The sequence below is a fragment of the Enterobacter sp. 148H3 genome (assembly GCF_034107425.1).
GTDB classification, from domain to species: domain Bacteria; phylum Pseudomonadota; class Gammaproteobacteria; order Enterobacterales; family Enterobacteriaceae; genus Enterobacter; species Enterobacter vonholyi.
The window spans coordinates 1-114,087 of record NZ_JAWNEI010000011.1; the positions used below are offsets into that span (position 1 = coordinate 1).

A 114,087-nucleotide genomic window follows, 5' to 3' on the forward strand; every position below is an offset into this window, starting at 1 on the left:
AGTCGGGGTGTCGTACTCAACGTGAGAGGTGTTGATGGTGATACCACGAGCTTTTTCTTCTGGTGCGTTATCGATCTGGTCGAATGCACGAGCAGAACCACCGTAGGTTTTAGCCAGAACGGTAGTGATTGCAGCAGTCAGGGTAGTTTTACCATGGTCAACGTGGCCGATAGTACCAACGTTGACGTGCGGTTTTGTACGTTCAAATTTTTCTTTAGACACGGCTATATTCCTTACTATAGTGCTCTCCCCTCTGGAGAGAGCACGGGACTTAGGTTTTAATCCTGTGGATTACTTACCACGGGCTTCAATAACGGCCTGAGCAACGTTGTTAGGCGCATCATCATACTTCAGGAATTCCATGGTGTATGATGCACGACCTTTGGTCAGAGAACGCAGCTGAGTCGCATATCCGAACATTTCAGACAGCGGAACTTCAGCGTGGATCTTAACGCCAGTTACTTCGGATTCCTGACCACGCAGCATACCGCGACGACGGCTCAAGTCACCGATAACGTCACCGGTGTTCTCTTCAGGAGTTTCTACTTCAACCTTCATGATTGGCTCAAGCAGAACTGGTTTTGCTTTCTTAAAGCCTTCTTTAAAGGCAATAGACGCAGCCAGTTTAAACGCCAGTTCAGAGGAGTCAACGTCGTGGTAAGAACCGAAGTGCAGACGAACACCCATGTCAACAACCGGATAGCCAGCCAGAGGGCCCGCTTTCAGCTGTTCCTGGATGCCTTTATCAACGGCAGGGATGTATTCGCCAGGAATTACACCACCTTTGATGTCGTTGATGAACTCGTAACCTTTCGGGTTAGAGCCCGGCTCCAGTGGGTACATGTCGATCACAACGTGACCGTACTGACCGCGACCACCAGACTGCTTAGCGTGTTTACCTTCAATGTCGGTAACTTTCGCGCGAATCGCTTCGCGGTAAGCAACCTGAGGTTTACCCACGTTCGCTTCAACGTTGAATTCACGCTTCATACGGTCAACGATGATGTCCAGGTGCAGTTCACCCATACCAGCGATGATGGTCTGGTTAGATTCTTCATCAGTCCATACGCGGAATGATGGGTCTTCTTTCGCCAGACGGCCCAGAGCCAGACCCATTTTTTCCTGGTCAGCTTTGGTTTTTGGTTCAACTGCGATGGAGATTACCGGCTCAGGGAATTCCATACGCTCCAGAATGATCGGGTGATCCGGGTCACACAGGGTGTCACCAGTGGTCACGTCTTTCAGACCGATAGCTGCAGCGATGTCGCCCGCACGAACTTCTTTGATCTCTTCACGTTTGTTAGCGTGCATCTGTACGATACGGCCAAAACGCTCACGCGCCGCTTTCACGGAGTTCAGGATGGTGTCACCGGAGTTAACCACACCAGAATAAACGCGGAAGAAGGTCAGGTTACCCACGAATGGGTCGGTAGCAATTTTGAACGCCAGTGCAGAGAATGGCTCTTCGTCGCTTGCGTGACGCTCAGCCGGAGTATCTTTACCGTCGTCCAGGATGCCGTTGATCGCAGGAACGTCAACCGGGGATGGCAGGTAGTCAACTACCGCATCCAGCATCGCCTGAACACCTTTGTTCTTGAACGCAGAACCACAGGTTACCAGGATGATTTCGTTGTTCAGAACGCGCTGACGCAGAGCTTTTTTGATCTCTTCTTCAGTCAGTTCTTCACCACCCAGGTATTTCTCCATCAGCTCTTCAGAAGCTTCAGCAGCGGATTCGATCAGGTTCTGGTGCCATTCGTCAGCCAGGTCCTGCATTGCAGCTGGGATATCTTCGTATTCGAAGGTAACGCCCTGGTCTGCATCGTTCCAGTTGATGGCTTTCATTTTCACCAGGTCGATAACGCCGGTGAAGCCTTCTTCAGCACCAATTGCCAGCTGCAGCGGAACAGGGTTCGCGCCCAGACGGGTTTTGATCTGACCAACAACTTTCAGGAAGTTAGCACCCATACGGTCCATTTTGTTAACGAACGCGATGCGTGGAACTTTATATTTGTTCGCCTGACGCCATACGGTTTCAGACTGTGGCTGAACACCACCAACTGCGCAATAAACCATTACCGCGCCGTCAAGAACACGCATGGAACGTTCTACTTCGATGGTGAAGTCAACGTGCCCTGGGGTGTCGATGATGTTTACGCGATGCGGTTCGTACTGCTTAGCCATACCTGACCAGAATGCAGTAGTCGCTGCGGAGGTGATAGTGATACCACGCTCCTGCTCCTGTTCCATCCAGTCCATGGTGGCTGCGCCGTCATGAACTTCACCGATTTTGTGGTTTACACCGGTGTAGAACAGAATACGTTCGGTAGTAGTGGTTTTACCGGCGTCGATGTGCGCACTGATACCGATGTTACGGTAGCGTGCGATGGGTGTTGTACGAGCCATTTGATTCCTCGTTTATATCTTTAGGCGTTCAGTTAAGTTACCCAGAGCGGGCGGCTTCTCTGAAGCGCCCGCCTGGTGACTAAGACTCCGAAGGGATTACCAACGGTAGTGTGCGAACGCCTTGTTGGCTTCTGCCATACGGTGAACGTCTTCACGTTTCTTAACTGCAGTACCTTTGTTGTCTGCAGCATCAGAAAGTTCGTTCGCCAGACGCAGAGCCATGGATTTATCACCGCGTTTACGAGCAGCTTCAACGATCCAACGCATTGCCAGGGCATTACGACGAACCGGACGAACTTCAACTGGAACCTGATAAGTAGAACCACCAACGCGGCGGGACTTAACTTCTACAGTTGGGCGAACGTTGTCGAGAGCGACTTCGAAAGCTTCCAGTTCATTTTTACCAGAACGCTGAGCCAGGGTCTCAAGCGCGCTGTATACGATTGCTTCTGCAGTAGATTTTTTACCATCTACCATCAGGATATTTACAAATTTTGCCAGCAGTTCTGATCCGAATTTCGGATCTGGAAGAATTTTACGCTGACCAATGACGCGACGACGTGGCATGGGAATACTCCGTTGTTAATTCAGGATTGTCCAAAACTCAAAGAGTTTAGTGTGACATTAAGATAAATCAGTTTGGCCTTACTTAACGGAGAACCATTAAGCCTTAGGACGCTTCACGCCGTACTTGGAGCGAGCCTGCTTACGGTCTTTAACACCTGAGCAGTCCAGCGCACCACGAACGGTGTGGTAACGAACACCCGGAAGGTCTTTAACACGACCGCCACGGATCAGGATCACGGAGTGCTCCTGCAGGTTGTGACCTTCACCACCAATGTAGGAAGTCACTTCGAAACCGTTAGTCAAACGCACACGGCATACTTTACGCAGTGCGGAGTTTGGTTTTTTAGGAGTGGTGGTATATACACGAGTACATACGCCACGTTTCTGCGGGCAGGCTTCCAGCGCAGGCACGTTGCTTTTCGCAACTTTGCGTGCACGTGGTTTGCGTACCAGCTGGTTAACTGTTGCCATTAAATAGCTCCTGGTTTTAGCTTTTGCTTCGTAAACACGTAATAAAACGACCTCATACAATATGAGGACGCGAAATTTTAGGGCTACGTCGAAAAGGTGTCAAGAAATATACAGCGATCTCAAATCACCAGTTCATTTGACTGGCGTGCGTCACAGTAAGATTGACGAAATCAGTATAGCCAACCACGTCAATTTTGGCTGAAATTTGACCAGAAAGACCCCGCGCATCCAGATCGTCCTTCAGCGCAGAGACTGTTATGGGGGCATTCGTGAGAATTTCAACGAAACGACTGCCTTCCAGTGCAGCAAGTACGCCATCCTGAATCAGCAGCAGGTCATCACCGTCGCGCAGCATACTCAGTAACGCGTCGATATCACATTGCCACGGTGAATGGCTCAGAGTATGGAGCATGTTAGCCTCAGAAAGTCAGAACGGTGTCGTAGTGGGAAAGGTGTTCGCGCAATGCAGCAGAAGACAGGACTGTCACATCCAGCACGAAAGGCGTCTTATCATCCAAACCGCGAGCGGCCAGCGAATCGGCGCAGACATAAAGGGTTTCGATGTCGTACAGCGGCAGCACTTTAAAGGTAGCGATGTAATCCCGCGCCAGAATGGCCTGAGGCTGTTGCCCAGCCAGAAGCTGAAACACCCCGTCCCCCAAAAAGAAGACGCCGATATCTTCGGTCAGCGCGGACGTTGCAAGTAACGCATCCAGCCCTTCTCGGCCAGAAGCGCTGCCGTGCGGCGCAGACTTAAAAACAAATGCCACGCGCTTCATCAGAATTGCACCACTCTGTCGCAAGTTAACGCCGCCTGTGCCAGCGCGCCCAGACCACTTAACGAAAAACCGGGCTGCAGGTTAGAACCCGATAAACCAAGACGCGCAGCTTCGGTTGTATCGGTTACGCCGCGGCGCAGTGCCGCCGCCACGCAGATGTGCAGTTCTACGCCCTGCTTTTCGTTTAATGCCTGCCAGCCGCGCACCAGATCGAACTCATCGCTCGCCGGCGACGTAAACTGGTTCGCATTGTACACCCCTTCCCGATAGAAGAAGACGCTCGCCAGCTCATGTCCGGCCGCCAGCAGCGCATGCGCAAACTGCAGCGCGCTGCTGGCCTGCTGAGTCCCGTACGCAGGTCCTGTCACCATTAACGCAAAACGCATTACTTGTCTTGTCCCAGGAAATCACCGCTTTTGAACTGGCGAATATAGAGGTAGACCGTGTGCTTGGAGATGTTCAGACGATCGGCCACCTGGTTGATGGCGTCTTTAATATCAAAAATCCCTTTCTCATAGAGATTGAGCACGATCTGGCGATTCTTGGCGTTGTTCGAGACGTTGCGATCGGCATTCACTTCTTCAATGGTGAACTCAAGCGTCTGTGTGACGAGATCTTCGACGGAAGAGGCAAAGTTAACAGAAGAGCCAACATCCGGCGTTTCTGGTGGAATAAAGGTGCTCATGATCTGCGAGAAAGGCACATCAAGGTTCATGTTGATGCACAGCAGCCCAATCACACGATGCTCGCGGTTTCGAATCGCGATAGTTTCTGATTTCATCAGCACGCCGCTTTTGGCACGGGTGAAATAGCATTTGGAGACGCTGCTGTCCGCGCCGGTCATGTCATGCAACATACGCAATGCAAGGTCGGTGATTGGCGAACCAATTTTACGGCCAGTATGCTCACCATTTGCAATGCGGATGGCGGAACACTTCAGATCTTGCAGGGAGTGCAATACGATTTCGCAGTGGGAGCCAATGAGCATCGCTAACCCGTCCACTACCGCTTCATAGGATTTCAGAATATCGAAGTCGGTCTGATCGAAAGGACGTTGATCCAGTAAATCAAGTTCACTGGTTTCGTTGGTTAAAAGCGACCTGGACATGAAAAAAACACTCCTTTTCAGGAGCCTGTCGTTAGGTTTTCAGGGCAGGCTCATTATCTACACGGACAACTAAATTAATACAGCGTGTATAGCGCTTTCCAGTGTTAATTATATCTGCCCCACAATAAAAAAACCGCCGCCTGAAAGGCGGCGGTTTTTATCACATTACTTCTTAGCGTCTGTCGCTGCTTTTTCTTCAGCAGGTGCGTCCGCTTTAGCATCCGCTTTCGGTGCCGGTTTGATGTCCAGCAGCTCTACGTCAAAGACCAGCGTCGAGTTAGCTGGGATTCCCGGAACGCCGGTTTTGCCATAGGCCAGATCCGGTGGGATGACCATCTTGATCTTGCCGCCTTTCTTGATGTTTTTCAGGCCTTCAGTCCAGCCAGGGATCACACCATCCAGACGGAAGGAGAGCGGCTCACCACGGGTGTAAGAGTTATCGAACTCTTTACCGTCGATCAGCGTACCTTTGTAGTTCACAACAACGGTGTCGCTGTCTTTAGGCGCATCGCCGGTGCCTTCTTTCTCAACTTTGTACACCAGGCCAGTAGAAGAGGTTTTCACACCCTTCTCTTTAGCGAAGGTATCGCGGTAGGCTTTGCCTTTCGCTTCGTTGTCTTTAGCGTCCGCGTCCATCTTAGTCTGCGCGGCGCCCTTCACACGCGCTTCGAACGCCTGCAGAGTCTGCTCAATTTCCTGATCAGACAGCTTGCTCTTATCTGCAAATGCGTCCTGAACGCCCGCTATCAGCTGAGCTTTATCCAGTTTGATGCCCAGCTTCTCTTGTTCTTTCAGAGAGTTTTCCATGTAACGACCCAGAGATGCGCCAAGTGCGTAGGCGGATTTCTGGTCGTCATTTTTGAACGCCGCTTTGCTGTCTGCAGTGGCAGCAGGCTTCGCAGCAGTATCAGCAGCGAATGACAGCGGCGCGTTCAGCGCAACAGCCATCGTCGTCGCCAGCAGCGTTACTTTAAACAGTGATTTCATCCATATCTCCAGGGCCTGGGGACTCTCACCCCAGCGTTAAACGTAAATGAGTTACGTACTATAAAACGTTGCGGAAGAAATCTACAGACAGACACTTCCAATTCTCGCCACTTTTCAGACTATTTTTGTTTAAATAAGTTTCCTGCCAAGGGGATGCAGACTGTACTTAAGGATAAACTCAGTTAAACTGCGCCGCCGCAGTGCCATTATGGTGAATCTGAAACAAACGAGGTGAATGATGAAGGATACAACGATAGAAGCGAGAATGGCTGAGCTGGAAAGCCGCCTGGCTTTTCAGGACATCACCATCGAAGAGCTAAACCAGACCGTGACCGCACATGAACTCGAAATGGCAAAACTGCGGGATCATATGCGCCTGCTGACGGAAAAGCTGAAGGCTACGCAGCCGTCGAACATTGCCTCTCAGTCAGAAGAGACGCCACCTCCTCATTATTGAGGCGTAAAAAAAGCGGGATTATCCCGCTTTTTTATTTTCCGCATGGCGGAATTAGTGACAGCCGCAGCCGCCGTTACCGCAACCACCTTTACCGTGGCCGTGATCATGACCATGGTCGTGGCCGTGACCACCGCAGCAGCCGTCGTGGCCGTGATCGTGGTCATGGTCGTGACCGTGCGCACCGTGAACGTGGCCATGAGCCAGCTCTTCTTCGGTTGCTTCACGGATCGCAACAACTTCGACGTTAAACTTCAGGTTCTGGCCAGCCAGCATGTGGTTACCGTCAACCACGACGTGGTCATCTTCCACTTCGGTGATTTCAACAGGAACTGGACCCTGGTCAGTTTCAGCCAGGAAGCGCATGCCAACCTGCAGTTCGTCAACGCCCATGAACACGTCTTTAGGAACGCGCTGAACCAGGTTGTCGTCATACTGACCGTAAGCGTCGTTCGCGCCTACAGCAACGTCAAATTTGTCGCCAACTTCATGACCTTCCAGCGCGTTTTCCAGGCCGGAAATCAGGGAACCGTGACCATGCAGGTAGTCAAGCGGCGCACTCACCGGAGACTCATCAACCAACACACCGTCTTCTGTACGTACCTGATAGGCCAGGCTGACCACCAGGTCTTTTGCTACTTTCATGATATCTCCTGAGCGTGGGAAAATTGCTGGCGCAGATTGTAGCGGAAATCTGCACCCGTGTACCCTTAAGCTTAAAAAAACTCAGAGCATATCGCTAGTCTGGATGAAAAATGCCGATAACTTGCTCTTCTTTGCGAACGTGATCGCGGGCCTCTTTGTCGGCCTCACGCATCTGGTGACCGCACTTAACACACTCAACAACATCAATATTATTTTCCCGCCACATCGCCAGGGTATCTTGCGCCTGGCAGGTCGGGCATTTTGCACCCGCGATAAAGCGTTTACGTACAGCCATCTTTCGTTACCCTTTATTCAAATTCATCCCAGCCATCGAGCTGGCGTCTTTCCTGCTGCATCTCGCGCTGGAAGATCTCCTCCAGCTCGCGACGCGCTTCCCGCACGCGGGAGATCTGCGCCGTATCGGTATGTACCGGCATCAGCTCGCGCAGCATCCGCATATCCAGCCGGCGGAAGTGCATCTGGGCTCGCTGCGCCTGATGCGGATGCATGCCAAGCGAGATCAGCGCCTTGCGCCCCAGCTCCAGCGCACTGGAGAACGTCTCACGGGAGAAGTGTTTCACACCCGCCTGCAATAATTCGTGAGCTTCAACACGTCCCCGCGCACGCGCCAGAATATGCAGATGCGGGAAATGCTGCTGACACAGATCCACCAGCTTCATCGTGTCTTCCGGGTCGTTACAGGTAATCACGATGGACTCTGCCGCTTCTGCCCCCGCCGAGCGCAGCAGCTCGAGCTGGGTCGCATCGCCGTAGTAAACCTTATAGCCATATTTGCGCATCAGGTTGACCGCGCTGATATCACGCTCCAGCACCGTAATGCGCATTTTGTTCGCCATCAGCAAACGTCCGATCACCTGTCCGAAGCGGCCAAAGCCCACCACGATAACCTGAGGCTTATCATCTTCCACCCACGGCGCTTCGTCTTCATCGTCTGACGGGTTCAGGCGGCGCGACAGGAGTTTATCCACCAGCTTCATCAGCAGCGGCGTGGTCATCATTGACAGCGTGACCGTCACCAGCAAAAGCGCCATCTGATCGTCTTTAAACAGCTTCTGGGAGGAGGCGGTAGAGAACAGCACAAACGCAAACTCACCTCCCTGGCTTAACACGCTGGCAAACTGCATGCGTTCCGAACTGCGCAAGCCGTAAATGCGCGCCAAGGCGTACAGCACCAGCGTTTTCACCGCTACCAGGATGGCTACGCTCACCACAACCCACAGCAGATGGGTATAGAGCACGCCAAGGTTGAGCGCCATCCCCACCGAAATAAAGAACAGGCCTAACAGCAGCCCTTTGAAGGGATCGATGGCAATTTCCAGCTCGTGCCGATACTCGCTCTCCGCCAGCAGCACCCCGGCGATAAAGGTCCCGAGCGCCATCGACAGCCCCAGCGCATCCATAAACAACGCCGACCCCAGCACCAGCAGCAGCGTCGCGGCCGTAAAGACCTCGCGCACGCCCGACGCGGCAATAAAGCGGAACACGGGACGTAAAAGAAAACGTCCGCCAATCAGCATCCCCGCGAAGGCCAGCACCTTCATGGCAATTTTCGCCCAGTCAAAGTGGTCGTCGCCGGAGCCCGCCAGCAGCGGCACCAACGCCAGCGCCGGGATCACCGCTAAATCCTGAAACAGCAGTACCGAAAAACCCAGCTGACCGGCTTCGTTGCGGTTCATCCCCTTGTCGCGCATCAGCTGCAGGGCCATTGCCGTCGACGACATCGCAAGGCCTATTCCGCCGATCACCGCCGCCTGCCAGGAGAAATTCGTCAGCATTAACAGGCCACCCAGAATCGCGGCGCTGAATAACACCTGCGCGGCACCCACGCCAAAGATAGAGCGTCTGAGCTGCCACAATTTAGAAGGGTTGAGCTCAAGGCCGATGATGAACATCAGGAACACCACGCCCAGTTCGGAGAAGTGAAGAATTTCATCTACATCGCTGATGAATCCCAGTCCCCAGGGGCCAATCGCGATCCCCGCCAGCAGATACCCCAGTACCGCACCGATACCAATACGTGCAGCAAGCGGCACCGCGACGACGGCCGCAAACAAAAACAGCACCCCGGCGAGGAGCAAATTCGATCCTTCCATTAACGACCTCCTGCCGGAATCGGTGACGCCAGCCATTCACCGTAGGCTCTGGCGTGGCTGGCCAGTTCTTTCGGATCCTGACGACGGGCCCAGTAGACAATAATCGGGCTCATCCAGTGCATACGGCACATGGCCGCCGTCAGCTCAAAAGGCCGCAGAATGTCGCTCATCGGATAGCGGTTCAGCCCGTCGTGGCGGTAAGCGCTTTCTGGTTCACCGGTCGTAATCACACTACGCCAGTACTTTCCCGCCAGCTGGTTGCCCCCTACCCCGCTGGAGAAACCCCGGCTCAGCACGCGGTCCAGCCACTCTTTAAGCAGCGCCGGGCAGCTGTAGGTATAAAGCGGATGCTGGAACACAATCACGTCATGCTGACGCAGCAGTTCCTGCTCGTAAGGGATATCAATAAAGAAATCAGGATAGTGCGCGTAGAGATCGTGCACCGTCACGTTACTGAGCTGTGTGGCCGGCTTAAGCAGCACCCGGTTTGCCACCGAGTCCTGAGATTCCGGATGGGCATACAGCAGCAGCACTTTTGCTGTCTGAGACATCATTCCCCTCCCGGTCTTGTTTCTGTTTTTGTGTATCGTTGTTGTTTTGGGCTACCATGACGGCCCGGTGCGGAAAATGGCCCACACCTTACATTATCATAATGACAAATTAACATAGTCGGAACATACGGCGCTTCTATGATTGTTTTCTCCTCGTTACAAATTCGTCGCGGCGTGCGCGTCCTGCTGGATAACGCCACTGCTACTATCAACCCAGGCCAAAAAGTGGGTCTGGTCGGCAAAAACGGCTGTGGTAAATCCACCCTGCTGGCGTTGCTGAAAAACGAGATTAGCGCGGATGGCGGTAACTTTACCTTCCCGGGAAACTGGCAACTCGCCTGGGTGAACCAGGAGACGCCAGCCCTGAGCGAACCGGCACTCGACTATGTTATCGACGGCGACCGTGAATACCGCAAGCTCGAAGCGGAACTTCATTCTGCTAACGAGCGCAACGACGGTCACGCCATTGCCACCGTTCACGGCAAGCTGGACGCCATTGACGCGTGGACCATTCGCTCCCGCGCCTCCAGCCTGCTGCACGGCCTGGGCTTCAGCAATGAACAGCTGGAACGCCCGGTCAGCGACTTCTCCGGCGGCTGGCGAATGCGCCTCAACCTGGCGCAGGCGCTGATCTGCCGCTCTGACCTGCTGCTGCTCGATGAACCGACTAACCACCTCGATCTCGATGCGGTTATTTGGCTGGAGAAGTGGCTCAAGAGCTATCAGGGCACTCTGATTCTGATCTCCCACGACCGAGACTTCCTCGACCCGGTGGTGGATAAAATCATTCATATCGAACAGCAAACGATGTTCGAGTACACCGGCAACTACAGCTCCTTCGAGCGCCAGCGCGCGACGCGCCTTGCCCAGCAGCAGTCCATGTACGAAAGCCAGCAGCAGCGCGTGGCGCACCTGCAGAGCTTCGTGGATCGCTTCAAGGCCAAAGCCTCAAAAGCGAAGCAGGCCCAGAGCCGCATCAAGATGCTGGAACGCATGGAGATGATCGCCCCGGCGCACGTCGACAACCCGTTCCATTTCAGCTTCCGCGCCCCGGAAAGCCTGCCGAACCCGCTGCTGAAGATGGAAAAAGTCAGCGCGGGCTATGCCGACCGCATTATTCTCGACTCCATCAAGCTCAACCTGGTGCCGGGTTCACGTATTGGTCTGCTGGGACGCAACGGTGCCGGTAAATCGACGCTGATCAAGCTGCTGGCGGGCGAGCTTAGCCCGGCCAGCGGTGAAATCGGCCTGGCGAAGGGCATCAAGCTGGGTTACTTCGCCCAGCATCAGCTGGAATTTTTACGCGCGGATGAATCGCCGATTCAGCACCTCGCGCGTCTGGCGCCGCAGGAGATGGAGCAGAAGCTGCGCGACTACCTCGGCGGCTTCGGCTTCCAGGGCGATAAGGTCACTGAAAACACCGAGCGCTTCTCCGGGGGCGAAAAAGCCCGTCTGGTGCTGGCGCTGATCGTCTGGCAGCGTCCGAACCTGCTGCTGCTCGATGAACCGACCAACCACCTGGATCTCGATATGCGTCAGGCGCTGACCGAAGCGCTGATTGAGTTCGAAGGTGCGCTGGTTGTGGTTTCGCACGACCGTCACCTGATTCGCTCCACCACGGACGATCTCTACTTAGTGCACGATGGCAAAGTGGAACCGTTCGATGGCGATCTGGAAGACTATCAGCAGTGGCTGACGGACGTGCAGAAGCAGGAGAACCAGCCGGAAGAGTCAGCGAAAGACAACGCCAACAGCGCGCAGGCACGTAAAGACCAGAAACGCCGTGAAGCGGAGCTGCGCACCCAGACGCAGCCGCTGCGTAAAGAGATTGCCCGTCTCGAAAAAGAGATGGAAAAGCTCAACGCCACGCTTGCCGATGTTGAAGAGAAGCTCGGCGACAGCGGCCTGTATGACCAGAGCCGTAAAGCTGAACTGACGGACTGCCTGCAAACCCAGGCGAAGACCAAATCCAGCCTTGAAGAGTGTGAGATGGCGTGGCTCGACGCGCAGGAACAGCTGGAAGCGATGCTGCAGGCTGACTGACCTGTTTACCCCGTTTTAAGAACAGAATCCGTACCGGGTTCGGAAATCCAGCTTAAACGGGGTACAATTCGGAAAGTATCGTAAATTTCCGACAAGAATCAGCATCGCGCTTATGACCCAAATCATTCCATCAGACTTCGACATTGCGGCCGAAGACAGCACTGAGTTCGTGCCTATGCGCGGCGTGGCAAATCCCCATTTGCAGACCATGCTGCCGCGATTGATCCGCCGCAAGGTTCAGTTCACCCCGCACTGGCAACGGCTTGACCTGCCAGACGGTGATTTTCTGGATCTCGCCTGGAGCGAAGCGCCGGAACAGGCTCGCCATAAGCCGCGTCTGGTGGTCTTTCACGGCCTGGAAGGCAGCCTGCACAGCCCGTATGCCCATGGGCTAATTGAAGCGGCAAAAGCGCGCGGCTGGCTCGGCGTGGTGATGCATTTTCGCGGCTGTAGCGGCGAACCGAATCGTCAGAAACGCATTTATCACTCGGGTGAAACAGAAGACGGGACGTGGTTTTTACACTGGCTGCGGGAAAATTATGGCACCGTGCCAACGGCCGCCGTGGGCTACTCGCTGGGCGGCAATATGCTGGCCTGTCTGCTGGCCAAAGAGGGCGAAAGCGTGCCGCTGGAGGCCGCCGTCATTGTCTCCGCGCCGTTTATGCTCGAGCAGTGCAGCTACCATATGGATAAAGGCTTCTCCCGCGTCTACCAGCGCTACCTGCTCAACCTCCTGAAGGCCAACGCGGCACGTAAACTGAAGGCCTACCCGGATACGCTGCCGGTCAGCCTGCGGCAGCTGAAAAAGGTGCGCCGCATTCGCGAGTTCGACGACCTGATCACCGCGAAAATTCACGGCTTCGCCGATGCGATTGACTATTATCGTCAGTGCAGCGCCATGCCGCTGCTCAGCAAGATCACGCAGCCAACGCTGATTATTCATGCCAAAGATGACCCGTTTATGGATCATCACTCGATCCCCGCGCAGGAATTCCTGCCCGACAACGTTCACTATCAGTTGACCGAGCACGGCGGCCACGTCGGGTTTATCGGCGGCACGCTGCGCCGCCCGAAAATGTGGCTTGAGGCGCGTATTCCTGACTGGCTAACCCCTTATCTGGACGGTGCAAAATGATTATTCCCTGGCAGGATCTGGCTCCCGAAACGCTCGATAATCTGATTGAAAGCTTTGTATTACGCGAAGGCACCGATTATGGTGAACAGGAACGCTCACTTGAGCAAAAGGTCAACGATGTAAAGCGCCAGCTGAAAAGCGGCGACGTGGTGCTGGTGTGGTCAGAACTGCATGAGACGGTCAATATCATGCCCCGCAACGCGTTTCACGGCTGATCTTCCACCCTTTTCAGTCAGGGAGTTGCTATGTCTGCCAGACATCCGGTTATAGCCGTTACGGGGTCGAGTGGTGCGGGAACCACCACCACCAGCCTCGCATTTCGCAAGATTTTCGCCCAGCTAAATCTCCGTGCGGCGGAGGTCGAGGGCGACAGCTTTCACCGCTACACGCGTCCGGAGATGGACATGGCCATCCGTAAGGCGCGCGATCTGGGTAAACACATTAGCTACTTCGGCCCGGAGGCTAACGACTTCGGCCTGCTGGAACAAACCTTTATCGAGTATGGTCAGAGCGGCAAAGGGCAGTCCCGCAAGTATCTGCATACCTATGATGAAGCCGTTCCCTGGAATCAGGTGCCGGGAACTTTTACCCCATGGCAACCGCTGCCGGAACCCACTGACGTCCTGTTTTACGAAGGATTGCACGGCGGCGTGGTCACCCCGCAACACGACGTAGCGCGCCACGTGGACCTGCTGGTCGGTGTGGTCCCTATCGTTAACCTGGAATGGATCCAGAAGCTGACGCGCGACATGAGCGAGCGTGGCCATTCGCGAGAGGCGGTAATGGACTCGGTGGTACGCTCCATGGAAGATTACATCAACTTCCTGACGCCGCAGTTCTCCCGCACCCATATCAACTTCCAGCGCGTGCCGACTGTGGATACCTCCAACCCGTTTGCCGCCAAAAGTATCCCATCCCTGGATGAGAGCTTTGTGGTTATTCATTTCCGCAATCTTGAAGGTATTGATTACCCCTGGCTGCTGGCGATGCTGCAGGGCTCGTTTATTTCTCACATGAATACATTGGTCGTACCGGGCGGAAAAATGGGGCTGGCGATGGAGCTCATCATGACGCCGCTGGTGGAGCGGTTGATGGAAGGGAAACAGATTGCATGAGCATGTTCCCTCTCCCTGTGGGAGAGGGTTAGGGTGAGGGCATCAACACGCACGATGCCCCATGAATCACGCCTCGATCACTTCATACGAATGCGTGATTTTTACCGCTTTCTCCAGCATTAACGCCACAGAGCAGTACTTCTCCGCAGACAGGTCCACCGCACGCGAGACCGCCGCGTCTTTCAGTTCTTTACCCGTGACCACAAAGTGCAGGTTAATATGGGTGAACAGACGTGGCGCCTCTTCACGACGTTCTGAGGTGAGTTTAACCTCACAATCCGTCACGTCATGACGACCTTTTTGCAGAATCGACACCACGTCAATGGCGCTGCATCCGCCTGCCGCCATCAGCACCATTTCCATTGGACTTGGCGCTTTATCGCCGGAGTTACCGTCCATTAAAATCTGGTGCCCTGACGCGGACTCGCCCAGGAACGTTAAACCTTCAACCCATTTCACGCGCGCTTGCATATTCTTAAACTCCAACGTTGCATTTTTGGTGACAGATTACGCGTGCGTTACATTTCTCGCAATGGAAGGCGACCTGCATCATGCTGAAGCGAGACACCAGGAGACACGCGGCGAAAGCTATGCTAAAACACTCTGGATGCTACAGTAATACATTGACGTTACACATGTATGCAGAGGACATCAAACTTTACTGGCTGCAAAACGTTACGGTAGCCGACTTCCCAGGGTATGGGTGAGAATTCGATTGCAACCCCAGAGTCCGGATGCATCTGATGACTCTGGTGACAGCTTATAACAGAGGATAACAGCGCATGGTGCTTGGCAAACCGCAAACAGACCCGACTCTCGAATGGTTCTTGTCTCATTGCCACATTCATAAGTACCCATCTAAGAGCACGCTGATTCACCAGGGTGAAAAAGCGGAAACGTTGTATTACATCGTTAAAGGCTCGGTGGCAGTGCTGATCAAAGATGAAGAAGGGAAAGAGATGATCCTTTCTTATCTGAACCAGGGCGATTTCATCGGTGAACTGGGCCTGTTTGAAGAGGGCCAGGAACGTAGCGCCTGGGTTCGAGCAAAGACAGCATGTGAAGTGGCTGAAATTTCTTACAAGAAGTTCCGTCAGCTGATTCAGGTTAACCCTGACATCCTGATGCGTCTTTCTTCCCAGATGGCGCGCCGTCTGCAGGTCACCTCAGAGAAAGTGGGTAACCTCGCCTTCCTGGACGTTACCGGTCGTATCGCGCAGACCCTGCTGAACCTGGCGAAACAGCCAGACGCCATGACCCACCCGGACGGCATGCAAATTAAAATTACCCGTCAGGAAATTGGTCAGATCGTCGGTTGCTCCCGTGAAACAGTAGGCCGTATCCTGAAAATGCTGGAAGATCAAAACCTGATCTCCGCCCACGGTAAAACCATCGTGGTCTACGGAACGCGTTAATTCCGCTTAAACGGCGTGCCATCGCAAGGTGTCACGCCGTTTTTGTCTCTATTCCCCATGTGGCGCAGGCTGATCTATCACCCGGAAGTTAACTACGCACTGCGACAAACGCTGGTGTTGTGTCTTCCTGTGGCCATAGGCCTGATCCTCGGACATCTTCAACAAGGCCTGCTGTTTTCCCTCGTGCCCGCCTGCTGCAACATCGCCGGTCTGGACACGCCGCATAAGCGCTTTTTCAAACGCCTGATCGTTGGCGGCTGCCTGTTTGCGGGCTGTAGCCTCGCCGTACAGCTTTTACTGGCTCGTGATATCCCGCTGCCGCTGATCCTGACCGTGCTGGCGATGACCCTCGGCGTCACGGCGGAAATCAGTTCGCTGCACGCTCGCCTGCTTCCCGCGTCGCTGATTGCGGCCATCTTCACGCTGAGTCTCGCCGGGAATATGCCGGTGTGGGAGCCGCTGCTGATCTACGCTCTGGGGACGCTGTGGTACGGGCTGTTTAACTGGTTTTGGTTCTGGCTGTGGCGGGAACAGCCGCTGCGCGAATCCCTGAGCCTGCTCTATGTGCAGCTTGCGGATTACTGCGAGGCCAAATACACCCTGCTCACCCAGCATACCGATCCGGAAAAATCCTTACCGCCGCTGCTGACGCGCCAGCAGAAGGTGGTGGATCTCATAAGCCAGTGCTATCAGCAGCTACACATGCTCGCCGCCAACAAGAATCACGAATACAAACGGCTGCTGCGCACCTTCCAGGTCGGGCTCGATCTGCAGGAACATATCTCCGTTAGCCTTCATCATCCGCAGGAGGTGCAAAAGCTGGTCGAGCGCAGCCATGCCGAAGCGGTGATCCGCTGGAACGCGCAGTCCGTCTCCGCACGCCTACGGGTGCTGGCCGATGATATTCTCTATCACCGCTACCCCACGCGCTTTAACATGGATAAACAGCTCGGCGCGCTGGAGAAAATCGCCCGCCAGCATCCGGATAACCCGGTCGGACAGTTTGCCGCCTGGCACTTCAGCCGCATCGCCCGGGTGTTGCGCACCCAGCGTCCGCTTTATCCACGAGACCTGATGGCGGATAAGCAAAAACGGCTGCCGTTATTGCCCGCGCTCAAAAGCTATCTTTCTTTTAAATCTTCCGCCCTGCGCAACGCCGCAAGGATTAGCGTGATGCTCAGTACCGCCAGCCTGATGGGCATGGCGCTGCATCTGCCGAAGCCCTACTGGATCTTAATGACCGTGCTGTTTGTCACCCAGAACGGCTACGGTGCCACGCGGGTGCGTATTCTGCACCGGGCGGGCGGCACCATGGCCGGACTGATCATTGCGGGCGTGACGCTGCACTTCCACGTGCCGGAAGGCTATACCCTTGCAGGGATGCTGGCGATCACGCTGGTGAGCTATCTAATTATCCGCAAAAACTACGGCTGGGCGATGGTGGGCTTTACGGTGACGGCGGTATATACCCTGCAGCTGCTTACGCTCAATGGCGAACAGTTTATTGTCGCCAGGCTGATTGATACTCTGATCGGCTGCCTGATTGCCTTTGGCGGCATGGTCTGGCTCTGGCCGCAATGGCAGAGCGGGCTGCTGAGACAGAACGCCCACGACGCGCTGGAGGCCGACCAGCAGGCCATTCGCCTGATCCTGAGCGACGACCCGCAGCCGTCCCCGCTGGCGTATCAGCGCATGAAGGTCAACCAGGCGCACAACGCCCTTTTCAACTCGCTCAACCAGGCGATGCAGGAGCCAGGCTTTAACTCGCACTATCTTGCCGATATGAAGCTCTGGGTGACGCACAGCCAGTTTATCGTCGAGCACATTAACGCCATGACCACGCTGGCGCGCGAGCACACGATGCTGACGCCGGACCTGGCGCAGCGCTATCTGCAGTCATGTGAAATTGCGTTGCAGAGGTGCCAGCAGCGCCTGGAGTATGACGCGCCGGGCGAGTCGGGAGACTCAAACATTCTGGAAGCGCCGGAGACGTTGACTCACGGGCCAATGAGCACGCTGGAGCAGCACTTGCAGCGCGTTCTGGGGCATCTGAACACCATGCACACCATTTCGTCGGTGGCATGGCGTCAGCGTCCGCATCACGGCATTTGGTTAACGCGCCGGTTGAAACGAACCGAATATTAGCCTTTAACGATCTTCGCAACCGCCGCGGCAAACCGGGTTAACCCGTCTTCAATGTCCTTATCCTCCACCACCAGCGACGGCGCAAAGCGCATGACGTCCGGCCCAGCGTTGAGCACCATCACCCCTTCGCGAGCGGCGGCGTGCAGAAAGTCGCGCGCGCGGCCCTTGTACTGCGGCTTAAGCTCGGCGCCAATCAGCAGCCCCATCCCGCGGATCTCGCTGAACACGTCGTACTGCTCATCAATCTTTTTCAGGTGTTTCACAAACAGCTCGCGCTTCGCGCTAACGCCGTTCAACACCTCTGGCGTGTTGATAATGTCGAACGCGGCACCCGCCACGGCGCTCGCCAGCGGGTTACCGCCGTAGGTGGAGCCGTGAGAACCGACGTGGAACGCAGAGGCGATCTCCTGTGTCGTCAGGACCGCACTCACCGGGAAACCACCGCCAAGCGCTTTGGCGCTGGTCAGAATATCCGGCGTCACGCCGTAGTGCATATAAGCGAACAGATCGCCGGTACGCCCCATCCCGCACTGCACTTCATCAAAGACCAGCAGCGCCTGATGCTCGTCGCACAGCGCGCGCAGCCCTTTCAGGAATTCCGGGGTTGCCGCAGTCACGCCGCCTTCACCCTGGATCGGCTCGACAACAACTGCGCAGGTGTGGTCGTCCATTACCGCTTTCACCGCGTGCAGATCGTTAAACGGCACGTGGACGATGTCGGCCGGTTTTGGGCCAAACCCGTCGGAATACTTCGGCTGGCCGCCAACAGAGACGGTAAAGAAGGAGCGTCCGTGGAAGGCGTTGTGGAAGGCGATGATTTTGGTTTTGTACGGGCTGTGGCGCGTTGTCGCGTAGTAGCGCGCCAGCTTAAAGGCGGTTTCGTTGGCTTCGGTGCCGGAGTTCATAAACAGCACGCGCTCGGCAAACGTGGCATCAATGATCTTACGGCCCAGGCGCAGCGCCGGTTCGTTGGTGAAGACGTTGCTGGTGTGCCACAGGGTTTCGCCCTGGGTTTTCAGCGCCTCCACCAGCGCGGGATGGCAATGACCCAGCGCCGTGACCGCAATACCACCCGCGAAATCCACATACTCTTTACCCTGCTGATCCCAGACGCGGCTGCCTTTTCCCTTCACCGGGATAAATTCAGCCGGTGCATAAATCGGCAGGATCACTTCATCAAATGTCGCGCGGGTAATTGCTGGTTGTTCAGTTGCCATGTCATGACCATCCATTTTATGTCACAGTGATTGTGATAATATAATCACAAAATATGCATAAAAAATCACAGCAAGGCAACAGATATTCAGCGATGGAGGAAATTTGCCAGCAGCGCGTGCCCCTGCTCGCTGAGGATACTTTCCGGGTGGAACTGCACGCCTTCGAGATCCCATTCGCGGTGGCGAATCCCCATGATCTCCTGCGTATCGCTCCAGGCGGTCACCTCAAAGCAGTCGGGCAGCGTCGACGGGTCAATGACCAGGGAATGGTAGCGCGTCACGGTTAACGGATTATTGAGCCCCGTAAACACCCCGGTGCCGGCGTGGGTGACCGGAGAGGTTTTACCGTGCATCACTTTCACGGCGCGCACGATGGTGGCACCAAACGCCTGGGCAATTGCCTGATGCCCCAGGCAGACGCCCAGGATCGGCAGCTTGCCGGCATAGTGCTGGATAACCTCCAGCGAAATACCCGATTCCGACGGGGTGCAGGGGCCGGGTGAAATCACTATTTTCTGCGGCGCCAGCGTCTCGATATCGGCGAGAGCGATCTCGTCGTTACGGCGAACAACCACCTCTGCACCCAGTTCACAAAAATACTGGTAAAGGTTCCAGGTGAAGGAATCGTAGTTATCAATCAGCAGAATCATGGCGGCTCCCGAAAAAAATGCCGCCCTATTCTACTCAGATTCCCGCGCTTCGCTCACTACTTTGGCAAAGATAGCGTTTAACGCGGTTAAATCTCCCGTTGCGCCACTTCGGTTAGCCGCAACCCACTGCTCGGGGTCGATATTACGCCAGTCCAGTGAATAGCCCGCATGGAGCGACAGCTGCTCGAAGAAAACGCGTTGGGCAATACCGTTGCCGCTCATAAACGGATGCAGCATGTTGATTTCGCAGTAGTAGTGGCTAACTCTGTCAACAAACGCCGCTTTCTCAAGACCCACAAGATACTTTTCGCTTTCCAGCGCCGCCATCAGCTCGTTCCCCATCTTTTCGATGTACTCAAAATGGCAGAAGGGAATGTCACCTTTAAAAATATCCTCGGTACGGAGCTCACCTGCCCGCTTCATCTCACTGCGGTACAAATGACGATGAATAAGGCACAGATGGGGTAGCCCGGGCGCGGAAGGCCCAAGCTCCAGCGTCTCAATATGGGGTTCTGAGGGACCATTACCTTTTTCAAGGAGACAACTGGCCTGTAAATTGACGTTACGCTGCTGTTCCAAGAGACGGGATTTTTGCTTGTCGGTGAGTTTTTTCACTTAACGCCTCCCTGAATAGTCCGTTTGCCACAAGTATAAGCAGCAAAACGCGCTTTCGCAGGGAGGGCGAGATAACGCGGGCTGTAGAGGCCCGCGCTCAGAAGAGTTACGGCAGAACTTTTGCGGAGAGGATAACCACTGGTTTTGACGGGACATTCTGGTACGGACCGACGTCGTGAGTAGGCACCTGAGAAATCTTGTCAGCCACGTCCATCCCTTTCACGATTTTACCGAAGACCGCATAGCCGAAGTCGCGCTGACCGTGGTCGAGGAAGGCGTTATCCGCCACGTTGAGGAAGAACTGGCTGGTCGCGCTGTCTTTGTCCGCGGTACGCGCCATTGAGATGGTGCCGCGCTTGTTCAGCAGGCCATTGTCCGCTTCATTTTTAATAGGCGGGTTTGGCTGTTTCTGCTGCATTTGCTCGTTGAAACCGCCCCCCTGAATCATGAAGCCTGGGATCACGCGGTGGAAAGTGGTGTTGTTGTAGAAACCGCTGTTCACATAGTCGAGGAAGTTTTTCACGGAAACAGGGGCTTTCTGGCTATTCAGTTCCAGCTCAATATTCCCGGCGGAGGTGGTCAGCAGAACGTGAGGGTCCCCTTTTGCTGCCAGCGCAGCAGGGGAAACGGCAGAAAGAGCAAACACAGCTGCGACAGCCGCCAGTGTTGATTTGAGCATGAGAATTCCTTAACAAAGCGCAGTATAAAAAGCGAATGGCTTGATTCTAAAGAGCAGTATGAACGGAGACCAGCCTTTTACCTAATTTTACGAAGTTGAAACAATTATTACTACGCAAACGATTGGTTATGCCGCCAATTAATGTGATTTAGATCACACTAAAACCTGCAATGACGCATTCATTGCCCTTAAAAGATAGGAATAGATCACTTTAACGACTAAAATCTGCCCGCTCTCAGCGCCCCTGGGCGCTTTTCTTTTTCTGAACAGGCCAGACATGACTAACAGCAATCGCATCAAGCTCACATGGATCAGCTTCTTCTCCTACGCCCTGACCGGCGCGTTGGTGATCGTCACCGGGATGGTGATGGGGAATATCGCAGACTACTTCCATCTGCCCGTTTCCAGCATGAGTAACACCTTCACCTTCCTCAACGCGGGGATCCTGATCTCTATCTTCCTGAATGCCTGGCTGATGGAAATCGTCCCGCTGAAAACCCAGTTACGCTTTGGCTTTGTACTGATGGTCGCCGCCGTGGCGGGTCTGATGCTAAGCCACAGCATCGCCCTGTTCTCCGCCGCCATGTTCGTTCTCGGTCTGGTCAGCGGGATCACTATGTCGATTGGTACGTTCCTGATTACCCATATGTATGAAGGCCGCCAGCGCGGCGCGCGTCTGCTGTTTACCGACTCCTTCTTCAGCATGGCCGGGATGATTTTCCCAATGGTCGCGGCCGTTCTGCTGGCCCGCAGCATTGAGTGGTACTGGGTCTATGCCTGCATTGGTCTGGTCTACGTGGCGATCTTTATTCTGACCTTCGGCTGCGAGTTCCCGGTGCTGGGCAAAAAAGCGCAAACCACTGCAAAACCCGTCGCGAAAGAGAAATGGGGTATCGGCGTACTGTTCCTCTCCATCGCCGCCCTGTGCTACATCCTGGGCCAGCTGGGCTTTATCTCCTGGGTACCGGAATACGCCAAAGGTCTGGGTATGAGCCTGAACGATGCGGGTAAACTGGTGAGCGATTTCTGGATGTCTTACATGTTCGGCATGTGGGCGTTTAGCTTCATCCTGCGCTTCTTCGACCTGCAGCGCATTCTGACCGTGCTGGCGGGCCTGGCGACCGTGCTGATGTATCTGTTCATCAACGGCTCCCCGGAACATATGCCGTGGTTCATTCTGACCCTGGGCTTCTTCTCCAGCGCCATTTATACCTCGATCATTACCCTGGGCTCCCTGCAGACCAAAGTGGCCTCGCCGAAGCTGGTTAACTTCGTTCTGACCTGCGGCACCATCGGCACCATGCTGACCTTCGTGGTGACGGGCCCGATCGTTGCCCACAGCGGCCCGCTGGCCGCGCTGCACACCGCGAACGGTCTGTACGCCGTGGTGTTCATCATGTGCTTCGTTCTGGGCTTCGTGACCCGCCACCGCCAGCACAACGCGGTAGCGGCATCGCACTAAACCCTGCGCCCCTTTGCATTACGCAGAGGGGCTGTTTCTGGCAAAACTCACCTCTTCTCCTCCGGTATCCATCTGGATCCAGGTTTGCGCCAGCTGCGTGGTGGCGATAATCCGCCCCTGACGAATCGACCAGCGCACCGGCACCTGGCAGCGCACCGCTTCAAACCCGCTCTCCGCAGGCAGAATAATCAGGTTCGCCGGGTTTCCCGTAGCAATACCGTAATCGCTCAGGCCGAAGGTACGGGCGCTGTTGTGGGTGATCAGGTTCAGGCCATTGTCGATTTGCGGATACCCCATCATCTGACAGACGTGCAGCCCCATATGCAGCACCTGCAGCATATTGCCGGTGCCGAGCGGGTACCACGGGTCGAAGACGTCGTCATGACCAAAGCAGACGTTTATGCCCGCTTCCTGCAGTTCTTTCACGCGGGTGATGCCGCGGCGCTTCGGATAGTCATCAAAGCGCCCCTGCAGGTGGATATTGACCAGCGGGTTAGCGACGAAGTTAATCCCCGACATCTTCAGCAGACGGAAGAGCCGCGAGGTGTAAGCGCCGTTGTAGGAGTGCATGGCGGTGGTATGGCTGGCCGTCACGCGCGGGCCGATGCCGGCCTCATACGCCAGCGCTGCCACCGTCTCGACAAACCGCGACTGCTCGTCGTCGATTTCATCGCAGTGGATATCCAGCGGACGGTCATACTTCTTCGCCAGTTCAAAAGCGATATGCAGCGACTGCACGCCATACTCGCGGGTGAACTCGAAGTGTGGGATCGCCCCCACCACGTCGGCGCCCAGCTTTAACGCCTCTTCCAGCAGCGCCGCGCCGTTCGGGTAAGAGAGAATCCCTTCCTGCGGAAACGCAACGATTTGCAGCGTTACCCACGGGGCCACCTCCTGCTTCACCTCCAGCATCGCCTTCAGGGCGGTAAGCGTCGGGTCGGATACATCCACATGGGTGCGGACAAACTGGATGCCGTTAGCGATTTGCCACTTCAGCGTTTTCCAGGCGCGCGCTTTCACGTCGTCATGACTGAGCAACGCCTTGCGCTCCGCCCAGCGCTCAATGCCCTCAAACAGCGTGCCGGACTGGTTCCAGTTCGGCTCGCCCGCCGTCTGGGTCGTATCAAGATGGATATGCGGCTCAATGAACGGCGGGATAGCCAGCCCACCGCGCGCATTCAATACTTCATAACTTTCGGCGTGGGTGTCGTCCATCGGGGTGATGTCACCAAATCGCCCGTTCTCAATGGCGAGCTGCCACAGCCCTTCCCGACCCGGTAAACGAACATTCTGAACAAGCCATAACGGTGTTGTAGACATACCCTTCCCCTAAAAAACGCCGCTGATTTTCAGGCGTATCGATTTTGGCAAAACCATCTCCTGATTTGTACACAAATTCAACGAGCACGAAAAGCCTGCGATTTCCGCCACTTATAAAAATCCTGACAAATCAGTCGCATACCACCTAAGGAGTAGGCTAAGACGTATTTGATTTGCATCAATAAGCGCCACTGCTGAATCGTTAAGGTAGGCAATAATAGAAAAGAAATCGAGGCAATAATGAGCAAACTCAGACTCGCTATCATCGGTAACGGCATGGTCGGCCACCGCTTTATTGAGGATCTTCTCGATAAGGCCGATGCTGAGCAGTTCGATATTACCGTGTTCTGTGAAGAACCCCGCAAGGCGTACGACCGTGTGCACCTGTCTTCCTACTTCTCCCATCATACCGCCGAAGAGCTCTCTCTGGTGCGTGAAGGTTTCTACGAGAAGCATGGCGTAAAAGTGCTGGTGGGCGAACGCGCTATCACCATCAACCGTCAGGAAAAAGTGATCCACTCCAGCGCCGGGCGTACGGTTTTTTACGACAAGCTGATCATGGCGACGGGCTCCTATCCGTGGATCCCGCCAATTAAAGGCTCGGAAACTCAGGATTGCTTCGTCTACCGTACCATTGAAGACCTTAACGCCATCGAATCCTGCGCGCGTCGAAGCAAACGCGGCGCGGTGGTGGGCGGCGGCCTGCTGGGTCTGGAAGCGGCAGGCGCGCTGAAAAACCTCGGCGTTGAAACCCACGTCATCGAATTTGCCCCGATGCTGATGGCAGAACAGCTCGACCACATGGGCGGTGACCAGCTGCGTCGTAAAATCGAAAGCATGGGCGTGAAGGTTCACACCAGCAAGAACACCAAAGAGATCGTTCAGGAAGGGACTGAAGCGCGCAAAACCATGCGCTTTGCCGACGGCAGCGAGCTGGAAGTAGACTTCATCGTCTTCTCCACCGGTATTCGTCCGCGCGACAAGCTGGCGACCCAGTGCGGTCTTGCCGTGGCGCAGCGCGGCGGGATCATGATTAACGACACCTGCCAGACCTCCGATCCGGATATCTACGCGATTGGCGAATGCGCCAGCTGGAACAACCGCGTATACGGTCTGGTGGCGCCCGGCTACAAAATGGCGCAGGTCGCAGTGGACCATATCCTCGGCAGCGAAAACGCCTTTACCGGCGCAGACATGAGCGCCAAGCTGAAGCTGCTGGGCGTAGATGTCGGCGGTATTGGCGATGCGCACGGCCGCACCCCGAATTCCCGCAGCTATGTCTATCTCGACGAAAGCAAAGAGGTCTACAAACGACTCATCGTCAGTCAGGACAACAAAACCCTGCTCGGCGCGGTGCTGGTGGGCGACACCAGCGACTTCGGCAATCTGCTCCAGCTGGTGCTCAACGCCATCGAACTGCCGGAAAACCCGGACGCGCTGATCCTTCCGGCTCATGCCTCCAGCGGCAAGCCGTCAATCGGCGTGGATAAACTGCCGGACAGCGCGCAGATTTGCTCCTGCTTCGACGTCACCAAAGGCATGCTGATCTCCGCCATCAACAAAGGCTGCCACACCGTTGCGGCCCTGAAAGCCGAAACCAAAGCCGGTACCGGCTGCGGCGGCTGTATTCCGCTGGTCACTCAGGTGCTGAACGCCGAACTGGCAAAACAGGGCATCGAAGTGAACAACAACCTGTGCGAGCACTTCGCGTATTCTCGCCAGGAGCTGTATCACCTGATCCGCGTGGAGGGCATTAAGTCCTTCGACGAACTGCTGGAGAAGCACGGACAGGGCTACGGCTGCGAAGTCTGTAAACCGACCGTCGGCTCCCTGCTGGCCTCCTGCTGGAACGAGTACGTGCTCAAGCCCGAGCATACGCCGCTGCAGGACACCAACGACAATTTCCTGGCCAACATCCAGAAAGACGGCACCTACTCCGTGATTCCACGTTCCGCCGGCGGCGAAATCACGCCGGAAGGGCTGGTCGCGGTGGGCCGTATCGCACGGGAATTTAACCTGTACACCAAAATCACCGGCTCCCAGCGTATCGGCCTGTTTGGCGCGCAGAAGGACGACCTGCCGGAAATCTGGCGTCAGCTGATTGAAGCAGGCTTCGAAACCGGCCACGCGTACGCCAAAGCGCTGCGCATGGCGAAAACCTGCGTGGGCAGCACCTGGTGTCGCTACGGCGTCGGGGATAGCGTGGGCTTCGGCGTTGAGCTGGAAAACCGCTACAAAGGCATCCGTACCCCGCACAAAATGAAGTTTGGCGTCTCCGGCTGCACCCGCGAATGTGCGGAAGCGCAGGGTAAAGACGTGGGTATTATTGCCACCGAGAAAGGCTGGAACCTCTATGTGTGCGGCAACGGCGGGATGAAACCGCGCCATGCGGACCTGCTGGCGGCGGATCTCGATCGCGACACGCTGATTCAGTATCTCGACCGATTCATGATGTTCTATATCCGCACCGCCGATAAGCTGACCCGTACCGCTTCCTGGCTCGATAACCTGGAAGGCGGCATCGACTACCTTAAATCAGTCATTATCGACGACAAGCTGGGCCTGAACGAGCATCTGGAAGCCGAGATGGCCCGCCTGCGCGAGGCGGTGATCTGCGAATGGACGGAAACCGTCAACACCCCGGCGGCGCAGATGCGCTTCAAACACTTCATAAATAGCACCCAGCGCGACCCGAACGTGCAGGTAGTGCCGGAGCGTGAACAGCATCGTCCGGCGACACCGTATGAACGCATTCCGGTTACGCTGGTGGAGGAAAACGCATGAGCCAGTGGGTAAACATCTGCAATATTAACGACATTCTCCCCGCAACCGGCGTCTGTGCGCTGCTGGGCAACGAGCAGGTGGCGATTTTTCGCCCTCGCCACGATGAACAGGTCTTTGCTATCAGCAACATCGACCCGTTCTTCGAGGCCAGCGTGCTCTCCCGCGGACTGATTGCCGAGCATCAGGGTGAACTGTGGGTCGCCAGCCCGTTGAAAAAGCAGCGCTTCCGCTTAACCGACGGACTCTGCATGGAAGATGAAAGCTTCTCGGTCAAACACTACGACGTCCGCGTGAAGGACGGCGAGGTGCAGCTGAAAGCGTAACCCCTCGCCTTTTCAATAGGAAAGGCTTATGACCCCTTATGGGTAACGGCAGGAAAAACCGTATGTTCTGTACGATTCCTGCTGTTATCCTGACGTCAATTCTTCCCCCGCCATGAATGCTGTGAGGTAACGTCGTGGATCACCTGCCGATTTTTTGTCAATTACGCAACCGCGACTGCCTGCTCGTGGGCGGCGGCGATGTGGCTGAACGCAAAGCGCGCCTGCTGTTAGAGGCTGGCGCCCGACTGACCGTTAACGCCATTGCCTTCGCACCACAGTTTGAGGTCTGGGCTCAGGAAGGGATGCTCACGCTGGAACAGGGAGAGTTTGATGAGTCCCTGCTGGATACCTGCTGGCTGACCATTGCAGCGACGGATGACGATGAAGTGAACCAGCGCGTGAGCGATGCCTGCGAAGCGCGCAGAATTTTCTGCAACGTGGTGGATGCGCCGAAAGAGGCCAGCTTCATCATGCCGTCGATTATCGACCGCTCGCCGCTGATGATAGCCGTATCGTCCGGCGGACGCTCCCCGGTCCTCGCCCGCCTGCTGCGGGAAAAGCTGGAAGCCCTGCTGCCGCAGCATCTTGGTCAGATTGCGCATTATGCCGGGCAGCTCCGCTCCCGCGTGAAGCAAACCTTTTCGACCGTGGGCGAGCGTCGTCGCTTCTGGGAAAAATTCTTTGTGAACGACAGGCTGGCGCAGTCGCTGGCGAATCAGGACACCAAAGCTGTTGAAGAGACCACCGAACAGCTGCTGAGTGAGCCGTTGGAGCACCGCGGTGAAGTGGTGCTGGTGGGCGCAGGCCCCGGCGATGCGGGCTTGCTGACGCTAAAAGGGCTACAGCAGATCCAGCAGGCCGATACCGTGGTTTACGATCGCCTGGTCTCCGATGACATTATGAACCTGGTGCGCCGCGATGCCGACCGCGTCTTCGTGGGCAAACGGGCGGGCTACCACTGCGTGCCGCAGGAGGAGATTAACCAGATCCTTCTGCGCGAGGCGCAGAAAGGTAAACGCGTGGTGCGCCTTAAGGGTGGCGATCCGTTTATCTTTGGTCGCGGCGGCGAGGAGCTGGAAACTCTCTGTGACGCGGGTATTCCCTTCTCCGTCGTGCCGGGCATTACGGCGGCATCCGGCTGTTCAGCGTACTCTGGCATTCCGCTGACCCACCGCGACTACGCCCAAAGCGTGCGTCTGGTGACGGGGCATCTTAAAACCGGCAGCGAGCTGGACTGGCATAACCTGGCCGCTGAAAAGCAGACGCTGGTGTTCTACATGGGGCTAAACCAGGCCGCCACGATTCAGGCGAAGCTGCTGGAACACGGTATGAATGCGGATATGCCCGTCGCGCTGGTCGAAAACGGCACCGCCATTACGCAGCGCGTAGTGGATGGCGTGCTGACGCAGCTGGGCGAGCTGGCGCAGCAGGTCGAAAGCCCGGCGCTGATCGTGGTGGGCCGCGTGGTTGAGCTGCGCGATAAGCTGAACTGGTTCTCGAATCACTAACGCATATTCTTCCTTTCCGGAGTAGTCCCTATACGGACTACTCCCCTCTTACCGCTGTCGATAACATACTGCCCCGAAGTGGAACTTTCCCCTTTATTCCCTTGATTTACATCTAACTTTCGTTTTTAAGACAAGGAATGCGTATGTTCAAACTGGCAAAGGCCGCCGTTTTGGTTGGCCTGTTATCGACTCTGACTGCCTGTACCGGTCATGTACAGAACACCAAAAATAACTGCAGCTACGATTACCTGCTGCACCCGGCGATCTCCATTTCGAAGATCATCGGTGGTTGCGGTCCGGCGGCACAGCAGTAAGCGTTTTACAGGCGTAAAAAAACCGGGATGTCCCGGTTTTTTGTTTAGGGAAGTGCGGCCTGATGCCCTCACCCTGGCCCTCTCCCACAGGGAGAGGGTACAAACCCTAAAAACGTTAACGCTGTCACGGTTTCGCGACAAACCCAATCGCTTCATACACCGCTTTCAGGGTTTCGGACGCGCGCGCGCTGGCTTTTTCCGCGCCCTCTTTCATCACTTTCTGCAGGAAAGCTTCGTCGTTACGGTAGCGGTGATAACGCTCCTGCAGCTCAGTAAGCATGCCGGAAACGGCATCTGCCACTTCGCCTTTCAGGTGGCCGTACATCTTGCCTTCGAAGTGTTTTTCCAGCTCAGGGATGCTCTGACCGGTCACACCGGAGAGGATATCGAGCAGGTTGGAGACGCCCGCTTTGTTCTGCACGTCGTAGCGCACAACAGGCGGTTCGTCGGAGTCCGTGACCGCGCGCTTGAGTTTTTTCACCACCGATTTTGGATCTTCCAGCAGGCCGATAACGTTATTGCGGTTATCGTCAGACTTGGACATCTTCTTGGTCGGCTCAAGCAGCGACATGACGCGCGCGCCGGACTTCGGAATGAATGGCTCAGGTACTTTAAACACATCGCCATAGATCGCGTTAAAGCGCTGGGCGATATCGCGGCTCAGCTCCAGGTGCTGCTTCTGGTCTTCACCCACCGGCACCTGGTTGGTTTGATACAGCAGGATGTCTGCCGCCATCAGCACCGGATAGTCGAACAGTCCGGCGTTGATGTTTTCAGAGTAGCGGGCAGATTTATCCTTGAACTGGGTCATGCGGCTCAGCTCGCCGAAATAGGTGTAGCAGTTCAGCGCCCAGCCCAGCTGCGCGTGCTCCGGCACGTGAGACTGAACGAAGATGGTGCTCTTCTCTGGATCAATACCGCAGGCCAGGTACAGCGCTAGGGTGTCCAGCGTGGCTTTGCGCAGCTTCTCAGGATCCTGACGCGCGGTAATCGCATGGAGATCGACGATGCAGTAAATGCAATGGTACTCATCCTGCATGCTGACCCACTGACGTAGCGCACCCATGTAGTTACCAATGGTCAATTCACCTGAAGGCTGTGCGCCACTAAAAACGATGGGCTTAGTCATTGTTCAATTCCTGATTTTCACTGTGCGAAAGCCCGAGAGCGGGCAACAAATCTTTGAAGTGGTCGAAAACAACGTCCGGCTCACTCAGCGTGATGGCTTCACCGTAGTTGTAGCCATAGGTTAACCCCACGGAAGGACATCCAGCCGCGCGGGCAGCCAGAATATCATTGCGTGAATCGCCGACAAAGAGCAGCTCCGCAGGCGTTAAGGATAATTTTCCTGCCACCAGCAGCAGCGGTTCCGGATGGGGCTTTTTATTTTGCACGTCGTCGCCGCCCACAATCACGGAGAAATACTTCGCGATATCGAGCGCTTCCAGCAGAGGTGCGACAAAAGGTGTCGGTTTGTTGGTCACCAGTCCCAGCGGAATGCCCTTCGCGGACAGCGCGCTCAGCGTTTCCTGAACGTCCGGGAACAGGAAGCTGCCCTCTTCGACCGTCTCTTCATAGAAACGATCGAACAGTTTGCGCAGAATACGCAGCTGCTCTTCCTGCGGGATATCCGCGTGATCGACGCTCGGTTTACCCTGGGCGGAACGCTGTGACGCACGCTCCTGACGCGCCCACGTCAACGCGCGCTCCATCAGAACATCGGCCCCGTTGCCAATCCACGTGACGACACGCTCTTCACCCGCAACGGGGAGTTCAAGCGCGTACAGCGCCTGGTCTACGGCGCTCGTTAAGCCCGGCGCGCTGTCGACCAGCGTGCCGTCGAGGTCAAATGCGATACCCCGAATTGCCTGCAATTTATCCATGACTTACCTTCGCCAGCTCGCGGCGCATTTCATCAATGACTTTTTTGTAATCCGGTTGGTCGAAAATGGCTGAACCGGCAACGAACATATCCGCACCTGCCGCCGCAATTTCACCAATGTTATTCACTTTCACACCGCCGTCCACTTCCAGACGAATATCGTAACCTGACTCATCAATGCGACGGCGTACTTCACGCAGCTTATCCAGCGTGTGGGGGATAAACGACTGACCGCCAAAGCCCGGGTTAACGGACATCAGCAAAATCACGTCCAGTTTATCCATGACATAATCGAGATAGCTCAGCGGCGTGGCCGGGTTAAACACCAGGCCCGCTTTACAACCGTTCTCTTTGATCAGCTGCAGCGTGCGATCTACGTGTTCAGAGGCTTCCGGATGGAAAGTGATGATGCTGGCACCCGCTGCGGCGAAGTCAGGCACGATGCGATCAACAGGCTTCACCATAAGATGAACGTCGATCGGGGCGGTAATGCCGTAGTTACGTAATGCTTTGAGCACCATTGGGCCAATGGTCAGATTAGGGACGTAGTGGTTGTCCATAACGTCGAAATGGACAACATCTGCACCAGCCGCGAGAGCTTTGGCAGTGTCTTCACCCAGGCGGGCAAAATCGGCCGACAGAATTGAGGGAGCAATCAAAAACTGTTTCATCCGCTTCTCCTTGAAATGTGTTTACCGGCGGGCAAAACGGCTCAGGGGCGATAAAGAGCCAGAAGTTCGTCCACCTTTTTACGCGTGCCGCCGTTGCTGCTAATGCTACGCCGCACCTTAACCTGAAAATGCTTCGCGGCTTTGTACCATTCGCGCGTATCAGGCGTGTCGTGATTTGAAATTAACACCGGAATTCTTTTGCTGACCAGCTTTTCCGCCATCTCAGCCAGACGAGCCTGTTCGGCCGGGCTGAAGCTGTTGGTGTGATAAGCGGTGAAATTCGCCGTTGCAGACAATGGTGCGTAAGGCGGATCACAGTAAACCACCGAGTTTACGCCTGCCAGCTCCATACACTCTTCATAGGAGAGGCAATGAAACTCAGCGTTCTGCGCTTTTTCGGCAAAGTGATACAGCTCGTCCTGCGGGAAATACGGGCGCTTATAGCGACCAAACGGCACGTTAAATTCCCCACGAAGATTATACCGGCACAGGCCGTTGTAACCATGACGGTTGAGATAGAGGAATAGCAGCGCTCTGCGGAATGGATCCTGGCTCTGATTAAACTCCGCGCGGAACTGATAGTAGACGTCAGGGGTGTTGTTCTCTGGCGTAAACAGTTTGCGCGCCTCTGCGACATACTCTTCGGTGCGCAGCTTAACGATGTTATAGAGGCTGATAAGATCGTTGTTGATATCCGCCAGGATATAACGAGAAAAATCGGTGTTGAGGAACACCGATCCTGCACCCACGAAAGGCTCGATTAGACACTCGCCTTCAGGCAGGTGCTTTTTAATATCATCGAGCAGGGGGTATTTCCCCCCTGCCCATTTCAGAAAAGCGCGATTTTTTTTCATGCTGACTAACTGATTACACCTTCTCCGGCTGTGGAGAAAGCTCCGACAGCATCCTGCGCTTTAAACATTACTTCAGATCGGCCTGAACCTGATGAATCGGCTTCGCCCAGGGGTTTTTCGCCTGAACATCCGCTGGCAGTGCCGCAACGGCACGTTTCGCTTCATCTTTGGACGAATACACGCCGCTGACCAGCACGTACCACGGTTGACCGTTACGGGTCGTCTGATAAACAACATAGTTTTTCAGATTTGATTTCTTCGCCCAGCTGTTGAGGTTGTCATAGTTAGACGAACTGCTCAGCTGCAGCGTGTAGTTGCTGGATGGCGCAGACTTCAGCGAACCAACGTTACCTGCAGTTTTGCCTGCGGCGCTGCTGGAGGCTGTTGCCGTGGCTGCTGGAGTCGTTGCTGCAGGCGCAGCTGTGGCAGCCGGTGCTGTTGTGGTCGCCGTTGCTTTCGGCGCCGTCTGCGTGACTGGCGCTTTCGCAGGCTCGCTCACCGCCGCCGTTTCAGTATGTTTCGGCTGTGCCGGTACGGCTTTCACTTCAGGCGCTTTGACTACTGACTGAGGTTTGGTTTCACGCTTAGGCTCAATCACCGCCTGCTTACGTTCAGGACGTGTCGCAGTTTGCGTCTGGCGCGGTTTGTTTTCCGTCGCAGCCGTTTGTGGCTGGGCGTTACCACCGCGAATCGGGGCAACGGTTGCCGGCTCGGTTGGCAGCGTGGAGTTAACCACGACGTTATCAACCTGCTGCTGGTTCTGCGGCTGCGTCAGCGCATTGTTCAGGTCTCCCTGAACTTCTACGCGCTGCTGACCTTCAGGCGTAGCAGGTGCCTGGCCCTGAGCAGGGGTTGAAGAAACGGGCGGCAGAGAAACATCCTGCGGCGCTGTGGTGTTGCCTGCGGTCTGCTCTGCAGAAGTCGCACCCGGTGCAGGCTGAGCACCATTCGCCTGATTGGTCGCATCGTTACCGGACAGGTTGATGCTCTTCTCAGCGGAAGCCGTTTGCTCGGTTGAGTTCGTTGACGGCGCTTTAAGCGCGGAGCCAATGCCGACAATCAGCAGCACAAGCACCAGAACGCCAAGGCCCATCATGATGTACTGGCGGGAAGCCGGTTTCGGCGCAGCGGCTTTTTTACGTTTACGCGGGCGACGCTCTACAGGCTGTTCGTCCATTGAATCTTCTTCGGACTCATAATCCTCTTCTGCTCGCTCTTCGTGCGCGTTGCGGCTGCGCGAAGGGCGACGATCGTCTGCATCCAGATCAACATCGTCAAAGTTGATCTGCGGCTCGTTATCACGTTCTGAAGATTGACGAGAACGACCAGTACGACGATCGCTGGGATCGGGTTTCAGCTCGTCTTCTGGTTTGAATTCATCCATTTAACACCCCACTCAAAGGCTTATGCCAACGACTTTGCATTTCACCTGAAGCTAAACGACCACCTGCGACAGTGGCCTGACCTTTCTAGTTGTTACGCCTGCTGACAATCAGCGATAGCGCCAAGAACGACATCGTGCGGCACTCCGCCGCGCACTTCACTCTTCCCTATTGCAAGCGGGAGTACAAGACGCATCTCACCTGCCAATACTTTTTTATCGCGCATCATGTGGGGTAAATACGCTTGCGCCGACATCTCCTGCGGCCCGGTCACCGGCAAACCTGCACGTTCAAGCAGCGCAATGATACGTGCCGTCTCTTCCGGTTTGAACTGTCCGAGGCGTTCAGAGGTGCGGGCTGCCATGACCATTCCGGCCGCGACGGCTTCACCGTGCAGCCAGTTGCCGTAACCCATTTCGGCTTCAATCGCGTGACCAAACGTATGCCCAAGATTCAGTAAAGCACGTAAGCCCGTTTCACGCTCGTCTGCAGCGACAACTTCTGCTTTCAGCTCACAGCAACGACGAATGCAGTATGCCAGTTTAGCCTCATCCAGGCCCAGCAACGCATCCATATTCTCTTCAAGCCAGACAAAGAACTCGCCATCCAGAATAATGCCGTATTTGATCACTTCCGCCAGACCCGAAGCCAGTTCGCGCTTCGGCAGGGTTTTCAGACAGTCGAGATCCACCACCACCGATGCAGGCTGGTAGAACGCGCCAATCATGTTTTTGCCGAGCGGATGGTTGACTGCCGTTTTGCCACCCACAGAGGAGTCGACCTGGGACAGCAACGTGGTTGGGATTTGAATAAAACGGACGCCGCGCTGATAGCTTGCGGCCGCAAAGCCGGTCAGATCGCCCACAACACCGCCGCCCAGGGCAAGCAGTGTTGTATCGCGACCGTGCGGTTTTTGCAGCAATGCGGTAAAGACGGTATCCAGTACCGTCAGGCTTTTATACTGCTCGCCATCGGGGAGAATCACACTGTCGACTTTTACGCCCGCCTGCTCAAGCAGATGGCGTACGCGGTCGAGATAAAGCGGAGCCAGCGTCTCATTGGTGACCAGCATCGCCTGATCACCCGCTTTCAGTGGTAAAAAGGAAGCTGGGTCGTTAAACAAACCAGCCGCGATGGTGATAGGGTAACTACGTTCCCCGAGAGTAACTGTAATCCTCTCCATGACGCGACATCCACCTTTAATGCTTTTACCCGCAGGCGAGTGTATATAAAGCCAGAATCAGTTGCTTTCCAGCATATGAATAATCTGGTTTGCAACCACTTTAGCGCTCTGGTCGTCAGTACGAATGGTCACATCGGCAATCTCTTCATACAGCGGATTGCGTTCATCGGCCAATGCTTCCAGAACTTCGCGTGGTGGCGTTTCAACCTGCAGCAGCGGGCGCTTTTTATCGCGCTGCGTACGTGCCAGCTGTTTCTCGATAGTCGTCTCAAGATAGACCACTACGCCACGGGCGGAGAGACGGTTACGGGTTTCGCGAGATTTCACAGAACCGCCGCCTGTTGCCAGAACGATGCCCTGTTTTTCCGTGAGTTCGTTGATCACTTTTTCTTCTCGGTCACGGAAACCTTCTTCGCCTTCTACATCGAAAACCCAGCCCACATCAGCTCCGGTTCGTTTCTCAATCTCTTGATCAGAATCGTAAAATTCCATATTGAGTTGTTGAGCTAACTGACGCCCAATAGTGCTTTTGCCGGCACCCATAGGCCCAACCAGAAAGATATTGCGTTTCTCTGCCATTTTATCGGTACTACTAAGACTATTCGTTAATGGTAATCCCCGCTTCGCAGACACCCAGCGTAGCAGGACATGAACTGAAACCTCATATGCAATAGAGCGAGAGTCAGACTAAAAATTATCTCAATACTCCGGCTTGTTTGGCAACTGATTAAATCACCGCGTCGGGCGCATAAGGTAATAAGACGTAAGTCCAACTCAAATCGGTACTCCTTGTATGCTAATTCATGCCCCACGTCAAACATCTGCAACAAACTGAATGCAAAATCATTGCGGGGATCGTTACCCGTCAGCGAATACCGACCAGACGTGGCGTAATAAACACCACTAACTCGCGCCGTTCATTATCCTTACCATCGTGACGAAAAAGCTGCCCAAGCCAGGGGATTTTCCCGAGCCCGGGCACGCTGTCACTGCCGGTTTTGTTTTTCTGCGAAAAAATTCCGCCCAACGCCAGCGTTTCTCCACTTTTTACCTCCACCTGGGTTTCAATCTCCTGTTTGTCGATCGCCAGCGTTTCGCCGTCAGCCTGCTGCAGAACCTGTCCCGGCATATTTTCACTAATATGCAATTTCAGGCGCACGCGCCCCCCCGGCAATACCACCGGCGTGACCTCCATGCCTAATACCGCCTCCTTAAACTCAACTGAGGTCGCCCCGCTTTCACCGCTTGAGACCTGATACGGGATCTCACTCCCCTGCTTGATGCTGGCTGGTTGCATATGCGAGGCCAGAAGCCTCGGGCTGGCGATAATATCGACCTGCTGTTTTTGCTCCAGCGCAGAGAGTTCCAGATCAAGCAGCCGACCATTGATCCGTCCGATGTTAAAACCCACGTGGCTGGTGGCGCTGGCAACGGAAAGATCGCTGCCAAGCGTGGTGAGCTGTCCAACTTTGCCCGCATCGGTGGCGTCGGCGAGATTCCACTTCACCCCTAGCTCGCGCAGGCTTTTTTCATTAATGGTCACAATGTGCGCCGCCAGCTCGACCTGTTCGACGGGAATATCCATCTGGGCGGCCCAGCGCTGTAGAGTCTCCACCACCGTCTGGTTATCCCGAATCAGCAGCCGGTTGGTACGCGTGTCGACGGATAAACTCCCCTTTGGACTCAGGAGTTTTTCCGCGGCTTTCTGCAGCTCTCCGGCATCGGCATAGGAAAAAGCGATGCTGTGAGACACCAGCGGCGCATCAAGCTGTCTTCGGGCCCGCTCCTGTTCCGAGCGTTCCTGCTGTTCACGCTGCCAGGCCGCGGTATACACATAAAAAATGCCGCCCTCCTCTCGCAAAACGAGGCCAGCGCTGGCGACAACCGTCTGTAATGCCTGTCGCCAGGGGACGCGCTTCAGATTGAGCGAAAGCGTGCCGCCGACATCAGGCGATATCACCAGATTTCTATTCTCCTGGGCAACCAGACTCTGTAGTACCTGGGCTACAGGAACGTCATCCACCACCAGCGTGACCGGTTTTGGCGCGGCGGCCCACAGCGGATGGCTGAACGCCAGCAGCCACAGCATTATCCGTAAATTCATTCTTATCCTTTCCTTCTCGTTGCCACGTCCATTTTCCTGGTTCACATGTGTCACCCACATCAACAACCAGATCCGTTTCATTGATGGTTGTTATCGTCCAGCCTTCCGGAAAGCGCTCATGCGTTTTCAGCCGATACCAGCGCTTTTGTCCATCCTGTAAAATGCCGATAGCCTGCTGTCCTCCCACCATGCCGCGATAGTGCCACTGCGCCAGCTCGCCAATGGCGCAGGGATCGTCCGGCGGGTGAAAGGGATCGCGCATACCGGTCAGTAGCAGCGCAGAGCAAACCAGCAAACATCGCGTGCTATTTCGCATGTTCTAGCTCCAGCCGCAGGCGCAACGCTGTGCCATGTGGTGTAATCGCGAAAGCGGCGATCTGCACATCCCGCTGCGCCAGCCGGGAAAAAAGCGCCGGGATAGCCTGCCACTCTACCTCCAGCATCAGTTCTCCTCCGTTCTGTAGCGGCTTCCAGTGAACGAGCGTCGCGTCATCGCCCTGAAAATCGAGCGGGGAGAACGGCGTCTTCTCCAGTGCTTCCGTTATTTTCGGACGAAACGGCGTCTTTCTGACGGCAGACCATAACGCTGCATTCGTCCTCACGTCCTGAATCAGCTGGCGTTGTCGTTCGGCACTCTGCCCGTCTACCGGTCTGAGCATGGTGCCCCACGCTGCCAGTCCAGCCAGGAGGCTCGCCAGAAACCAGAAGAGCACCCGATTCCAGGGACGGCTTTCGCACCAGCGTTCTAACAGGGTATCCACGCGTTACCCCTCGCTTTTAAGATGGAGGGTGAACATCCAGCGCCCCTGGCTGTCCTGCCGAAGCTCACCCGTCGTCCCGGGCGTAAAATCCGCTATTAGGCCAAGCGCATCGCGCAGAGCAGACAGGGCCGGCAGGGTTATGGCATACCCGCTCAGCATCAGAGCAGGGGGCTGATAGCGCAACTCCGTCAGCCAGACCTGTGCCGGAACGGCGCGGGAAAGGGATTCCAGCACCGGTTGCCATGCCCGTTGTTGCACGGTCTGCACGGGCATCTGCGCCTGTGCGGTCAGTCTTTGCCGGGCGACAAGCGCGTGCTGCACGGACTGCATTCCCGTCAGATCCGTTTGCAGCGCGCGCAGCCTCACGAGATGGTTCATCCGCAGACAGAAAATGGTCACGAACAGCAACAGCACTGTGCCGACACACATTGCGCCCCAGAAGCGCAGGCATCGCGAGCGCCGCTGCTGTCGCCACGGCAGAAAGTTCATGATGCTCATGCGGGTACCTCACTCATGGCCAAAGCCAGCGCAACAGTATAATCAGCGCCGCAGTCCGGTAATGGAGCATGATAACGTTCCAGGATTTCCCACGGGTCACGTCGGCTATCAAACAGCGCGATGTCATCTGGACCAAGAGCCAGCAGCGCCGATAGCTCAGCCATGCTTTCTGCTTCGGTAGTTAAGCGGCGTCCCCACTGGTGGCGCATAGCCCAGAGCCACTGCCGATCGTCCCGCCAGGCGATGCATTTCGCTGGTGCCACCGCAGGAAGAAGATTCGCCAGCGCGCTGGCATCCGGAGTAATGGTTACCAGCCGCAAACGCAGCGTTTTCGCCAGCGCCAGTAGGGTGTCGACCTCGTTATTTTGCGCGGCAGTCACGTGAAAGGTATTGCTGAAGGTATCCTGCGCGTAATCGAAACAGAGCGTTTCGGCAGACATCTCCAGTTCTCGCGCGAGCGCCGCACCGAGCCATGTTAGCTGCTCGCTGTCGCGCAGCGCAGCGGCCGGAAGGGGAAGCGACCGCTGCAGGGTGCGTGCTGCCGGGAAAGAGAGGAACACGCGGTGGTAGTGGGGCAGCGTTTTTCGCCAGTCGCGTAACGCATCAACCATCTGTTCTGGCTGACAAATTTTGCCGTCACGAATGATACCTTCGGCCAGAGGTATCGCCCACCAGCGGCGTAAGCACCAGCCAGACCTCTCCCGGGCCAACGAGACGATTCGCACCCTATCCTGTTGAATATGAACGCCCGTTTGCCATACTTTGAAAGCCATGCTTCACGATCTCCTTATCGCCCGTCGTCTTGACGGCTATATCAATGAATCAGGCTTGCCTTTATACTACCGCGCGATTGTTTAGAAACTGCCCAAGTGAAACCAAATGGGAAATCTCCGGTGAAGTTCGTAAAGTATTTATTCATCCTTGCAGTCTGTTGCATTCTGCTGGGAGCAGGCTCGATTTACGGTTTGTACAAATATATTGAGCCACAGCTGCCTGATGTCGCCACGCTTCGCGATGTGCGCCTACAGATCCCGATGCAAGTCTATAGCGCCGATGGCGAGCTGATGGCGCAGTATGGCGAGAAGCGCCGTATTCCGCTGACCTTAAACCAAATTCCACCCGTGATGGTGAAAGCCTTTATCGCCACGGAGGACAGCCGTTTTTACGAGCACCACGGTGTCGATCCGGTGGGAATTTTCCGTGCCGCGAGCATTGCGTTGTTCTCTGGTCACGCCTCTCAGGGGGCGAGCACCATTACGCAGCAGCTGGCGCGTAACTTCTTCCTCAGCCCTGAAAAGACGCTGATACGTAAGATCAAAGAGGTATTCCTTGCGATCCGTATTGAGCAGCTGCTGAGCAAAGACGAAATCCTTGAGCTGTACCTCAACAAAATCTACCTGGGCTACCGCGCCTATGGCGTGGGGGCTGCCGCACAGGTGTACTTCGGCAAGCCTGTTGAGCAACTCACCTTAAGCGAAATGGCCACCATAGCCGGGCTGCCAAAAGCGCCATCCACGTTTAACCCGCTCTACTCGCTCGATCGCGCCACCGCGCGTCGCAACGTCGTCCTCTCACGTATGCTGAGTGAAGGCTACATCAGCCAGAGCGAATACGACCAGGCGCGTAACGATGTCATTGACGCTAACTACCACGCCCCTGAGATCGCCTTTGCATCTCCTTACCTGACCGAAATGGTTCGCCAGGAGATGGTGAATCGCTATGGTGACAAGGCCTATGAAGATGGCTATCGCGTGTACACCACCGTCACCCGCAAAGTCCAGCAGGCGGCTCAGGAAGCGGTACGGAACAACGTGATGGACTACGATATGCGTCACGGCTATCGCGGCCCGTCAAACGTGCTCTGGAAAGTGGGCGAAAGCGCGTGGGACAGCAAAAAAATCACCAGTACGCTGAAGGCGCTGCCAACCTATGGTCCGCTCCTGCCTGCCGTGGTAACGCAGGCCGATCCTCAGGAAGCCGTTGCGACGCTCGCGGACGGCACCTCCGTCTCTCTGCGCATGGACGGTGTCCGCTGGGCGCGTCCGTACCGCTCGGATACCCTACAGGGCGCAACGCCGCGTAAAGTGACCGATGCAGTTCAGACCGGGCAGCAAATCTGGGTGCGCAAAGTAGGCGAAGCCTGGTGGCTGGCACAGGTGCCGGACGTCAACTCGGCCCTGGTCTCTATCAATCCACAGAACGGTGCGATCCTGGCCCTGGTCGGCGGGTTTGATTTCAACCAGAGCAAATTTAACCGCGCCACGCAGGCGCTGCGTCAGGTCGGTTCCAATATCAAACCGTTCCTCTACACGGCCGCGATGGATAAGGGACTGACCCTCGCCAGCATCCTCAACGACGTGCCAATTTCCCGCTGGGATGCCGGTGCCGGTTCCGACTGGCAGCCGAAGAACTCCCCTGCGGAGTATGCCGGTCCTATTCGTCTCCGTCAGGGTCTGGGGCAGTCGAAAAACGTGGTGATGGTGCGCGCCATGCGCGCGATGGGCGTCGACTATGCCGCAGAGTATCTGCAGCGCTTCGGTTTCCCGGCACAGAACATCGTTCGCACCGAGTCGCTGGCGTTAGGCTCAGCCTCCTTTACGCCGCTTCAGGTCGCCCGCGGGTACTCGGTGATGGCTAACGGCGGCTTCCTGGTTGACCCATACTTCATCAGTAAAATCGAGAACGATCAGGGCGGCGTGCTGTTCGAAGCGAAGCCGAAAATTGCCTGCCCTGACTGCGATATCCCGGTCATTTACGGCAATACGCCGAAATCCGAGGTGCTTGAGAATAAGGACATGGAAGACCCTGCCGTGTCGCAGGAGCAGCAGAACGGCGTTGTGCCGCAGCCGCAGCTCGAGCAGGCGAACCAGGCGCTGGTGGCGCAGACCGGCGCGCAGGAGTACGCACCGCATGTGATCAACACGCCGCTGTCGTTCCTGATTAAGAGTGCGCTGAACACCAACATCTTCGGTGAACCGGGCTGGCAGGGTACCGGCTGGCGCGCAGGACGCGACTTGCAGCGCCATGATATCGGCGGTAAAACGGGGACAACCAACAGCTCGAAAGATGCGTGGTTCTCCGGCTACGGTCCGGGCGTGGTGACCTCGGTCTGGATCGGCTTCGACGATCACCGCCGTGATTTAGGTCGTACCACGGCATCCGGCGCGATTAAGGATCAGATTTCCGGCTACGAAGGCGGAGCGAAGAGCGCGCAGCCGGCCTGGGATGCCTACATGAAGTCCGTTCTTGAAGGTGTGCCGGAGCAGCCGTTAACGCCGCCGCCAGGCGTGGTGACGGTCAATATCGACCGCAGCACCGGTCAGCTTGCCAACGGCGGTAATAGTCGCGAAGAGTATTTCATTGAGGGCACCCAGCCAACCACACAGGCGGTGCACGAGGTGGGTACAGAGATTATCGATAACGGCGAAACGCACGAGCTGTTCTAACCACAAAGCAAAACGGCAACCTCTGGTTGCCGTTTTTGTGTTTGCTCCCTCTCCCGTGGGAGAGGGTTGGGGCGAGGGCATCAGGCCACTACAGTCGCCCCTGCCCCTTCAACCACTCCCGTACCAGGAACAGCGCGCTCACGTTGCGGGCCTCATTAAAGTCAGGGTCTTCCAGCAGATCCATCAGGTGCGCTAACGGCCAGCGAACCTGCGGCAACGGCTCCGGCTCATCCCCTTCCAGCGATTCAGGATAGAGATCTTCAGCCACCACGATATTCATTTTGCTGGAAAAATAGGACGGTGCCATGCTCAGCTTTTTCAGGAATGAAAGCTCATTAGCCCCGAACCCCACCTCTTCTTTCAGCTCGCGATTCGCCGCTTCAAAGACGGTTTCACCCGGGTCGATAAGCCCTTTCGAGAACCCGAGCTCGTAAGATTCCGTTCCCACAGCGTATTCGCGGATCAAAATCAGATGATCGTCGACAATGGGAACAATCATCACCGCTTCGCGCGAAGAAGGGCGCATACGTTCATAAACGCGACGCACACCGTTGCTGAACTCCAGATCCACACTTTCGACATTAAACAGGCGCGATTTGGCGACAGTTTCAACATTCAGAATGGTGGGTTTTTGTAATGGTTTGCTCATCTTGATGGGTCTTAGCAGTGAGAACTGGCGTTATTGTGCGATACGCTGCACGGTTTCGGCAATGTCAATTGTTCTTTATTTACATTTATGCAACGTATTTGGGATCAATCCTCAATTCAAAACAAATGTCAAGAGGTTGAAATGTTTCCAGGAATTTGCTGATATCGCGCCATAACAGGCTTTGCTATCATCACCGGTCACTGGGATGCGCTTCAGAATGCTCAAGTTCGACTCCATACTTGCCGATAGCCAACCACAGACTCTCATTCAATGTAAAGGTGCTACTGACTACACCTGTAAGAAGATAAGTAAGATGGGGAAAGCATGAGCACCATTTTGATTGTTCTCGCTGCTATGCTGGCCGGTGCGTTGGTTGCAGGGTGGTTGTACAGGCGCCGCGTACAGCGCCGTTATCGCCTGCCCTTTTTAAATGCATTTGCGGGTGCGAGCACGCGTAAACTTACGCAAGACGAGCGCGATGCGGTTGAAAACTATCTCGAAATCCTGAACCGTACTCAGTTAACGCCTGGGCCAACGGGAGCCACCGCTGCGCCCGTCGCGCTAAATCTTAATGCACAAAGTGATACCGTGCTCTGCGTGACGCGCTCCATCACGCGCTATGGCATCACTACTGATGACCCTAACAAATGGCGCTATTACCTTGATTCCGTCGAAGTGCATCTGCCCCCGTCCTGGGAGCAATACATTAACGACGAAAACAGCGTTGAGCTGATTCACACCGACTCGTTGCCCCTGGTTATCTCGCTTAACGGCCATACGCTGAATGAATACCTTCAGGAAGCCCCTCGTTTTGCGCTGGAACGCGCCAGTTCAACGCAGGCCTCCATTCGTGGCGAAGAGACTGAGCAGATTGAACTGCTGAATATTCGCCAGGAAACCCATGAAGAGTACGCTTTGAGCCGCCCGGACGGCATCCGCGAAGCCATTCTGATCGTTGCTGCCTTCCTGCTCTTTTTTATCTGCCTCCTCACGCCGGATGTGTTTGTCCCCTGGCTGGCTGGCGGTGCGGTTCTGCTGCTGGCGGGCGGGCTTTGGGGGCTCTTTGCCCCACCGGCCAAAACCTCGTTGCGCGAAATCCACTGCCTGCGCGGAACGCCAAAGCGCTGGGGCCTCTTCGGTGAAAACGATCAGGAACATCTCAACAATATCTCGCTCGGTATTATCGACCTGATCTACCCGCGCCACTGGCAACCGTGGATCGCGCAGGACCTGGGGCAGAAAACCGACATTGATATCTACCTTGACCGCCACGTTGTGCGTCAGGGGCGCTTCTTATCTCTGCATGATGAAGTGAAAAATTTTCCGCTTCAGCATTGGCTTCGCAGCACGGTCATTGCCGGCGGCGCCGCGCTGGTCTTAGTCATGCTGCTGCTTTTCGTGCCGCTGGATATGCCCATCAAATTCACCCTGTCGTGGATCAAAGGGGCGCAAACCATTGAAGCGACCAGCGTCAACAAACTGGATGAAGCCGGCGTGCGCGTGGGGGACACGCTGCGCCTGAAGGGAACCGGGATGTGTAATATTCACACCCCGGGGGCGTGGAACACGCGCCAGAACTCACCGTTTATGCCGTTCGATTGCTCACAAATTATCTGGAACGACGCACCGCCGCTGCCGCTACCGGAATCCGAAGTCGTGAATAAAGCCACGGCTCTTACCCAGACGGTTAACCGCCAGCTGCACCCGAAACCGGACGATGATTCACGCGTTAGTCCCGCACTGCGTTCGGCCATTCAAAAATCGGGCATGGTTCTGCTGGATGATTTTGGTGACATCGTCCTGAAAACGCAGGATCTTTGTTCCTCTCAGGATGAGTGCATACGTCTTAAAAATGCCCTGGTAAACCTCGGGAACAGTAAAGACTGGGACTCGCTGGTGAAACGCGCCGAAGCGGGACGACTGGATGGCGTCAACGTGCTGCTGCGGCCGGTTAGCGCTGAATCTCTGGATAACCTGGTCGCTACCTCGACGTCACCGTTCATGATGCGCGAGACCACCCGTGCGGCTCAGGCGCTGAACAGCCCGGCACCGGGCGGCTTTGTAATTGCAAGCGATGAGGGCAGCGACCTGGTCGATCAGCCTTATCCGCAGGTGGCGCTTTATGATTATCCGGCGCAGGAGCAGTGGAGCCAATTCCAGCGCCTGGCGCAGATGCTGATGCAAACGCCGTTCAGCGCAGAAGGGATTGTCACGAGTATTTATACCGACGCCAACGGCACTCGCCATATCGGCCTGCACCGGATGCCGGATAGCGCTGGGCTGTGGCGCTACATCGGCACCTCGCTGCTGATGACCGCGATGCTGATCGCCATTTTCTGGAACAGTTTTATGGCCCTGCGCCGCTACCAGCGCTCACGCACGCGGCTTGCCGACATCCAGCAATATTATGAAAACTGCCTCAATCCTAAGCTGATCCCCTCGTCTGAGAGCCTGATCTGATAACGTCGTTGCGCGACAAGATGTGCTACCCTGTCGCGCACGTTTCTTCTGGCTGGAGTTCCCCTAATGCATCTTGATATCGCCTGGCAGGAGGTTGATACCGTTCTGCTGGATATGGACGGCACGCTGCTCGATCTCGCCTTTGATAACTATTTCTGGCAAACGCTGGTTCCAGAAACCTATGGCGAACAGCAGGGGATCTCCCCGGCAGAAGCGCAGGCATTCATTCGTTCGCAATATAGCGCCGTGCAACATACGCTAAACTGGTACTGTCTTGACTACTGGAGCGAGCGCCTCGGTCTGGATATTTGTGCCATGACTACCGCCCAGGGCCCGCGCGCCGTTCTGCGCGAAGACACAGTGCCCTTTCTGGATGCGCTGAAAGCAAGCGGCAAGCGCCGTATCTTGCTGACCAACGCTCATCCACATAATCTGGCGGTGAAGCTGGAACATACGGGTCTGGCGTCGCACCTTGATTTATTACTTTCCACCCACACATTTGGTTATCCGAAAGAGGATCAGCGGTTGTGGCATGCGGTTAAGGAAGAGACGGGTTTGCAGCCGGAACGTACGTTGTTCATTGATGACAGCGAGCCCATTCTGGATTCTGCCGCAAGGTTTGGCATTCGCTACTGTCTGGGCGTCACCAATCCTGACTCTGGCCTGGCTGAAAAAAGCTATCTGCGCCACCCGGGACTGAACGACTATCGCCAGATGATCCCCTCACTGACCGTGAAGGAGACGCCATGAAAGAAAAACCCTCAGACGGGGTAAGACTGGATAAATGGCTGTGGGCAGCGCGTTTTTATAAAACGCGCGCCCTTGCCCGCGAGATGGTAGACGGCGGAAAAGTGCATTACAACGGCCAGCGCAGCAAACCGAGCAAGATGGTTGAGCTGAATGCCACCTTAACGCTGCGTCAGGGCAACGATGAACGTACGGTGGTGGTTAAAGCCGTTACCGAACAACGTCGTCCCGCAGCGGAAGCCGTAATGCTTTATGAAGAGACGGCGGAGAGCATTGAAAAGCGCGAGAAGACCGCGCTGGCGCGCAAAATGAACGCGCTGACGATGCCTCACCCGGACCGGCGGCCGGACAAAAAAGAGCGCCGCGATCTGATGAAATTTAAACACGGTGAGACTGATTAACCTCACCCGCACGAGAGATGAAAATGGCCCAACACGACCAATTACACCGCTATCTGTTTGAACAATTCGCCGTGCGCGGCGAGCTGGTCACCGTATCCGAAACCTGGAAACAGATTCTGGAAAACCACAATTACCCGCTGCCGGTGAAGACCCTGTTGGGCGAACTGCTGGTTGCCACCAGCCTGCTTACCGCAACGCTGAAGTTTGCCGGGGATATCACCGTGCAGCTGCAGGGCGACGGCCCGATGACGCTGGCGGTGATCAACGGCAATAACCAGCAGCAGATGCGCGGCGTGGCGCGCGTTCAGGGCGATGTGCCTGAAAATGCTGACCTCAAAACGCTGGTAGGGAACGGCTACCTGGTGATCACCATCTCCCCAGAGGAAGGTGAGCGCTATCAGGGCGTGGTCGGTCTGGAAGGCGATACCCTGGCAGCCTGCCTGGAAGATTACTTCATGCGTTCTGAGCAGCTGCCGACGCGTCTGTTCATCCGCACCGGTGAAGTGGACGGCCAGCCTGCTGCGGGCGGTATGCTGTTGCAGGTTCTGCCTGCCCAGGACGCTCAGACCAATGATTTTGAGCACCTGGCGACGCTGACCGAAACCATCAAAGCGGAAGAACTCTTCAACCTGTCGGCGACCGACGTGCTGTGGCGTCTGTACCACGAAGAAGAAGTGACCGTTTACGACCCGCAGTCCGTGGAGTTTAAGTGCACGTGCTCACGCGAGCGCTGCGCTGGCGCACTGAAAACCCTGCCGGATGAAGAGATCGACAGCATCATGGCGGAAGACGGCGAAATTGATATGCACTGTGACTACTGCGGTACGCACTATGTATTCAATTCGATGGATATCGCTGAGATCCGCAACAACGCCTCCCCGGCGGATCCGCAGGTTCACTAAACCTCTTTTCCCCTCACCTTAACCTTCTCCCCAAAGGGGAGAGGGCTGGGCTGAGGGGCAAAAAACTCCACCCAAGCTGAATCGTTTTCCCAATGTAACTCTTACGTAATTTTCTTACGTGTATGCGATTACATTCACATTCTTTCCGATAAAATCACCAGCCTTTAACCTTTTCGGAACATTTTCCCCACCCAAAAAGCGATTCCTGCGATAATCCGCCTGCGCCGTGACTGGAGTCGCAGCGTTTTCCGTTAGTAAGGGTTTTGTCCAGATGCGTGAATCTATGAGCCCCGTCGCGGTAAACAACCTCAGAAAAACCCTACAATTTCAGGCAGTACATATTGGCTAAGGAGCAGTGATATGCGTGTTACTGGTTTAACCCCGCAAGATCTCAAGGCTTATGGTATTCACGACGTCCAGGAAATCGTCTACAACCCCGACTACGATACGCTGTATCAGGAAGAGCTCAATCCAGCACTGGAAGGATACGAGCGTGGTGTGTTGACGAATCTTGGTGCTATCGCCGTCGATACCGGTATTTTTACCGGTCGTTCGCCGAAAGATAAGTATATCGTCCGAGACGAAACCACCCGCGATACGCTGTGGTGGGCTGACAAGGGCAAAGGGAAGAACGACAACAAACCGCTCTCCCCGGAAACCTGGCAGCACCTGAAAGGGCTCGTCACCCATCAACTTTCCGGCAAGCGTTTGTTTATTGTCGACGCTTTCTGCGGCGCTAACGCCGATACCCGTCTCTCCGTGCGTTTTATCACCGAAGTGGCCTGGCAGGCGCATTTCGTGAAAAACATGTTTATCCGTCCAACCGACGAAGAGCTGCAGGACTTCACCCCTGATTTCATCGTGATGAACGGCGCGAAATGCACCAACCCACAGTGGAAAGAGCAGGGTCTGAACTCCGAAAACTTTGTTGCCTTCAACCTGACCGAGCGTATCCAGCTGATCGGCGGTACCTGGTACGGCGGCGAAATGAAGAAAGGGATGTTCTCGGTCATGAACTACCTGCTGCCGCTGCGGGGCATCGCCTCCATGCACTGCTCGGCTAACGTCGGTGAAAAAGGCGACGTGGCGGTATTCTTCGGCCTGTCCGGCACCGGGAAAACCACCCTGTCCACCGATCCTAAACGTCGTCTGATTGGCGATGACGAACACGGCTGGGATGACGACGGCGTATTCAACTTTGAAGGCGGCTGCTACGCGAAGACTATTCGCCTGTCTGAAGAGGCCGAGCCGGATATCTTCCACGCTATCCGTCGCGATGCGCTGCTGGAAAACGTCACCGTGCGTGCCGACGGCTCCATCGACTTCGACGATGCGTCGAAAACGGAAAACACCCGCGTCTCTTACCCGATCTACCACATCGACAATATCGTGAAGCCGGTGTCAAAAGCGGGTCATGCCACGAAGGTCATTTTCCTGACGGCGGATGCGTTCGGCGTGCTGCCTCCGGTGTCTCGCCTGACCGCCAGCCAGACGCAGTACCACTTCCTCTCCGGTTTTACCGCCAAGCTGGCGGGTACCGAGCGCGGCGTGACGGAGCCAACCCCAACCTTCTCCGCCTGCTTCGGCGCGGCCTTCCTGTCGCTGCACCCGACGCAGTACGCTGAAGTGCTGGTGAAACGCATGCAGGCATCCGGCGCGCAGGCATACCTGGTGAACACCGGCTGGAACGGCACCGGCAAACGTATCTCTATCAAAGATACCCGCGCCATTATCGACGCCATTCTGGATGGTTCTCTGGACGACGCCGAAACCTTCACGCTGCCGATGTTTGACCTGGCGATCCCAACGTCGCTGCCGGGTGTAGATACGCATATCCTCGACCCGCGCAATACGTACGGTTCTCCGGAGCAGTGGCGTGAGAAGGCGGAATCGCTGGCGAAGCTGTTTATCGAGAACTTCGAGAAGTATACCGATACCCCGGCGGGTGCTGCGCTAGTGAGTGCGGGTCCAAAACTGTAGTCCATGTCGGGTGGCGGCTTCGCCTTACCCGACCTGTAAAAAAGGGTGGCTCGTGCCACCCTTTTTTCAACTCTCTTTCACCTGCCCCCGCGTCACCGGTACCGGCAGCCAGGCGCGAATGCTCAACCCACCCCGCTCGCTGGTGCCAATCTCCAGCAGTCCGTTGTGGTTATCAATAATACGCTGCACTATCGCCAGGCCTAAGCCCGTACCGCTGGTGCTGCGCGCGCTATCGCCGCGCACAAACGGCTGGAACAGATGCTTACGCTGCTCGGGCTTGATGCCCGGACCGTCGTCTTCCACCTGGAACCAGGCGCGGTTGAGCTCAGACCCGCTGCTGACCTTAATCCAGCCGTTGCCGTAGCGCGCCGCGTTGACCACCATGTTGGCGACCGCACGTTTAATGGAGAGCGGGTGCATACGAACCTGAATTTCACCGGCCTGAAGGTCGGTATCAATCTCGCGCTCGTAGCCGCTTTCCGCCGCCACGACTTCGCCCAGCACCGCGTTCAGATCCGCCATCTCCATCGGCATCTCCTGACCGGTGCGCAGGTAGTCGATGAACTGCTCAATGATGGCGTTACACTCTTCGATATCCTTGTTGATGGACTCGGCAAGATAACCATCCTCTTCTCCCATCATTTCCGTCGCCAGACGAATACGCGTTAGCGGCGTGCGCAGGTCGTGGCTGACGCCCGCCATCAGCAGCGTACGGTCATCCGCCAGCTGCTTCACGCCTGCCGCCATATGGTTAAAGGCACGCGTTACTGAACGGACTTCCGAGGCGCCATACTCACGCAGCGGAGGAGGAATAATCCCTTTACCGACCTGCAGCGCAGCGTGCTCCAGGTCGACCAGCGGTCGGTTCTGTATACGGATAAATAGCCACGCGCCGCCTATCGCCAGCAGCATAATCGCCAGGGTATAGCGGAACAGCGGTGAGAAATCGCCCTGATGGATTTCGGTCAGCGGAACGCGAACCCAAATATTGGGTGACAGCCAGGTTTTCAGCCAGACGACGGGCGAGCTTTTGTTGACCTCAACGCGCACTTCCGTTGGACCGCCCAGCTGCTGCGCCATCTGCTGGCTGAGGAATTCGTAGTGCTGCGCCCAGCGCAGGCCAGCGTCTTCCGCCGCTTCGTTGGAATAGAGCGAAATGCCCAGTTCACGGTAGATTTCACGGCGAAACGCCGGGGGAACGACGAGCTGCGTGCCGTCCTCCAGTTGCAGTTTATCGGTCATCAGCATACGGACTTCGTAGGCCAGGACCTTATTAAACTGCTGGAGGCTCGGCAGGATCGCAAAGTTCAACACCACCAGGTAGGTCGTCACCAGGCTGACGAACAGCAGGGTGACGATCAGTAACAGGGTGCGGGCAAACGAGCTTCGCGGCGAGAAGCGCATTCGCCTCATGCTTTAGAGCCGTCCGGGACGAACACGTAGCCCAGACCCCATACGGTCTGAATATAACGAGGATGCGCCGGATCTTCTTCCACCATGCGGCGCAGACGGGAGATCTGCACGTCGATAGAGCGTTCCATTGCGGAGTATTCGCGACCGCGCGCCAGGTTCATCAGCTTGTCACGGGAAAGCGGTTCACGCGGGTGGCTGACCAGCGCTTTCAGGACCGCAAACTCGCCGCTGGTGAGCGGCATCGGCTCGTCTTCACGGAACATTTCGCGCGTGCCGAGGTTCAGCTTGAACTTGCCGAAGGCAATAACGGCTTCTTCCTGCGACGGCGCGCCCGGCAGCTCGTTCGCCTGACGGCGCAGCACGGCGCGAATACGTGCCAGCAGTTCACGCGGGTTAAACGGTTTTGGAATGTAGTCGTCCGCGCCGATTTCGAGGCCAACGATACGGTCAACTTCCTCGCCCTTCGCCGTCACCATGATAATCGGCATCGGGTTGCTCTGGCTGCGCAGACGGCGGCAAATAGAAAGCCCGTCTTCGCCAGGCAGCATCAGGTCGAGAACCATCAGGTGGAAAGATTCACGGGTCAGCAGACGGTCCATCTGCTCAGCGTTCGCGACGCTACGAACCTGGAAGCCCTGCTCGGTCAGATAACGTTCCAGCAGCGCACGCAGGCGCATGTCGTCATCCACGACCAGAATTTTGTAGTTCTCTTGCATTGTGTGTACTCCCAAAGGTTCGGATAGTCTTTGTAACAGCGTATTCTAAAAAAGTGCACGTATTCGACCAGTTAATTCTGGTATAAATTCTAGTCGAAATTGTTACAAAGCATATTTAACAGCAGCTTATCTGCTCATTTCATCACATAAATCATTATTAATCCTGTCTGTTACACTGTGTGGTACGTATTGTGCGCAAGACAGTTAACCGGCAGGCAGCAAAGGCTTTACCATGAAAACGCCCCTGATCACCCGCGAAGGGTACGAAAAGCTCAAAAAAGAGATGGATTACCTCTGGCGCGAAGAGCGTCCTGAAGTAACCAAAAAGGTGACCTGGGCGGCAAGCCTGGGCGATCGCAGCGAAAACGCTGACTACCAGTACAACAAAAAGCGGCTGCGCGAAATTGACCGCCGGGTTCGCTATCTGACGAAGTGCCTCGAGAATCTTAAAATTGTCGATTACTCTCCGCAGCAGGAGGGCAAAGTGTTCTTCGGCGCGTGGGTGGAGATTGAAAACGACGATGGTGACACCCTGCGTTTTCGGATTGTCGGCTACGATGAAATTTTTGGTCGTAAGGATTACATCTCCATCGACTCCCCGATGGCCCGCGCGCTGCTGAAAAAGGAAGTGGGCGATCTGGCCATCGTTCAGACTCCAGCTGGTGAAGCCAGCTGGTACGTCAATGAGATCGTCTACGTAAAATAGTCCGAGAGCGCCCTCCCCGGCTGGCATTTTGCCGTGTCAGCCCGTATAACTATCCCCTGATTTTTTCGACTCAACAGATGATAAAGCCATGATGAATGATTCGCTCTGCCGCATTATTGCGGGTGATATTCAGGCCAGAGCCGAACAGGTAGAAGCTGCCGTTCGCCTGCTTGATGAAGGGAACACCGTGCCGTTTATTGCGCGCTATCGTAAGGAAGTCACCGGCGGTCTGGATGACACGCAGCTGCGTAACCTGGAGACCCGTCTCGGTTATCTGCGCGAACTGGAAGAACGTCGTCAGGCGATCCTCAAATCCATCGGCGAACAGGGCAAACTGACCAGCGATCTGGAAAGCGCCATTAACGGCACCCTGAGCAAAACCGAATTAGAAGATCTCTATCTGCCGTACAAACCGAAGCGCCGCACGCGCGGGCAGATTGCGATTGAAGCGGGCCTTGAGCCGCTGGCCGACCTGCTGTGGAACGAGCCGTCGCACGATCCGGAAACCGAAGCGGCGAAATTTATCGACGCTGACAAAGGCGCGGCGGACACCAAGGCCGCCCTCGACGGCGCACGCTACATTCTGATGGAGCGCTTCGCCGAAGACGCCGCGCTGCTCGCTAAAGTGCGTGATTACCTGTGGAAGAATGCCCACATCGTCTCTACCGTCGTCGCGGGTAAAGAGGAAGAAGGCGCGAAATTCCGCGACTATTTCGATCACCACGAACCGATTTCTACTACCCCTTCCCACCGCGCGCTGGCAATGTTCCGCGGCCGCAACGAAGGCGTGCTCCAGCTCTCCCTGAACGCCGACCCGCAGTTTGACGAGCCGCCGAAAGAGAGCCACTGCGAGCAGATCATTATCGACCATCTCGGCCTGCGTCTGAACAACGCCCCGGCGGACAGCTGGCGTAAAGGCGTAGTAAGCTGGACCTGGCGCATCAAGGTGCTGATGCACCTCGAAACCGAGCTGATGGGCACCGTGCGCGAACGCGCCGAAGATGAAGCGATTAACGTCTTCGCCCGTAACCTGCACGACCTGCTGATGGCCGCCCCTGCCGGCCTGCGCGCGACCATGGGTCTCGACCCGGGTCTGCGTACCGGCGTGAAGGTCGCTGTGGTTGACGGCACCGGCAAGCTGGTGGCGACCGATACCATTTATCCGCACACCGGCCAGGCAGCGAAAGCGGCCGTCGTGGTGGCGGCGCTGTGCGAAAAATACAACGTCGAGCTGGTTGCCATCGGCAACGGTACGGCCTCTCGTGAAACCGAGCGTTTCTACCTCGACGTGCAGAAGCAGTTCCCGAAAGTGACGGCACAGAAAGTGATCGTCAGCGAGGCCGGGGCATCCGTCTATTCCGCGTCCGAGCTGGCGGCCCAGGAATTCCCGGACCTGGACGTTTCCCTGCGCGGGGCAGTTTCTATCGCTCGCCGCCTGCAGGATCCGCTGGCGGAGCTGGTGAAGATCGATCCGAAATCCATCGGCGTGGGCCAGTATCAGCATGACGTGAGCCAGACTCAGCTGGCGCGCAAGCTGGATGCGGTGGTGGAAGACTGCGTAAACGCCGTCGGCGTTGATCTGAATACCGCCTCCGTTCCCCTGCTGACCCGCGTGGCGGGCTTAACCCGCATGATGGCGCAGAACATCGTCGCCTGGCGTGATGAGAACGGTCAGTTCCAGAACCGTCAGCAGCTGCTGAAGGTGAGCCGTCTGGGTCCAAAAGCATTTGAGCAGTGTGCGGGCTTCCTGCGCATCAACCACGGCGATAACCCGCTGGATGCCTCCACCGTTCACCCGGAAGCGTACCCTGTGGTGGAACGCATCCTGGCCGCCACCCAGCAGGCGCTGAAAGATCTCATGGGCGACAGCAGCGCCCTGCGCAACCTGAAAGCCGTTGATTTCACTGACGACAAATTTGGTGTGCCAACCGTCACCGATATTATCAAAGAGCTGGAAAAGCCGGGCCGCGATCCGCGTCCTGAGTTCAAAACGGCGACCTTTGCTGACGGTATCGAGACCATGAACGACCTGCTGCCGGGCATGGTGCTGGAAGGCGCGGTGACCAACGTGACCAACTTTGGCGCATTTGTGGATATCGGCGTGCATCAGGATGGTCTGGTGCATATCTCATCCCTTGCCGACAAGTTTGTTGAAGACCCGCACACCGTGGTTAAAGCGGGCGACATCGTGAAGGTCAAAGTGCTGGAAGTGGATCTGCAGCGCAAGCGTATCGCGCTGACCATGCGTCTGGACGAGCAGCCGGGCGACACCAACGCGCGCCGCGGCGGCAACGGCGGGGGCCGCGAACCGCAGCGTCCCGCCGCGAAAGCGGCAAAACCGCGCGGACGTGATGCTCAGCCTGCAGGCAACAGCGCGATGATGGATGCGCTGGCGGCAGCGATGGGTAAAAAACGCTAAGGTTGTAAATGCCCCTCACCCTAACCCTCTCCCCAAAGGGGAGAGGGGATCGCACGGTGCAGTCTTTTCCCCTCGTCCTCATGGGTGGGGGAATAAATTCATATCGAAATATATGAAACCGATTGCATAGCCATATTTAAACCACTAATTATCACCCCGTTAACAAATACTCCCCTTTTCGTTTTCCAGGCAATTCAGCAAATATTGAGCAAGGTCAAACAGGCCGTAAATTAATACCGCAAACAACATTCCGTCACAGTTTTAATATTGCTGATAAAAACTATTCTCATTATCATCCCATAGTAGATAATTTAACCTTTCGTGGAATCAGGCGTTATGCAATTCACTCCAGACAGTGCATGGAAGATTACCGGTTTTACCCGCGAAATCAGCCCAGCCTATCGGCAAAAGCTGCTGTCGCTGGGCATGCTGCCCGGCTCGTCATTTCAGGTCGTGCGCGTGGCGCCGCTAGGGGACCCGGTTCATATCGAAACCCGCCGCGTGAATCTGGTCCTGCGTAAGAAAGACCTCGCATTAATAGAAGTCGAAGCCTTATCCCGATAACAAGCCAGCGGTTTCAGTGAGTCTAAAAAATGAAAAAGTTAACTATTGGCTTAATTGGCAATCCTAATTCCGGCAAGACCACGCTTTTTAATCAACTGACCGGGGCACGCCAGCGCGTAGGCAACTGGGCGGGCGTGACGGTTGAGCGTAAAGAGGGCCAGTTCACGACGACAGACAACCAGGTGACGCTGGTTGACCTTCCCGGCACCTACTCCTTAACCACCATTTCGTCACAAACCTCGCTCGATGAGCAAATCGCCTGTCACTATATTCTTGGCGGCGACGCGGACCTGCTGATCAACGTGGTCGACGCCTCCAATCTCGAGCGTAACCTTTATCTGACGCTGCAGCTGCTGGAGCTGGGTATCCCCTGCATCGTGGCGCTCAACATGCTCGACATCGCAGAGAAACAAAAGCTGCGCATTGACGTCGATGCCCTCTCCGCGCGCCTGGGATGCCCGGTCGTTCCGCTGGTTTCGACGCGCGCTCGCGGTATTGATGCGCTGAAGCTGGCCATTGACTGTCATGCGGGAAATCGCGACGTTGAGCTGGTGCATTACGCGAAGCCCCTCCGGCGTGAAGCCAATGTGCTGGCGCAGGAGATGGACACCGGTATGCCAGCAAAACAGCGCCTGTGGCTTGGCCTGCAGATGCTGGAAGGGGATATCTACAGCCGCGCTTACGCCGGGCATGCGGCCGATAAGCTGGACGCGACGGTGGCTCGTCTTAGCGACGAGCTGGACGATCCGGCGCTGCACATCGCCGATGCCCGTTACCAGGCCATCGCCTCGATTTGCGACGTGGTGAGTAACGCGCTGACGGCGGAACCCAGCCGCTTTACGGCGGCGGTGGATAAGGTCGTGCTTAACCGCTTCCTGGGTTTGCCGATCTTTCTGCTGGTGATGTACGTGATGTTCCTGCTTGCCATTAACATCGGTGGCGCACTGCAGCCGATTTTTGACGCCGGTTCCGTCGCGGTCTTCGTCCACGGGATCCAGTGGGTAGGTTACAACCTGCACTTCCCGGAATGGCTAACCATCTTCCTCGCGCAGGGGATCGGCGGCGGTATTAATACCGTTCTGCCGCTGGTGCCGCAGATCGGCATGATGTACCTGTTCCTCTCGTTCCTGGAAGATTCCGGCTACATGGCGCGCGCGGCGTTCGTGATGGATCGTCTGATGCAGGCGCTGGGCCTGCCGGGTAAATCCTTCGTCCCGCTGATCGTCGGCTTCGGCTGTAACGTGCCGTCGGTGATGGGCGCACGCACCCTGGATGCGCCGCGTGAACGTCTGATGACCATTATGATGGCGCCGTTTATGTCCTGCGGTGCACGACTGGCGATCTTCGCGGTCTTTGCGGCAGCCTTCTTTGGCCAGCAGGGCGCGCTGGCGGTCTTCTCGCTCTACGTGCTGGGCATCGTGATGGCGATCCTGACCGGTCTAATGCTGAAGCACACCATAATGCGCGGTGAAGCGTCACCGTTCGTGATGGAGCTGCCGGTGTACCACGTCCCCCATCTGAAAAGCCTGGCGATCCAGACCTGGCAGCGCCTGAAAGGCTTCGTCCTGCGCGCTGGTAAGGTGATTGTCATCGTCAGTATTTTCCTGAGCGCGCTGAACAGCTTCACCCTCAGCGGACAGGCGGCAGATAACATTAACGACTCTGCCCTCGCCTCCGTCAGCCGCGTCATCACGCCGGTCTTCAAACCGATTGGCGTGCATGAGGATAACTGGCAGGCAACCGTCGGGCTGTTTACCGGCGCGATGGCAAAAGAGGTGGTTGTCGGTACCCTGAATACGCTCTACACCGCCGAGAACATTCAGGAGCAGGAATTTAATCCGGCAGAGTTTCATCTCGGTCATGAGCTGCTGGGTGCCGTAGAGGAAACCTGGCAGAGCCTGAAGGACACCTTCAGCCTAAGCGTGCTGGCGAACCCGATTGAAGCGAGCAAAGGCGACGGCGAAATGGCGACGGGTGCCATGGGGGTGATGAGCGAGAAATTTGGCAGCGCGTCCGCCGCCTACAGCTACCTCATCTTTGTTCTGCTCTACATTCCTTGCATCTCCGTGATGGGGGCGATAGCCCGCGAGTCCAGCCGCGGTTGGATGGGCTTCTCTATCCTGTGGGGGCTGAATATCGCTTACTCGCTGGCGACGCTGTTTTATCAAACCGTCAATTTCAGCCAGCACCCGCGCTACAGCCTGGTCTGCATTCTCGCGGTTGTGCTGTTTAACGTGATAGTGCTCGGTCTGCTGCGGCGGGCACGCAGCCGCGTCGACATCGACCTGCTGGCAAACCGTAAAACCGCCGCGACCTGCTGCAGCAGCCCGGCGGGCGACTGTCACTAAGGAGTACACCGCATGGCATCGTTGATTCAGGTTCGTGACCTGCTTGCTCTGCAGGGGCGAATGGAGGCGAAACAGCTGAGCCTCAGCCTGCATACGCCGCAGCCGATGATCGATGCCATGCTGGAAAGACTGGAAGCCATGGGGAAAGCCGTGCGGATTCAGGAAGACGCGGAAGGCTGTCTCTCCGGCAGTTGTAAAAGCTGTCCGGAAGGAAAGGCCTGCCTCAGGGAGTGGTGGGCACTGCGTTAATAAAGCCAGGCATTGCTGCCTGGCTTTGTCGTATTACTTGTAGACGTCCGCCGTTGCGCGTACGTTTTTGGTCTGTTTTTCTGCGCTGGTGACGACGTAGTACGTTCCGCCCAGCTCATCCGCTTTCTTCGAGAGCTCTCTGCGAGCATCCATCGGCGCGGTGGTGTCAGACGTAGAAATTTCACCAATTTTCGTCAGATTCATGCTGGCAACTTTATCTTTTTCCAGCTCTTTTGCCGCAAAGACGCCAAATGACAGTGACCCAATAACCAGAGAAGTGACAATACCTGTAACAAGTTTCATAGCCTGACTCTCCATAGGATTGTTGTTTTGATTATCGTAGGCAGAACAACCGCAACGACATCTGGAGTATGGTTGCGGTGTGTTACTTTTTCCAGGCAGGATAGAAAATAATCAGTCGAAACGTTGACTTAACGCAATCAGCGCTGAACAAAATTCCGTCGGATGAGAGATAAACGGGGCATGTGCAGCTTTGGCAACGATCTGCGATTCGCTGTCCGGCCAAAGCGAATCCAGCAGCGGAGCCACTTTGCGCGGCACAATTCCGTCGAGGTAGCCATAGATACGCAGGTGCGGCATCGTCAGGGCGGCCAGCGGCTCGCGCAGGTCAACCGTTTTCAGGAGTTCCAGTCCGCCGTTTAGCACCTCAACCTCCGGCATCGGCAGCGACAGCACGGTCTGCTTCAGCGTACGGGCATCCTGACGCGCGGTTTCAGTACCCATCGTCTGCAGCGCGAGGAACCGCTCTACTGTCCGCTGGAAATCGTCGCTCAGCTGCTGCTGGAACCCCGCCAGCACCTCTGGCTTGATACCGGGCCACGCGTCCCGCGCGCTAAAACAGGGCGACGACGCCACCGTCACCAGCGCTTTTACGCGGTCAGGTTTCGACAGCGCAATCTGGCTCGCCACCAGCCCGCCCAGGCTCCAGCCCAGCCAGATGGCATTTTGCGGAGCAGCGTTCAGAACCTGCTCCGCCATCTCATCAAGCGACATGGCCCCAAAACCGCGGCTGCGGCCATACCCCGGCAAATCCACCAGATGCAGCGTGAAATGCGAGGCGAGTTCCTCGCTTACGCAACGCCATACTTCAGCATTCAGTCCCCATCCGTGCAGCAGCACAAGATGGCAATTTCCTGTCCCGACGGTCTGCCACCACAGCGTCTTCATCAGTTACTGTTCTCTTTTTTCACATGGAGGTTGCACATGCTAACAGTACCTGGGTTGTGCTGGCTATGCCGAATGCCGCTGGCACTAGGCGGGTGGGGCATCTGCTCCGTCTGTACGCGATCGCTGCAATGGCGTATCGGGATCTGCCCACAATGTGGTTTACCGGCCACGAGTCCCGCTTTGCCCTGTGGCCGTTGCCTGAAAAAGTCGCCGCCGTGGAGCGCGATGGTGGCGGTGGATGATTATGTTCCGCCGCTGAACAGGCTGATCCACGCGCTGAAGTTTTCCGGGCAGAGCTCGCTGGCACAGCCCCTTGCTCGCCTGCTGTTGCTGGCGGTTTTGCAGGCGCGACGTCAGCGGGCACTGCCGAAAATCGACATGGTGGTGAGTGTCCCCCTATACCGACGTCGTCACTGGCGGCGCGGCTATAACCAGAGTGACCTGCTCTGCCGTCCCCTCGCACGGTGGCTCGGCTGTCGGTATGATGCCCGCGCGCTGACACGTGTTCATGCCACCGCCATCCAGCATCAGCTCAGCGCCCGGCTTCGCAAAAGAAACCTCAAAAACGCCTTTCGCCTTGAATTGCCGGTCGACGGGCTCCATATCGCGATTGTGGATGATGTTGTCACCACAGGCAGTACCGTTGCTGAACTTTCCCGACTGCTTTTGCAAAGCGGCGCCGCGTCGGTTCAGGTATGGTGTCTGTGCCGTACCTTGTAGCCCTTCTTCAATGGGCGTATGATTATACCCAGGTAATTTAGTCAACTATTAGGCCAAAGCTATGATCCGTATTTCCGATTCTGCACAAGCGCACTTTGCCAAACTGCTGGCAAATCAGGAAGAAGGGACGCAGATCCGCGTGTTTGTGATCAATCCAGGCACTCCGAATGCAGAATGTGGTGTTTCTTATTGTCCTCCGGACGCTGTGGAAGCTACTGACACTGCCCTTAAGTTTGAACAGCTCACCGCCTACGTTGATGAGCTGAGCGCACCGTATCTTGAAGATGCGGAGATCGACTTCGTCACCGATCAGCTGGGTTCTCAGCTGACACTGAAGGCGCCGAACGCGAAAATGCGTAAAGTGTCTGACGATGCCCCTCTGATGGAGCGCGTTGAGTATCTGCTGCAATCCCAGATCAACCCACAGCTGGCGGGCCACGGCGGCCGTGTTTCCCTGATGGAAATCACCGACGAAGGTTTTGCCATCCTGCAGTTTGGCGGCGGTTGTAACGGTTGTTCAATGGTCGATGTCACCCTGAAAGAAGGGATCGAGAAGCAGCTGCTGAACGAGTTCCCGGAACTTAAAGGCGTGCGTGACCTGACCGAACACCAGCGCGGCGAGCACTCTTACTACTGATTCATTGCCCATCTGTATTGCCCGGTGGCGCTGCGCTTACCGGGCCTACAAAACCCTGCTCCCCCTCTTCGCTCCCCTCTATATGTTGACCTGCGTCTCATAATTCACATTTTGCCTGCCAGGGTGATTCTCAATCACGTCATGTTACCCGTATCATTCTCATGGGCACTAAGCACACCCATAACAGCCGACTAAACTTAATCGTTTAAAAGGCATCAGTATTAGTGCCGTTACTTCTCTGTTCCCAGTTGGGACAATCGGAATTTGTCGTTGAAACAATGACGTTACCCATAACAATTCAAAGGCCAGGTAAATCATGCCATTAGTCATCGTTGCTATCGGTGTTGTGTTATTACTGCTCTTGATGATCCGTTTCAAAATGAACGGATTTATCGCTCTGGTTCTGGTGGCACTTGCAGTCGGTCTGATGCAAGGGATGCCGCTGGTGAAAGTTATCAGCTCGATTAAAGCCGGTGTCGGCGGCACGCTCGGCAGCCTGGCATTGATCATGGGCTTCGGCGCCATGCTCGGTAAAATGCTGGCGGACTGCGGGGGCGCGCAGCGTATTGCCACCACGCTTATCGACAAATTCGGTAAGAAGAACATTCAGTGGGCAGTAGTGTTAACCGGCTTTACCGTTGGTTTCGCGCTGTTCTATGAAGTGGGCTTCGTATTGATGCTGCCGCTGGTGTTCACCATTGCGGCTGCCGCGAGCATCCCGCTGCTGTATGTCGGCGTGCCAATGGCTGCGGCGCTGTCCGTGACCCACGGCTTCCTGCCGCCGCACCCGGGTCCAACCGCTATCGCGACCATCTTCCACGCGGATATGGGTAAAACCCTGCTGTTCGGTACGATTCTGGCGATCCCGACGGTGATTCTGGCCGGCCCGGTTTATGCCCGCTTCCTGAAGGGCATTGATAAGCCGATTCCGGAAGGTCTGTACAGCGCCAAAATCTTCACCGAAGAAGAGATGCCGGGCTTTGGCGTCAGCGTCTGGACCTCCCTGGTACCGGTGATCCTGATGGCGATGCGCGCCGTGGCGGAGATGATCCTGCCTAAGGGTCATGCGTTCCTGTCCGTGGCGGAATTCCTGGGTGACCCGGTGATGGCAACGCTGATTGCCGTGCTGATCGCGATGTTCACCTTCGGTTTGAACCGTGGCCGCTCCATGGATCAGATCAACGACACGCTGACCTCTTCCATCAAAATCATTGCCATGATGCTCCTGATCATCGGCGGTGGCGGTGCATTCAAGCAGGTTCTGGTCGACAGCGGCGTGGACAAATACATCGCCGCCATGATGCATGAAACCAACGTATCGCCGCTCCTGATGGCCTGGTCTATTGCCGCGGTTCTGCGTATTGCGCTGGGTTCAGCGACCGTTGCGGCGATCACCGCAGGCGGTATCGTTGCCCCGCTGATTGCGACCACGGGCGTAAGCCCTGAGCTGATGGTTATCGCCGTCGGTTCCGGTAGCGTGATTTTCTCTCACGTTAACGACCCTGGCTTCTGGCTGTTCAAGGAGTACTTCAACCTGACGATCGGTGAAACCATCAAGTCCTGGTCCGCGCTGGAAACCATTATTTCGGTGTGTGGTCTGGTCGGGGTGCTGCTGCTCAACATGGTGGTCTGATGCCCTAAGTCGGGTGGCGGCTACGCCTTACCCGACCTGCATGAGCACTGCCTGATAATAAAAAACCCGCCACTGGCGGGTTTTTTATTACTTCTTACCAGCAGCTTTTCGCCGCTTATCCAAATCCTTGATCAGCCTGTTCACCCCATCATCGGCAAACATCGCCTCAAGCGTGGTGGACAGCTTTCGACGCCAGTTCTTGTACTGATAGCTGGTGCCTGGGATGTTCACCGGCTCCGCCATATCAATCCAGTCTTCCGGCTGCAGCCCCAGCAGAGCGCTGTTGCTGTCGGCAATATAGCGCTGCAAACCGCGATTGAGGGTCGCGGTCATCGACATCAATGACGCTTTATGTCCCGCACGTTTCGGCAGACAGCCCTGCTTGTGCAGAGCATCCAGTAGCCCCTGTTTGGAAAGCTCGCGATCCTGATACAGGCCGTGTAACACCTCCTCATCAGGATACAGGCCCAGCGTTTTGCCAAGGGTCAGATCGCCGCTTTCCCAATAGCCACGAAGCGTAGGAAGGTCATGCGTCGTCGCGACTGCCATTGACTGTTCAGGGTACGCTTGCGGCGCGCGGAAGGTTTTCTCATGGTCATTTTCAAAATAGAGCACTTTATAGGAGTAGACGCCGCTGTCGCGGAGCTTGCTGACAATTTCCACCGGCACGGTACCGAGATCTTCACCGATCACCATGCACTGATGGCGCTTGCTTTCCAGGGCCAGGATCGACAGCAGATCGTCAACCGGATACTGCACATACGCCCCGTGATCGGCCGTTTCACCGTACGGGATCCACCACAGACGCAGCACGGACATTACGTGGTCAATACGCAGCGCGCCGCAGTTCTGCATGTTAGCGCGCAGCAGGTCGATAAACGGCTCGTAGGCGCGCTCCGCCATGACGTGCGGATCCATCGGCGGCAATCCCCAGTTCTGGCCCAGCGGGCCAAGGATATCCGGCGGCGCGCCGACAGAGGCTTTCAGACAGTAAAGCTCACGGTCACACCAGGTCTCCGCGCCGCCTTCCGCCACGCCCACGGCCAGATCGCGATACAGGCCAATCGGCATTTTATAGCCCTGGCTCACCTGCCAGCAGGCGGCAAACTGGCTGTAAGCCAGCCACTGCAGCCACAGGTAGAAGTCCACTTCATCGGCATTTTTTTTACAGAACGCTTTCACTTCAGGCGTGTCGACGCTCTGATACGCTTCGGGCCAGACCGGCCAGCCCCAGCGCATTTCGTCCTCTTTTACCTGATATGCGTGCAGCGCATCGAACGCCGCCTGCCAGTACAGGCTCTCGCCCTCCTGCGTCACGAACTGGCGGAACGCCGCCATCTGCTCGTCATCGCGCTGCGAAAAGCCTTTCCACGCCAGACGCAGCGCGGCCATTTTCAGCGCCGTGACGGTGGAATAGTCCACCCAGTCGGCTTCGCGCGCCTGCTTCAGCGCCTGCTGTGTGGTGCTGAGTTTCCACCACGCCTGCGCCTCTTTGCTGTTTTTGAAATCATCTAAGGCGTTAACGTCGATATAAATAACGTTCAGCCAGCGACGGGACGACGGACTATACGGGCTGGCGCTCTCCGGGTTGGCCGGATAGAGCGCGTGGATTGGGTTGAGACCGATAAACGCGCCGCCGCGCTCGCCCACGGATGCCAGCATCTTTTTCAGATCGCCAAAATCACCGATGCCCCAGTTGCTGTCGGAACGCAGAGTGTAGAGCTGCGCGCAGGCGCCCCACAGCTTTTTGCCTTCAAGCAGCGCCTGCGGCTCGTAGCAGCGTTTTGGCGCGACGATCACCCGGCAGTGGAAACGCAGATCGTCCTGGGTGAGCGTTAAGGTGTGATACCCCTCCGGCAGCTTTGCCGGAAGGTTTAACGTTTTGCCGCCGGTGGCGTGACCTTTATGCTGATGCCCCTCTTCGGTGGTAAGAAGCCAGCTAAACTCGCCGCGCCCCTCCACCGCCAGCGGCATCTTTTTGCCTGCGGTGAATACCTTCACGTTCGGCACCGGAGCAGCCGACGCTTTCGCGTCGGTTTTGTGCATGGCATCCAGCAAACGTCTTTTGGTGTCCGCACCAATAGACTGCGGTTTGCCGTGCGCATTGATGTAACTGAGGCTAATTCCCGCCGCCTGCGCGGCACTGTCCAGACGTTTACTCTCCATCGCGCTTCCTTAGCGTTTTGCCTGCCAGATACGGGCCTGATAATCACGGATTGAGCGGTCAGAGCTGAACATACCGCAGCGGGCGGTATTCAGGATGCACGCGCGGGTCCACGCTTCCTGGTCGCGATACAGCACGTCGACCTGCTTTTGCGCTTCAACGTAGGCCGTGAAGTCCGCCATTACCAGATAAGGGTCACCGCCGTGTTTGTCCATGCTGTGCAGCATCTGGTCAAACGCGTGCTTATCGCCGTCGCTGTATTTGCCGCTCTCAAGCTCCTTCAGCACCGCATCGAGGACTTTGTCTTTCTTACGCCATTTCACCGGGTCATAGCCTTTGGCCTTGATGGCTTTCACCTCTTCCACCGTATGGCCGAAGATAAAGATGTTCTCTTCGCCCACCTTCTCGGCGATTTCGACGTTCGCCCCGTCGAGCGTGCCGACGGTCAGCGCGCCGTTCAGCGCTAGCTTCATGTTGCCGGTACCGGAGGCTTCTTTTCCTGCGGTTGAAATCTGCTCGGAGATATCCGCCGCCGGGATCAGCATTTCCGCCGCCGAGACGCAGTAGTCCGGCAGGAACACTACCTTCAACTTGTCGCCCACTTTCGGATCGCTGTTGATCGCCGCCGCCACTTTATTGATGGCGAGGATAATGTTTTTCGCCAGGTAGTAGCCCGGCGCCGCTTTCGCACCGAACAGGAACACGCGCGGCACGCGGTCGGCCTGCGGGTTCTCGCGGATCTCTTTGTACAGCGCCAGAATGTGCAGCAGGTTCAGGTGCTGGCGTTTGTACTCGTGCAGACGTTTGATCTGGATATCGAATATGGCGTTCGGGTTGATCTCAATCCCGGTACGCACTTTCACAAACTCCGCCAGGCGAACCTTGTTCTCCAGCTTGATCGCCCGGTACTGCTCGCGGAATTTCGCGTCGTCAGCGTATTTTTCCAGGTTGATGAGCTGGTCCAGATCGTTGGCCCACTCTTTCTTCAGGGTCTTATCCAGCAGGCCGGCCAGCAGCGGGTTGCACTGCTTGATCCAGCGACGCGGCGTGATGCCGTTGGTCACGTTGTGGAATTTGGTTGGCCACAGCTGGTGGTATTCCGGGAAGAGATCTTTGACCACCAGATCCGAGTGCAGCGCCGCCACGCCGTTCACCGCAAAGCCGCTGACCACGCACATATTCGCCATGCGCACCTGCTTATCGTGAACCACCGCCAGCTTCGCCCAGACCGCCTTGTTGCCCGGCCAGGTTTTATCCACGAGCTTTTTAAACTGGTCGTTAATTTTGTTGATGATCTGCATGTGGCGCGGCAGCAGCGTTTTCACCAGCTTCTCATCCCAGCACTCAAGCGCTTCTGGCATCAGGGTGTGGTTGGTGTAGGCAAAGGTACGGCTGGTGATGGCCCAGGCGTCATCCCAGCTCAGCTGGTGCTCGTCGATCAGCACGCGCAGCAGCTCCGGGATGGCAATGGTCGGGTGCGTGTCGTTGAGCTGAATCACTTCAAAGTCCGGCAGCTGCGCCAGCTTGCGGCCCGCCAGGTGATGGCGACGCAGAATGTCCGCCACGGAGCAGGCGCACTGGAAGTACTGCTGCATCAGGCGAAGCTTTTTACCGGCCAGGTGGTTGTCGTTCGGATAGAGGACTTTGGTCAGCTTCTCGGCGTCGATGCCCTGCTGCTCGGCGCGCAGGAAATCGCCGTCGTTGAATTTGGTCAGGTTAAACGGATGCGCGTGCTTCGCCTGCCACAGACGCAGCGGCTGCGCCACGCCGTTACGGTAGCCAAGCACCGGCAGATCCCAGGCTTCGCCGGTGATGGTGAACGCCGGTTCCCAGAGACCCTGCTTTGTCACTTTCCCGCCAATGCCAACCTGTACGTCCAGCTGCGCGTTGTGGCGGAACCACGGATAGGTATTGCGATGCCAGTCGTCCGGCGCTTCCATCTGATGCCCGTCGGCAAACGACTGACGGAACAGGCCGTACTGATAGTTCAGACCATAGCCAATCGCCGACTGGCCGACGGTCGCCATGGAGTCCAGGAAGCAGGCCGCCAGGCGTCCCAGGCCGCCGTTGCCCAGCGCCGGGTCAATCTCTTCTTCCAGCAGGTCGGTCAGGTTAATGTCGTGTTCTTTAAGAACGTCACCGACCTCCTGATACCAGCCGAGGTTCAACAGGTTGTTGCCCGTCAGACGGCCAATCAGGAATTCCATTGAAATGTAGTTTACATGGCGCTGGCCTTTTACCGGTTTTGCCAGGGGCTGAGCATCCAGCTGCTCTGCGAGCGCACCGCTCACTGCCTGCCACCACTGGTGAGGCGTCATTTCGTTTGCAGCATGAAGGCCAAAACGCTGCCACTGACGCGTCAGGGCAGCCTGGAATTGAGCTTTGTTGAAGGTAGGCTGTGACATAGGGGATCGGCATCCTTTAGAAAGAAAACACAAGTTGGCGCTAGTGTGCCTGGCTCATTTCCCCTCTTCCTCCTCCCGAGGGGGATTAGACAGGGAGGAGTAGCGGGGATGAGCATAAAAGTGTGATCGAGGCCACTCTCAGAGCATAGTTCGAGTGTGCCCGTAAGATAAAAAAGTAACCCGGGAGAATGTCAAAGAAATGAAATGCAGTTTTGGGTGAAATTAAAACGTTCTGAAATGATTACTTACGTAGAATAATAATTTGGCCATCGGGGTGCACCTCAGGAGACTATTACTCTCACTCAACTTTACCCGCACTTTATTAAATTTGACGTCACTATACCTTTCTGAAACCAGTTTCAGCGCAGCGGCAATGTATCCAGACAAACCAGCTGTGACGCGGCGTTAAACCCCTTCTGAGAAAGTTCCAACATTTGCCTGAATGTTTTGTGACAGAGTGCAAATTCAGAGCCACAAAACCCAGACATAACTTGCAATAGTTCTCTTTCTGTTCGACCTTATATCCTATTAATTACGAAGCGCAAAAAAAATAAAATCTCTCGTTCCCCACAGTGAAGTGAAACCTATGTTGATTCCGTCTAAATTAAGTCGCCCGGTTCGCCTTGACCATACAGTGGTCCGCGAGCGTCTGTTGGCTAAACTTTCCGGCGCGCATAATTTCCGACTGGCGCTGGTTACGAGCCCTGCAGGTTATGGAAAAACAACGCTCATTTCGCAATGGGCCGCGGGTAAGAGCGATCTTGGCTGGTATTCCCTCGACGAGGGCGATAACCAGCAAGAGCGTTTTGCCAGCTATCTGATTGCCGCCATACAGCAAGCAACCCATGGACACTGCGTCGCCAGTGAGGTGATGGTGCAAAAGCGCCAGTACGCAAGCCTGTCCTCCCTTTTCTCTCAGCTGTTTATCGAACTGGCCGAATGGCATCGCCCGCTTTACGTGGTGATAGATGATTACCATCTCATCACTAACCCGGTAATTCATGAATCGATGCGTTTCTTCCTGCGCCATCAGCCGGAAAACCTGACCTTAGTCGTGTTGTCACGCAACCTGCCGCAGCTGGGTATTGCCAACCTGCGCGTGCGCGATCAGCTCCTGGAAGTGGGCAGCCAGCAGCTGGCCTTTACCCACCAGGAAGCGAAACAGTTCTTTGACTGCCGCCTGAACTCACCGATTGAGGCCGCCGAAAGCAGCCGCCTGTGTGATGACGTTGCCGGCTGGGCCACGGCGCTGCAGCTCATAGCGCTCTCTGCCCGGCAAAACAACAGTCCGGCACATCAGTCTGCGCGGCGCCTGGCGGGCATCAACGCCAGCCACCTTTCTGACTATCTCGTGGATGAGGTGCTGGACAGCGTCGATCCCTCAACGCGTAATTTCCTGCTGAAAAGCTCTCTGCTGCGCTCCATGAACGATGCGCTCATCGTGCGGGTGACGGGCTGTGAAAACGGCCAGCTGCAGCTTGAAGAGATTGAACGTCAGGGCCTTTTCCTGACGCGCATGGACGATCCGGGCGAGTGGTTTAGCTATCATCCGCTGTTTGGTAGCTTCCTGCGCCAGCGCTGTCAGTGGGAGCTGGCGGTTGAACTGCCGGAGATCCACCGCGCCGCTGCCGAAAGCTGGATGGCGCAAGGCTTCCCGAGCGAAGCCATCCACCACGCGCTGGCCGCCGGTGATGCCAGCATGCTGCGCGATATTCTCCTCAATCATGCGTGGGGCCTGTTTAACCACAGCGAGCTGACGCTGCTGGAAGAATCCCTCAAAGCCCTGCCGTGGGAAAGCCTGCTGGAGAACCCGCGTCTGGTGCTGCTGCAGGCCTGGCTGATGCAGAGCCAGCATCGCTACAGCGAAGTGAACACCCTGCTGGCGCGCGCCGAGCAGGAGATGGAAAGCGAAATGGATACCACCCTGCACGGCGAGTTCAACGCGCTGCGCGCTCAGGTGGCGATTAACGATGGCGACCCGGACGAAGCTGAACGGCTGGCGATGGTCGCGCTGGATGAACTGCCGCTGGCCAACTTCTACAGCCGCATCGTGGCGACCTCCGTGCACGGCGAAGTGCTGCACTGCAAAGGCGACCTCACGCGTTCGCTTTCACTGATGCAGCAAACCGAACAGATGGCGCGTCGTCATGATGTCTGGCATTACGCGCTGTGGAGCCTTATCCAACAGAGCGAGATTTTATTCGCGCAGGGGTTCCTGCAGGCCGCCTGGGAAAACCAGGAAAAAGCGTTCCAGCTGATTCGTGAACAGCATCTGGAACAGCTGCCGATGCACGAGTTCCTGTTGCGTATTCGCGCCCAGCTGCTGTGGGCATGGTCGCGTCTGGATGAAGCGGAAAGCTGCGCCCGTCAGGGTGTGGATGTTCTTTCCAGCTTCCAGCCTCAACAGCAGCTGCAGTGCCTGGCGCTGCTGGTGCAGTGCTCGCTGGCGCGCGGCGATCTCGACAACGCCCGCAACCATCTTAACCGCCTGGAAAACCTGCTCGGCAACGGCCAGTATCATAGCGACTGGGTGTCAAACGCCGACAAGGTCCGAGTGATTTACTGGCAGATGACCGGCGATAAAAAATCCGCCGCCAACTGGCTGCGCCAGACGCCAAAACCGGAATTTGCCAACAACCACTTCCTGCAGAGCCAGTGGCGCAATATTGCCCGCGCGCAGATCCTGCTCGGTGAATTAGAGCCCGCTGAGATTGTGCTGGAGGAGCTGAACGAGAACGCGCGCAGCCTGCGCCTGATGAGCGACCTGAACCGCAACCTGCTGCTGCAAAACCAGCTTTACTGGCAGGCGGGTCGTAAAAATGATGCCCAGCGTGTGCTTCTGGAAGCGCTGCAGCTGGCTAACCGCACCGGGTTTATCAGCCACTTTGTAATTGAAGGGGAAGTGATGGCGCAGCAGCTGCGCCAGCTGATTCAGCTCAACACGCTGCCGGAACTGGATCAGCATCGCGCCCAGCGCATTCTGCGCGAGATTAACCAGCATCATCGGCACAAGTTCGCGCATTTCGATGAGAACTTTGTTGAACGTCTGCTGAACCACCCGGAAGTGCCGGAACTTATCCGCACCAGCCCGCTCACCCAGCGCGAATGGCAGGTTCTGGGGCTGATTTATTCAGGCTACAGCAACGAGCAGATTGCCGGTGAGCTTGCGGTGGCGGCGACCACCATCAAAACGCATATCCGCAATCTGTATCAGAAGCTGGGCGTGGCGCATCGTCAGGATGCGGTGCAGCATGCGCAGCAGCTGTTGAAGATGATGGGATACGGCGTTTAGGTTTGTGCGGCCTGATGCCCTCACCCACAGGGAGAGGGCGCACGGCTTTTCAACACAACTCTAACTGCAAATTATTATCTTTAATTACCTGCATCACGCCCGCCGGCGGCATCACGTCGGTATAGACCGCATCCACCATGCTGATGCTGCCCATGTTCACCATCGCGTTACGGCCAAACTTGGAATGATCCACCACCAGCATCACGTGGCGTGAATTTTCAATAATCGCGCGCTTGGTGCGCACCTCGTGGTAATCAAACTCCAGCAGCGAGCCGTCGCTGTCGATACCGCTTATCCCCAGAATGCCGAAGTCGAGGCGGAACTGCGAGATAAAGTCGAGGGTGGCTTCGCCGATAATTCCGCCGTCGCGGCTGCGCAGCTCGCCGCCCGCGAGGATGATGCGGAAGTCGTCTTTCTGCATCAGGGTATTGGCCACGTTCAGGTTGTTGGTGACCACGCGCAGGTTCTCGTGATCCAGCAGCGCATGGGCGACCGCTTCCGGCGTGGTGCCGATATCAATAAACAGCGTCGCGCCGTTCGGGATCTGGCTGGCGACCTTGCGGGCGATGCGCTCTTTCTCTGCCGTCTGCGTGGCTTTACGGTCATGCCAGGAGGTGTTGACCGAGCTGGACGGCAGCGCCGCGCCGCCGTGGTGGCGAAGAATACGGTTCTGATCGGCCAGGTCGTTCAGGTCACGACGGATGGTTTGTGGGCTGACGGCAAACTGCTCCACCAGCTCTTCGGTGCTGACGTATCCCTGTTTTTTTACCAGTTCGATAATGGCGTCATGACGTTGTGTTTGTTTCATCAATTATCCCTGAGAATTATGTTCGTTTTCGCGCATGGAGCGTGTCGGCAAAGGCCATCGCCAGCCCCACGGCCAGCCCGGCGACGTGCGCACCGTTGGCGATAGACATACCAAACAGATCAAACCATCCGGCAATTAGCCATATTAACGCAAAGGTTATCAATCCGCGTTGCAGATAGATGCCGCTTTGCGGATCGCGCTCCCCGCGAAGCCAGACGTAGCCCATAAGGGCATATACGACACCCGACAGCCCGCCGAACCACGGCCCGCTGAACTTGTGCTGTACGTAGCCGCTCAACAGCGCGCTGATGATGGTGATAACGATCAGCTTGCCGCTGCCCAGACGCTTTTCAACGGCACCGCCGAGATACCACCACCAGAGCAGGTTAAAGAGGATATGCATCACCGAGAAATGCATCAGCGCGTGGCTAAAGTAGCGCCAGACGTCAAACTCAAGAGACGGGTCATAGGGCCACGCCAGGGCAATCATTACGCTCTGGTCGCCGACCACGTTCATGATAATGAAGACGATGATGCAGGCCGCCATCAGCAGCAGCGTAAACGGGCCCGCGCGCTCGCGAATGGTGGCGAGGAAAGGAAAGCGGCTGTAGTGCAATCCGCTGCCGGTCTGGCCGGACTGCCAGCTGGCCGCAAGATAGCGCGGGTCGCCAGGGTTCTCAAGAAAACGCGCCAGCTCCTCGTTTACCCGTCCGGCCTGGCTCTCATCGGCCAGCCAGACGTCGGTCTGCGTATGTTGTTGAATAGTCAGAATAACGCCCTGCGTCGCCATATAGTCGACAAACGCCTGGGCGACACGCGGGTTAGTAAAAGAGGTGATCATCAACATGGGCAGCGGTCGCTTATTTCCACACAAAAGAGGACAGTATAGCGGGATCAGCGCTCAAAAGCGTATTCCACTTCCGCCGGGAAATGGCGATGCCAGGCATCGAAACCACCGTCGACGCTGTAAACCGCGTCGTAACCCTGCTGAAGCAGATACTGCGCCGCGCCTTTGCTGCTGTTGCCGTGGTAGCACATGACCATCACCGGCGTGTCGAAGTCGTTATCGCGCATAAACGCGCCCAGCGTGTCGTTGGTGAGATGGAACGCGCCCGGCGTATGGCCCATCGCAAAACTCTGCGGATCGCGGATGTCCACCAGCACTGCTTTTCCCTGGTGCATCTTCTGGTGGGCTTCTTCTACGTTAATACATTCAAACTGATCCATGGTGTTCTCTTTACAGTGGTCAACGACAAGATTTTACCCCGTAGTGTACGTCCTGGCGGCGGGTAAACGCCATTATGTTATCCATATCACTCTAAATTGTTTTTTTGATGTTACCAAAAGCGCGTTCCTTTGCTATTATGAGCGATATCGAACATTTCTGAGCTTTAACGAAAATGCATGAGGGTGTTATGGAAACCAAAGATCTGATTGTGATAGGCGGTGGCATCAACGGTGCCGGTATTGCGGTCGATGCCGCAGGACGCGGTTTGTCCGTACTGATGCTGGAAGCTAACGATCTCGCCTGCGCGACGTCGTCCGCCAGCTCCAAACTGATTCACGGTGGCCTGCGCTACCTGGAACACTACGAATTCCGCCTGGTCAGTGAAGCGCTGGCCGAACGTGAAGTGCTGCTGAAAATGGCCCCGCATCTGGCGATTCCGATGCGCTTCCGCCTACCCCATCGCCCGCATCTGCGTCCGGCGTGGATGATCCGAATCGGTCTGTTTATGTACGATCATCTGGGTAAACGCACCAGCCTCCCGGGTTCGAAAGGGTTGCGTTTTGGCTCAGAATCGGTCCTTAAGCCGGAAATCGTGCGCGGATTCGAATATTCCGACTGCTGGGTGGATGATGCTCGCCTGGTGCTGGCGAATGCGCAGATGGTTGAGAAGAAAGGTGGCGAGGTGAAAACCCGCACCCGCGCAACCGCTGCCCGTCGTGAAAATGGCCTGTGGATTGTGGAAGCGGAAGACATTGATACCGGCGAGAAATTCAGCTGGAAAGCGCGCGGCCTGGTGAACGCTACCGGCCCGTGGGTGAAGCAGTTCTTCGACGACGGCATGCATCTGCCTTCTCCATACGGCATTCGCCTGATCAAGGGCAGCCACATTGTGGTGCCGCGCGTGCATACCCAGAAGCAGGCTTACATCCTGCAGAACGAAGACAAGCGCATCGTGTTTGTGATCCCGTGGATGGACGAATTCTCGATCATCGGTACTACCGACGTGGAGTACAAAGGCGATCCGAAGAACGTCGAGATCGACGAGAGCGAAGTGAACTACCTGCTCAAAGTGTATAACGCGCACTTTAAGAAACAGCTGTCGCGCGACGACGTTGTCTGGACCTACTCCGGCGTGCGTCCGCTGTGCGATGACGAGTCTGACTCACCGCAGGCCATTACCCGCGACTATACGCTCGATATTCACGACGTTGACGGTCAGGCGCCGCTGCTTTCCGTGTTTGGCGGTAAGCTCACCACCTACCGCAAGCTGGCCGAGCACGCGCTGGAAAAACTGGCGCCGTACTATAAAGGCATTGGCCCGGCATGGACCAAGGGCGCGGTATTGCCCGGCGGTGATATCGGCGATAACCGCGATGATTACGCCGCGAAGCTGCGCCGTCGGTTCCCGTTCATCACCGAAGGAATGGCGCGCCACTATGCCCGCACCTACGGCAGTAATACCGAGCTGATTCTGGGCGATGCGAAGGACATTGCGGATCTGGGCGAGCATTTCGGCCACGAGCTGTACGAAGCCGAACTGCGTTACCTGGTTGAGCACGAGTGGGTGCGTCGTCTGGACGATGCTATCTGGCGTCGTACCAAAGAAGGGATGTGGCTCAACGCCGAGCAGCAGTCTCGCGTGGCGCAGTGGTTACTGCAAAATGTGGGGAAGCGTGAGCTGTCGCTGGCATCGTAATACGACTGGTGCGGACTGATGCCCTCACCCTGCCCCTCTCCCACAGGGAGAGGGAACAAACACTAAAAACGGCAACCGAGGTTGCCGTTTTGCTTTTATAGCCTCACCGGATCAATATGCCAGATCGTCTCGGCATACTCCTTGATGGTCCGGTCTGACGAGAAATAGCCCATATTGGCGATGTTGTACATCGCGGCGCTGGTCCATTTCTCCGGCTGGCGATAAAGTTCATCCACCTTATCCTGACAGTCCACGTAGCTGCGATAATCCGCCAGCACCTGGTAGTGATCGCCAAAGTTAATCAGCGAATCCACCAGATCGCGGTAGCGGCTCGGTTCATCAGGGCTAAACACGCCGGTCGCGATCTGCGTTAGCACCTGACGCAACTCTTCATCCTCTTCGTAATACTGACGCGGCGAGTAGCCTTTCCTGCGCAGCGCCTCCACCTCTTCCGTCGTATTACCGAAGATAAAGATATTCTCATCGCCCACGTGCTCCAGCATCTCGACGTTCGCCCCGTCCAGCGTGCCGATGGTCAGCGCGCCGTTGAGGGCAAACTTCATGTTACTGGTACCGGATGCCTCCGTTCCCGCCGTGGAAATCTGTTCAGAGAGATCCGCCGCCGGGATGATCAGCTGCGCCAGGCTGACGCTGTAGTTCGGAATGAACACCACCTTCAGCTTGTCGCCAATGTCCGGATCCTGGTTAACCACCTTCGCCACGTCGTTGATGAGATGAATAATGTGCTTCGCCATGTAGTAGGCGGAAGCCGCCTTACCGGCGAAGATCTTCACGCGCGGCACCCATTCAGCCGTCGGATCGGCCTTGATGCGGTTGTAATGGGTGATCACGTGCAGCACGTTCATCAGCTGACGCTTGTATTCGTGGATGCGTTTGATCTGCACGTCGAACAGCGCTTTCGGGTTAGCGACCACGTTGAGGTGCATCGCCAGCCAGACCGCCAGACGCTTTTTGTTCAGCAGCTTTGCTTCCCGTACGGCTTTGTTCACCGTCGGGAAATCAATATGCTGTTCCAGCTCGCTCAGCTGGCTCAAATCGGTACGCCAGGTGCGGCCGATATTCTCGTCCAGCACCTCAGAGAGCGGCTGGTTGGCCAGCGCCAGCCAGCGGCGCGGCGTGACGCCGTTGGTCACGTTGCAGAACCGCGTCGGGAAGATCTTCGCGAAGTCCGCAAACAGCGACTGCACCATCAGGTTCGAGTGGAGCTCGGACACGCCGTTGACCTTGTGGCTGATGACAACCGCCAGCCAGGCCATGCGCACGCGACGACCGTTCGACTCATCAATGATGGACGCGCGGCTCAGCAGGCCGGTATCGTTCGGATACTGCTCCTGCAGCGTCTTAAGGAAGTAGTCGTTAATCTCAAAGATAATCTGCAGATGGCGCGGCAGGATTTTGCCGAGCATGTCCACCGGCCACGTCTCCAGCGCTTCGCTCATCAGCGTGTGGTTGGTGTAGGAGAACACCTGGCAGGTCACCTCAAAGGCGTCATCCCAGCTGAACTTATGCTCGTCGATCAGCAGGCGCATCAGCTCCGGAATAGAGAGCACCGGGTGGGTGTCGTTAAGGTGGATCGCGGTTTTCTCCGCCAGGTTGGCGTAGGTTTTGTGCAGCTGATGGTGGCGGCTGAGGATGTCCTGAATGGTCGCCGAAACGAGGAAATACTCCTGACGCAGGCGCAGCTCGCGACCCGAGTAGGTCGAGTCATCCGGGTACAGCACGCGGGACACGTTCTCGGAGTGGTTTTTATCCTCCACCGCCGCGAAGTAGTCACCCTGGTTAAATTTACCGAGGTTAATTTCGCTACTGGCCTGGGCACTCCACAGGCGCAGCGTGTTGGTGGCGTCGGTATCGTAGCCGGGGATAATCTGGTCGTAGGCCACGGCCAGGATCTCTTCCGTTTCTACCCAGCGGGATTTTTTCCCTTCCTGCTGGATACGCCCGCCAAAGCGCACCTTGTAGCGCGTGTTGTGGCGCTTGAATTCCCACGGGTTGCCGTACTCCAGCCAGTAGTCCGGCGACTCTTTCTGACGCCCGTCGACGATGTTCTGTTTGAACATACCGTAGTCGTAGCGAATACCGTAGCCGCGGCCCGGCAGCGCCAGCGTCGCCAGCGAGTCGAGGAAGCAGGCGGCGAGACGCCCCAGACCGCCGTTGCCGAGGCCCGGGTCGTTCTCTTCGTCGATCAGCTCTTCTAAATCTAACCCCATCTCTTCGAGTGCGGTTTTGACATCGTCATAAATACCGAGCGACAGCAGCGCGTTGGACAGCGTGCGGCCAATCAAAAATTCCATCGACAGGTAGTAAACCTGACGCGTCTCCTGCGAGAGCTGGGCGCGGTTTGAGCGCAGCCAGCGTTCAACTAAGCGGTCACGCACGGCAAACAGGGTGGCGTTCAGCCACTCGTGCTTGTTGGCAATAACCGGATCTTTCCCGATGGTGAACATCAGCTTGTAGGCGATGGAGTGCTTTAACGCCTCAACGCTGAGCGTGGGTGAAGAGTAGCTAAATGGAGCGTTCATATCAGTAACTTCGCCTCGTTACATCAAGCGTTGATAGAGATCGCGGTATGACTGCGCCGCGACGTGCCAGCTAAAGTCCATGGACATCGCCTGACGCTGAACGTAACGCCAGAGTGATGGACGGGACCACAAGACGAAAGCACGCCGAATCGCCCGAAGCAGCGACCAGGCATTACTGTCCTCAAAGACAAATCCGCTGGCGATACCGTCCGCCAGATTTTCCAGAGAGCTGTCGGATACGGTATCCGCCAGTCCGCCCGTGCGGCGCACCAGCGGCAGCGTGCCGTATTTCAGACCATAAAGCTGCGTCAGGCCGCAGGGTTCGAAACGGCTTGGCACCAGAATGACGTCCGCGCCGCCCATAATTCGGTGAGAGAACGCCTCGTGGTAGCCAATCTGCACGCCTACCTGTCCCGGGTGTTCCGCGGCGGCGGCAAGGAAACCTTCCTGCAGCACCGGGTCGCCCGCGCCGAGCAGCGCCAGCTGTCCGCCCTGCTCCAGTAAACCGGGCAGCGCCTCCAGCACCAGATCCAGCCCTTTCTGGCTGGTCAGGCGGCTCACGACGGCGAACAGCGGCACTTTATCGTTAACCTTCAGGCCCATCGCAATCTGCAGCTGGCGTTTGTTTTCCGCTTTGTCTTCAACGGAATCACGGCCATAGCGCGCCGCCAGCAGGAGATCGGTTTCCGGGCTCCAGATCTGTTCATCCACGCCGTTCAGAATGCCCGACAGGCGGCCTTCGCGATGGCGCTGCTGCAGCAACCCTTCCATGCCATAGCCAAACGCCGGCTGGGTGATCTCACGCGCGTAGGTTGGGCTCACCGCCGTGATGTGATCGGCGTAGTACAGACCCGCCTTCAGGAACGAGATCTGCCCGTTAAACTCCAGACCGTGCATGTTAAAGAACGACCATGGCAGATCGATGTCATTCATGTGATGGGCGTAGTACATCCCCTGATACGCCAGGTTATGCACGGTAAAGACCGATTTCGCCGGGTGGCCGCGCGCGGCGAGATACGCCGGGGCAAGCCCGGCGTGCCAGTCATGCGCGTGCACCACATCCGGACGCCAGAACGGATCCAGCCCCGTCGCCATTTCTGCTCCAACCCAGCCGAGCAGCGCAAAGCGCAGCACGTTGTCGGTGTAGGCGAACAGGTTCGTATCGTGATACGGGCTGCCCGGGCGATCGTATAAGTGCGGCGCGTCGATCAGGTAAATCCCTACGCCATTGTAATGTCCAAACAGCAGGGTAATGCGTCCGGCAAACGTTTCACGGCGGGTCACCACTTTTGCATCGGGTATACCGCGCCGGATATCCGGAAAGGCGGGCAGCAGGACTCGGGTATCCACGCCTCCGGCGATTTGCGCCGCCGGTAATGCGCCAAGCACATCTGCCAGTCCGCCCGTTTTTAATAACGGGAACATCTCAGAACATACGTGTAAAACCTGCATCATCGCTCCTGTTTGATCTGCAGCTTCCGCAACATTTCCCGTGTGACTAACACGATCCCCTCTTCCGAACGGTAGAAACGACGCGCGTCTTCTTCCGCATTCTCCCCAATAACCATCCCTTCAGGGATGACGCAGGCACGGTCGATCACGCAACGACGCAGACGACACGAGCGCCCTACCCAGACATCCGGCAGCAAGACTGCCGAATCGATATTACAGAATGAATTTATCCGCACGCGCGGGAACAGCACCGACTGCACCACGACCGAACCGGAGATAATGCACCCACCGGACACCAGCGAGTTCAGCGTCATACCGTGGCTGCCGGAGCGGTCCTGCACGAATTTGGCCGGCGGTAGCGACTCCATATGGGTACGAATCGGCCAGTTCTGGTCATACATATCCAGTTCAGGCGTGACCGATGCCAGATCGAGGTTCGCTTTCCAGTAAGCTTCCAGCGTACCCACATCGCGCCAGTAGGGTTCCGCATTCGGATCGGACTGTACGCAGGACAGCGGGAATGGATGTGCATACGCCATGCCAGCTTTCGTGATTTTCGGAATGATGTCTTTACCGAAGTCGTGGCTGGAGTTTTCGTCTTTGTCGTCTTCTTCCAGCAGCTCATAAAGATAATCTGCGTCAAAGACATAGATCCCCATGCTGGCGAGCGATTTGGTGTCATCGCCCGGCATGGTTGGCGGGTTCGCCGGTTTTTCAACGAAGTCGATAATTTTGTCGTCGGCATCCACGTGCATGACGCCAAACGCCGTCGCTTCGGCAACGGGCACAGGCAGACACGCCACGGTGCAGCGCGCCCCTTTTTCGACGTGGTCGATCAGCATGTGGGAGTAATCTTGCTTGTAGATGTGGTCCCCGGCGAGGATCACGATGTATTCCGCGTTATAGCGACGAATGATGTCGAGGTTCTGGGTCACCGCATCCGCCGTACCGCGGTACCAGTTCTCGCCGTGAACGCGCTGCTGAGCAGGAAGGAGATCGACAAACTCGTTCATCTCTTCGCTGAAGAATGACCAGCCGCGCTGGATATGCTGAACCAGCGTGTGCGACTGATACTGCGTAATGACGCCGATGCGGCGAATGCCCGAGTTCAGGCAGTTGGAGAGCGCAAAGTCGATGATGCGGAACTTACCACCAAAGTGAACAGCCGGTTTGGCGCGCTTGATGGTCAAATCTTTCAGACGGGTACCACGCCCACCCGCAAGGATCAGGGCAACCGTTTTTAATGGTAGCTGGCGTGCCAACATTAAGGGATCGTTCTTCTCTAATCTAACCATGACTAACTCCTTTTTTATCATCTTTGGAATACGCACACTCCGTGCGCAGGCCCGTGCCAGACAGCCATTACTACCGGATTATCCGCTCCGGCAAAGGGGGGAACGGCGCGCCACTCCCCGTCAGGTAAAACAATCTCTGCGACGTCATCCGTCGCGTTCAGCGTGACCAGCCATTTATCCGACAGCAGGATTTGCAGGCGTGGTACGCCGTGTTGCCACTCTTGCGCGCTTAAAGGTTGCGCGTCTTTATTCAGCCAGCGAACGTTGCCGTCACCCTCTTCCCACCAGCTGTTGGCGGTCAGCGCGGGGATCTGCTGGCGAAGATGGATCAGCGCAGCGGTGAAATGAATCAGCCCGCTGTTGGCTTCCCCCCAGTCGAGCCAGGTTAAGGTGTTGTCCTGGCAATACGCATTGTTATTACCGTGCTGGCTGTGACCATGCTCATCGCCTGCCAGCAGCATCGGCGTGCCCTGCGACAATAAAAGCGTTGTCAGCAGCGCATGAACGCTGGCGCGTCGCCGCTCAATGACGTCGAGGCTTCCGCCTAACCCTTCTATACCATGATTAAAGCTATGGTTATTGTTAGTGCCATCGCGATTCTCTTCGCCGTTTGCCTCATTGTGTTTCTGATTGAAACAAACGCAGTCCCTGAGCGTAAAACCGTCGTGCGCCGTCAACAGGTTGACGGTGGCCGACGGGCGTTTGCCGTCGCGTTTAAAAAGATCGCTCGACGCGGCAAAGCGTCCGGCAAATTCCCCCAGCGACAGATTGCGTTCCAGCCAGAAGCGGCGTACGGCGTCGCGGTAGTGATCGTTCCACTCGGCAAACAGCGGCGGGAAATTCCCGACCTGATAACCGCCTTCGCCAATGTCCCACGGCTCGGCAATGAGCTTCACCTGCGAGAGCACCGGACAGTTTTTTATCGCCTCGAACAGCGGAGCCTGCCGGCTGAACGCCGGCGTGCGCCCCATCACGGGCGCCAGGTCGAAACGAAAACCGTCGACGTGGAACGTCTCCACCCAGTATTTCAGGCATTCATACGCAAAATGCGTGACCGCCGGATGGCTGAGGTTGAGCGTGTTACCGCAGCCGGTCCAGTTCTCATAATCGCCATCCAGCCTGATCCAATAATAGCTACGGTTATCAATTCCGCGCATGGAGAGCGTCGGACCGTCAAGATCGCTTTCTGCACTGTGGTTGAGCACCACGTCCAGAATGACCTCAATGCCCGCCGCGTGGAGAGCCTTCACCGCATCGCGGTACTCGTCCCGCGCTTTTTCCGGAAGGACGGCATAGCGCGGTTCGAGCGCGAACATCGCCAGCGGGTTGTAGCCCCAGTAGTTGCTGAGCCCCAGCCGCTGCAGACGCGGCTCGCTGGCAAAATGGGCAACGGGAAGCAGTTCCAGGGCGGTGATACCGAGATGTTTCAGGTAGGCGATCATGGTGGGATGCCCGAGTGCCTTATAGGTGCCGCGCATCTCTTTGGGGATCGACGGGTGCAGGTACGTCAGCCCTTTAACGTGGGCTTCATAAATGACGGTATTGCCCCACGGCGTCTGCGGCGGGGCATCGTCTTCCCAGTCATAAAGATCGTTCACCACCACGCTTTTAGGCGCGACGGGCGCGCTGTCGCGGTGGTCGGGCTCGCCGTAGCCTACGTGGAACAGAGGGTCATCTTTAAACTCACCGTCCACCCGGTGCGCGCACGGATCAATCAGCAGCTTCGCCGGGTTAAACCAGTGACCCTGCGCCGGATCCCACGGACCGTGTACGCGAAAGCCATAGTGCATGCCTGGCCGTCCTCCGGCCAGGTAGCCGTGCCAGGTATCCCCCGTGCGCGCGGGTAAATCGTAACGGTGCTCGTTACCTTCCCCGTCAAACACGCACAGTTCTACCCGCTCGGCGTGAGCGGAAAAGAGGGTGAAATTGACACCCTTTCCGTCAAAACGCGCCCCGAGCGGTTCGGGTTTACCTGCCGTAAGCTGCGTCATTCGCCCTCCCGCATCAGCCAGATGGTGCCAAGCGGCGGCAGCGTCAGGCTCAGGGAGTTGGGTCGCCCGTGGCTTTCTATGGCGTCACTCTGTACCAGCCCCCCGTTACCGGCGTTGCTGCCGTGGTAGTGCATCGAATCGGTATTCAGAATTTCACGCCATTTGCCCGGCTGGTTAATGCCGAAGCGGTAGTGTTCGCGCGGCACCGGGGTGAAGTTGCTGGCGACGATGATCTCGTTACCGGCCTTGTCACGACGCACAAAGACAAACACCGAGCGCTCATGGTCGTCCACCACCAGCCATTCAAAGCCGTACGGATCGAAGTCGAGCTCGTGCAGCGCTTTGTGGTGGCGATAGGTCAGGTTCAGATCGCGCACCAGACGCTGCACCCCGTGGTGCCAGTTGTCGCCGCCTTCCAGCAGATGCCAGTCGAGGCTGGCGTCGTGGTTCCACTCGCGTCCCTGGGCGAACTCATTGCCCATGAACAGCAGTTTCTTACCCGGGAAGGCAAACATCCAGCCGTAATAGGCGCGCAGGTTGGCAAACTTCTGCCACGCGTCGCCAGGCATGCGGTCGAGAATCGATTTTTTACCGTGTACCACCTCATCGTGCGACAGCGGCAGCATGAAGTTTTCGGTGTAGTTGTAGAGCATCCCGAACGTCAGCTTATCGTGATGATACTTACGGTGAACCGGGTCCAGCTTCATGTAGTCGAGCGTGTCGTGCATCCAGCCCAGGTTCCACTTATACCAGAACCCTAGGCCGCCCAATGACGGCGGACGGGAGACGCCCGCAAAGTCGGTGGATTCTTCCGCCATGGTCACGGCACCGTCCACCTGCTCGCCGATAATGCGGTTGGTATTGCGCAGGAACTCAATGGCTTCCAGGTTTTCACGACCGCCAAACTCGTTCGGGATCCACTCCCCCTCTTTGCGGCTGTAGTCTCGGTAGATCATCGACGCCACCGCATCGACGCGCAGGGCATCAATACCAAACCGCTCGATCCAGTACAGGGCATTCCCGACCAGATAGTTGGCGACCTCACGACGACCGTAGTTGTAGATCAGCGTGTTCCAGTCCTGGTGATAGCCTTCGCGCGGATCGCTGTGCTCGTAAAGCTTCGTACCGTCAAACTCTGCCAGCGCGAAATCATCCGCAGGGAAATGGCCCGGCACCCAGTCGAGGATGACGTTCAGCCCGGCGGCGTGCGCGGCATCAATGAAATAGCGGAAGTCGTCGCGCGTGCCAAAGCGGCGCGTTGGCGCATACAGCCCGGTGGGCTGATAGCCCCAGCTGCCGTCGAACGGGTGTTCATTGACCGGCAGCAGCTCAAGGTGAGTAAAGCCCATCCATTTGGCGTACGGCACCAGCTGGTCGGCAAGCTCCCGGTAGCTCAGCCAGAAGTTGTTATCGGTGTGGCGGCGCCAGGAGCCGAGATGAACTTCATAGACGGAGATCGGCGCATCAAAGCGGTTGGCCTGTTTACGCTCTTCCGTCTGGACGACCTTCTCCGGCAGGCCGCAAATCAGCGACGCGGTATCCGGGCGCATCTGCGCTTCGAAGGCATACGGGTCGGCTTTAATGCGTAGCTTGCCGTTGGCGTCGATCATCTCGAATTTATAAAGCTGCCCGGGGTGCGCCCCGGGGATAAACAGCTCCCAGATGCCGGTTTCCCGGCGCAGGCGCATCGGGTGTCGGCGACCGTCCCAGTAGTTGAACTGGCCGACAACGGAGACGCGCTGGGCGTTAGGCGCCCACACGGCGAACCGCGTGCCGGTAATGCCATCCATGGTATCGGCATGGGCACCCAGCGTTTCATAAGGGCGAAGATGCGTTCCTTCGGAGAGCAGCCAGGCGTCCATCTCTTTAAGCAGAGGGCCAAAGCTGTAAGGATCGTCAATCAGGTTTTGCTGACCGTGCCAGAGAACGGCGAGCTGATAGCGAAAAGGGTTTTTACGACGGGGCATTACGCCCGAGAAGAAGCCACGCGAATCGAGGCATTCAAGATTACCGACCTTGCGGCCAGTTTTGGGTTCAATCACCCAGACTTCTGTGGCATCCGGTAATAGCGCCCGAACTTCCAGACCCGCCTCAGTACGATGCATCCCAAGCACAGAAAAGGGGTCAGCGAAATGACCCGCAATAAGCGCATTAATCACGTCTCTATCCACACGATCGGACATGGTATTCATCCTGTTTTTTATGTCGTCCTTTTTAAGCGCTCCGGGACGACTTTTAATGTGACCTGAACGGGACAGCACAAAAATGTGCATCCATTCTGCTCCGTTCGAACCTCAGGTAAGAAATGACTCTTCCTTAAAGCATAGCCAACGCTCTAGATGACTCCTGATAAAAAATAAGACATACGCGTGTTACTCCATGTAGTACGCAAAAAAAAGGGGTGAAAATCACCCCCGGTAGTTAACAAATTATTACGCCAGCTGGCGCAGCATGCGGCGCAGCGGCTCGGCGGCGCCCCACAGGAGCTGGTCGCCGACGGTGAACGCAGAGAGATACTCCGGCCCCATGTTCAGCTTGCGCAGACGGCCAACCGGCGTGGTCAGCGTGCCGGTAACGGCAGCCGGGGTCAGCTCGCGCATGGTGATATCACGATCGTTTGGCACCACTTTCGCCCACGGGTTATGCGCGGCCAGCAGCTCTTCCACGGTCGGAATAGACACATCTTTTTTCAGTTTAATGGTGAAGGCCTGGCTGTGGCAGCGCAGCGCGCCGATACGCACGCACAGACCGTCAACCGGAATGGTGTTCGCGGTCGCGAGGATTTTGTTGGTCTCAGCCTGGCCCTTCCACTCTTCGCGGGTCTGGCCGTTATCCAGCTGTTTGTCGATCCACGGGATCAGACCGCCGGCCAGCGGTACGCCAAAGTTATCCACCGGCAGCTCGCCGCTGCGGGTCAGCTGGGTGACCTTACGCTCGATATCCAGAATAGCGGATGCCGGGTTTGCCAGCTCGGTCGCAACGCTCTGGTGCAGCTGGCCCATCTGGGTCAGCAGCTCGCGCATATGGCGCGCGCCGCCGCCGGACGCGGCCTGGTAGGTCGCCACGGAGACCCACTCCACCAGATCCTGAGCGAACAGGCCGCCGAGGGACATCAGCATCAGGCTGACGGTGCAGTTGCCGCCAACAAAAGTTTTTACGCCGTTGTTCAGGCCATCGGTGATCACGCCCTGGTTCACCGGGTCGAGAATAATGATGGCATCATCTTTCATGCGCAGCGAAGAAGCCGCGTCAATCCAGTAGCCCTGCCAACCGCTTTCACGCAGCTTTGGATAGATTTCGTTGGTATAATCGCCGCCCTGGCACGTCACAATAATGTCGAGTGCCTTCAGCGCTTCCAGATCGTAAGCATCCTGCAACGTGCCTGTGGTACCACCAAAGGACGGAGCAGCCTGGCCGAGCTGGGAAGTGGAGAAGAAGACCGGGCGGATAGCGTCGAAATCGCGCTCTTCAACCATGCGTTGCATGAGTACAGAGCCGACCATACCGCGCCAGCCGATAAAACCAACGTTTTTCATAGCATTTTTTTCCTGCTGAGGGTGTGTGCTGATTGTGCAAGCCAGTATTGAACTGGGATATGCTTCACATTACAAAATGCTGCCAAAGTCGCAAGCGAAATTAATCGATGATTGCCCGGCAATCAGAAAAAGCGCTAATCATCGAAATAACACTACTAAGTATCAGGGATAATTTAAAGATGAGTGAAATCATTTCCGCGGCGGTTTTATTGATCCTGATTATGGATCCACTGGGTAACCTGCCGATCTTCATGTCGGTGCTGAAGCACACCGAACCGAAGCGCCGCCGTGCGATCATGATCCGCGAGCTGCTCATCGCCCTGCTGGTGATGTTTATCTTCCTGTTTGCGGGTGAAAAAATCCTCGCATTCCTGAACCTGCGCGCCGAAACCGTGTCAATTTCCGGCGGGATTATTCTTTTCCTGATTGCGATTAAGATGATTTTCCCAAGCGCGGAAGGCAGCAGCAGCGGCCTGCCTGCGGGTGAAGAGCCGTTTATTGTGCCGCTGGCGATTCCCCTCGTTGCCGGGCCGACCATTCTGGCCACGCTGATGCTGCTGTCGCACCAGTATCCGAACCAGATGAGCCATCTGGTGATTGCCCTGCTGATTGCCTGGGGCGGAACGTTTATTATCCTGCTGCAGTCATCCCTGTTCCTGCGCCTGCTGGGTGAGAAAGGGGTAAACGCGCTGGAGCGCCTGATGGGGCTGATTCTGGTAATGATGGCAACGCAGATGTTCCTGGACGGCATTCGGGCGTGGATGAAGGGATGACTTTCTCCCTCTCCCTGTGGGAGAGGGCCGGGGTGAGGGTATCAGGCCGCAGAGGCGCCCACTCAACCCTTACGAATCAAATACCGGTACGGCAGCGTTTCCGTCTGCTGTGCCACCAGCTCATGCTCCATAAAGGTACAAAAACCGGGAATATCGCGCGTGGTGGCCGGGTCGTCGGCAACGATCAGCAGCGTTTCACCGGTCTGCATGTTGCGCACGGTTTTACGTACCATCATTACCGGTTCCGGGCAGCGAAGGCCCTGGGCATCAAGAGTGTGGTCTGGGCTGGAAAACAGGTCGGTCATGATCTTCTCGGTCTGATAAAAACGGCTGTAGTTTACGCCCGGTTGCGATCAATGCAAACCAGGTTAACGATTGCGTAAAAACTAACCATTGCAATGTCCTGACAAAGCAGTATCATGCTGCGGTTTTTATTGGGTTCCCTCACCCCAACGTATAAAAAGGTCACATTATGACGCAGTTTTCTGAATCTCAGCGCGTAAAAGCGTTGTTCTGGCTTTCGCTTTTCCATTTGCTGGTGATCACCTCCAGCAACTATCTGGTGCAGCTCCCGATCTCCATCTTTGGTTTCCATACCACCTGGGGCGCGTTTAGTTTCCCGTTTATTTTCCTCGCGACGGATTTGACCGTGCGTATTTTTGGCGCACCGCTGGCTCGCCGTATTATTTTTTCGGTCATGCTCCCGGCGCTGTTCATCTCGTACGTGATTTCGTCTCTGTTTTATATGGGAAGCTGGCAGGGCTTTGAGGCGTTAACCCACTTCAACCTGTTCGTTGCCCGTATCGCCGCGGCAAGCTTTATGGCCTACGCGCTGGGGCAGATCCTCGACGTGCATGTGTTTAACCGCCTGCGTCAGAATCATCGCTGGTGGATGGCGCCAACCGCCTCCACGCTGTTCGGTAACGTGAGCGATACGCTGGCCTTCTTCTTCATCGCCTTCTGGCGCAGCCCGGATGCGTTCATGGCCGAGCACTGGATGGAAATCGCGCTGGTGGACTACTGCTTCAAGGTCCTCATCAGCATTGTTTTCTTCCTGCCGATGTACGGCGTGCTGCTCAATATGCTGCTGAAAAGGCTGGCAGATAAATCTGAAATCACAGCATTGCAGGCTGGTTAAGAGTTCGCTTTATCAGTTGTGATAAGATGAGCGAATGAGCCGTTATGGCCGTTTATCGAAAGGAAGAAGTCAATGCGCAATCTGGTTAAATATGTCGGGATTGGCCTGCTGGTTGTGGGTCTTGCAGCCTGTGATAACAGCGACACGAAAACGCCTGCTCAGGGCACATCCGCAGAAAGCAATGCGACCGGCCAGCCGGTGAATCTGATGGATGGCAAACTCAGTTTCTCTCTGCCAGCCGATATGACTGACCAGAGCGGCAAGCTGGGCACCCAGGCGAACAACATGCACGTTTACTCCGACGCAACCGGGCAGAAAGCGGTCATTGTGATTGTGGGCGACGACACCAGCGAAGACCTGGCCGTCCTGTCCAAACGTCTTGAAGATCAGCAGCGCGGACGCGACCCACAGCTTCAGGTCGTGACCAATAAATCCATCGAGCTGAAAGGCCATAAGCTGCAGCAGCTCGATAGCATCATCTCCGCAAAAGGCCAGACCGCTTACTCCTCTGTCGTGCTGGGCAAGGTCGATAACAAACTGCTGACCCTGCAGATCACCCTGCCAGCGGAAGATCAGCAGAAAGCGCAGACAGCCGCTGAAAACATCATTAACACCATCGTGATCCAGTAACGCCTCACGACGATGACGTGGCCTCCGGTGCCTGCACCGGGGGCCATTTTTTTAGTCGCCACGTCAGCAGAAGCGCAATAACAACCAGACCCGCCGCGGCAAGATAGATCACCGGCACGCCTGCCCAGGCCATCACCAGCCCCGCCAGCGGGCCGGTAATGCCTAAAGACATATCCATGAATACCGTATAGGTCGCCAGCGCCGCCCCCTGATTCTGCTGCGGCACGGCTTTTACCGCCACCACGCCCAGCGCCGGGAAGACCAGGGAAAAGCCAGCCCCCGCGAGGAACACGCCCACTTTGGCGACCCACGGCACCATCGCAATTCCGGTCAGCAGCAGCCCGACAATCTCTATCGCAAAGCAGATCATCGCCACATTCAGCCCGCCGAGACGGTTGATGCCGTTAGGGAAAAGCAGGCGGGCACCTACAAACGCACAGCTAAACAGGGTTAACGCAAAGGCCGCGCCGTCCCAGCCTTTGGCGTCGTAAAACAGGGTGATGAAGGTCGCAATTACGCCAAAGCCGGTGGTTGCCAGCGCCAGGGCCATGCCGTACGGCCAGACGCGCCCCAGCACCGCCCGAAACGGCAGCGGCTTGCCTTTGCTGGCCTTTACTTTCGGACGCGGCAGCGCAAAGAGAATTGCCAGCAGCGCGACCGCCATAATGGTGATAGACAGCCCATACAGCCCGCCAAGCGCATAGCAGGCCACGCCGAGCGGCGCCCCGAGCGCCATTGCCCCGTAGGTGACAATCCCGTTCCAGGAGATCACCCGGCCAATGTGCGGCGCACCTACCACCCCCACGCCCCAGAGCGTCGAGCCGGTTCCCGCCAGGCTTTGCCCGATGCCAAGAATGACGCGGCCCAGGCAGAGCAGCGCCAGGCTGACCAGCGGCCAGTGGCTGGTTGCGGCAGCCAGCAGGTAGCTCAGACCACTGAGGAAACAGCCGCATAAACCCACCACCACAATGCTTTTTGGACCGAACAGGTCCGCGTAGCGCCCGGCATGGGGGCGACTCAGAAGCGTGGCGAAATACTGCAGGCTGATGACCAGCCCCGCCCAGAAGGCGCTGAAGCCCATCACGTCATGGACATAGCCCGGCAGGACCGCCAGCGGCAGGCCAATGGTCAGATAGCTGGCAAAGTTGAAAATCACAACGGAAACGATGCGCAGATTGAGGCGCAATCCGCTCAGTGCCGGTTCAGCGGCAGGTTCGGGCATGGGGTTTTACCTGGATTTTTTACAACCGTGTTTCACTATTACCACGGCGCAATAAGAAAATCAGCACCGACTTTCAGATTAACGGCTCCAGACGAAGCGAAGCCCGGGCACTACACTTACCGGGTCATCATATTAAGGAACACGCATGATCGCTAACCCGTCCGACAAAGCAGGACTTCACATCTTATTAAAACTCGCCTGTCTGGTGGTTATCCTTGCGGGTATTCATGCTGCCGCCGACATTATTGTTCAGCTCCTGCTGGCGCTCTTTTTTGCCATTGTGCTTAATCCTCTGGTCACCTGGTTTTTACGTCGGGGCGTCAGCCGCCCGGTAGCCATCACCATTGTGGTTATTGTTATGCTGATTGGCCTGACGGCGCTCTTCGGCGTACTGGCGGCATCGCTGAGCGAATTCTCCACCATGCTGCCGCAGTACAACAAAGAGCTGACGCGTAAGATTGTCGCGCTGCAGGAGATGGTACCCTTTCTTAATCTGCATATTTCACCCGAACGGATGCTGCGCAGAATGGACTCCGAGAAGGTCATGACCTACGCCACCACGTTGATGACGGGGCTTTCCGGCGCGATGGCCAGCATTCTGCTGCTGGTCATGACGGTAGTGTTTATGCTGTTCGAAGTCCGCCACGTTCCCTATAAGCTGCGCTTTGCACTGAACAACCCACAAATTCACATTGCCGGATTACACCGGGCACTGAAGGGCGTCTCAAAATATCTGGCGCTGAAAACGCTTCTGAGCGTCTGGACCGGGGTCATTGTCTGGCTGGGGCTGATGCTGATGGACGTGCAGTTCGCGCTGATGTGGGGCGTGCTGGCATTTCTGCTGAACTACGTGCCGAATATTGGCGCGGTGCTTTCCGCCGTGCCGCCGATGATTCAGGCGTTTCTGTTCAACGGTTTCTACGAATGCATGCTGGTCGGCGCGCTGTTCCTCGTCGTGCATATGGTGCTGGGCAATATTCTTGAACCGCGCATGATGGGACACCGTCTGGGCATGTCGACGCTGGTGGTATTTTTATCCTTACTGATTTGGGGATGGCTGCTGGGCCCGGTCGGTATGCTGCTGTCGGTCCCCCTGACCAGCGTATGTAAAATCTGGATGGAAACCACCAAAGGCGGCAGCAAGCTGGCGATCCTGCTCGGTCCGGGGAGGCCGAAAAGCCGATTACCCGGATAACCGACCTACCTGTACAGGTAGGTTTAAACCATCAGTAATACACCGTAAATTACCGCGTCCTTAATCCGTCGCGGTATTTTATTTGCGTTAAGGCGATATTCACCCTGTTTTATTTACGTCGTGCGCATTACGCTCAAACGCAATTTATGATTTAACGCAAATTATAAAAAATGAAATAGTTACTTATTTTCCATGTTATTATTTCCGTCTTCGCTTCATCGTAATGCAAACATTAATATTGATTAAAAATACGCCTGGCGCCAACGGATAGCCGGATGAATATTATTTGTAAAAACCACTACCTTTAATTGTTAATATTGATATGGAGTTGTTGATGAAAAAGATCGTTAAATGGTGTGCTGCTGCCGTATTCGTTGGCGCACTGGCTGGCTGTGCGCGTACCGCCCCAATCGCTCAGGTTCACTCTATTGTAAGCGCGGGTCATACTGCCGATCAGGTAAAAACGGCAATTTTGAAAGCAGGCCAAAAACGTGACTGGATCATGACGGAAGCGGGCCCGGGAATGATTAAGGGGCGTCTGCAGTCGCGCGATCACTCGGTCCAGGTGAGTATTCCGTATACGGCAACAAGCTATTCAATCAACTATGAAAACAGCCTTAATCTGAAAGCGGCAGACGGTAAAATTCACAAAAATTATAACCGCTGGGTGAATAACCTCGACCACGATATTCAGCTGAACCTCTCCGCAGGCGCCACGCTGTAATATTTTTCTAAAGTCGGGCCGCGTATGGCCCGATAACCTCTCTTTATTATCCTCAAAGGTTACGTAGTAATGTACGAAAAGGACACACTCAGCGCACTGGATGCCATTACCGAAGCGCAACGCATCGCTTTTGCCCCGATGTTATTCCAGACTGCGCTTTGTCTGCGTAACTCAGGCGTTCTCGCCTGGCTCGATAAACAAGGGAAAGAAGGTGCCAGCCTTGAGGAAATAACAGAACACAGCACGCTAGGTAGCTATGGTGTCAGCGTACTGCTGGATATGGGATTAAGCGGTCGAATCGTAACCCAACAGCATGGACGTTATTTCCTGGCGAAAGTGGGCCATTTTTTACTGCACGACGAAATGACCCGCGTAAATATGGATTTCACCCAGGACGTTTGTTACCAGGGGCTATTTCACCTGGCGGACGCCCTGCAGGAAGAAAAACCTGCCGGATTAGCCGTGTTTGGCAACTGGCCAACCATCTACCCGGCTTTATCCCAATTACCTGCTCCGGCGAAGGATAGCTGGTTCGCCTTTGATCATTACTATTCTGACGCCGCTTTTGACGCTGCTTTGCCATATATATTCGCAAGCTCGCCGACAAAATTGTACGATGTGGGCGGAAATACGGGTAAATGGTCGTTACGCTGCTGCCGCTATGACGAAAATGTTGCCGTGACGATCCTCGATCTGCCGCAGCAGATAGCGCTGGCGCAGGAAAACATCGCAAAAGCAGGTTTTTCTCATCGTATTGCATTCCATGCTGTCGATATGCTTAGCCCAGCAACATTGCCGGGTGACGCCGACGTCTGGTGGATGAGCCAGTTCCTGGATTGTTTCTCTCCGGATCAGATTGTCGCCATGCTGACGCGCGTCGCACAGGCCATGAAGCCAGGCGCACGTTTGTGCATCATGGAGCTTTTCTGGGATGCTCAGAAATTTGAAGCAGCCTCTTTCAGCCTGAATGCCACCTCGCTCTATTTCACCTGTATGGCGAATGGCAATAGCCGGTTTTACAGCGTAGAAAAGTTTTATCGCTACCTGGAGAGCGCAGGTTTCAGCGTTGAACAGCGGCTGGACAATCTTGGGGTCGGTCATACCCTGCTGATATGCACCAAACGTGAACAATAGAGCAGCTTAGCTGCCCGGGTGGCCCAGTCTGCCTTTTGAATACGGTTTTTTTCGCGGACGCGCGTAGATGAAATTTTCACTGAACATTATCGACTGGCAGGCCAGAGCGCCAGGACTCAGCGATGCCACAGAGTGGCAGGCGTGGTCTCGCCTGCAGCTGGCCGTCGATCCAGCGGCCCCGCTTCCCCGATTGACCGCTTTACCTATGATGACCGCGCGCCGCCTCAATTCAGGCAGTAAGCTGGCGGTGGATATTGGTCTTGCCATGCTGCAAAACCACGCCATTGATGCCGTCGTCTATTCCAGCCGCCACGGCGAGCTGGAGCGCAACTACCGTATTCTGCATGCTCTGGCAACCAGCCAGTCCGTATCGCCCACCGACTTCGCCATGTCCGTGCACAACTCGGCGGTGGGCAATCTCACGATTACCGCACGCCAGCCCATCGTCTCGTCATCCATTTCTGCCGGGCTGGACACCTTCCAGCAGGCTTTATGTGAAGTGCTAAGCCTGCTGCATGCCGGCTACTCCCGCGTCTTGCTGGTCGATTTTGACGGCGCGCTGCCGGAATTTTACCATCCGGCGTTACCGCAGCAGATGCCCACCTGGCCCTACGCGCTGGCGCTGGTCATTGAATCCGGCCAGGAATTGCAGTGTGAAACCCACAGCGGCAGCACGGGTGAAGAACCCGCCCTGCCGCAAAGCCTGATGTTCCTGCAGCGCTATCTCAGCGAGGAACGTCAGTTTGTAGTGCCCGGCGAACGTTTGCTGTGGCAATGGACGCGCGCATGAACCACCTGGCTGCCCGTATCAACTGGTTATGGCGTCTGGTGATGACCGGATTCTGCTTCGCGCTGTTTGGCGTGGGCGGACTGCTGCTGTCGCTGGTCTGGTTCAACCTGCTGCTGATCGTCCAGCGCGACCGCGCCAACCGTCGACGTCTGGCGCGTCGCAGCATTGCGGCCAGCTTCCGTTTCTTCCTGACCGTTGCGCGCGGACTCGGGGTACTGGACTATCGCATTCGCAATCTTGACGCGCTGCGCAGCGATCGGGGTTGTCTGGTGGTAGCTAACCACCCCACGTTAATTGACTACGTGATCCTGGCGTCGGTGATGCCAGAAACCGACTGTCTGGTGAAGAGCGCGCTGCTGCGTAATCCCTTTGTCAGCGGCGTCATCCGCGCGGCGGATTACCTGATTAACAGCGAAGCCGAGCCCCTGCTCGCGGCCAGCCAGCAGCGTCTGGCTCAGGGCGACACGCTTTTGATCTTCCCGGAAGGCACGCGAACCCGGTTTGGCGAGGCTATCTCCCTCCAGCGCGGCGCGGCTAATATCGCCGTGCGCTGTAATAGCGATCTGCGGGTGGTGCTGATCCACTGTAGCGAACATCTGCTGGATAAAAAAAGTCACTGGTATGATGTACCGCCAGAAAAACCTGTTTTCACCGTGGATGTCCGCGACCGCGTGAACATCGACGAATTTTACGATGCAAATGAACAAGAACCGGCGCTGGCGGCAAGGCAGTTAAACCGGCATCTGGAGCATCGATTAACATCAGGCCTTCAATCTTTGTCAGGAATTAATGATGCAAGCGCTTTATCTTGAAATTAAGAATCTCATTATCACCACGCTGAATCTGGACGAGCTTACCGCAGAGGATATTGATACCGATGCCGCGCTGTTTGGCGATGGGCTGGGTCTGGACTCCATTGACGCGCTGGAATTGGGTCTGGCCGTGAAAAACCAGTATGGCGTGGTGCTTTCTGCCGAAAGCGAAGAGATGCGCCAGCACTTCTTTTCCGTCGCCACGCTGGCGTCCTTTATCAACGCTCAACGCGCCTGAGATGTGAACGATGACTGAACAAGAAACTATTTATCAGGAAGTCTGCGGCCTTCTGACCAAACTCTTTGAAATCGACCCGCAGGACATTACGCCCGAAGCCCGTCTTTATGAAGACCTGGAGCTGGACAGCATTGACGCGGTGGACATGATCGTTCACCTGCAGAAAAAAACCGGTAAGAAAATCAAGCCGGAAACCTTCAAATCGGTTCGTACCGTTCAGGATGTGGTAGACGCCGTCGAACAGCTTCTGCGCGAAGAGTAAGACGTCGTGCGTGGTGGACGGACGTTCCCGCTCATCCCACTGCTGACGGGTCTGATGCTGCTGGCGTGGCCCTTCCTGATTGGATTTGGGCTGACGCACAACAGCCTGCAGTGGCTGTTGCCGGTGATGGCGCTGGTATTGCTGCTGCGGCTGCGCCAGGCGCGGCGGAACGCTGGCCCGATGCGGTATGTGGTGCAGTGCGTGGCGCTCGCGGGCATTGCGCTCTGCGCGGCAAGCTACCTGCTGAAAACCCACCAGTGGCTGCTGTTCTACCCGGTGGTCGTCAACCTTGTGATGCTGGCCGTGTTTGGCGGTTCGCTGTGGACCGCGATGCCGCTGGTCGAACGGCTGGCGCGCTTGCGCGAGCCAGATTTGCCCCCGGAGGGCGTGCGCTATACCCGCAGGGTGACCCTCGTCTGGTGCGGCTTTTTCATCGGAAACGGCGCAATGGCGCTGTTCACCGTTCTCCACGGCGACCTGCATCTGTGGACGCTGTGGAACGGTATGGTGGCTTATATCCTGATGGGAACGCTGATGGTGACCGAGTGGCTGGTCCGCCAGCGGGTGATAAAAAAAGAGATGCACAATGACTAACCCCCTTCCGCTGGGCCAGTGGTTAAACGCCCCGCGCCCTGACGACATGCCCGTTGCCTGGCTTGACGATCGTACCTGGACGCTGGGCCAGCTGCGCCAAGACGTGACCTTGCTGGTTGACACCCTGCGTCAGCAGGAAGGCGAGCGCTGGGCGCTGTGCTTTGAAAACAGCTATCTGTTTATCGTTGCGCTTCTGGCCTCGCTGCATGCCGGTAAAACGCCGGTCATTCCCGGCCATAGCCGCGTCTCGCAGCTTGAAGAACAGCAGTGGTTGTTTAGCGGCGTCCTGAGCGACAGGACTCTCGATTTCCATGGCAAGCTGATTGTGGTGGCCTCCAGCCATCAGACTGCTCGCCACTGGACGCCCCTGCCGGACATTGACGAAAGCCGCTTTGTTGAACTGTTCACCTCCGGCTCCACGGGGACGCCGCGTCGGGTTATTAAGCACATCGTCAGTCTGGATCGCGAAGCCCGTCTGCTGGCTGACCGCTTCGGCGAGCGTCTGACTGGCTGTAGCATTGTCGCCTCGGTCGTACCGCAACATCTGTACGGTCTGACCTTCCGCATCGTCTTGCCGATGGCGCTGGGCCTGCCGCTGCATGCCGCGATGCTCTACTATGCAGAGCAGCTGGCCGCCCTTCCTCATGACAGGCATTACCTGTTCATCAGCAGCCCAGCGTTCCTGAAGCGCCTGGATACGGAGCTTCCCGCGCCGCCCGTCAGGATGCTGATTTCAGCAGGTGGAATGCTGCCCTGGTGTGACGTCGCCACCACCGCGGGCTGGCTTAACATCTGGCCGGATGAAATTTATGGCAGTACCGAAACCGGGATCCTCGCCTGGCGCCATCGCCAGCAGGATAACGTGCCGTGGCAACCCTTCCCCGGCGTTATCTTCCAGCAGGAAGATGACGCCTGTCGCGTCACGTCGCCACTGATCCACGAGGCTGAAGGACTCCAGCTGGACGATATCCTCCACTTCGACAGCGAGGGGCTTTTCAGCATCGCCGGGCGTCGCGGGCGGGTGGTCAAAATTGAAGAAAAGCGTATCTCGCTTAACGAGATCGAACGTCGCCTGCTGGAGCTCGACGGCATTTGCGAAGCGGCGGCCCTGCCGGTCACGCGCGGGGGCCGTCAGGGTATTGGCGCCCTGCTGGTTCTGGACGAAGCGGTTCGCCAGCGCGGGTATATGCAGGATAAAAAAGCGCAGGAGTTCGCCTGGCGTCGCGCCCTGCTGCCGTGGCTTGAGCCGGTCGCCGTTCCACGCTACTGGCGTATTGTCGATGAAATGCCGGTAAACAGTATGAACAAGCGTGTCTATGCGCAGTTAGAGGAGTTATTTCATGAAAATTCATGAAATTGAGCGCCACCAGACACAGCCGGAGAAGCTGGAGATCGTTTTGCATCTCGACGCGGCGCTGTTCTGGTTTCAGGGCCATTTTGCCGTACAGCCGCTGCTGCCCGGCGTTGCGCAGCTTGACTGGGTGATGCACTACGCCACGACGTTACTGGCACCGGGCTACCGCTTTCACAGCATTCAAAACGTGAAGTTCCAGGCACCTCTGCTGCCGGAAACCACGGTGACGCTGATGCTTGAGTGGCATGCTGAACGTCAGATGCTGACCTTCAGCTACCAGCGTCACGCAGGGGCTGAGCGCCATACCGCCAGCAGCGGGAAAATTCGGCTATGTCAGTAACCTTCCGCCCCTGCGTGCTGATCCCGTGCTACAACCACGGCGCCATGATCGCCAGCGTGCTGTCACGTCTCGCGCCGTTCGGCCTGCCGTGCCTGGTGGTGGATGACGGCAGCGACGCAGTCACCCGTCAGGAGCTTGAGCGCCTGGCGGCTGAGCAGCCGCAGATGATGCTGGTCCGTCTGGCGCAAAACGCCGGAAAAGGTGCCGCGGTCATCAGGGGGCTGGAAGAGTGCGCGCGCGCGGGCTATACCCACGCCGTGCAGGTGGACGCGGACGGCCAACACGCCATCGAAGATATCCCCAAACTGCTGGCGCTGGCGGAGCGCCACCCGGACGCGCTGATTTCCGGCCAGCCCATTTACGATGATTCCATTCCGCGCTCGCGACTCTACGGGCGCTGGATAACCCACGTCTGGGTCTGGATTGAGACCTTATCCCTGCAGCTTAAAGACAGCATGTGCGGCTTTCGGGTCTACCCGGTCTCGCCCACGCTGCGGCTGGCAGCGCGTGAAACGCTCGGTAAACGGATGGACTTTGACACCGAAGTGATGGTCCGTCTTTACTGGCAGGGCAACACCAGCGTCTTTTTGCCCACCCGCGTCACTTACCCACAGGACGGCTTGTCCCACTTCGATGCGTTAAAAGATAACGTGCGGATCTCCCTGATGCATACCCGACTCTTCTTCGGCATGCTGCCCCGCATGCCCGGCCTGCTTTTCCGTCGACGCCGCCAGCACTGGGCGCAGCAGGACGAGGTCAAGGGTCTGTGGGGGATGCGCCTGATGCTGCGGGTCTGGAAACTGCTGGGTCGGCGGGCCTTTACCGTGCTGCTGTGGCCGGTGATCGGCGTGTACTGGCTTATCGCACGTCCTGCGCGGCAGGCCTCGCGGCAGTGGATTGGAAGGGTCAAGCAAGAACTGCATAAGCGGAACATGCCCGTTCCCTCACGGCTCAACAGCTTTTTCCATTTTATGCGCTTCGGCAACGCGATGCTGGATAAGGTCGCCAGCTGGCGCGGCGAGCTGAAGTTTGATCGCGACGTGGTCTTTGCCGCCGGCGCGAGCGAAACGCTTAATATCGCGGCGCCGCAGGGCAAGCTGCTGCTGGCCTCGCATCTTGGCGACGTAGAAGCCTGCCGGGCCCTGGCCCAGCTGGACGGCAGCAAAATTATCACCGCCCTGGTCTTCAGCGAGAACGCCCAGCGCTTTAAGCAGATCATGAGCGAAATGGCGCCCGAGGCCAGCGTGAATTTGATGTCGGTCACCGACATCGGCCCGGACACCGCGATTGCCATCAAAGAGAAGCTTGAGCGGGGAGAATGGGTCGCGATTGTGGGCGATCGCATCGCGGTGAATCCGCAGCGTGGCGGCGAGTGGCGGGTGATCTGGAGTACGTTTATGGGCCAGCCAGCGCCGTTCCCACAGGGGCCGTTTATCCTGGCCTCCATCCTCCGCTGCCCGGTGGTGCTGATTTTTGCCCTGCGCCAGCAGGGTAAGCTCGTCCTGCACTGTGAACCGTTTGCAGATCCGCTGCGCCTGCCGCGCGGTGAACGCCAGCAGGCGCTGCAGGATACCGTCGATCGCTACGCGCAGCGGCTGGAGCATTACGCCCTCATGTCGCCGCTCGACTGGTTTAATTTTTTCGATTTCTGGCATCTGCCAGAGTCCAGTGAAAAGGAGTAAAGGGTGCTGACCGATCCCCGCTTTACGACTGAAGTCGAGATCACCGTTCCGTTCCACGACGTCGATATGATGGGCGTGGTCTGGCACGGTAACTATTTCCGCTACTTTGAGATCGCCCGCGAGGCGCTGCTCAATCAGTTTGACTATGGCTATCGCCAGATGAAGGCCTCCGGCTACGTCTGGCCCGTCGTCGACACGCGGGTGAAATACCGCGATGCGGTGACCTTTGAGCAGCGTATTCGCGTCCGCGCGCACGTTGAAGAGTATGAAAATCGCCTGCGCATTGCCTATCAAATTTTCGATGCGCAGACCGGCAAACGCACGACCACCGGTTACACCATCCAGGTGGCGGTGGAAGAAGCCACCCGCGAAATGTGCTTTGTGAGCCCGGCAATACTGTTTGAACGTATGGGAGTAACGCCATGAAATGGTTGCCTTTACTGGCGCTAATCCTCAGCCCGCTGGTCAGCGCCGTGACGCTGGATGAGCTGCAGCAGCGCTTCACCGAGCAGCCCGTGGTGCGCGCGCACTTCGAACAGGTTCGCATCATAAAAGATATGCCGCAGCCGCTGCGCTCGCAGGGCGAAATGCTGATCGCCCGCGACAGCGGCCTGCTGTGGGATCAAAAAGCGCCGTTTCCGATGACGCTGCTGCTGGACGACAAGCGGATGGTTCAGGCAATCAACGGCCAGCCGCCGCAGACCATCACTGCCGACAATAATCCGCAGATGTTCCAGTTCAATCATCTTCTGCGCGCCCTGTTCCAGGCCGACCGCAAGGTGCTGGAAGAGAACTTCCGCATCGATTTTAAAGACCTGGGAGCGGGCCGCTGGTCGCTGGTGCTTACGCCAAAAACGACGCCGCTGGACAAGATTTTCGCCACCCTCGATCTGGGCGGAGCGACCTATCTGGAGACGATTCGCCTTAACGACAAACAGGGCGACCGTACCGATATCGCCCTTTCACGCCACCAACTGACGCCCGCCAGCCTGACCGATGACGAACGCCAACGCTTTGCCGCACCGTAAATCCCTGCGCCCGGCGCTGCTGTGGGCCACGCTATGCCTGATTCTGCTGGGCGTGTTGCTGTCGCTGCTGCCCGGCGCGCGTCTGAACAGCAGCGTGCTGGCCATGCTGCCGAAACAGACGCTGGGGGCGATCCCGCCGGCGCTCAACGACGGGTTTATGCAGCGTCTCGACCGCCAGCTGGTCTGGCTGGTCAGCCCCGGCAAAGAGCTCGATCCGCGCGTGGCGCAGCAGTGGCTGGCGCTGCTGCAAAGCAGCGATTCGCTCAGCGAGGTCAAAGGCCCGATGGACGCCGCAGGGCAAAAGGCCTGGGGAGAGTTCTTCTGGCAGCACCGAAATGGCCTGATCGATCCCGCCACCCGCGCCCGCCTGCAAAACGGCGGAGAAGCGCAGGCGCAGTGGATTTTATCTCAGCTTTATTCGGCCTTTTCCGGCGTCAGCGGCAAAGAGCTGCAAAACGATCCCCTGATGCTGATGCGCGGCTCACAGCTCGCTCTGGCGCAAAACGGCCAGAAGCTGCGGCTGATGGACGGCTGGCTGGTCACAAAAGATGAGGCGGGAAACTACTGGTATCTTCTGCACGGAGAGCTGGCGGGCTCGTCATTTGATATGCAGCAGACCCACCGGCTCGTGACGAAGCTTAACGCCCTGCAGGAGACGCTAAAAGCGCGTTACCCGCAGGCGCAGCTGCTTTCCCGCGGGACGGTGTTTTACAGCGATTACGCCAGCCAGCAGGCCAAACGCGACGTCTCAACGCTGGGCATCGCCACCCTGCTTGGCGTGTTCTTGCTCATCGTGGCGGTGTTCCGCTCTTTGCGTCCGCTGCTGCTGAGCGTGCTCTCGATTGCCATCGGCGCGATGGCGGGCACGGTGGTGACGCTGCTGCTCTTTGGCGAGCTGCATCTGATGACGCTGGTAATGAGCATGAGCATCATCGGTATTTCAGCCGACTACACGCTCTACTACCTGACCGAACGGATGGTGCACGGCGCGGAGCTTTCCCCCTGGCAAAGCCTGGACAAAGTTCGCAATGCGCTGCTGATGGCGCTGCTGACGACGGTCGCCGCCTACCTGATTATGATGCTGGCCCCCTTCCCCGGGATCCGCCAGATGGCGGTGTTCGCCGCCGTGGGGCTGAGCGCCTCCTGCCTGACGGTGATTTTCTGGCATCCGTGGCTGTGCCGTGGGTTACCGGTGCGCCCGGTTCCATTTATGGTCCTGATGCTGCGCTGGCTGGCCGCCTGGCGGCGCAGTAAAAAATTGTCCGTTGGTTTGCCCGTCGCGCTGGCGCTGCTCTCCGCCGTAGGGATGAGTACGCTGAGGGTGGACGACGACATCGCCCAGCTGCAGGCGCTGCCGAAAGATATTCTGGCGCAGGAGAAGGCCATTACCGCCCTGACCGGACAGAGCGTCGATCAGAAATGGTTTGTGGTTCACGGCGCCTCGCCTCAGCAAACGCTGGAGCGGCTGGAAGCCTTTACCCCGGCGCTGGCGGATGCGCAAAAAGCGGGAGAGATTGTCCGCTGGCGCACCCTGCCGCTGAACTCGCTGGCCCGCCAGAAAAGCGATCTTACGCTTCTACAGAACGCCGCGCCTGCGGTAATGAACGTGCTGAAAAACGCCGGGCTCAACGCCGTCTCCCCGAATCTCGACGCCATGCCGGTCAGCGTGGACGCGTGGCTTAAAAGCCCGGCGAGCGAAGGCTGGCGTCTGCTCTGGCTGACCCTGCCAGACGGGGAAAGCGGCGTGCTCGTGCCGGTGGACGGTGCGAAAAACAGCGCTTACCTCGGTGAGCTGGCCGCGCGCCATGACGGCGTCGTCTGGGTCGATCGCAAAGCCAGCTTTGACAACCTGTTTGCCCTCTATCGCACGCTGCTGACGGGGCTACTGTTTGCGGCGCTGGCGGTGATTGCCTGCGGAGCGATGCTGCGCCTCGGCTGGCGTAAAGGGCTGATAAGCCTGGTGCCGTCCTTGCTGTCGCTGACCTGCGGGCTGTCGGTCCTGGCCGCAACGGGCCACTCGGTGAATCTGTTTTCACTTCTGGCGCTGGTACTGGTGCTCGGCATTGGCATTAACTACACGCTGTTTTTCAGCAATCCGCGCGGTACGCCGCTCACCTCAATGCTGGCGATTACGCTGGCCATGATGACCACGCTGCTGACGCTGGGCATGCTCGTCTTCAGCGCCACCCAGGCCATCAGCAGCTTTGGTATCGTGCTGGTGAGCGGTATTTTTACCGCCTTCCTGCTGGCGCCGCTGGCGATGCCGGATAAGAAAGAGAGAAAACGTAAATGAACGCTTTTTACCGCGCCGTCGCGCTAACCGCAGCGCTGCTGGCGGGCTGCAGCCATTCGACCGATACCAAAGAGACGTGGCCTCAGGCCTGGCTCCAGCCGGGAACCAGAGTGACGCTCCCGCCGCCCGGCATTAGCCCGGCGGTAAGCTCCCAGCAGCTGCTGACCGGCAGCTTTAACGGACAAACGCAGTCCCTGCTGGTGATGCTCAACGCGGATGCGCATAAGGTGACGCTGGCCGGGCTCTCTTCCGTGGGGATCCGTCTGTTCCTGGCGACGTACGATGAGACCGGTATTCATACCGAACAGTCGATCGTTGTGCCGCAGCTGCCGCCCGCCAGCCAGGTGCTGGCGGACGTGATGCTAAGCCACTGGCCAATTAGCGCCTGGCAGCCGCAGTTGCCGAAGGGCTGGACGCTAACGGACAATGGCGATCGACGCGAGCTGCGTAACGCCAGCGGCAAGCTGGTGACGGAGATTGTCTACCTGCAGCGTAAAGGCAAGCGCGAGCCGATCAGCATCGAGCAACACGTATTCAAATACCACATCACCATTCAATATCTGGGTGACTGAGATGATTTATATTTCCGCTGTTGGCATGGTCAACGCGCTGGGCAACTCGCCTGATATGATTGCCGCGAACCTGGTGGCAGGCGTGGCGCCGGGTATGCACGCCCGGACCGGCTGGTTGCAGGACTCACCCGAAGCCGTTCTGGGAGGCGTTGAAGGCGAATTGCCGCCCATCCCGGACACCTTCTCCGCACACCGCACCCGCAATAACCAGCTGCTGCTGGCCGCGCTGGCGCAGATTCAGCCAGCCGTCGACGAGGCTATCGCCCGCGTCGGTCGCGACCGTGTGGCCGTGGTGCTGGGAACCAGCACCTCCGGGCTGGATGAAGGCGATGAGCACGTGCAGCGCATGACCCATGGCGAAGCAAGCACGCGCTGGCAGTATCCGCAGCAGGAGCTTGGCGATCCGTCCCGCTTCCTCGTCAATTGGCTTCAGCTCGAAGGCCCGGCCTATACGATTTCAACAGCCTGCTCTTCCAGCGCGCGGGCGATGATCGGCGGCAAACGTCTGATCGAAGCCGGGCTGGTTGACATCGCCATCGTAGGCGGAGCAGATACCCTGAGCCGGATGCCCGTCAACGGCTTTAACAGCCTTGAATCCTTCTCCCCTACGCTCTGCGAACCGTTTGGTCGCGACCGCAAGGGGATCACCATCGGAGAAGCCGCCGCGCTGATGGTATTGAGCCGCGAGCCCGCCGACGTGGCGCTGCTCGGGACGGGTGAATCCAGCGATGCGTACCATATTTCCGCCCCGCATCCGCAGGGCGAAGGAGCGATAAGGGCGATTACTCAGGCGCTTAACGAAGCGGGCATGCAGCCGGAGGATATCGGCTACATCAACCTGCACGGCACGGCCACGCCGCTTAACGATCAGATTGAATCGCAGGTGGTACACGATCTCTTCGGGGAAAGCGTGCCGTGCAGCTCAACCAAACACCTTACCGGCCATACGCTGGGCGCTGCCGGTATTACCGAAGCGGCCCTGAGCTGGCTGATTCTTTCGCGCGATCTACCGTTGCCGCCGCAGGACTTCGCCCGCTACGCGCCCGACGACACGCTGGCGCCGTGCGGCCTGCTGCACCGGCACATCGCGCTGAAAAAGCCGGTTATTCTGTCTAACTCGTTCGCGTTTGGCGGCAACAACGCCAGCATTCTGCTGGGGAGAGCCTCATGAGCTACTTATCACCCGAAGCCTATCTGCCGCACGAGGCGCCGATGATGCTGCTGGGGTCCGTTGAGAAAGTTACGGACGATATGGCGGTCTGCCGCGTGGCGGTCAATGGGCAAAGCGTGCTGGCGCCGTTTCTTAATGCCGATGGCGACCTGCCGGGCTGGTACGCGCTTGAGCTAATGGCGCAGACCGTTGGCGTCTGGTCAGGCTGGCATCGTCAGCAGCAGGGGCAGGAACATATCGCGCTGGGCATGGTGCTCGGCGCGCGCGAGCTGGTCTGCGCCAGCGGGCATTTCGCCGCAGGCCTGACGCTGGACATTACCGTTAAGCTGCTGATGCAGGACGAACGCTTCGGCAGTTTTGAATGCGCAATTTCCGCTAATGAAGAGACGCTGGCCACGGGCCGGGTCAATACCTTCCAGCCGAGCGCAGAAGAATTAACATCGCTATTTAATCAGGGATCTAACGCATGAGTCGTTCCGTACTGGTCACAGGGGCCAGCAAAGGCATAGGGCGCGCCATTGCCCGCCAGCTTGCCGCCGACGGGTTTACCGTAGGCGTGCATTACCATCGTGATGCCGCAGGCGCGCAGGAGACGCTGGACGCCATCACGCAGGCGGGTGGGAACGGTCGTCTACTCGCCTTTGATGTGGGCAACCGCGAACAGTGCCGCGAGGTGCTGGAGCAGGAGATTGAAACCCATGGCGCATGGTATGGCGTTGTCAGCAACGCCGGAATTACCCGCGACGGCGCCTTTCCGGCGCTGAGCGAAGACGACTGGGACAGCGTGATCCACACCAATCTCGACAGTTTTTATAACGTCATTCACCCCTGCATTATGCCGATGATTGGCACCCGTAAAGGAGGACGCATTATCACCTTATCGTCCGTGTCCGGCGTGATGGGTAACCGCGGGCAGGTGAACTACAGCGCGGCAAAAGCGGGCATTATCGGCGCCACCAAAGCGCTGGCGATTGAGCTGGCAAAACGCAAAATCACCGTGAACTGCATTGCACCGGGGCTGATTGATACCGGCATGATTGAGATGGAAGAAGCCGCGCTGAAGGAAGCGATGTCCATCATTCCAATGAAACGTATGGGCCAGGCTGAAGAAGTCGCCGGGCTGGCAAGCTATCTGATGTCGGATATCGCGGGCTACGTTACCCGCCAGGTCATTTCCATTAACGGAGGAATGCTATGACGCGTCGCGTGGTGATTACGGGCATGGGCGGCGTGACCGCCTTTGGCGAAAACTGGCAATCCGTGTCCAGCAGGCTGCTGGCGTATGAAAACGCGGTGCGTAAAATGCCGGAATGGCAGATCTATGATGGCCTGCATACCCTGCTCGGCGCGCCGATCGATGATTTCACGCTGCCGGAACACTATACCCGCAAGCGTATTCGCGCCATGGGCCGGGTGTCGCTGATGTCGACCCGCGCCACCGAGCTGGCGCTGGAGCAGGCGGGGCTGATTGGCGAAGCGGTGCTCACCAATGGTCAAACGGGTATCGCCTACGGTTCTTCGACAGGCAGCACCGGCCCGGTCAGCGAATTCGCCACCATGCTTAACGAAAAGCACACCAATAACATCACCGGGACAACCTACGTCCAGATGATGCCGCACACGACCGCGGTGAATACCGGCCTGTTCTTTGGATTGCGCGGCCGCGTGATCCCGACGTCGAGCGCGTGTACCTCCGGCAGCCAGGCGATTGGCTATGCCTGGGAGGCGATTCGCCACGGGTATCAGACCGTGATGGTCGCGGGTGGCGCTGAAGAGCTGTGTCCGTCTGAAGCAGCGGTGTTTGACACGCTGTTTGCCACCAGCCAGCGTAACGACGAACCCAAAACCACCCCTTCACCGTTCGATACGCAGCGCGATGGTCTGGTCATTGGGGAAGGCGCTGGCACCCTGATTCTGGAAGAGCTGGAGCACGCCAGAGCGCGCGGGGCCACAATCTATGGCGAGATCGTGGGCTTTGCCACCAACTGTGACGCGGCCCATATCACCCAGCCTCAGCGTGACACCATGCAGATTTGCATGGAGCAGTCGCTGGCCATGGCGGGATTAAGCGCCCGGGATATAGGGTATATTTCCGCGCACGGTACCGCCACCGATCGCGGCGATATCGCCGAAAGCCAGGCCACTGCCGCTATCTACGGTGATAACGTGCCGGTTTCCTCGCTGAAGAGCTATTTTGGCCATACGCTTGGGGCCTGTGGCGCGCTGGAAGCGTGGATGAGCCTGCAGATGATGCGTGAAGGCTGGTTTGCCCCGACGCTCAATTTAACGCAGCCGGATGAGCAATGCGGTGCTTTAGATTATATTATGGGAGAAGCCCGTCAGATTGACTGCGAGTATTTGCAGAGCAATAACTTCGCGTTTGGCGGCATCAATACCTCGATTATCATTAAACGCTGGGCGTAACTATGTACCAGTTTGTACTGGGAAAAATCTCCACCCTTTGCGCGGACCCGCTGGCGTCAACGCTCGCAGACAGGTCACCTCAGGGTGCCCAACAGGCCTCCTGGCTGGCCGGGAGGACACTGCTCGCGAGAACGTTATCCCCTCACCCACTCCCCGACATTATTTACGGCGAGCAGGGGAAACCGGCCTTTGCGAAGGGTCATCCGCTGTGGTTTAACCTGAGCCACAGCGGTGACGATATCGCCCTGCTGATGAGCGATGAAGGCGAAGTCGGCTGTGATATCGAAGTGATTCGCCCCAGGAAAAACTGGCAGGCGCTGGCGAATGCGGTCTTCAGCATGACGGAGCATGATGAGCTTGAGCGCGAAGCGCCAGAGGAACGGCTTGCCGCCTTCTGGCGTATTTGGACGCGAAAAGAGGCGATCATAAAGCAGCGCGGCGGCAGCGCCTGGCAAATTGTCAGCATCGACAGCACGGCTCAGACGCACGCGGTCAGCCAGCTACAGGTCGGCTCGCTGAGCCTTGCCGTCTGTACATCGACCCCTTACACCCTGACCACCGAGTCGATTATTCACGTCGGGAAGTTCCTGGCAGGAAAATAACCAGTACCCCCAGAATAATAAACCCGACCCCCACCAGCCCGTGCCAGGAGAAACGCTCCCCCCAGCCCGGCAGCAGGATCGCAGCGGCCCACACCAGGATGTAGCTTAGACTCAGCAAGGCATACGCTTTGCTGAGCGCCATACGATGCAGCGCCAGATACCAGCAGCCCATGGAGGCCACATACCCCATCAACCCCAGCAGCAGCGACCCCGTGCCGGATGAGAAGTGCCACAGCGCGGAAATAAGCGCCAGAACATCGCTGACCGGCGGCAGTGCCTGCATGGCATCGCGCAGCAACAGCTGCGCCGCGCTGACTAACAGCACGCTGCATAAGGCCCAGAAAGTCCCTTTCACAGGCTCCCTCCCAGGATAACAATCCCCATGATGATGAACCCCACCCCCAGCCAGTGATGCGACGCGACGTTTTCACGCCAGAATACCTTCGCCGCCAGCGTCACCCAGACAAAATTGAGGCTCAGCATAGGGTACGCGATGCCGACAGGCAGGCGTTGCAGCACCACCAGCCAGACCAGCATCCCGCTGCCCAGCGCCAGCAGTGCCAGACCAAGCCACAGCGCGATGTGCGTCCCGCGCCGCCCGGCTTTCGCCGGACGGGTGGCCTGTTTCTGGCACAGCTGCCCAGCGCAGCTGAGCAGGCTTGCCAGTATCAGCCAGATCCAGGTCATCACTTCGGCAGGTACTCCAGCAAGGCCAGACGCCCCTGGATATAGAGATTGTCCGGCTGCGGTAAATTCGCCCGTGAAATATCGTCGCGTTTTGAGAGCAGCATGACCAGCGACACGCGCCCCTGCTGACGATGCGCTGCCAGCCACTGCGCGAAGTCGTCCTCACTGACAAAACGATCTTTCACATCGGGATAATCCAGCCCGTAGCGCAGTTCGCCGCTCTGACCAAACAGCGTGATGTCATTGCGCTTCAGCTCCCACGCCAGGCCCGCGGCCACGCCTACGTTATTGGCGAGCACGAATCGGCTCTCCTGCAGCGGCTCGCGCACGGTATCGACCAGCGACTGCGGCTGTTTGGAATCCACCACCAGGTTAGGAATAGCAAAACCAATCAGCAGCGCCAGGCCTGCTGGACACAGAGCCGCCAGCCACCAGCGCTGCTGGCTCTGCCGGAACGTAAACCAGCCTACCGCCGCCCAGATGAGGAACGCGACCACCGCGCAGAACACTTTATACAGTTCGACCGAGGTCCAGACCGGATGCTTAGACAGTCCCCACGGGGAGACCACCAGCGCGGCCACCACGCCGATAACGCCAAACGCCAGGTTAATTCCGCCGTTAATGCGCAACGCTCTGGCGCCTTTCTCCGCCGCGAGGCAGGCATAGCGCGCCATCAGGATCGCCAGCGGGGCAAAGCACGGCAGGATGTAGGTCGGCAGCTTGCCTTTGGCGATGCTGAAGAACAGCAGCGGCATCACCACCCATCCCAGCAGATAGAACCCACCGCCCGCGTTTTGTCGGTCATTCCAGCCGAGACGAAAAGCGCCGGGCAGCAGTGCCAGCCACGGCAGGCTACCCGCGATCAGGAACGGCACGTAGTACCAGAACGGGGCTTTATGCTGCGCGTCGCTCTGGGCAAAACGCTGAATATGTTCCACCCAGAAGAAGTAACGCCAGAAGTCAGGCTCACGCTGCGCAATGGCCAGCCCCCATGGCAGAACAATCAGCACGCAGCTCAGGATCGCGAGCCAGCCAAAAATCAGCACCTCTTTCCAGCGCTTCTGGGCGATCGCCCACGGCAGCACGCCAATCACCGGAACGGCCAGCGCCAGGAAGCCTTTGGTCATCACCCCCATCCCGCAGGCCAGCCCAAGCAGCACATAGCCACCCGCTTTTCCGGCAACGGTTTGGGCCTGTGATGCGAGCCAGAAGCTGCACATCGCCGCCACCAGCCACAGGGTGATGATAGGATCCAGTACCGCATACGTGCCGATGCCATACACCAGGAACAGGGTCAGGAAGATCAGCCCGGAGAAAATGGCGGTCCGCTTATCCCGCCAGAGACGCCAGGCCATCCAGATGACCAGCAGCGCGGCTAAGCCGGTAGAGAAGATAGACCCGGCGCGCACGGCGAGGTTCGTGTGCCCGAACAGCATCTGTCCGATGCTGTTGATCCAGTAGCCAGCAATCGGCTTTTCAAAGTAACGCAGCCCCAGAAAATGCGGGACTACCCAGTCTCCGGAGGCCAGCATTTCGCGGCTAATTTCCGCATAGCGCGTTTCATCAGGCTGCCAGAGCAGGCGGATATCGACCGGAATGAGGTAGTAAACGATAAACAGTGCGAGAAGCGCTAAGCCATAACGGGCTGTTTTCATGGGGCCGGACTCACGATTTGTTGATAGCCAAGCCAGCCTTCCCGGCCAGCCATTTCATTACGGACAACTTTGCCTGCGGGCAGGGTGCTGAGGTCGTCTGGCAGCAGCTCGCTCAACGGGCAGAATTCGATGCCCTCCTGAGCGGCCATGGTCAGCAGTTCGTCGAAATCATGCTGATACGCAATCCCTTCCACTTCGGCATGGATGGTATACACCGGCGTGCCGGCGTCACGATGAATGCGGTCCAAAATGTAGCGATTGAACTCATTCGCTTTCACCTCGCGCCCGACCACTTCATCCCAGGTAGGAAGCGTGACCGGAATTTGCACTGTACCGTAGCGATTTTCGCCTAACAGCGGTAAAAAGGGCCCGGTTCCGCGGCAATCGCTGTTGTAGCGAAACGCGAAGGCCTCTTTAGCTTTCACCACGCGCTGATCCGCACGCCATCCCGCCACGGCGGAGCAGCGCACGGGCTGACCGATAATGGCCTCCAGCTCCAGCATCCCACGCTCGACCTCACGGGACAGGCGCGGGATATCCCAAACGCCCGCCCAGGCTTGCCAGGCATGGTGATCCCAGGCGTGCAGCCCCACCTCATGATGCTGCGCCGCCTCACGGATAACCGCTTCATTACCCGCGCCGATGCGTCTGCCGGGCCAGGCGGTGCCTGCCAGCAAAATATCCCAGCCGTAGAGGGATGCTGCGCGCGAGCGCAGCATTTTGAACAGAAATGCCGGTTTAATCAGACGCCATAAATGGCGCCCCATGTTGTCAGGCCCCACGCTGAAGAAAATGCTGGAGCGCACGCCGTGCTTGCTCAGCAGTTCCAGCAGTTTGGGTACGCCGTCACGCGTTCCCCTGAAGGTGTCGACATCAATGCGTAAACCGACTTTTTTCATGAGACCTGTTCCGACAGCTCCACGGTGCGCAGGAAGAAATCGAGCGTTTCATCAATGGTCTGCTCCATCTTCACCGTCGGCGTCCAGTTCAGGCAGCGCTTCGCGTTGCGAATGCTTGGCTTACGGTGCTCAACGTCCTGGTAGCCCTTACCATAGTAGCTGCTGCTTTCCACTTCGCGGAAACCGGCAAACGGCGGGAATTTATCGCGCAGCGGATGGCGCTCAAAGCTGGCCAGCAGCATCTCGGCCAGCTCGCGAATGCTCGCTTCGTTGTCCGGGTTACCGATGTTAATGATTTCACCGTTGCAGCGGTTATCTTTGTTTTCGATGATGCGGAACAGCGCTTCGATACCGTCGCTGATATCCGTAAAGCAGCGTTTCTGTTTCCCGCCTTCGATAAGCTTGATTGGCGAGCCTTCCACCAGGTTCAGGATCAGCTGGGTGATCGCACGGGAGCTACCGATACGCGCCGCGTTCAGGTTATCCAGACGTGGCCCCATCCAGTTGAACGGACGGAACAGGGTAAAGCGCAGGCCCTCTTTCTCACCGTAGGCCCAAATCACGCGGTCCAGCAGCTGTTTGGAGACGGAGTAAATCCAGCGCTGTTTGTTGATCGGCCCGACCACCAGGTTAGAGGTGTCTTCATCGAAGTTCTTATCGGTACACATGCCGTACACTTCAGAGGTGGACGGGAAGATGATGCGCTTGTCGTATTTCACGCAGTCGCGGATGATCTTCAGGTTCTCTTCGAAGTCCAGTTCGAACACGCGAAGCGGGTTACGGGTGTACTCAATCGGGGTGGCAATGGCGACCAGCGGCAGCACCACGTCGCATTTTTTGATGTGGTATTCAATCCACTCGGAGTGAATGCTGATGTCCCCTTCCACGAAGTGGAAGCGCGGGTTGTCGAGGAAACGGCTGATTGCATCCGCGCCAATATCCAGGCCGTAGATTTCGTAGTTATCGTCCTTGAGCAGACGTTCGGTCAGGTGGTTACCGATAAAGCCGTTCACGCCGAGGATCAGCACGCGGGTGCGGCGTTTGATGGCAACAACCGGCGCGCTGGTGATCAGCGCCCCGGCCACCAGGCCCAGAGACTGCGCCAGCTGGGTGCCCTGAACGTACAGGCCGTTGTCGGTTTGTCCTGTGACGATCTCTAGCGCCTGCTCGCCGCAGCTCACAATCAGCGGGGAGACGGAGACGACGGTGCCCGGTTTAGCGGCCGGGATGTCGTCACGCACGCGGGATTTCCAGACGATGAATTTGCTTACGCCCGCAAAGCTGTACGCGCCCGGCCACGGGTCGGTCACGGCGCGCACCAGGTTGTGCAGCTGGCGTGCCGGTTTGTTCCAGTCCAGACGACCATCTTCCGGCGCGCGGCGGCCAAAGCAGCTTGCCTTGCTCTCGTTCTGTGCGGTTTCGCTGAAGGTGCCGTTAAGAATGCCCGGCAGCGCATCACGCAGCAGCGTCTGTGCCGTCGCGTTCAGCTTTTGATGCAGCTGCAGCGCGGTCTCGTCCGCATCAATAGCGACCTTCTGCTGTGCCACGATAGCGCCCGCATCCGCACGGCGTACCATGCGGTGCAGCGTCACGCCCGTTTCCGTTTCACCGTTCACCAGCACCCAGTTCAGCGGGGCGCGGCCACGGTAGGCGGGCAGCAGAGAACCATGAAGATTAAAGGCGCCTTTTGCGGCCAGGCCTAAGATCTCGTCGCAGATCAGGTTGCGATAGTAGAACGAGAAGATGACGTCAGGCGCGAGGGCGCGAATGCGCTCCACCCACAGCGAGTGGTTGACGTCGTCCGGCGCATAAACCGGAATTCCACGCTCGGCGGCGATACGCGCCACGGAGCCGAAAAAGTTGTTCTCTCCGGCCGTGTCCGGATGGGTAAAGATTGCCGCAATGTCATAGCCCGCTTCCAGCAGGGCCTGTGTGCCCGTGCACCCCATATCGTGATAGGCAAATACAACAGCTTTCATGGGTGAATTTCCTCTTGAGATGCTTTGTGTTCCTGACGGACAACACGTTGAATAAAGTAGCGCGGACGTGCGCGAACGTCGTTATAGATACGGCCTATGTATTCACCGAGGAGCCCCATCCCGACAAACTGGGCGCCGATGAACATAAACAGCACGGCAAAGAGCATGAAGACCCCTTCCGCCGCCCACTGCGGGCCAAAGACCAGTCGCAGTACCACCAGCAGAACGGACAGCCCAAAACCGGCCACGGCGATGATGCTGCCGAAAACGCTCAGCAGACGCAGCGGCGTGGTGGTCAGGCAGGTGATGAGGTCGTACATCAGGTTGATGAGAAGCATAAAGCTGTACTTCGATTCCCCGTGCTCGCGCTCGGCGTGCAGGACCGGGATTTCCGTTGCCTTACGGGCAAAGGTATTCGCCAGAATCGGAATGAAGGTGCTGCGCTCATGGCAATGCAGCATGGCGTCGACAATATGGCGGCGGTAGGCGCGCAGCATGCAGCCGTAATCGCCCATCGCTTTACCGGTCGTGCGCTGGATCAGACGGTTGATGGTACGCGAGGCGAGCTTACGGAACAGGCTGTCCTGGCGGTTCTGACGTACCGTCCCGACCACGTCATAGCCTTCGTCGGCTTTGGCAACCAGGCGCGGGATCTCTTCCGGCGGGTTTTGCAGGTCCGCGTCCAGAGTGATGATTAGATCGCCCGTGACGTGGCTAAACCCCGCCATAATTGCCGAGTGCTGGCCGTAGTTGCGGTTGAGCAGCACGGCCACAATGTGGCTGCCTTCAGCCTGTGCGGCTTCGGTCAGCATCAGCGCGGAATTGTCGCTACTGCCATCATCCACCAGCAGAATTTCGTAGGCCTTGCCCATCGTGTCGCAGGCGGCCGTTGTACGACGAATCAGTTCGGGCAGGCTCTCCTGCTCGTTGTAAACCGGGATTACCACGGAAACTTTTTGTACGGGCGGTGCACTGAACATATCAATGTCCTGCAAGCTGATGGAGTGCGGTAATGACGCGGGTTGTGTCGTCATGAGTCATGTCCGGGAAAAGAGGGAGAGAACAAATACGCGCGCTATTCCATTCAGAATTCGGGAGCGATACATCAGGAAAACGCTCGCGGTAGTATTTTTGGGTGTGCGCCGCGCGGAAGTGGAGACCGGTACCGATGCCTTTCTCTTTCAGCGCCGCCATCAGGTTGTCGCGTGAGATCCCGCAGCGCGCTTCATCGACGCGAATAATAAACAGGTGCCAGGCGTGCACGTGCGGCCATGACGGAATAGTGAGCGGCTGGAACGGCGTATCGGCCAGTTCCAGCAGGTAGCGTTCAGCTATTTCCTGGCGGCGCCTGTTGGCCTCTTTCAGTTTGCCCAACTGCACCAGCGCCAGCGCGGCGTTGATGTCCGCCAGGTTGTATTTATAGCCCGGCGCGATCACTTCCGCCTGCGGCGCGCGGCCGTGCGTCTGACGGTCATAGGCGTCTACGCCGAGGCCATGGAATTTCAGGCTGCGGATCCGCTGTGCCAGCTGGGCATTATCGGTGACCACCAGGCCGCCTTCCGCGCAGGTCATGTTTTTAATGGCGTGGAAGGAGAAAATTGCCGTTCCCTTCCAGCCAACGTGACGGTTTTTGTAGTACGTTCCGGCGGCATGGGCCGCATCTTCAATCACCGGAATACCGTGACGTTCACCAATGGCGTGAATGGCGTCGATTTCACACGGCGCGCCGGCATAGTGAACGGGAATAATGGCTTTGGTACGCGAAGTAATAGCGGCTTCCACGGCTTCTGGCGTCACCATTAATGTGTCTTTATCCACATCAATCATGACCGGCGTGGCGCCCAGCAATACGATCATATTCAGAGTGGAGACCCAGGTCTGGGAGGGGGTAATGACTTCATCGCCAGGGCCAATATCCAGCGCCATCAGCGTGACGTGCATTCCCGCGGTGGCGGAACAGACGGCAATTGCGTGTTGATTCCCGGTAAGCTGACAGAATGCCTCTTCGAGTTCCTGATTCTTAGGCCCAGTGGTGATCCAGCCCGACATCAAAACGTCCTGAAGCGCCGCAATTTCCTCAGCGCCCATCGACGGTCGCGAAAAAGGCAGAAAATCACTCATTATTAATTTCCTTGCAATCAAAATGGCACGTTTTTGATATTAACCAAATGCTGGCCCGTTTATTTCAACGAACCATAAACTTATATCAAAGTATCTCTCTTTCCTTAGGGAAAAATTAAGACAGCGTTTACAACGCTACAAGACAACTAGCAGCCAATTGAAAAACAACAAGTTAATTTAATATTAAATATTTTTGATGTGATCTTCCGCAACATTTTGAAATGGGATGATTTAAACCATACATCAACAAACAAAAAAAAATCCCGGCCATTTCAAAATAATATGAAATAGCCGGGAACTTTTCTTTTTAGTTAATTGTCGCGCTTATTACAGGTTATCTGGAAAGTTTTTCGGTAATTCACTGGCCGCGCAGGCGATAACGCTTTCATTATTTGCACCGCAGTCGCGCACAAAGGTGATCGTGGCAAACTCATCAATCACTTCCGTTGGATACGCCGGGCCCGCATCGCGATAGCTATTCATCAGCGGAATATGGTCGTTCTGGAAGCAGACTGTTTTTTCCGGGTTGTTCATGACCCAGCGCGGGAAGAAGATGGTGCCGTGGAACAGTTTGTCGCCCAGGTTCACAATCAGGCTGACGTCGGTGCCGGTTGGCTCGGTCCAGGAAATTTTATAGATGCTCTCCCCTACCCGCACGATGTAAGCCTGCTGATCTTTCACCCAACGGTTGGCTACCAGACCGCTGTGAATACGGTAATCAAGCGTGGTCTCATTTTTGACGTAAATCTCGTAGTTCCAGCCGTTGTCGTAGGTATAAACAAGGTGTTTGCCAACGAAGCCGCTTAAGTCGTGTTTGTCGAAGGTGTTCATAAGATGTCTCCTTTGTTTTGATGAGACGATCGTACCCCTTCAAAAAATGAATGAATAACGCTATGTTTTAATCAAATTCATCCAAATTTTAGATAAATTATGCATAAGACGACGCTTGAACAATGGTCTTTACTGGCGAAAGTGGTCGAGGCGGGCAGCTTTGCCCGAGCGGCGGAAGAAACGCACCGCAGCCAGTCTTCGGTGAGCTATAACCTGTCGCTGCTGCAGGAGCGGCTGGGCGTGGCGCTCCTGGTGCCGGAAGGACGACGGGCGGTGTTAACGCCGGCAGGAGAACTGCTACTCAACCAGGTTAAACCGCTGCTGAAAGCCTTTTCGTACGTTGAGACGCGCGCAGCGACCCTTCGCAACGGAATGCGCACGCGGCTGGATCTGGTGGTGGATTCCATTTTCCCGCGCCGCCGCCTGTTCGCTATTCTACGTGAGTTCCAGCAGCAGTATCCGCAGACCCAGGTCCGTCTGACCGAGGTGCTGGAAAATACCCGCGCCGATGCCATTAACGACGAAGCCGATGTGATGGTCTTAACCCGCCGCCAGGACATTACCGGGCTCGGCGAATGGCTGATGAATATCGACTTTGTTGCCGTGGCCCATCATCAGCATCCTCTCTTTGACCTCGACGCACCTCTTAACGACGACATGCTACGCCCGTGGCCGCTTATCCAGATTGCGGACAGCCAGCCCGCCGCGCGCGCGGCCAGTGAGTCGTGGACATTTTCCACCATCGATGCCGCCATAGAGGCCGTGGTCTCTCAGGTCGGCTACGGCTGGCTGCCAGAGGAACGCATCCAGACCCAGCTGGATCAGGGCGTGCTGAAACGCCTGCCGCTGAGCCACGGCGCACGCAGAGCAACGCCGCTACACCTGATTGTAAAGCGCTCTCTCGCCCCGCTTGATGAACAGGTTGAGACGCTATTGCGCCTTTTTAGCCAGGAGCCACCATCCTCACCTGCTACGCTTTAAGGTCCGAACGTTAAAACGATAAGGAGCAGATGATGAAAATCGACTTTGCGGGGAAAGTGGCGCTGGTAACCGCCTCAACCGGCGGGATCGGATTCGCCATTGCCAGAGGTCTGGCAGAAAGCGGTGCGGAAGTGATCGTCAATGGCCGGAGCATGGAATCGGTGAATAGAGGCATTCAGCAGCTGCAGCAGGTAGTGCCAGGCGTACAGGTGCGCGCCGCGATTGC

110 protein-coding genes (1 of these 110 only partly in view) are annotated in these 114,087 nt (G+C 56.9%); 53 read left to right on the plus strand and 57 right to left on the minus strand.

Annotation, left to right across the window (positions count from 1 at the left end; translation table 11 throughout):
* The 9 genes from USH94_RS16235 to fkpA all read right to left on the minus strand — a co-directional run.
* Window positions 1-222 (minus strand): GTP-binding protein (locus USH94_RS16235; protein WP_227502482.1); only part of this gene is annotated, 222 nt, incomplete at its 3' end.
* 69 nt (window positions 223-291) lie between these two features.
* The gene (gene fusA / locus USH94_RS16240; protein ID WP_008503004.1) at window positions 292-2,406 is read right to left on the minus strand and encodes an elongation factor G; all 2,115 of its coding nucleotides are present in this window, start codon (window positions 2,404-2,406) and stop codon (window positions 292-294) included.
* Between the two features lie 96 nt (window positions 2,407-2,502).
* Entirely contained in the window at window positions 2,503-2,973 is a 471-nt protein-coding gene (gene rpsG, locus USH94_RS16245) for a 30S ribosomal protein S7 (protein ID WP_004106370.1), read from the minus strand.
* 96 nt (window positions 2,974-3,069) lie between these two features.
* Entirely contained in the window at window positions 3,070-3,444 is a 375-nt protein-coding gene (rpsL, locus tag USH94_RS16250) for a 30S ribosomal protein S12 (RefSeq protein ID WP_000246815.1), read from the minus strand.
* A 124-nt stretch (window positions 3,445-3,568) separates the two neighbouring features.
* On the minus strand, window positions 3,569-3,856 hold the full coding sequence (gene tusB, locus USH94_RS16255) for a sulfurtransferase complex subunit TusB (protein ID WP_045909310.1): 288 nt from the start codon (window positions 3,854-3,856) through the stop codon (window positions 3,569-3,571).
* Window positions 3,857-3,863: 7 nt separating this feature from the next.
* Entirely contained in the window at window positions 3,864-4,223 is a 360-nt protein-coding gene (gene tusC, locus USH94_RS16260) for a sulfurtransferase complex subunit TusC (RefSeq protein ID WP_111963791.1), read from the minus strand.
* Entirely contained in the window at window positions 4,223-4,609 is a 387-nt protein-coding gene (tusD, locus tag USH94_RS16265) for a sulfurtransferase complex subunit TusD (protein WP_111963790.1), read from the minus strand. Before tusD ends, tusC begins: the two co-directional genes overlap by 1 nt.
* A complete protein-coding gene (locus tag USH94_RS16270; RefSeq protein ID WP_003861697.1) occupies window positions 4,609-5,331 on the minus strand; it encodes a transcriptional regulator in 723 nt (240 codons plus the stop codon). The genes tusD and USH94_RS16270 overlap by 1 nt, the downstream gene beginning before the upstream one ends.
* A 165-nt stretch (window positions 5,332-5,496) precedes the next feature.
* A complete protein-coding gene (gene fkpA / locus USH94_RS16275; RefSeq protein WP_111963789.1) occupies window positions 5,497-6,318 on the minus strand; it encodes an FKBP-type peptidyl-prolyl cis-trans isomerase in 822 nt (273 codons plus the stop codon).
* A 238-nt stretch (window positions 6,319-6,556) separates the two neighbouring features.
* On the opposite strand from fkpA, the gene USH94_RS16280 reads away from it, so the two are divergent.
* A complete protein-coding gene (locus USH94_RS16280) occupies window positions 6,557-6,775 on the plus strand; it encodes a protein SlyX (protein ID WP_008503009.1) in 219 nt (72 codons plus the stop codon).
* A gap of 51 nt (window positions 6,776-6,826) precedes the next feature.
* Here the strand turns inward: USH94_RS16280 and slyD are convergent, their stop codons facing one another.
* From slyD to kefG, 4 genes are all read right to left on the minus strand, one after another.
* Complete coding sequence (slyD, locus tag USH94_RS16285) at window positions 6,827-7,417, minus strand: peptidylprolyl isomerase (protein WP_008503010.1); 591 nt, start codon at window positions 7,415-7,417, stop codon at window positions 6,827-6,829.
* 94 nt (window positions 7,418-7,511) lie between these two features.
* Entirely contained in the window at window positions 7,512-7,712 is a 201-nt protein-coding gene (locus tag USH94_RS16290; RefSeq protein WP_010436300.1) for a YheV family putative zinc ribbon protein, read from the minus strand.
* Between the two features lie 13 nt (window positions 7,713-7,725).
* Complete coding sequence (gene kefB / locus USH94_RS16295; RefSeq protein ID WP_111963788.1) at window positions 7,726-9,531, minus strand: glutathione-regulated potassium-efflux system protein KefB; 1,806 nt, start codon at window positions 9,529-9,531, stop codon at window positions 7,726-7,728.
* Window positions 9,531-10,085 carry a glutathione-regulated potassium-efflux system ancillary protein KefG gene (kefG, locus tag USH94_RS16300; RefSeq protein WP_021242220.1) on the minus strand — a complete coding sequence of 185 codons (555 nt, stop codon included), beginning with the start codon at window positions 10,083-10,085 and terminating at the stop codon, window positions 9,531-9,533. The genes kefB and kefG overlap by 1 nt, the downstream gene beginning before the upstream one ends.
* 135 nt (window positions 10,086-10,220) lie before the next feature.
* On the opposite strand from kefG, the gene USH94_RS16305 reads away from it, so the two are divergent.
* The 4 genes from USH94_RS16305 to USH94_RS16320 all read left to right on the plus strand — a co-directional run bounded on the left by USH94_RS16305 (window position 10,221) and on the right by USH94_RS16320 (window position 14,375).
* Window positions 10,221-12,125 (plus strand): ABC transporter ATP-binding protein, encoded by a 1,905-nt coding sequence (locus USH94_RS16305; RefSeq protein WP_111963787.1) that lies wholly within the window; start codon window positions 10,221-10,223, stop codon window positions 12,123-12,125.
* Between the two features lie 112 nt (window positions 12,126-12,237).
* Entirely contained in the window at window positions 12,238-13,260 is a 1,023-nt protein-coding gene (locus USH94_RS16310; protein WP_111963786.1) for a hydrolase, read from the plus strand.
* Complete coding sequence (locus USH94_RS16315; RefSeq protein WP_008503016.1) at window positions 13,257-13,475, plus strand: YheU family protein; 219 nt, start codon at window positions 13,257-13,259, stop codon at window positions 13,473-13,475. Before USH94_RS16310 ends, USH94_RS16315 begins: the two co-directional genes overlap by 4 nt.
* A gap of 30 nt (window positions 13,476-13,505) precedes the next feature.
* A complete protein-coding gene (locus tag USH94_RS16320; protein ID WP_008503017.1) occupies window positions 13,506-14,375 on the plus strand; it encodes a phosphoribulokinase in 870 nt (289 codons plus the stop codon).
* A gap of 66 nt (window positions 14,376-14,441) precedes the next feature.
* Here USH94_RS16320 and USH94_RS16325 read toward each other — a convergent pair whose 3' ends face one another.
* Complete coding sequence (locus tag USH94_RS16325) at window positions 14,442-14,846, minus strand: OsmC family protein (RefSeq protein WP_008503018.1); 405 nt, start codon at window positions 14,844-14,846, stop codon at window positions 14,442-14,444.
* Window positions 14,847-15,157: 311 nt separating this feature from the next.
* Between USH94_RS16325 and crp the strand changes: the two genes are divergently transcribed.
* Window positions 15,158-15,790, plus strand: coding sequence for a cAMP-activated global transcriptional regulator CRP (crp, locus tag USH94_RS16330; RefSeq protein WP_000242758.1), 633 nt, complete (start codon window positions 15,158-15,160; stop codon window positions 15,788-15,790).
* A 57-nt stretch (window positions 15,791-15,847) separates the two neighbouring features.
* Complete coding sequence (locus USH94_RS16335) at window positions 15,848-17,935, plus strand: YccS/YhfK family putative transporter (RefSeq protein WP_111963785.1); 2,088 nt, start codon at window positions 15,848-15,850, stop codon at window positions 17,933-17,935.
* Here USH94_RS16335 and argD read toward each other — a convergent pair.
* The 4 genes from argD to ppiA all read right to left on the minus strand — a co-directional run bounded on the left by argD (window position 17,932) and on the right by ppiA (window position 21,096).
* Window positions 17,932-19,152 (minus strand): bifunctional acetylornithine/succinyldiaminopimelate transaminase, encoded by a 1,221-nt coding sequence (argD, locus tag USH94_RS16340; protein ID WP_181574017.1) that lies wholly within the window; start codon window positions 19,150-19,152, stop codon window positions 17,932-17,934. The two genes, USH94_RS16335 and argD, sit on opposite strands and share 4 nt — an antisense overlap.
* Window positions 19,153-19,238: 86 nt before the next feature.
* A complete protein-coding gene (gene pabA, locus USH94_RS16345; RefSeq protein ID WP_111963783.1) occupies window positions 19,239-19,802 on the minus strand; it encodes an aminodeoxychorismate synthase component 2 in 564 nt (187 codons plus the stop codon).
* 30 nt (window positions 19,803-19,832) lie between these two features.
* On the minus strand, window positions 19,833-20,417 hold the full coding sequence (locus USH94_RS16350) for a putative adenosine monophosphate-protein transferase Fic (protein WP_111963782.1): 585 nt from the start codon (window positions 20,415-20,417) through the stop codon (window positions 19,833-19,835).
* A gap of 106 nt (window positions 20,418-20,523) precedes the next feature.
* Window positions 20,524-21,096, minus strand: a complete 573-nt coding sequence (ppiA, locus tag USH94_RS16355) for a peptidylprolyl isomerase A (protein WP_014885514.1) — start codon at window positions 21,094-21,096, stop codon at window positions 20,524-20,526.
* Window positions 21,097-21,373: 277 nt separating this feature from the next.
* On the opposite strand from ppiA, the gene tsgA reads away from it, so the two are divergent.
* Entirely contained in the window at window positions 21,374-22,558 is a 1,185-nt protein-coding gene (gene tsgA / locus USH94_RS16360) for an MFS transporter TsgA (protein ID WP_111963781.1), read from the plus strand.
* Between the two features lie 18 nt (window positions 22,559-22,576).
* On the opposite strand, the gene USH94_RS16365 is transcribed toward tsgA, so the two are convergent.
* Window positions 22,577-23,878 (minus strand): cytosine deaminase, encoded by a 1,302-nt coding sequence (locus USH94_RS16365; RefSeq protein ID WP_111963780.1) that lies wholly within the window; start codon window positions 23,876-23,878, stop codon window positions 22,577-22,579.
* A 240-nt stretch (window positions 23,879-24,118) separates the two neighbouring features.
* Between USH94_RS16365 and nirB the strand changes: the two genes are divergently transcribed.
* From nirB to USH94_RS16385, 4 genes are all read left to right on the plus strand, one after another.
* Window positions 24,119-26,662, plus strand: coding sequence for a nitrite reductase large subunit NirB (nirB, locus tag USH94_RS16370; protein ID WP_111963778.1), 2,544 nt, complete (start codon window positions 24,119-24,121; stop codon window positions 26,660-26,662).
* Complete coding sequence (gene nirD, locus USH94_RS16375) at window positions 26,659-26,985, plus strand: nitrite reductase small subunit NirD (protein WP_008503027.1); 327 nt, start codon at window positions 26,659-26,661, stop codon at window positions 26,983-26,985. The genes nirB and nirD overlap by 4 nt, the downstream gene beginning before the upstream one ends.
* Window positions 26,986-27,119: 134 nt before the next feature.
* Window positions 27,120-28,493 (plus strand): siroheme synthase CysG, encoded by a 1,374-nt coding sequence (gene cysG / locus USH94_RS16380; protein WP_111963777.1) that lies wholly within the window; start codon window positions 27,120-27,122, stop codon window positions 28,491-28,493.
* A 143-nt stretch (window positions 28,494-28,636) separates the two neighbouring features.
* Window positions 28,637-28,807, plus strand: a complete 171-nt coding sequence (locus USH94_RS16385; protein WP_008503029.1) for a YhfL family protein — start codon at window positions 28,637-28,639, stop codon at window positions 28,805-28,807.
* A 124-nt stretch (window positions 28,808-28,931) separates the two neighbouring features.
* On the opposite strand, the gene trpS is transcribed toward USH94_RS16385, so the two are convergent.
* The 12 genes from trpS to pilM all read right to left on the minus strand — a co-directional run bounded on the left by trpS (window position 28,932) and on the right by pilM (window position 38,915).
* Window positions 28,932-29,936 (minus strand): tryptophan--tRNA ligase, encoded by a 1,005-nt coding sequence (gene trpS, locus USH94_RS16390; protein WP_111963776.1) that lies wholly within the window; start codon window positions 29,934-29,936, stop codon window positions 28,932-28,934.
* On the minus strand, window positions 29,929-30,690 hold the full coding sequence (gene gph, locus USH94_RS16395) for a phosphoglycolate phosphatase (RefSeq protein ID WP_111963775.1): 762 nt from the start codon (window positions 30,688-30,690) through the stop codon (window positions 29,929-29,931). Before gph ends, trpS begins: the two co-directional genes overlap by 8 nt.
* The gene (rpe, locus tag USH94_RS16400; protein ID WP_024907923.1) at window positions 30,683-31,360 is read right to left on the minus strand and encodes a ribulose-phosphate 3-epimerase; all 678 of its coding nucleotides are present in this window, start codon (window positions 31,358-31,360) and stop codon (window positions 30,683-30,685) included. The genes gph and rpe overlap by 8 nt, the downstream gene beginning before the upstream one ends.
* A 41-nt stretch (window positions 31,361-31,401) precedes the next feature.
* Entirely contained in the window at window positions 31,402-32,214 is an 813-nt protein-coding gene (gene dam / locus USH94_RS16405) for an adenine-specific DNA-methyltransferase (protein ID WP_111963774.1), read from the minus strand.
* A 67-nt stretch (window positions 32,215-32,281) separates the two neighbouring features.
* Window positions 32,282-33,598, minus strand: coding sequence for a cell division protein DamX (gene damX / locus USH94_RS16410; RefSeq protein ID WP_111963773.1), 1,317 nt, complete (start codon window positions 33,596-33,598; stop codon window positions 32,282-32,284).
* Window positions 33,599-33,690: 92 nt separating this feature from the next.
* Window positions 33,691-34,779 (minus strand): 3-dehydroquinate synthase, encoded by a 1,089-nt coding sequence (gene aroB, locus USH94_RS16415; protein ID WP_111963772.1) that lies wholly within the window; start codon window positions 34,777-34,779, stop codon window positions 33,691-33,693.
* A gap of 57 nt (window positions 34,780-34,836) precedes the next feature.
* On the minus strand, window positions 34,837-35,358 hold the full coding sequence (aroK, locus tag USH94_RS16420) for a shikimate kinase AroK (RefSeq protein WP_003861630.1): 522 nt from the start codon (window positions 35,356-35,358) through the stop codon (window positions 34,837-34,839).
* Window positions 35,359-35,644: 286 nt separating this feature from the next.
* The gene (gene hofQ, locus USH94_RS16425; protein ID WP_111963771.1) at window positions 35,645-36,883 is read right to left on the minus strand and encodes a DNA uptake porin HofQ; all 1,239 of its coding nucleotides are present in this window, start codon (window positions 36,881-36,883) and stop codon (window positions 35,645-35,647) included.
* Entirely contained in the window at window positions 36,795-37,199 is a 405-nt protein-coding gene (locus USH94_RS16430) for a HofP DNA utilization family protein (protein WP_111963770.1), read from the minus strand. The genes hofQ and USH94_RS16430 overlap by 89 nt, the downstream gene beginning before the upstream one ends.
* Window positions 37,189-37,596, minus strand: coding sequence for a HofO (locus USH94_RS16435; protein ID WP_248175403.1), 408 nt, complete (start codon window positions 37,594-37,596; stop codon window positions 37,189-37,191). The genes USH94_RS16430 and USH94_RS16435 overlap by 11 nt, the downstream gene beginning before the upstream one ends.
* Window positions 37,597-37,647: 51 nt before the next feature.
* Entirely contained in the window at window positions 37,648-38,142 is a 495-nt protein-coding gene (locus USH94_RS16440; RefSeq protein WP_111963768.1) for a PilN domain-containing protein, read from the minus strand.
* The gene (gene pilM / locus USH94_RS16445; RefSeq protein WP_111963767.1) at window positions 38,139-38,915 is read right to left on the minus strand and encodes a pilus assembly protein PilM; all 777 of its coding nucleotides are present in this window, start codon (window positions 38,913-38,915) and stop codon (window positions 38,139-38,141) included. Before pilM ends, USH94_RS16440 begins: the two co-directional genes overlap by 4 nt.
* A 120-nt stretch (window positions 38,916-39,035) precedes the next feature.
* Between pilM and mrcA the strand changes: the two genes are divergently transcribed.
* A complete protein-coding gene (mrcA, locus tag USH94_RS16450; protein ID WP_111963766.1) occupies window positions 39,036-41,588 on the plus strand; it encodes a peptidoglycan glycosyltransferase/peptidoglycan DD-transpeptidase MrcA in 2,553 nt (850 codons plus the stop codon).
* An 88-nt stretch (window positions 41,589-41,676) separates the two neighbouring features.
* On the opposite strand, the gene nudE is transcribed toward mrcA, so the two are convergent.
* Window positions 41,677-42,237, minus strand: a complete 561-nt coding sequence (gene nudE, locus USH94_RS16455) for an ADP compounds hydrolase NudE (RefSeq protein WP_008503041.1) — start codon at window positions 42,235-42,237, stop codon at window positions 41,677-41,679.
* A gap of 324 nt (window positions 42,238-42,561) precedes the next feature.
* Between nudE and USH94_RS16460 the strand changes: the two genes are divergently transcribed.
* The 5 genes from USH94_RS16460 to pckA all read left to right on the plus strand — a co-directional run bounded on the left by USH94_RS16460 (window position 42,562) and on the right by pckA (window position 48,727).
* The gene (locus tag USH94_RS16460) at window positions 42,562-44,697 is read left to right on the plus strand and encodes an intracellular growth attenuator family protein (RefSeq protein WP_111963765.1); all 2,136 of its coding nucleotides are present in this window, start codon (window positions 42,562-42,564) and stop codon (window positions 44,695-44,697) included.
* Window positions 44,698-44,763: 66 nt separating this feature from the next.
* On the plus strand, window positions 44,764-45,447 hold the full coding sequence (gene yrfG / locus USH94_RS16465) for a GMP/IMP nucleotidase (protein ID WP_032641117.1): 684 nt from the start codon (window positions 44,764-44,766) through the stop codon (window positions 45,445-45,447).
* Window positions 45,444-45,845 carry a ribosome-associated heat shock protein Hsp15 gene (hslR, locus tag USH94_RS16470; protein WP_111963764.1) on the plus strand — a complete coding sequence of 134 codons (402 nt, stop codon included), beginning with the start codon at window positions 45,444-45,446 and terminating at the stop codon, window positions 45,843-45,845. Before yrfG ends, hslR begins: the two co-directional genes overlap by 4 nt.
* A gap of 17 nt (window positions 45,846-45,862) precedes the next feature.
* Window positions 45,863-46,747, plus strand: a complete 885-nt coding sequence (hslO, locus tag USH94_RS16475; RefSeq protein ID WP_161495995.1) for an Hsp33 family molecular chaperone HslO — start codon at window positions 45,863-45,865, stop codon at window positions 46,745-46,747.
* A gap of 360 nt (window positions 46,748-47,107) precedes the next feature.
* Entirely contained in the window at window positions 47,108-48,727 is a 1,620-nt protein-coding gene (gene pckA / locus USH94_RS16480; protein ID WP_023309493.1) for a phosphoenolpyruvate carboxykinase (ATP), read from the plus strand.
* A 66-nt stretch (window positions 48,728-48,793) separates the two neighbouring features.
* Here pckA and envZ read toward each other — a convergent pair whose 3' ends face one another.
* Together envZ and ompR are read right to left on the minus strand one after the other, a co-directional pair.
* Entirely contained in the window at window positions 48,794-50,140 is a 1,347-nt protein-coding gene (gene envZ, locus USH94_RS16485) for a two-component system sensor histidine kinase EnvZ (RefSeq protein WP_023309494.1), read from the minus strand.
* Complete coding sequence (ompR, locus tag USH94_RS16490) at window positions 50,137-50,856, minus strand: two-component system response regulator OmpR (protein WP_001157751.1); 720 nt, start codon at window positions 50,854-50,856, stop codon at window positions 50,137-50,139. Before ompR ends, envZ begins: the two co-directional genes overlap by 4 nt.
* Window positions 50,857-51,088: 232 nt before the next feature.
* Here ompR and greB point away from each other — a divergent pair, with 232 nt between their 5' ends.
* From greB to feoC, 5 genes are all read left to right on the plus strand, one after another.
* Entirely contained in the window at window positions 51,089-51,562 is a 474-nt protein-coding gene (gene greB, locus USH94_RS16495; RefSeq protein WP_111963763.1) for a transcription elongation factor GreB, read from the plus strand.
* Between the two features lie 88 nt (window positions 51,563-51,650).
* A complete protein-coding gene (locus tag USH94_RS16500; RefSeq protein ID WP_111963762.1) occupies window positions 51,651-53,981 on the plus strand; it encodes a Tex family protein in 2,331 nt (776 codons plus the stop codon).
* Window positions 53,982-54,317: 336 nt separating this feature from the next.
* Window positions 54,318-54,545: a ferrous iron transporter A gene (feoA, locus tag USH94_RS16505; protein WP_008503050.1), complete on the plus strand. Its 228-nt coding sequence runs from the start codon at window positions 54,318-54,320 to the stop codon at window positions 54,543-54,545.
* Between the two features lie 29 nt (window positions 54,546-54,574).
* Entirely contained in the window at window positions 54,575-56,893 is a 2,319-nt protein-coding gene (feoB, locus tag USH94_RS16510) for a Fe(2+) transporter permease subunit FeoB (RefSeq protein WP_111963761.1), read from the plus strand.
* 12 nt (window positions 56,894-56,905) lie between these two features.
* Complete coding sequence (feoC, locus tag USH94_RS16515; protein WP_047743474.1) at window positions 56,906-57,142, plus strand: [Fe-S]-dependent transcriptional repressor FeoC; 237 nt, start codon at window positions 56,906-56,908, stop codon at window positions 57,140-57,142.
* 33 nt (window positions 57,143-57,175) lie between these two features.
* On the opposite strand, the gene USH94_RS16520 is transcribed toward feoC, so the two are convergent.
* On the minus strand, window positions 57,176-57,445 hold the full coding sequence (locus USH94_RS16520; protein ID WP_048976276.1) for a YdgH/BhsA/McbA-like domain containing protein: 270 nt from the start codon (window positions 57,443-57,445) through the stop codon (window positions 57,176-57,178).
* Window positions 57,446-57,556: 111 nt separating this feature from the next.
* Window positions 57,557-58,330, minus strand: coding sequence for a pimeloyl-ACP methyl ester esterase BioH (gene bioH, locus USH94_RS16525; RefSeq protein ID WP_111963760.1), 774 nt, complete (start codon window positions 58,328-58,330; stop codon window positions 57,557-57,559).
* Between the two features lie 36 nt (window positions 58,331-58,366).
* Between bioH and gntX the strand changes: the two genes are divergently transcribed.
* The 3 genes from gntX to gntT all read left to right on the plus strand — a co-directional run bounded on the left by gntX (window position 58,367) and on the right by gntT (window position 61,320).
* Entirely contained in the window at window positions 58,367-59,050 is a 684-nt protein-coding gene (gntX, locus tag USH94_RS16530; RefSeq protein WP_111963759.1) for a DNA utilization protein GntX, read from the plus strand.
* A 61-nt stretch (window positions 59,051-59,111) separates the two neighbouring features.
* The gene (gene nfuA, locus USH94_RS16535; protein WP_008503055.1) at window positions 59,112-59,687 is read left to right on the plus strand and encodes a Fe-S biogenesis protein NfuA; all 576 of its coding nucleotides are present in this window, start codon (window positions 59,112-59,114) and stop codon (window positions 59,685-59,687) included.
* Between the two features lie 316 nt (window positions 59,688-60,003).
* Entirely contained in the window at window positions 60,004-61,320 is a 1,317-nt protein-coding gene (gntT, locus tag USH94_RS16540; RefSeq protein WP_111963758.1) for a gluconate transporter, read from the plus strand.
* A gap of 87 nt (window positions 61,321-61,407) precedes the next feature.
* Here the strand turns inward: gntT and malQ are convergent, their stop codons facing one another.
* Together malQ and malP are read right to left on the minus strand one after the other, a co-directional pair.
* Window positions 61,408-63,486 (minus strand): 4-alpha-glucanotransferase, encoded by a 2,079-nt coding sequence (gene malQ / locus USH94_RS16545; RefSeq protein ID WP_111963757.1) that lies wholly within the window; start codon window positions 63,484-63,486, stop codon window positions 61,408-61,410.
* Between the two features lie 9 nt (window positions 63,487-63,495).
* Window positions 63,496-65,889: a maltodextrin phosphorylase gene (gene malP, locus USH94_RS16550; protein WP_111963756.1), complete on the minus strand. Its 2,394-nt coding sequence runs from the start codon at window positions 65,887-65,889 to the stop codon at window positions 63,496-63,498.
* A gap of 586 nt (window positions 65,890-66,475) precedes the next feature.
* On the opposite strand from malP, the gene malT reads away from it, so the two are divergent.
* The gene (gene malT / locus USH94_RS16555; protein WP_008503059.1) at window positions 66,476-69,181 is read left to right on the plus strand and encodes an HTH-type transcriptional regulator MalT; all 2,706 of its coding nucleotides are present in this window, start codon (window positions 66,476-66,478) and stop codon (window positions 69,179-69,181) included.
* Between the two features lie 49 nt (window positions 69,182-69,230).
* On the opposite strand, the gene USH94_RS16560 is transcribed toward malT, so the two are convergent.
* From USH94_RS16560 to glpE, 3 genes are read right to left on the minus strand one after another with little or no spacing between them, the layout of a single operon-like run.
* On the minus strand, window positions 69,231-69,989 hold the full coding sequence (locus USH94_RS16560; protein ID WP_008503060.1) for a DeoR/GlpR family transcriptional regulator: 759 nt from the start codon (window positions 69,987-69,989) through the stop codon (window positions 69,231-69,233).
* A 16-nt stretch (window positions 69,990-70,005) separates the two neighbouring features.
* Window positions 70,006-70,836 (minus strand): rhomboid family intramembrane serine protease GlpG, encoded by an 831-nt coding sequence (glpG, locus tag USH94_RS16565; protein WP_111963755.1) that lies wholly within the window; start codon window positions 70,834-70,836, stop codon window positions 70,006-70,008.
* A 47-nt stretch (window positions 70,837-70,883) separates the two neighbouring features.
* Entirely contained in the window at window positions 70,884-71,216 is a 333-nt protein-coding gene (glpE, locus tag USH94_RS16570) for a thiosulfate sulfurtransferase GlpE (RefSeq protein WP_008503062.1), read from the minus strand.
* A 188-nt stretch (window positions 71,217-71,404) separates the two neighbouring features.
* Between glpE and glpD the strand changes: the two genes are divergently transcribed.
* Complete coding sequence (gene glpD, locus USH94_RS16575) at window positions 71,405-72,913, plus strand: glycerol-3-phosphate dehydrogenase (RefSeq protein ID WP_111963753.1); 1,509 nt, start codon at window positions 71,405-71,407, stop codon at window positions 72,911-72,913.
* 95 nt (window positions 72,914-73,008) lie between these two features.
* On the opposite strand, the gene glgP is transcribed toward glpD, so the two are convergent.
* From glgP to asd, 6 genes are all read right to left on the minus strand, one after another.
* Window positions 73,009-75,456 (minus strand): glycogen phosphorylase, encoded by a 2,448-nt coding sequence (gene glgP / locus USH94_RS16580; protein ID WP_111963752.1) that lies wholly within the window; start codon window positions 75,454-75,456, stop codon window positions 73,009-73,011.
* Window positions 75,457-75,474: 18 nt separating this feature from the next.
* Window positions 75,475-76,908, minus strand: coding sequence for a glycogen synthase GlgA (glgA, locus tag USH94_RS16585; RefSeq protein WP_008503065.1), 1,434 nt, complete (start codon window positions 76,906-76,908; stop codon window positions 75,475-75,477).
* Window positions 76,908-78,203, minus strand: coding sequence for a glucose-1-phosphate adenylyltransferase (glgC, locus tag USH94_RS16590; RefSeq protein WP_008503066.1), 1,296 nt, complete (start codon window positions 78,201-78,203; stop codon window positions 76,908-76,910). The genes glgA and glgC overlap by 1 nt, the downstream gene beginning before the upstream one ends.
* A 17-nt stretch (window positions 78,204-78,220) precedes the next feature.
* Window positions 78,221-80,194, minus strand: coding sequence for a glycogen debranching protein GlgX (gene glgX / locus USH94_RS16595; protein ID WP_111963751.1), 1,974 nt, complete (start codon window positions 80,192-80,194; stop codon window positions 78,221-78,223).
* Entirely contained in the window at window positions 80,191-82,377 is a 2,187-nt protein-coding gene (gene glgB, locus USH94_RS16600) for a 1,4-alpha-glucan branching enzyme (RefSeq protein ID WP_111963793.1), read from the minus strand. The genes glgX and glgB overlap by 4 nt, the downstream gene beginning before the upstream one ends.
* Before the next feature lie 249 nt (window positions 82,378-82,626).
* Entirely contained in the window at window positions 82,627-83,730 is a 1,104-nt protein-coding gene (gene asd / locus USH94_RS16605; protein ID WP_033146834.1) for an aspartate-semialdehyde dehydrogenase, read from the minus strand.
* Between the two features lie 179 nt (window positions 83,731-83,909).
* Here asd and yhgN point away from each other — a divergent pair, with 179 nt between their 5' ends.
* On the plus strand, window positions 83,910-84,503 hold the full coding sequence (gene yhgN / locus USH94_RS16610; protein WP_003861574.1) for an NAAT family transporter YhgN: 594 nt from the start codon (window positions 83,910-83,912) through the stop codon (window positions 84,501-84,503).
* A gap of 62 nt (window positions 84,504-84,565) precedes the next feature.
* On the opposite strand, the gene tusA is transcribed toward yhgN, so the two are convergent.
* Window positions 84,566-84,808 (minus strand): sulfurtransferase TusA, encoded by a 243-nt coding sequence (gene tusA / locus USH94_RS16615; RefSeq protein WP_017693840.1) that lies wholly within the window; start codon window positions 84,806-84,808, stop codon window positions 84,566-84,568.
* 167 nt (window positions 84,809-84,975) lie between these two features.
* On the opposite strand from tusA, the gene USH94_RS16620 reads away from it, so the two are divergent.
* Both USH94_RS16620 and USH94_RS16625 read left to right on the plus strand, forming a co-directional pair.
* Window positions 84,976-85,641 carry a 7-cyano-7-deazaguanine/7-aminomethyl-7-deazaguanine transporter gene (locus USH94_RS16620; RefSeq protein ID WP_111963750.1) on the plus strand — a complete coding sequence of 222 codons (666 nt, stop codon included), beginning with the start codon at window positions 84,976-84,978 and terminating at the stop codon, window positions 85,639-85,641.
* A 72-nt stretch (window positions 85,642-85,713) separates the two neighbouring features.
* Window positions 85,714-86,271 carry a DcrB family lipoprotein gene (locus USH94_RS16625; protein ID WP_111963749.1) on the plus strand — a complete coding sequence of 186 codons (558 nt, stop codon included), beginning with the start codon at window positions 85,714-85,716 and terminating at the stop codon, window positions 86,269-86,271.
* Between the two features lie 4 nt (window positions 86,272-86,275).
* Here USH94_RS16625 and USH94_RS16630 read toward each other — a convergent pair whose 3' ends face one another.
* Window positions 86,276-87,493, minus strand: coding sequence for an MFS transporter (locus USH94_RS16630; RefSeq protein WP_111963748.1), 1,218 nt, complete (start codon window positions 87,491-87,493; stop codon window positions 86,276-86,278).
* A 145-nt stretch (window positions 87,494-87,638) separates the two neighbouring features.
* On the opposite strand from USH94_RS16630, the gene USH94_RS16635 reads away from it, so the two are divergent.
* The 20 genes from USH94_RS16635 to acpT all read left to right on the plus strand — a co-directional run bounded on the left by USH94_RS16635 (window position 87,639) and on the right by acpT (window position 104,708).
* Window positions 87,639-88,688 carry an AI-2E family transporter gene (locus tag USH94_RS16635; RefSeq protein ID WP_023309517.1) on the plus strand — a complete coding sequence of 350 codons (1,050 nt, stop codon included), beginning with the start codon at window positions 87,639-87,641 and terminating at the stop codon, window positions 88,686-88,688.
* 334 nt (window positions 88,689-89,022) lie between these two features.
* Window positions 89,023-89,412: a hypothetical protein gene (locus USH94_RS16640; protein WP_111963747.1), complete on the plus strand. Its 390-nt coding sequence runs from the start codon at window positions 89,023-89,025 to the stop codon at window positions 89,410-89,412.
* Window positions 89,413-89,481: 69 nt separating this feature from the next.
* Window positions 89,482-90,546: a methyltransferase gene (locus tag USH94_RS16645; protein WP_111963746.1), complete on the plus strand. Its 1,065-nt coding sequence runs from the start codon at window positions 89,482-89,484 to the stop codon at window positions 90,544-90,546.
* A 67-nt stretch (window positions 90,547-90,613) separates the two neighbouring features.
* Complete coding sequence (locus tag USH94_RS16650) at window positions 90,614-91,336, plus strand: beta-ketoacyl synthase chain length factor (protein WP_111963745.1); 723 nt, start codon at window positions 90,614-90,616, stop codon at window positions 91,334-91,336.
* Entirely contained in the window at window positions 91,333-92,148 is an 816-nt protein-coding gene (locus USH94_RS16655) for a lysophospholipid acyltransferase family protein (RefSeq protein WP_111963744.1), read from the plus strand. Before USH94_RS16650 ends, USH94_RS16655 begins: the two co-directional genes overlap by 4 nt.
* Window positions 92,129-92,386: a phosphopantetheine-binding protein gene (locus USH94_RS16660; protein ID WP_008503081.1), complete on the plus strand. Its 258-nt coding sequence runs from the start codon at window positions 92,129-92,131 to the stop codon at window positions 92,384-92,386. Before USH94_RS16655 ends, USH94_RS16660 begins: the two co-directional genes overlap by 20 nt.
* 10 nt (window positions 92,387-92,396) lie before the next feature.
* On the plus strand, window positions 92,397-92,648 hold the full coding sequence (locus USH94_RS16665) for an acyl carrier protein (RefSeq protein WP_024908875.1): 252 nt from the start codon (window positions 92,397-92,399) through the stop codon (window positions 92,646-92,648).
* A gap of 54 nt (window positions 92,649-92,702) precedes the next feature.
* Window positions 92,703-93,242, plus strand: coding sequence for a hypothetical protein (locus USH94_RS16670; RefSeq protein WP_283772883.1), 540 nt, complete (start codon window positions 92,703-92,705; stop codon window positions 93,240-93,242).
* Window positions 93,235-94,596 (plus strand): acyl-CoA synthetase, encoded by a 1,362-nt coding sequence (locus tag USH94_RS16675; RefSeq protein WP_111963742.1) that lies wholly within the window; start codon window positions 93,235-93,237, stop codon window positions 94,594-94,596. Before USH94_RS16670 ends, USH94_RS16675 begins: the two co-directional genes overlap by 8 nt.
* Window positions 94,583-94,936 carry a hydroxymyristoyl-ACP dehydratase gene (locus tag USH94_RS16680; protein WP_111963741.1) on the plus strand — a complete coding sequence of 118 codons (354 nt, stop codon included), beginning with the start codon at window positions 94,583-94,585 and terminating at the stop codon, window positions 94,934-94,936. The genes USH94_RS16675 and USH94_RS16680 overlap by 14 nt, the downstream gene beginning before the upstream one ends.
* Window positions 94,927-96,618: a glycosyltransferase family 2 protein gene (locus tag USH94_RS16685; RefSeq protein ID WP_111963740.1), complete on the plus strand. Its 1,692-nt coding sequence runs from the start codon at window positions 94,927-94,929 to the stop codon at window positions 96,616-96,618. Before USH94_RS16680 ends, USH94_RS16685 begins: the two co-directional genes overlap by 10 nt.
* A 3-nt stretch (window positions 96,619-96,621) precedes the next feature.
* Complete coding sequence (locus tag USH94_RS16690; RefSeq protein WP_023309526.1) at window positions 96,622-97,044, plus strand: acyl-CoA thioesterase; 423 nt, start codon at window positions 96,622-96,624, stop codon at window positions 97,042-97,044.
* A complete protein-coding gene (locus tag USH94_RS16695; RefSeq protein WP_111963739.1) occupies window positions 97,041-97,646 on the plus strand; it encodes a LolA family protein in 606 nt (201 codons plus the stop codon). Before USH94_RS16690 ends, USH94_RS16695 begins: the two co-directional genes overlap by 4 nt.
* Window positions 97,615-99,939 carry an MMPL family transporter gene (locus USH94_RS16700; protein WP_111963738.1) on the plus strand — a complete coding sequence of 775 codons (2,325 nt, stop codon included), beginning with the start codon at window positions 97,615-97,617 and terminating at the stop codon, window positions 99,937-99,939. The genes USH94_RS16695 and USH94_RS16700 overlap by 32 nt, the downstream gene beginning before the upstream one ends.
* A complete protein-coding gene (locus USH94_RS16705; protein ID WP_111963737.1) occupies window positions 99,936-100,511 on the plus strand; it encodes a DUF3261 domain-containing protein in 576 nt (191 codons plus the stop codon). Before USH94_RS16700 ends, USH94_RS16705 begins: the two co-directional genes overlap by 4 nt.
* A gap of 1 nt (window position 100,512) precedes the next feature.
* Window positions 100,513-101,682 carry a beta-ketoacyl-[acyl-carrier-protein] synthase family protein gene (locus tag USH94_RS16710; protein WP_111963736.1) on the plus strand — a complete coding sequence of 390 codons (1,170 nt, stop codon included), beginning with the start codon at window positions 100,513-100,515 and terminating at the stop codon, window positions 101,680-101,682.
* Window positions 101,679-102,152: a 3-hydroxy-fatty acyl-ACP dehydratase gene (locus USH94_RS16715; protein WP_111963735.1), complete on the plus strand. Its 474-nt coding sequence runs from the start codon at window positions 101,679-101,681 to the stop codon at window positions 102,150-102,152. The genes USH94_RS16710 and USH94_RS16715 overlap by 4 nt, the downstream gene beginning before the upstream one ends.
* On the plus strand, window positions 102,149-102,880 hold the full coding sequence (locus USH94_RS16720) for a 3-ketoacyl-ACP reductase FabG2 (RefSeq protein WP_111963734.1): 732 nt from the start codon (window positions 102,149-102,151) through the stop codon (window positions 102,878-102,880). Before USH94_RS16715 ends, USH94_RS16720 begins: the two co-directional genes overlap by 4 nt.
* The gene (locus USH94_RS16725; protein WP_111963733.1) at window positions 102,877-104,106 is read left to right on the plus strand and encodes a beta-ketoacyl-ACP synthase; all 1,230 of its coding nucleotides are present in this window, start codon (window positions 102,877-102,879) and stop codon (window positions 104,104-104,106) included. The genes USH94_RS16720 and USH94_RS16725 overlap by 4 nt, the downstream gene beginning before the upstream one ends.
* Window positions 104,107-104,108: 2 nt before the next feature.
* Window positions 104,109-104,708, plus strand: coding sequence for a 4'-phosphopantetheinyl transferase AcpT (gene acpT, locus USH94_RS16730; protein ID WP_111963732.1), 600 nt, complete (start codon window positions 104,109-104,111; stop codon window positions 104,706-104,708).
* On the opposite strand, the gene arnF is transcribed toward acpT, so the two are convergent.
* From arnF to USH94_RS16770, 8 genes are all read right to left on the minus strand, one after another.
* Window positions 104,674-105,063: a 4-amino-4-deoxy-L-arabinose-phosphoundecaprenol flippase subunit ArnF gene (gene arnF, locus USH94_RS16735; protein WP_111963731.1), complete on the minus strand. Its 390-nt coding sequence runs from the start codon at window positions 105,061-105,063 to the stop codon at window positions 104,674-104,676. The two genes, acpT and arnF, sit on opposite strands and share 35 nt — an antisense overlap.
* The gene (gene arnE, locus USH94_RS16740) at window positions 105,060-105,395 is read right to left on the minus strand and encodes a 4-amino-4-deoxy-L-arabinose-phosphoundecaprenol flippase subunit ArnE (protein ID WP_232057400.1); all 336 of its coding nucleotides are present in this window, start codon (window positions 105,393-105,395) and stop codon (window positions 105,060-105,062) included. The genes arnF and arnE overlap by 4 nt, the downstream gene beginning before the upstream one ends.
* Window positions 105,395-107,050, minus strand: a complete 1,656-nt coding sequence (gene arnT / locus USH94_RS16745) for a lipid IV(A) 4-amino-4-deoxy-L-arabinosyltransferase (protein WP_111963729.1) — start codon at window positions 107,048-107,050, stop codon at window positions 105,395-105,397. The genes arnE and arnT overlap by 1 nt, the downstream gene beginning before the upstream one ends.
* Window positions 107,047-107,949, minus strand: coding sequence for a 4-deoxy-4-formamido-L-arabinose-phosphoundecaprenol deformylase (arnD, locus tag USH94_RS16750; RefSeq protein ID WP_111963728.1), 903 nt, complete (start codon window positions 107,947-107,949; stop codon window positions 107,047-107,049). The genes arnT and arnD overlap by 4 nt, the downstream gene beginning before the upstream one ends.
* Entirely contained in the window at window positions 107,946-109,928 is a 1,983-nt protein-coding gene (gene arnA / locus USH94_RS16755) for a bifunctional UDP-4-amino-4-deoxy-L-arabinose formyltransferase/UDP-glucuronic acid oxidase ArnA (RefSeq protein ID WP_111963727.1), read from the minus strand. The genes arnD and arnA overlap by 4 nt, the downstream gene beginning before the upstream one ends.
* Window positions 109,925-110,908 (minus strand): undecaprenyl-phosphate 4-deoxy-4-formamido-L-arabinose transferase, encoded by a 984-nt coding sequence (gene arnC / locus USH94_RS16760; protein WP_111963726.1) that lies wholly within the window; start codon window positions 110,906-110,908, stop codon window positions 109,925-109,927. Before arnC ends, arnA begins: the two co-directional genes overlap by 4 nt.
* Before the next feature lies 1 nt (window position 110,909).
* Window positions 110,910-112,049 carry a UDP-4-amino-4-deoxy-L-arabinose aminotransferase gene (gene arnB / locus USH94_RS16765; RefSeq protein WP_111963725.1) on the minus strand — a complete coding sequence of 380 codons (1,140 nt, stop codon included), beginning with the start codon at window positions 112,047-112,049 and terminating at the stop codon, window positions 110,910-110,912.
* Window positions 112,050-112,376: 327 nt separating this feature from the next.
* Entirely contained in the window at window positions 112,377-112,880 is a 504-nt protein-coding gene (locus USH94_RS16770) for a phenolic acid decarboxylase (RefSeq protein ID WP_008503103.1), read from the minus strand.
* Between the two features lie 99 nt (window positions 112,881-112,979).
* Here USH94_RS16770 and USH94_RS16775 point away from each other — a divergent pair, with 99 nt between their 5' ends.
* Entirely contained in the window at window positions 112,980-113,861 is an 882-nt protein-coding gene (locus tag USH94_RS16775; RefSeq protein ID WP_111963724.1) for a LysR family transcriptional regulator, read from the plus strand.
* A gap of 32 nt (window positions 113,862-113,893) precedes the next feature.
* Window positions 113,894-114,087, plus strand: the 5' portion of a protein-coding gene (locus tag USH94_RS16780) for an SDR family NAD(P)-dependent oxidoreductase (RefSeq protein WP_111963723.1). The gene runs 601 nt beyond the window's last position; only the first 194 of its 795 coding nucleotides appear in the window; the start codon lies at window positions 113,894-113,896; the stop codon falls past the right edge of the window.

What these genes read in the sequence shown, in the direction of transcription:
- kefG (WP_021242220.1), bottom strand. Translation starts at nt 10,085, where the DNA reads ATGATGTCTCAGACAGCAAAAGTGCTGCTGCTGTATGCCCATCCGGAA.
- yhgN (WP_003861574.1), top strand. Translation starts at nt 83,910, where the DNA reads ATGAGTGAAATCATTTCCGCGGCGGTTTTATTGATCCTGATTATGGAT.
- USH94_RS16270 (WP_003861697.1), bottom strand. Translation starts at nt 5,331, where the DNA reads ATGTCCAGGTCGCTTTTAACCAACGAAACCAGTGAACTTGATTTACTG.
- envZ (WP_023309494.1), bottom strand. Translation starts at nt 50,140, where the DNA reads ATGAGGCGAATGCGCTTCTCGCCGCGAAGCTCGTTTGCCCGCACCCTG.
- glgA (WP_008503065.1), bottom strand. Translation starts at nt 76,908, where the DNA reads ATGCAGGTTTTACACGTATGTTCTGAGATGTTCCCGTTATTAAAAACG.
- USH94_RS16460 (WP_111963765.1), top strand. Translation starts at nt 42,562, where the DNA reads ATGAGCACCATTTTGATTGTTCTCGCTGCTATGCTGGCCGGTGCGTTG.
- USH94_RS16315 (WP_008503016.1), top strand. Translation starts at nt 13,257, where the DNA reads ATGATTATTCCCTGGCAGGATCTGGCTCCCGAAACGCTCGATAATCTG.
- bioH (WP_111963760.1), bottom strand. Translation starts at nt 58,330, where the DNA reads ATGAAGACGCTGTGGTGGCAGACCGTCGGGACAGGAAATTGCCATCTT.
- USH94_RS16645 (WP_111963746.1), top strand. Translation starts at nt 89,482, where the DNA reads ATGTACGAAAAGGACACACTCAGCGCACTGGATGCCATTACCGAAGCG.
- tsgA (WP_111963781.1), top strand. Translation starts at nt 21,374, where the DNA reads ATGACTAACAGCAATCGCATCAAGCTCACATGGATCAGCTTCTTCTCC.
- gntX (WP_111963759.1), top strand. Translation starts at nt 58,367, where the DNA reads ATGCTAACAGTACCTGGGTTGTGCTGGCTATGCCGAATGCCGCTGGCA.
- USH94_RS16660 (WP_008503081.1), top strand. Translation starts at nt 92,129, where the DNA reads ATGCAAGCGCTTTATCTTGAAATTAAGAATCTCATTATCACCACGCTG.
- tusD (WP_111963790.1), bottom strand. Translation starts at nt 4,609, where the DNA reads ATGCGTTTTGCGTTAATGGTGACAGGACCTGCGTACGGGACTCAGCAG.
- malP (WP_111963756.1), bottom strand. Translation starts at nt 65,889, where the DNA reads ATGTCACAGCCTACCTTCAACAAAGCTCAATTCCAGGCTGCCCTGACG.
- arnA (WP_111963727.1), bottom strand. Translation starts at nt 109,928, where the DNA reads ATGAAAGCTGTTGTATTTGCCTATCACGATATGGGGTGCACGGGCACA.
- USH94_RS16630 (WP_111963748.1), bottom strand. Translation starts at nt 87,493, where the DNA reads ATGCCCGAACCTGCCGCTGAACCGGCACTGAGCGGATTGCGCCTCAAT.
- yrfG (WP_032641117.1), top strand. Translation starts at nt 44,764, where the DNA reads ATGCATCTTGATATCGCCTGGCAGGAGGTTGATACCGTTCTGCTGGAT.
- pabA (WP_111963783.1), bottom strand. Translation starts at nt 19,802, where the DNA reads ATGATTCTGCTGATTGATAACTACGATTCCTTCACCTGGAACCTTTAC.
- feoA (WP_008503050.1), top strand. Translation starts at nt 54,318, where the DNA reads ATGCAATTCACTCCAGACAGTGCATGGAAGATTACCGGTTTTACCCGC.
- greB (WP_111963763.1), top strand. Translation starts at nt 51,089, where the DNA reads ATGAAAACGCCCCTGATCACCCGCGAAGGGTACGAAAAGCTCAAAAAA.
- USH94_RS16655 (WP_111963744.1), top strand. Translation starts at nt 91,333, where the DNA reads ATGAACCACCTGGCTGCCCGTATCAACTGGTTATGGCGTCTGGTGATG.
- USH94_RS16710 (WP_111963736.1), top strand. Translation starts at nt 100,513, where the DNA reads ATGATTTATATTTCCGCTGTTGGCATGGTCAACGCGCTGGGCAACTCG.
- hofQ (WP_111963771.1), bottom strand. Translation starts at nt 36,883, where the DNA reads ATGAATTTACGGATAATGCTGTGGCTGCTGGCGTTCAGCCATCCGCTG.
- arnC (WP_111963726.1), bottom strand. Translation starts at nt 110,908, where the DNA reads ATGTTCAGTGCACCGCCCGTACAAAAAGTTTCCGTGGTAATCCCGGTT.
- hslO (WP_161495995.1), top strand. Translation starts at nt 45,863, where the DNA reads ATGAAAATGGCCCAACACGACCAATTACACCGCTATCTGTTTGAACAA.
- kefB (WP_111963788.1), bottom strand. Translation starts at nt 9,531, where the DNA reads ATGGAAGGATCGAATTTGCTCCTCGCCGGGGTGCTGTTTTTGTTTGCG.
- aroB (WP_111963772.1), bottom strand. Translation starts at nt 34,779, where the DNA reads ATGGAGAGGATTACAGTTACTCTCGGGGAACGTAGTTACCCTATCACC.
- USH94_RS16290 (WP_010436300.1), bottom strand. Translation starts at nt 7,712, where the DNA reads ATGGCTGTACGTAAACGCTTTATCGCGGGTGCAAAATGCCCGACCTGC.
- glgB (WP_111963793.1), bottom strand. Translation starts at nt 82,377, where the DNA reads ATGTCCGATCGTGTGGATAGAGACGTGATTAATGCGCTTATTGCGGGT.
- USH94_RS16670 (WP_283772883.1), top strand. Translation starts at nt 92,703, where the DNA reads ATGCTGCTGGCGTGGCCCTTCCTGATTGGATTTGGGCTGACGCACAAC.
- arnT (WP_111963729.1), bottom strand. Translation starts at nt 107,050, where the DNA reads ATGAAAACAGCCCGTTATGGCTTAGCGCTTCTCGCACTGTTTATCGTT.
- arnB (WP_111963725.1), bottom strand. Translation starts at nt 112,049, where the DNA reads ATGAGTGATTTTCTGCCTTTTTCGCGACCGTCGATGGGCGCTGAGGAA.
- USH94_RS16320 (WP_008503017.1), top strand. Translation starts at nt 13,506, where the DNA reads ATGTCTGCCAGACATCCGGTTATAGCCGTTACGGGGTCGAGTGGTGCG.
- aroK (WP_003861630.1), bottom strand. Translation starts at nt 35,358, where the DNA reads ATGGCAGAGAAACGCAATATCTTTCTGGTTGGGCCTATGGGTGCCGGC.
- nirB (WP_111963778.1), top strand. Translation starts at nt 24,119, where the DNA reads ATGAGCAAACTCAGACTCGCTATCATCGGTAACGGCATGGTCGGCCAC.
- tusB (WP_045909310.1), bottom strand. Translation starts at nt 3,856, where the DNA reads ATGCTCCATACTCTGAGCCATTCACCGTGGCAATGTGATATCGACGCG.
- USH94_RS16705 (WP_111963737.1), top strand. Translation starts at nt 99,936, where the DNA reads ATGAACGCTTTTTACCGCGCCGTCGCGCTAACCGCAGCGCTGCTGGCG.
- USH94_RS16650 (WP_111963745.1), top strand. Translation starts at nt 90,614, where the DNA reads ATGAAATTTTCACTGAACATTATCGACTGGCAGGCCAGAGCGCCAGGA.
- pckA (WP_023309493.1), top strand. Translation starts at nt 47,108, where the DNA reads ATGCGTGTTACTGGTTTAACCCCGCAAGATCTCAAGGCTTATGGTATT.
- nirD (WP_008503027.1), top strand. Translation starts at nt 26,659, where the DNA reads ATGAGCCAGTGGGTAAACATCTGCAATATTAACGACATTCTCCCCGCA.
- USH94_RS16310 (WP_111963786.1), top strand. Translation starts at nt 12,238, where the DNA reads ATGACCCAAATCATTCCATCAGACTTCGACATTGCGGCCGAAGACAGC.
- USH94_RS16365 (WP_111963780.1), bottom strand. Translation starts at nt 23,878, where the DNA reads ATGTCTACAACACCGTTATGGCTTGTTCAGAATGTTCGTTTACCGGGT.
- USH94_RS16720 (WP_111963734.1), top strand. Translation starts at nt 102,149, where the DNA reads ATGAGTCGTTCCGTACTGGTCACAGGGGCCAGCAAAGGCATAGGGCGC.
- feoB (WP_111963761.1), top strand. Translation starts at nt 54,575, where the DNA reads ATGAAAAAGTTAACTATTGGCTTAATTGGCAATCCTAATTCCGGCAAG.
- glgX (WP_111963751.1), bottom strand. Translation starts at nt 80,194, where the DNA reads ATGACGCAGCTTACGGCAGGTAAACCCGAACCGCTCGGGGCGCGTTTT.
- USH94_RS16520 (WP_048976276.1), bottom strand. Translation starts at nt 57,445, where the DNA reads ATGAAACTTGTTACAGGTATTGTCACTTCTCTGGTTATTGGGTCACTG.
- USH94_RS16715 (WP_111963735.1), top strand. Translation starts at nt 101,679, where the DNA reads ATGAGCTACTTATCACCCGAAGCCTATCTGCCGCACGAGGCGCCGATG.
- USH94_RS16325 (WP_008503018.1), bottom strand. Translation starts at nt 14,846, where the DNA reads ATGCAAGCGCGCGTGAAATGGGTTGAAGGTTTAACGTTCCTGGGCGAG.
- USH94_RS16665 (WP_024908875.1), top strand. Translation starts at nt 92,397, where the DNA reads ATGACTGAACAAGAAACTATTTATCAGGAAGTCTGCGGCCTTCTGACC.
- ompR (WP_001157751.1), bottom strand. Translation starts at nt 50,856, where the DNA reads ATGCAAGAGAACTACAAAATTCTGGTCGTGGATGACGACATGCGCCTG.
- glpE (WP_008503062.1), bottom strand. Translation starts at nt 71,216, where the DNA reads ATGGATCAGTTTGAATGTATTAACGTAGAAGAAGCCCACCAGAAGATG.
- glgP (WP_111963752.1), bottom strand. Translation starts at nt 75,456, where the DNA reads ATGAACGCTCCATTTAGCTACTCTTCACCCACGCTCAGCGTTGAGGCG.
- USH94_RS16440 (WP_111963768.1), bottom strand. Translation starts at nt 38,142, where the DNA reads ATGAGCATCATGAACTTTCTGCCGTGGCGACAGCAGCGGCGCTCGCGA.
- feoC (WP_047743474.1), top strand. Translation starts at nt 56,906, where the DNA reads ATGGCATCGTTGATTCAGGTTCGTGACCTGCTTGCTCTGCAGGGGCGA.
- USH94_RS16560 (WP_008503060.1), bottom strand. Translation starts at nt 69,989, where the DNA reads ATGAAACAAACACAACGTCATGACGCCATTATCGAACTGGTAAAAAAA.
- tusA (WP_017693840.1), bottom strand. Translation starts at nt 84,808, where the DNA reads ATGACCGACCTGTTTTCCAGCCCAGACCACACTCTTGATGCCCAGGGC.
- dam (WP_111963774.1), bottom strand. Translation starts at nt 32,214, where the DNA reads ATGAAAAAAAATCGCGCTTTTCTGAAATGGGCAGGGGGGAAATACCCC.
- gntT (WP_111963758.1), top strand. Translation starts at nt 60,004, where the DNA reads ATGCCATTAGTCATCGTTGCTATCGGTGTTGTGTTATTACTGCTCTTG.
- USH94_RS16335 (WP_111963785.1), top strand. Translation starts at nt 15,848, where the DNA reads ATGTGGCGCAGGCTGATCTATCACCCGGAAGTTAACTACGCACTGCGA.
- glpD (WP_111963753.1), top strand. Translation starts at nt 71,405, where the DNA reads ATGGAAACCAAAGATCTGATTGTGATAGGCGGTGGCATCAACGGTGCC.
- rpsL (WP_000246815.1), bottom strand. Translation starts at nt 3,444, where the DNA reads ATGGCAACAGTTAACCAGCTGGTACGCAAACCACGTGCACGCAAAGTT.
- arnE (WP_232057400.1), bottom strand. Translation starts at nt 105,395, where the DNA reads ATGACCTGGATCTGGCTGATACTGGCAAGCCTGCTCAGCTGCGCTGGG.
- arnD (WP_111963728.1), bottom strand. Translation starts at nt 107,949, where the DNA reads ATGAAAAAAGTCGGTTTACGCATTGATGTCGACACCTTCAGGGGAACG.
- USH94_RS16680 (WP_111963741.1), top strand. Translation starts at nt 94,583, where the DNA reads ATGAAAATTCATGAAATTGAGCGCCACCAGACACAGCCGGAGAAGCTG.
- damX (WP_111963773.1), bottom strand. Translation starts at nt 33,598, where the DNA reads ATGGATGAATTCAAACCAGAAGACGAGCTGAAACCCGATCCCAGCGAT.
- slyD (WP_008503010.1), bottom strand. Translation starts at nt 7,417, where the DNA reads ATGAAAGTAGCAAAAGACCTGGTGGTCAGCCTGGCCTATCAGGTACGT.
- asd (WP_033146834.1), bottom strand. Translation starts at nt 83,730, where the DNA reads ATGAAAAACGTTGGTTTTATCGGCTGGCGCGGTATGGTCGGCTCTGTA.
- USH94_RS16695 (WP_111963739.1), top strand. Translation starts at nt 97,041, where the DNA reads ATGAAATGGTTGCCTTTACTGGCGCTAATCCTCAGCCCGCTGGTCAGC.
- USH94_RS16640 (WP_111963747.1), top strand. Translation starts at nt 89,023, where the DNA reads ATGAAAAAGATCGTTAAATGGTGTGCTGCTGCCGTATTCGTTGGCGCA.
- tusC (WP_111963791.1), bottom strand. Translation starts at nt 4,223, where the DNA reads ATGAAGCGCGTGGCATTTGTTTTTAAGTCTGCGCCGCACGGCAGCGCT.
- rpe (WP_024907923.1), bottom strand. Translation starts at nt 31,360, where the DNA reads ATGAAACAGTTTTTGATTGCTCCCTCAATTCTGTCGGCCGATTTTGCC.
- USH94_RS16385 (WP_008503029.1), top strand. Translation starts at nt 28,637, where the DNA reads ATGTTCAAACTGGCAAAGGCCGCCGTTTTGGTTGGCCTGTTATCGACT.
- USH94_RS16500 (WP_111963762.1), top strand. Translation starts at nt 51,651, where the DNA reads ATGATGAATGATTCGCTCTGCCGCATTATTGCGGGTGATATTCAGGCC.
- USH94_RS16700 (WP_111963738.1), top strand. Translation starts at nt 97,615, where the DNA reads ATGACGAACGCCAACGCTTTGCCGCACCGTAAATCCCTGCGCCCGGCG.
- USH94_RS16725 (WP_111963733.1), top strand. Translation starts at nt 102,877, where the DNA reads ATGACGCGTCGCGTGGTGATTACGGGCATGGGCGGCGTGACCGCCTTT.
- fkpA (WP_111963789.1), bottom strand. Translation starts at nt 6,318, where the DNA reads ATGAAATCACTGTTTAAAGTAACGCTGCTGGCGACGACGATGGCTGTT.
- glgC (WP_008503066.1), bottom strand. Translation starts at nt 78,203, where the DNA reads ATGGTTAGATTAGAGAAGAACGATCCCTTAATGTTGGCACGCCAGCTA.
- nfuA (WP_008503055.1), top strand. Translation starts at nt 59,112, where the DNA reads ATGATCCGTATTTCCGATTCTGCACAAGCGCACTTTGCCAAACTGCTG.
- trpS (WP_111963776.1), bottom strand. Translation starts at nt 29,936, where the DNA reads ATGACTAAGCCCATCGTTTTTAGTGGCGCACAGCCTTCAGGTGAATTG.
- argD (WP_181574017.1), bottom strand. Translation starts at nt 19,152, where the DNA reads ATGGCAACTGAACAACCAGCAATTACCCGCGCGACATTTGATGAAGTG.
- gph (WP_111963775.1), bottom strand. Translation starts at nt 30,690, where the DNA reads ATGGATAAATTGCAGGCAATTCGGGGTATCGCATTTGACCTCGACGGC.
- nudE (WP_008503041.1), bottom strand. Translation starts at nt 42,237, where the DNA reads ATGAGCAAACCATTACAAAAACCCACCATTCTGAATGTTGAAACTGTC.
- USH94_RS16280 (WP_008503009.1), top strand. Translation starts at nt 6,557, where the DNA reads ATGAAGGATACAACGATAGAAGCGAGAATGGCTGAGCTGGAAAGCCGC.
- ppiA (WP_014885514.1), bottom strand. Translation starts at nt 21,096, where the DNA reads ATGCTCAAATCAACACTGGCGGCTGTCGCAGCTGTGTTTGCTCTTTCT.
- crp (WP_000242758.1), top strand. Translation starts at nt 15,158, where the DNA reads ATGGTGCTTGGCAAACCGCAAACAGACCCGACTCTCGAATGGTTCTTG.
- malT (WP_008503059.1), top strand. Translation starts at nt 66,476, where the DNA reads ATGTTGATTCCGTCTAAATTAAGTCGCCCGGTTCGCCTTGACCATACA.
- USH94_RS16430 (WP_111963770.1), bottom strand. Translation starts at nt 37,199, where the DNA reads ATGCGAAATAGCACGCGATGTTTGCTGGTTTGCTCTGCGCTGCTACTG.
- fusA (WP_008503004.1), bottom strand. Translation starts at nt 2,406, where the DNA reads ATGGCTCGTACAACACCCATCGCACGCTACCGTAACATCGGTATCAGT.
- USH94_RS16775 (WP_111963724.1), top strand. Translation starts at nt 112,980, where the DNA reads ATGCATAAGACGACGCTTGAACAATGGTCTTTACTGGCGAAAGTGGTC.
- USH94_RS16620 (WP_111963750.1), top strand. Translation starts at nt 84,976, where the DNA reads ATGACGCAGTTTTCTGAATCTCAGCGCGTAAAAGCGTTGTTCTGGCTT.
- malQ (WP_111963757.1), bottom strand. Translation starts at nt 63,486, where the DNA reads ATGGAGAGTAAACGTCTGGACAGTGCCGCGCAGGCGGCGGGAATTAGC.
- USH94_RS16675 (WP_111963742.1), top strand. Translation starts at nt 93,235, where the DNA reads ATGACTAACCCCCTTCCGCTGGGCCAGTGGTTAAACGCCCCGCGCCCT.
- pilM (WP_111963767.1), bottom strand. Translation starts at nt 38,915, where the DNA reads ATGGCTTTCAAAGTATGGCAAACGGGCGTTCATATTCAACAGGATAGG.
- glpG (WP_111963755.1), bottom strand. Translation starts at nt 70,836, where the DNA reads ATGTTGATGATCACCTCTTTTACTAACCCGCGTGTCGCCCAGGCGTTT.
- rpsG (WP_004106370.1), bottom strand. Translation starts at nt 2,973, where the DNA reads ATGCCACGTCGTCGCGTCATTGGTCAGCGTAAAATTCTTCCAGATCCG.
- hslR (WP_111963764.1), top strand. Translation starts at nt 45,444, where the DNA reads ATGAAAGAAAAACCCTCAGACGGGGTAAGACTGGATAAATGGCTGTGG.
- USH94_RS16625 (WP_111963749.1), top strand. Translation starts at nt 85,714, where the DNA reads ATGCGCAATCTGGTTAAATATGTCGGGATTGGCCTGCTGGTTGTGGGT.
- USH94_RS16770 (WP_008503103.1), bottom strand. Translation starts at nt 112,880, where the DNA reads ATGAACACCTTCGACAAACACGACTTAAGCGGCTTCGTTGGCAAACAC.
- USH94_RS16305 (WP_111963787.1), top strand. Translation starts at nt 10,221, where the DNA reads ATGATTGTTTTCTCCTCGTTACAAATTCGTCGCGGCGTGCGCGTCCTG.
- acpT (WP_111963732.1), top strand. Translation starts at nt 104,109, where the DNA reads ATGTACCAGTTTGTACTGGGAAAAATCTCCACCCTTTGCGCGGACCCG.
- USH94_RS16635 (WP_023309517.1), top strand. Translation starts at nt 87,639, where the DNA reads ATGATCGCTAACCCGTCCGACAAAGCAGGACTTCACATCTTATTAAAA.
- USH94_RS16685 (WP_111963740.1), top strand. Translation starts at nt 94,927, where the DNA reads ATGTCAGTAACCTTCCGCCCCTGCGTGCTGATCCCGTGCTACAACCAC.